Annotated in this window: 94 protein-coding genes and 1 pseudogene; 58 read left to right on the forward strand and 37 right to left on the reverse strand. The window is 62.4% G+C overall.

What is annotated here, in order from left to right:
• Window positions 1-1,020: 1,020 nt before the first annotated feature.
• Window positions 1,021-1,371: a zinc ribbon domain-containing protein YjdM gene (locus VLA65_RS18410; protein WP_332603335.1), complete on the forward strand. Its 351-nt coding sequence runs from the start codon at window positions 1,021-1,023 to the stop codon at window positions 1,369-1,371.
• 107 nt (window positions 1,372-1,478) lie between these two features.
• Here VLA65_RS18410 and VLA65_RS18415 read toward each other — a convergent pair whose 3' ends face one another.
• Window positions 1,479-1,925, reverse strand: a complete 447-nt coding sequence (locus tag VLA65_RS18415; RefSeq protein ID WP_307055631.1) for a MarR family winged helix-turn-helix transcriptional regulator — start codon at window positions 1,923-1,925, stop codon at window positions 1,479-1,481.
• 173 nt (window positions 1,926-2,098) lie between these two features.
• Between VLA65_RS18415 and VLA65_RS18420 the strand changes: the two genes are divergently transcribed.
• Window positions 2,099-3,274, forward strand: a complete 1,176-nt coding sequence (locus VLA65_RS18420; RefSeq protein WP_332603336.1) for an MFS transporter — start codon at window positions 2,099-2,101, stop codon at window positions 3,272-3,274.
• A 60-nt stretch (window positions 3,275-3,334) separates the two neighbouring features.
• Here VLA65_RS18420 and VLA65_RS18425 read toward each other — a convergent pair whose 3' ends face one another.
• Window positions 3,335-4,225 (reverse strand): DNA-formamidopyrimidine glycosylase family protein, encoded by an 891-nt coding sequence (locus VLA65_RS18425; RefSeq protein ID WP_332603337.1) that lies wholly within the window; start codon window positions 4,223-4,225, stop codon window positions 3,335-3,337.
• A gap of 163 nt (window positions 4,226-4,388) precedes the next feature.
• Here VLA65_RS18425 and gcvH point away from each other — a divergent pair, with 163 nt between their 5' ends.
• The 5 genes from gcvH (at window position 4,389) to VLA65_RS18450 (ending at window position 7,470) form a co-directional block, all read left to right on the forward strand.
• Complete coding sequence (gene gcvH / locus VLA65_RS18430; protein WP_284991596.1) at window positions 4,389-4,775, forward strand: glycine cleavage system protein GcvH; 387 nt, start codon at window positions 4,389-4,391, stop codon at window positions 4,773-4,775.
• 141 nt (window positions 4,776-4,916) lie between these two features.
• A complete protein-coding gene (locus VLA65_RS18435) occupies window positions 4,917-5,396 on the forward strand; it encodes an FHA domain-containing protein (protein ID WP_234753790.1) in 480 nt (159 codons plus the stop codon).
• A 20-nt stretch (window positions 5,397-5,416) separates the two neighbouring features.
• Window positions 5,417-6,133, forward strand: coding sequence for a transcriptional regulator FtsR (gene ftsR / locus VLA65_RS18440; RefSeq protein WP_059389162.1), 717 nt, complete (start codon window positions 5,417-5,419; stop codon window positions 6,131-6,133).
• Window positions 6,133-6,636: a bifunctional nuclease family protein gene (locus VLA65_RS18445; RefSeq protein WP_059389161.1), complete on the forward strand. Its 504-nt coding sequence runs from the start codon at window positions 6,133-6,135 to the stop codon at window positions 6,634-6,636. Before ftsR ends, VLA65_RS18445 begins: the two co-directional genes overlap by 1 nt.
• A gap of 240 nt (window positions 6,637-6,876) precedes the next feature.
• The gene (locus tag VLA65_RS18450) at window positions 6,877-7,470 is read left to right on the forward strand and encodes a MerR family transcriptional regulator (protein WP_059389160.1); all 594 of its coding nucleotides are present in this window, start codon (window positions 6,877-6,879) and stop codon (window positions 7,468-7,470) included.
• Between the two features lie 112 nt (window positions 7,471-7,582).
• On the opposite strand, the gene VLA65_RS18455 is transcribed toward VLA65_RS18450, so the two are convergent.
• Window positions 7,583-8,401 carry a ParA family protein gene (locus tag VLA65_RS18455; RefSeq protein WP_284991595.1) on the reverse strand — a complete coding sequence of 273 codons (819 nt, stop codon included), beginning with the start codon at window positions 8,399-8,401 and terminating at the stop codon, window positions 7,583-7,585.
• Window positions 8,402-8,715: 314 nt separating this feature from the next.
• Here VLA65_RS18455 and VLA65_RS18460 point away from each other — a divergent pair, with 314 nt between their 5' ends.
• A complete protein-coding gene (locus VLA65_RS18460; RefSeq protein WP_332603338.1) occupies window positions 8,716-12,111 on the forward strand; it encodes a pyruvate carboxylase in 3,396 nt (1,131 codons plus the stop codon).
• Between the two features lie 100 nt (window positions 12,112-12,211).
• On the opposite strand, the gene VLA65_RS18465 is transcribed toward VLA65_RS18460, so the two are convergent.
• Window positions 12,212-14,023: an AMP-dependent synthetase/ligase gene (locus VLA65_RS18465; RefSeq protein WP_332603339.1), complete on the reverse strand. Its 1,812-nt coding sequence runs from the start codon at window positions 14,021-14,023 to the stop codon at window positions 12,212-12,214.
• A gap of 207 nt (window positions 14,024-14,230) precedes the next feature.
• Here VLA65_RS18465 and VLA65_RS18470 point away from each other — a divergent pair, with 207 nt between their 5' ends.
• The gene (locus tag VLA65_RS18470; RefSeq protein WP_284991592.1) at window positions 14,231-15,346 is read left to right on the forward strand and encodes an ROK family glucokinase; all 1,116 of its coding nucleotides are present in this window, start codon (window positions 14,231-14,233) and stop codon (window positions 15,344-15,346) included.
• Between the two features lie 42 nt (window positions 15,347-15,388).
• Here the strand turns inward: VLA65_RS18470 and VLA65_RS18475 are convergent, their stop codons facing one another.
• Window positions 15,389-15,931, reverse strand: coding sequence for a hypothetical protein (locus VLA65_RS18475; protein WP_284991591.1), 543 nt, complete (start codon window positions 15,929-15,931; stop codon window positions 15,389-15,391).
• Window positions 15,924-16,739, reverse strand: a complete 816-nt coding sequence (locus tag VLA65_RS18480; protein WP_332603340.1) for an alpha/beta hydrolase — start codon at window positions 16,737-16,739, stop codon at window positions 15,924-15,926. The genes VLA65_RS18475 and VLA65_RS18480 overlap by 8 nt, the downstream gene beginning before the upstream one ends.
• A 155-nt stretch (window positions 16,740-16,894) precedes the next feature.
• Between VLA65_RS18480 and VLA65_RS18485 the strand changes: the two genes are divergently transcribed.
• Both VLA65_RS18485 and VLA65_RS18490 read left to right on the forward strand, forming a co-directional pair.
• A complete protein-coding gene (locus VLA65_RS18485; protein WP_059389157.1) occupies window positions 16,895-17,698 on the forward strand; it encodes a lysophospholipid acyltransferase family protein in 804 nt (267 codons plus the stop codon).
• A 66-nt stretch (window positions 17,699-17,764) separates the two neighbouring features.
• The gene (locus tag VLA65_RS18490) at window positions 17,765-19,192 is read left to right on the forward strand and encodes a class II 3-deoxy-7-phosphoheptulonate synthase (RefSeq protein WP_442880331.1); all 1,428 of its coding nucleotides are present in this window, start codon (window positions 17,765-17,767) and stop codon (window positions 19,190-19,192) included.
• Window positions 19,193-19,281: 89 nt separating this feature from the next.
• On the opposite strand, the gene pknB is transcribed toward VLA65_RS18490, so the two are convergent.
• Entirely contained in the window at window positions 19,282-21,372 is a 2,091-nt protein-coding gene (gene pknB / locus VLA65_RS18495) for a Stk1 family PASTA domain-containing Ser/Thr kinase (RefSeq protein WP_332603341.1), read from the reverse strand.
• A gap of 73 nt (window positions 21,373-21,445) precedes the next feature.
• Complete coding sequence (locus VLA65_RS18500; protein WP_332603342.1) at window positions 21,446-22,831, reverse strand: LysM peptidoglycan-binding domain-containing protein; 1,386 nt, start codon at window positions 22,829-22,831, stop codon at window positions 21,446-21,448.
• Between VLA65_RS18500 and VLA65_RS18505 the strand changes: the two genes are divergently transcribed.
• Window positions 22,794-23,021 (forward strand): hypothetical protein, encoded by a 228-nt coding sequence (locus VLA65_RS18505; RefSeq protein WP_332603372.1) that lies wholly within the window; start codon window positions 22,794-22,796, stop codon window positions 23,019-23,021. The two genes, VLA65_RS18500 and VLA65_RS18505, sit on opposite strands and share 38 nt — an antisense overlap.
• Window positions 23,022-23,054: 33 nt before the next feature.
• Window positions 23,055-23,408 carry an Rv2175c family DNA-binding protein gene (locus tag VLA65_RS18510; protein ID WP_059389151.1) on the forward strand — a complete coding sequence of 118 codons (354 nt, stop codon included), beginning with the start codon at window positions 23,055-23,057 and terminating at the stop codon, window positions 23,406-23,408.
• A 105-nt stretch (window positions 23,409-23,513) separates the two neighbouring features.
• On the opposite strand, the gene VLA65_RS18515 is transcribed toward VLA65_RS18510, so the two are convergent.
• Together VLA65_RS18515 and VLA65_RS18520 are read right to left on the reverse strand one after the other, a co-directional pair.
• Window positions 23,514-24,605, reverse strand: coding sequence for a polyprenyl synthetase family protein (locus VLA65_RS18515; protein WP_059389150.1), 1,092 nt, complete (start codon window positions 24,603-24,605; stop codon window positions 23,514-23,516).
• Window positions 24,602-24,874, reverse strand: a complete 273-nt coding sequence (locus VLA65_RS18520; RefSeq protein ID WP_332603343.1) for a hypothetical protein — start codon at window positions 24,872-24,874, stop codon at window positions 24,602-24,604. The genes VLA65_RS18515 and VLA65_RS18520 overlap by 4 nt, the downstream gene beginning before the upstream one ends.
• Here VLA65_RS18520 and VLA65_RS18525 point away from each other — a divergent pair.
• The 24 genes from VLA65_RS18525 (at window position 24,852) to dnaE (ending at window position 52,223) form a co-directional block, all read left to right on the forward strand.
• Window positions 24,852-25,115: a hypothetical protein gene (locus VLA65_RS18525; protein ID WP_332603344.1), complete on the forward strand. Its 264-nt coding sequence runs from the start codon at window positions 24,852-24,854 to the stop codon at window positions 25,113-25,115. The genes VLA65_RS18520 and VLA65_RS18525 overlap by 23 nt on opposite strands.
• Window positions 25,116-25,297: 182 nt before the next feature.
• Window positions 25,298-26,500 carry a DNA polymerase IV gene (gene dinB, locus VLA65_RS18530; protein WP_253257384.1) on the forward strand — a complete coding sequence of 401 codons (1,203 nt, stop codon included), beginning with the start codon at window positions 25,298-25,300 and terminating at the stop codon, window positions 26,498-26,500.
• A gap of 235 nt (window positions 26,501-26,735) precedes the next feature.
• A complete protein-coding gene (locus VLA65_RS18535) occupies window positions 26,736-27,101 on the forward strand; it encodes a DUF3040 domain-containing protein (protein ID WP_059389148.1) in 366 nt (121 codons plus the stop codon).
• Window positions 27,102-27,478: 377 nt separating this feature from the next.
• Entirely contained in the window at window positions 27,479-27,910 is a 432-nt protein-coding gene (mraZ, locus tag VLA65_RS18540) for a division/cell wall cluster transcriptional repressor MraZ (protein ID WP_059389147.1), read from the forward strand.
• Between the two features lie 179 nt (window positions 27,911-28,089).
• Window positions 28,090-29,088, forward strand: a complete 999-nt coding sequence (gene rsmH, locus VLA65_RS18545) for a 16S rRNA (cytosine(1402)-N(4))-methyltransferase RsmH (RefSeq protein WP_306963702.1) — start codon at window positions 28,090-28,092, stop codon at window positions 29,086-29,088.
• Window positions 29,085-29,750 carry a hypothetical protein gene (locus VLA65_RS18550; protein ID WP_306963703.1) on the forward strand — a complete coding sequence of 222 codons (666 nt, stop codon included), beginning with the start codon at window positions 29,085-29,087 and terminating at the stop codon, window positions 29,748-29,750. Before rsmH ends, VLA65_RS18550 begins: the two co-directional genes overlap by 4 nt.
• Before the next feature lie 54 nt (window positions 29,751-29,804).
• Complete coding sequence (locus VLA65_RS18555) at window positions 29,805-31,601, forward strand: peptidoglycan D,D-transpeptidase FtsI family protein (RefSeq protein ID WP_307055765.1); 1,797 nt, start codon at window positions 29,805-29,807, stop codon at window positions 31,599-31,601.
• Window positions 31,602-31,742: 141 nt separating this feature from the next.
• Window positions 31,743-33,380, forward strand: a complete 1,638-nt coding sequence (locus tag VLA65_RS18560; RefSeq protein ID WP_442880332.1) for a UDP-N-acetylmuramoyl-L-alanyl-D-glutamate--2,6-diaminopimelate ligase — start codon at window positions 31,743-31,745, stop codon at window positions 33,378-33,380.
• A 6-nt stretch (window positions 33,381-33,386) separates the two neighbouring features.
• Complete coding sequence (locus tag VLA65_RS18565; RefSeq protein ID WP_332603345.1) at window positions 33,387-34,877, forward strand: UDP-N-acetylmuramoyl-tripeptide--D-alanyl-D-alanine ligase; 1,491 nt, start codon at window positions 33,387-33,389, stop codon at window positions 34,875-34,877.
• Window positions 34,874-35,983, forward strand: a complete 1,110-nt coding sequence (mraY, locus tag VLA65_RS18570) for a phospho-N-acetylmuramoyl-pentapeptide-transferase (protein WP_236816883.1) — start codon at window positions 34,874-34,876, stop codon at window positions 35,981-35,983. The genes VLA65_RS18565 and mraY overlap by 4 nt, the downstream gene beginning before the upstream one ends.
• Entirely contained in the window at window positions 35,965-37,566 is a 1,602-nt protein-coding gene (gene murD, locus VLA65_RS18575) for a UDP-N-acetylmuramoyl-L-alanine--D-glutamate ligase (protein WP_332603346.1), read from the forward strand. The genes mraY and murD overlap by 19 nt, the downstream gene beginning before the upstream one ends.
• Before the next feature lie 2 nt (window positions 37,567-37,568).
• Window positions 37,569-38,873: a putative lipid II flippase FtsW gene (ftsW, locus tag VLA65_RS18580; protein WP_284991582.1), complete on the forward strand. Its 1,305-nt coding sequence runs from the start codon at window positions 37,569-37,571 to the stop codon at window positions 38,871-38,873.
• Window positions 38,874-38,879: 6 nt separating this feature from the next.
• Entirely contained in the window at window positions 38,880-39,986 is a 1,107-nt protein-coding gene (gene murG, locus VLA65_RS18585; protein WP_284991581.1) for an undecaprenyldiphospho-muramoylpentapeptide beta-N-acetylglucosaminyltransferase, read from the forward strand.
• Window positions 39,983-41,356, forward strand: coding sequence for a UDP-N-acetylmuramate--L-alanine ligase (murC, locus tag VLA65_RS18590; protein WP_332603347.1), 1,374 nt, complete (start codon window positions 39,983-39,985; stop codon window positions 41,354-41,356). Before murG ends, murC begins: the two co-directional genes overlap by 4 nt.
• Window positions 41,349-42,188, forward strand: a complete 840-nt coding sequence (locus tag VLA65_RS18595; protein ID WP_059389144.1) for a cell division protein FtsQ/DivIB — start codon at window positions 41,349-41,351, stop codon at window positions 42,186-42,188. The genes murC and VLA65_RS18595 overlap by 8 nt, the downstream gene beginning before the upstream one ends.
• Window positions 42,189-42,403: 215 nt before the next feature.
• On the forward strand, window positions 42,404-43,636 hold the full coding sequence (gene ftsZ / locus VLA65_RS18600; protein ID WP_284991578.1) for a cell division protein FtsZ: 1,233 nt from the start codon (window positions 42,404-42,406) through the stop codon (window positions 43,634-43,636).
• Between the two features lie 38 nt (window positions 43,637-43,674).
• A complete protein-coding gene (locus VLA65_RS18605) occupies window positions 43,675-44,370 on the forward strand; it encodes a polyphenol oxidase family protein (RefSeq protein ID WP_306963720.1) in 696 nt (231 codons plus the stop codon).
• Window positions 44,363-45,112 (forward strand): YggS family pyridoxal phosphate-dependent enzyme, encoded by a 750-nt coding sequence (locus tag VLA65_RS18610; protein ID WP_284991576.1) that lies wholly within the window; start codon window positions 44,363-44,365, stop codon window positions 45,110-45,112. The genes VLA65_RS18605 and VLA65_RS18610 overlap by 8 nt, the downstream gene beginning before the upstream one ends.
• A gap of 88 nt (window positions 45,113-45,200) precedes the next feature.
• A complete protein-coding gene (locus tag VLA65_RS18615) occupies window positions 45,201-45,731 on the forward strand; it encodes a cell division protein SepF (protein WP_059389142.1) in 531 nt (176 codons plus the stop codon).
• Between the two features lie 102 nt (window positions 45,732-45,833).
• Window positions 45,834-46,121, forward strand: a complete 288-nt coding sequence (locus VLA65_RS18620; protein WP_284991575.1) for a YggT family protein — start codon at window positions 45,834-45,836, stop codon at window positions 46,119-46,121.
• 166 nt (window positions 46,122-46,287) lie between these two features.
• A complete protein-coding gene (locus VLA65_RS18625; protein WP_284991574.1) occupies window positions 46,288-46,971 on the forward strand; it encodes a DivIVA domain-containing protein in 684 nt (227 codons plus the stop codon).
• 93 nt (window positions 46,972-47,064) lie between these two features.
• Window positions 47,065-47,685 (forward strand): signal peptidase II, encoded by a 621-nt coding sequence (gene lspA / locus VLA65_RS18630; protein WP_332603348.1) that lies wholly within the window; start codon window positions 47,065-47,067, stop codon window positions 47,683-47,685.
• On the forward strand, window positions 47,678-48,604 hold the full coding sequence (locus VLA65_RS18635; RefSeq protein WP_284991573.1) for an RluA family pseudouridine synthase: 927 nt from the start codon (window positions 47,678-47,680) through the stop codon (window positions 48,602-48,604). Before lspA ends, VLA65_RS18635 begins: the two co-directional genes overlap by 8 nt.
• 61 nt (window positions 48,605-48,665) lie before the next feature.
• Window positions 48,666-52,223 (forward strand): DNA polymerase III subunit alpha, encoded by a 3,558-nt coding sequence (gene dnaE / locus VLA65_RS18640; RefSeq protein ID WP_059389138.1) that lies wholly within the window; start codon window positions 48,666-48,668, stop codon window positions 52,221-52,223.
• Window positions 52,224-52,294: 71 nt separating this feature from the next.
• On the opposite strand, the gene VLA65_RS18645 is transcribed toward dnaE, so the two are convergent.
• On the reverse strand, window positions 52,295-52,753 hold the full coding sequence (locus VLA65_RS18645) for a flavin reductase family protein (RefSeq protein WP_113990687.1): 459 nt from the start codon (window positions 52,751-52,753) through the stop codon (window positions 52,295-52,297).
• Window positions 52,754-52,911: 158 nt separating this feature from the next.
• Between VLA65_RS18645 and VLA65_RS18650 the strand changes: the two genes are divergently transcribed.
• The 3 genes from VLA65_RS18650 (at window position 52,912) to nrdR (ending at window position 55,529) form a co-directional block, all read left to right on the forward strand.
• Window positions 52,912-53,463, forward strand: coding sequence for a hypothetical protein (locus VLA65_RS18650; RefSeq protein ID WP_332603349.1), 552 nt, complete (start codon window positions 52,912-52,914; stop codon window positions 53,461-53,463).
• A gap of 9 nt (window positions 53,464-53,472) precedes the next feature.
• Window positions 53,473-54,846, forward strand: a complete 1,374-nt coding sequence (gene hisD / locus VLA65_RS18655; RefSeq protein WP_332603350.1) for a histidinol dehydrogenase — start codon at window positions 53,473-53,475, stop codon at window positions 54,844-54,846.
• Between the two features lie 170 nt (window positions 54,847-55,016).
• The gene (nrdR, locus tag VLA65_RS18660; RefSeq protein WP_084784530.1) at window positions 55,017-55,529 is read left to right on the forward strand and encodes a transcriptional regulator NrdR; all 513 of its coding nucleotides are present in this window, start codon (window positions 55,017-55,019) and stop codon (window positions 55,527-55,529) included.
• A 50-nt stretch (window positions 55,530-55,579) separates the two neighbouring features.
• On the opposite strand, the gene ppgK is transcribed toward nrdR, so the two are convergent.
• Together ppgK and map are read right to left on the reverse strand one after the other, a co-directional pair.
• Window positions 55,580-56,383, reverse strand: coding sequence for a polyphosphate--glucose phosphotransferase (gene ppgK, locus VLA65_RS18665; protein ID WP_284991624.1), 804 nt, complete (start codon window positions 56,381-56,383; stop codon window positions 55,580-55,582).
• 72 nt (window positions 56,384-56,455) lie between these two features.
• Window positions 56,456-57,334 (reverse strand): type I methionyl aminopeptidase, encoded by an 879-nt coding sequence (gene map / locus VLA65_RS18670; RefSeq protein ID WP_059389133.1) that lies wholly within the window; start codon window positions 57,332-57,334, stop codon window positions 56,456-56,458.
• Window positions 57,335-57,447: 113 nt separating this feature from the next.
• Between map and VLA65_RS18675 the strand changes: the two genes are divergently transcribed.
• Window positions 57,448-57,612 carry an SPOR domain-containing protein gene (locus VLA65_RS18675; RefSeq protein ID WP_113990679.1) on the forward strand — a complete coding sequence of 55 codons (165 nt, stop codon included), beginning with the start codon at window positions 57,448-57,450 and terminating at the stop codon, window positions 57,610-57,612.
• Window positions 57,613-57,624: 12 nt separating this feature from the next.
• Here VLA65_RS18675 and panB read toward each other — a convergent pair whose 3' ends face one another.
• Window positions 57,625-58,536, reverse strand: coding sequence for a 3-methyl-2-oxobutanoate hydroxymethyltransferase (gene panB, locus VLA65_RS18680; protein WP_332603351.1), 912 nt, complete (start codon window positions 58,534-58,536; stop codon window positions 57,625-57,627).
• Between the two features lie 190 nt (window positions 58,537-58,726).
• Here panB and VLA65_RS18685 point away from each other — a divergent pair, with 190 nt between their 5' ends.
• Genes VLA65_RS18685 through VLA65_RS18695 form a run of 3 tightly spaced genes read left to right on the forward strand, consistent with a single transcriptional unit; the run spans window position 58,727 to window position 63,660 of the window.
• Window positions 58,727-60,067: a glutamine synthetase family protein gene (locus tag VLA65_RS18685; protein ID WP_284751784.1), complete on the forward strand. Its 1,341-nt coding sequence runs from the start codon at window positions 58,727-58,729 to the stop codon at window positions 60,065-60,067.
• A gap of 9 nt (window positions 60,068-60,076) precedes the next feature.
• Complete coding sequence (locus VLA65_RS18690; RefSeq protein WP_332603352.1) at window positions 60,077-63,088, forward strand: bifunctional [glutamine synthetase] adenylyltransferase/[glutamine synthetase]-adenylyl-L-tyrosine phosphorylase; 3,012 nt, start codon at window positions 60,077-60,079, stop codon at window positions 63,086-63,088.
• Window positions 63,089-63,138: 50 nt separating this feature from the next.
• Window positions 63,139-63,660, forward strand: coding sequence for a GNAT family N-acetyltransferase (locus VLA65_RS18695; protein ID WP_059389130.1), 522 nt, complete (start codon window positions 63,139-63,141; stop codon window positions 63,658-63,660).
• Between the two features lie 7 nt (window positions 63,661-63,667).
• Here the strand turns inward: VLA65_RS18695 and VLA65_RS18700 are convergent, their stop codons facing one another.
• Window positions 63,668-63,928, reverse strand: coding sequence for a hypothetical protein (locus VLA65_RS18700; protein WP_059389129.1), 261 nt, complete (start codon window positions 63,926-63,928; stop codon window positions 63,668-63,670).
• A gap of 428 nt (window positions 63,929-64,356) precedes the next feature.
• Between VLA65_RS18700 and VLA65_RS18705 the strand changes: the two genes are divergently transcribed.
• The gene (locus VLA65_RS18705; protein WP_148667595.1) at window positions 64,357-64,521 is read left to right on the forward strand and encodes a DUF2207 domain-containing protein; all 165 of its coding nucleotides are present in this window, start codon (window positions 64,357-64,359) and stop codon (window positions 64,519-64,521) included.
• A gap of 443 nt (window positions 64,522-64,964) precedes the next feature.
• Here the strand turns inward: VLA65_RS18705 and VLA65_RS18710 are convergent, their stop codons facing one another.
• Window positions 64,965-66,035 carry a hypothetical protein gene (locus VLA65_RS18710; RefSeq protein ID WP_332603353.1) on the reverse strand — a complete coding sequence of 357 codons (1,071 nt, stop codon included), beginning with the start codon at window positions 66,033-66,035 and terminating at the stop codon, window positions 64,965-64,967.
• A gap of 898 nt (window positions 66,036-66,933) precedes the next feature.
• On the opposite strand from VLA65_RS18710, the gene VLA65_RS18715 reads away from it, so the two are divergent.
• Together VLA65_RS18715 and VLA65_RS18720 are read left to right on the forward strand one after the other, a co-directional pair.
• Window positions 66,934-67,200, forward strand: a complete 267-nt coding sequence (locus VLA65_RS18715) for a helix-turn-helix domain-containing protein (RefSeq protein WP_332603354.1) — start codon at window positions 66,934-66,936, stop codon at window positions 67,198-67,200.
• Between the two features lie 77 nt (window positions 67,201-67,277).
• Window positions 67,278-67,634, forward strand: coding sequence for a DUF2510 domain-containing protein (locus tag VLA65_RS18720; protein WP_332603355.1), 357 nt, complete (start codon window positions 67,278-67,280; stop codon window positions 67,632-67,634).
• A 114-nt stretch (window positions 67,635-67,748) separates the two neighbouring features.
• Here VLA65_RS18720 and VLA65_RS18725 read toward each other — a convergent pair whose 3' ends face one another.
• Both VLA65_RS18725 and VLA65_RS18730 read right to left on the reverse strand, forming a co-directional pair.
• A complete protein-coding gene (locus VLA65_RS18725) occupies window positions 67,749-68,048 on the reverse strand; it encodes a hypothetical protein (RefSeq protein ID WP_332603356.1) in 300 nt (99 codons plus the stop codon).
• A 504-nt stretch (window positions 68,049-68,552) separates the two neighbouring features.
• The gene (locus VLA65_RS18730; RefSeq protein WP_332603357.1) at window positions 68,553-69,290 is read right to left on the reverse strand and encodes an SH3 domain-containing protein; all 738 of its coding nucleotides are present in this window, start codon (window positions 69,288-69,290) and stop codon (window positions 68,553-68,555) included.
• 496 nt (window positions 69,291-69,786) lie between these two features.
• Between VLA65_RS18730 and VLA65_RS18735 the strand changes: the two genes are divergently transcribed.
• Both VLA65_RS18735 and VLA65_RS18740 read left to right on the forward strand, forming a co-directional pair.
• Window positions 69,787-70,218: a LexA family protein gene (locus VLA65_RS18735; protein ID WP_284990854.1), complete on the forward strand. Its 432-nt coding sequence runs from the start codon at window positions 69,787-69,789 to the stop codon at window positions 70,216-70,218.
• Window positions 70,211-71,509, forward strand: coding sequence for a Y-family DNA polymerase (locus tag VLA65_RS18740; protein ID WP_284990855.1), 1,299 nt, complete (start codon window positions 70,211-70,213; stop codon window positions 71,507-71,509). Before VLA65_RS18735 ends, VLA65_RS18740 begins: the two co-directional genes overlap by 8 nt.
• Window positions 71,510-71,521: 12 nt before the next feature.
• Here the strand turns inward: VLA65_RS18740 and VLA65_RS18745 are convergent, their stop codons facing one another.
• Window positions 71,522-72,232: an SOS response-associated peptidase gene (locus VLA65_RS18745; RefSeq protein WP_332603358.1), complete on the reverse strand. Its 711-nt coding sequence runs from the start codon at window positions 72,230-72,232 to the stop codon at window positions 71,522-71,524.
• Between the two features lie 122 nt (window positions 72,233-72,354).
• Between VLA65_RS18745 and VLA65_RS18750 the strand changes: the two genes are divergently transcribed.
• Window positions 72,355-73,119 carry a DUF5677 domain-containing protein gene (locus tag VLA65_RS18750; RefSeq protein WP_284990857.1) on the forward strand — a complete coding sequence of 255 codons (765 nt, stop codon included), beginning with the start codon at window positions 72,355-72,357 and terminating at the stop codon, window positions 73,117-73,119.
• Window positions 73,120-73,220: 101 nt separating this feature from the next.
• Here VLA65_RS18750 and VLA65_RS18755 read toward each other — a convergent pair whose 3' ends face one another.
• Entirely contained in the window at window positions 73,221-73,646 is a 426-nt protein-coding gene (locus VLA65_RS18755) for an SHOCT domain-containing protein (RefSeq protein ID WP_284990858.1), read from the reverse strand.
• A gap of 247 nt (window positions 73,647-73,893) precedes the next feature.
• Here VLA65_RS18755 and VLA65_RS18760 point away from each other — a divergent pair, with 247 nt between their 5' ends.
• From VLA65_RS18760 to VLA65_RS18770, 3 genes are all read left to right on the forward strand, one after another.
• Window positions 73,894-74,310 (forward strand): hypothetical protein, encoded by a 417-nt coding sequence (locus VLA65_RS18760; RefSeq protein ID WP_332603359.1) that lies wholly within the window; start codon window positions 73,894-73,896, stop codon window positions 74,308-74,310.
• Between the two features lie 64 nt (window positions 74,311-74,374).
• Entirely contained in the window at window positions 74,375-74,926 is a 552-nt protein-coding gene (locus tag VLA65_RS18765; RefSeq protein WP_284990860.1) for a hypothetical protein, read from the forward strand.
• Window positions 74,927-75,056: 130 nt separating this feature from the next.
• A complete protein-coding gene (locus VLA65_RS18770) occupies window positions 75,057-75,524 on the forward strand; it encodes a hypothetical protein (protein WP_284990861.1) in 468 nt (155 codons plus the stop codon).
• A gap of 92 nt (window positions 75,525-75,616) precedes the next feature.
• On the opposite strand, the gene VLA65_RS18775 is transcribed toward VLA65_RS18770, so the two are convergent.
• The 3 genes from VLA65_RS18775 to VLA65_RS18785 form a co-directional block, all read right to left on the reverse strand.
• Window positions 75,617-76,279: a recombinase family protein gene (locus VLA65_RS18775; protein WP_284990862.1), complete on the reverse strand. Its 663-nt coding sequence runs from the start codon at window positions 76,277-76,279 to the stop codon at window positions 75,617-75,619.
• A 91-nt stretch (window positions 76,280-76,370) separates the two neighbouring features.
• Complete coding sequence (locus VLA65_RS18780; RefSeq protein ID WP_284990863.1) at window positions 76,371-77,747, reverse strand: deoxyguanosinetriphosphate triphosphohydrolase family protein; 1,377 nt, start codon at window positions 77,745-77,747, stop codon at window positions 76,371-76,373.
• Window positions 77,748-78,300: 553 nt separating this feature from the next.
• Window positions 78,301-78,453: a hypothetical protein gene (locus VLA65_RS18785; protein ID WP_284990865.1), complete on the reverse strand. Its 153-nt coding sequence runs from the start codon at window positions 78,451-78,453 to the stop codon at window positions 78,301-78,303.
• Window positions 78,454-78,606: 153 nt separating this feature from the next.
• Between VLA65_RS18785 and VLA65_RS18790 the strand changes: the two genes are divergently transcribed.
• On the forward strand, window positions 78,607-79,341 hold the full coding sequence (locus VLA65_RS18790) for an SGNH/GDSL hydrolase family protein (protein WP_284990867.1): 735 nt from the start codon (window positions 78,607-78,609) through the stop codon (window positions 79,339-79,341).
• Between the two features lie 226 nt (window positions 79,342-79,567).
• Here the strand turns inward: VLA65_RS18790 and VLA65_RS18795 are convergent, their stop codons facing one another.
• From VLA65_RS18795 to VLA65_RS18805, 3 genes are all read right to left on the reverse strand, one after another.
• Entirely contained in the window at window positions 79,568-81,076 is a 1,509-nt protein-coding gene (locus VLA65_RS18795; protein WP_284990868.1) for a hypothetical protein, read from the reverse strand.
• Window positions 81,073-81,453 carry a hypothetical protein gene (locus tag VLA65_RS18800; protein WP_332603360.1) on the reverse strand — a complete coding sequence of 127 codons (381 nt, stop codon included), beginning with the start codon at window positions 81,451-81,453 and terminating at the stop codon, window positions 81,073-81,075. Before VLA65_RS18800 ends, VLA65_RS18795 begins: the two co-directional genes overlap by 4 nt.
• A 511-nt stretch (window positions 81,454-81,964) precedes the next feature.
• Window positions 81,965-82,249, reverse strand: a complete 285-nt coding sequence (locus VLA65_RS18805) for a hypothetical protein (protein WP_284990870.1) — start codon at window positions 82,247-82,249, stop codon at window positions 81,965-81,967.
• 124 nt (window positions 82,250-82,373) lie between these two features.
• Here VLA65_RS18805 and VLA65_RS18810 point away from each other — a divergent pair, with 124 nt between their 5' ends.
• On the forward strand, window positions 82,374-82,853 hold the full coding sequence (locus VLA65_RS18810; RefSeq protein WP_284990871.1) for a hypothetical protein: 480 nt from the start codon (window positions 82,374-82,376) through the stop codon (window positions 82,851-82,853).
• Here VLA65_RS18810 and VLA65_RS18815 read toward each other — a convergent pair.
• From VLA65_RS18815 to VLA65_RS18850, 8 genes are all read right to left on the reverse strand, one after another.
• Window positions 82,819-83,880, reverse strand: a complete 1,062-nt coding sequence (locus tag VLA65_RS18815) for a hypothetical protein (protein WP_284990872.1) — start codon at window positions 83,878-83,880, stop codon at window positions 82,819-82,821. The two genes, VLA65_RS18810 and VLA65_RS18815, sit on opposite strands and share 35 nt — an antisense overlap.
• Window positions 83,881-84,211: 331 nt before the next feature.
• On the reverse strand, window positions 84,212-85,531 hold the full coding sequence (locus VLA65_RS18820; protein ID WP_332603361.1) for an AAA family ATPase: 1,320 nt from the start codon (window positions 85,529-85,531) through the stop codon (window positions 84,212-84,214).
• Window positions 85,444-86,169 (reverse strand): hypothetical protein, encoded by a 726-nt coding sequence (locus VLA65_RS18825; protein ID WP_332603362.1) that lies wholly within the window; start codon window positions 86,167-86,169, stop codon window positions 85,444-85,446. The genes VLA65_RS18820 and VLA65_RS18825 overlap by 88 nt, the downstream gene beginning before the upstream one ends.
• The gene (locus VLA65_RS18830) at window positions 86,169-86,465 is read right to left on the reverse strand and encodes a hypothetical protein (RefSeq protein WP_332603363.1); all 297 of its coding nucleotides are present in this window, start codon (window positions 86,463-86,465) and stop codon (window positions 86,169-86,171) included. Before VLA65_RS18830 ends, VLA65_RS18825 begins: the two co-directional genes overlap by 1 nt.
• Window positions 86,462-86,692 carry a hypothetical protein gene (locus VLA65_RS18835; protein ID WP_284990877.1) on the reverse strand — a complete coding sequence of 77 codons (231 nt, stop codon included), beginning with the start codon at window positions 86,690-86,692 and terminating at the stop codon, window positions 86,462-86,464. Before VLA65_RS18835 ends, VLA65_RS18830 begins: the two co-directional genes overlap by 4 nt.
• Before the next feature lie 971 nt (window positions 86,693-87,663).
• The gene (locus VLA65_RS18840; protein WP_332603364.1) at window positions 87,664-88,320 is read right to left on the reverse strand and encodes a hypothetical protein; all 657 of its coding nucleotides are present in this window, start codon (window positions 88,318-88,320) and stop codon (window positions 87,664-87,666) included.
• Window positions 88,321-88,409: 89 nt separating this feature from the next.
• Entirely contained in the window at window positions 88,410-88,640 is a 231-nt protein-coding gene (locus VLA65_RS18845; protein WP_332603365.1) for a hypothetical protein, read from the reverse strand.
• A 149-nt stretch (window positions 88,641-88,789) separates the two neighbouring features.
• Window positions 88,790-88,990 carry a helix-turn-helix transcriptional regulator gene (locus VLA65_RS18850; RefSeq protein ID WP_332603366.1) on the reverse strand — a complete coding sequence of 67 codons (201 nt, stop codon included), beginning with the start codon at window positions 88,988-88,990 and terminating at the stop codon, window positions 88,790-88,792.
• Window positions 88,991-89,094: 104 nt separating this feature from the next.
• Here VLA65_RS18850 and VLA65_RS18855 point away from each other — a divergent pair, with 104 nt between their 5' ends.
• Window positions 89,095-89,664: a helix-turn-helix domain-containing protein gene (locus VLA65_RS18855; protein ID WP_332603367.1), complete on the forward strand. Its 570-nt coding sequence runs from the start codon at window positions 89,095-89,097 to the stop codon at window positions 89,662-89,664.
• On the forward strand, window positions 89,642-90,712 hold the full coding sequence (locus VLA65_RS18860) for a site-specific integrase (RefSeq protein ID WP_332603368.1): 1,071 nt from the start codon (window positions 89,642-89,644) through the stop codon (window positions 90,710-90,712). The genes VLA65_RS18855 and VLA65_RS18860 overlap by 23 nt, the downstream gene beginning before the upstream one ends.
• A 118-nt stretch (window positions 90,713-90,830) precedes the next feature.
• On the opposite strand, the gene glnA is transcribed toward VLA65_RS18860, so the two are convergent.
• The gene (glnA, locus tag VLA65_RS18865; protein WP_059389128.1) at window positions 90,831-92,255 is read right to left on the reverse strand and encodes a type I glutamate--ammonia ligase; all 1,425 of its coding nucleotides are present in this window, start codon (window positions 92,253-92,255) and stop codon (window positions 90,831-90,833) included.
• Between the two features lie 319 nt (window positions 92,256-92,574).
• Between glnA and VLA65_RS18870 the strand changes: the two genes are divergently transcribed.
• Window positions 92,575-93,012 (forward strand): RDD family protein, encoded by a 438-nt coding sequence (locus VLA65_RS18870; RefSeq protein ID WP_332603369.1) that lies wholly within the window; start codon window positions 92,575-92,577, stop codon window positions 93,010-93,012.
• Window positions 93,013-93,078: 66 nt separating this feature from the next.
• Here the strand turns inward: VLA65_RS18870 and VLA65_RS18875 are convergent, their stop codons facing one another.
• On the reverse strand, window positions 93,079-93,843 hold the full coding sequence (locus tag VLA65_RS18875; RefSeq protein WP_059389126.1) for a DUF4191 domain-containing protein: 765 nt from the start codon (window positions 93,841-93,843) through the stop codon (window positions 93,079-93,081).
• Between the two features lie 89 nt (window positions 93,844-93,932).
• Window positions 93,933-94,392 (reverse strand): annotated as a pseudogene (locus VLA65_RS18880) (lipoyl synthase); the annotation flags it as partial.

Raw genomic sequence — 94,392 nt, forward strand, 5'->3', positions numbered from 1 at the left:
AGAGATATGCAAGCACCCCAGCCACCCTAAGCTTCCAAAGCTTAGCTACCCCGAAATTCGCCCGCCAACACTGGGAAGCAGGCACAATCCATACACACGTTTTGTCCTATAACCCGTTGCAGTGAGTGCGGGGACTCCGCTCATCTGAAGGGATCGTCAGCGCTGGGATGTCGGATTCTGCTCAATCACTCGAATGGATAAACTTCGGACCCGCGAAATCACGGGTCCGGCAACGTCGGCGAAAAGAGTGATCCAGCAGAATCCGACGGTGTTCCCGAGATTCTCGCCCGACCTGAACATGCCGTCCTGACCTTCTTTGACGGGCCAAGGCGTTGAAACGACGTGACTCGCGGTGTCGCAAGCGCTTTCCCAAACCAAAGAAGGTCAGGATGGCGCATGCATCGAGGTGCGGAATGATCCAGCAGAATCCGGTGCACTCCGAGGAAGGCGTACTCATTTCCAAGGCCATGGGCACAGACCGCGACAGATGCAGGAGTTCGGCCATTCCCATCGAGATAGCGCGTTCAAGCGCCGGCTGCTCCTCACGGCTCCGGCCCTCTCCTGTGCCTATTTTTCGTGAAAAGGCACTCATTTTGAGGTGTTTGAGCACTTAATTTGCAGCAGGGGACAACCTGGCGGGGAATTCCATGGGTAGCTTGACGCCGAGGGCGCTTTCTAAATGGTCCTTTTTGAGATCTGTGTTTCACCACAGTTTGCGCTCGAGGTATGTATGACGCTGACAGTGACCAAGGCTTCGGCTTTGACAAGGCTTATTGGAAGCACGGAATCAAGAGTGTCGCGGCCGTTAAATTCGTGATGGACTGGCCTGGTACCTGGCAAGGAACCGATTGGACCACCACAGCTTATGGAAACAAGATCCGTTGCAAGTAAGGATTACCGGTCCTCGTACTATGGCCAATGGGTTGGAGGTACTCTCGGCTCGAAGACCGCTTACTGTCTTGGTTCCACTGTTTGTCCCTGCCGTCTACGTGTTGGACCGACCCCAACTATCATTGGACGGTGAGTGAAACCCTGCCCCCTTGCCCCGAATGCGCCAGCGAATACACCTACGAGATGGGCGCCTTGCTGGTTTGCCCCGAGTGCGCCCACGAATGGTCGCCGGTCGCGTCTGATGAAGCGGCATCAGAGTCCACGGAGATTAAGGACGCCGTGGGCAATGTGCTCGCGGACGGGGACACGGTCACTGTAATCAAGGACCTCAAGATCAAGGGGAGCGCCACGGCCATCAAGGTCGGAACCAAGGTCCGCAACATCCGCCTCGTGAACGGCGTGGGGGATCACGACATCGACTGCAAGGTGGACGGCTTCGGCCCCATGCAGCTCAAGTCCAGCGTGGTCAAGAAGGTCTGACGCGCCCCCAAAGGCAACCCCAGTCCCAAAGACAACAAAACCCCGCCGTTCCACTGGAGGAGCGGCGGGGTTCGTCGTTTCGCGACTCCCCGCACGGGAAACAAACCTCAAACCCCCTGCAGCGCCCCCAACGCCTTCACCAGCGGCTCGAGCTCCGGCACCGATTCAGCGGCCGCCAGCGATTCCGCAAGGGTTTCGTCGTGGACCGGACGAGCCGCCAGCAACAGCTTCTGGCCGGCCTCGGTAAGCTCCGTGTAGATGCCGCGCCGGTCGTCCGCGCACAGGATCCTGGTCAGCAGTGCGCGGTCTTCAAGCCGGTTCACCAAGCGCGTCGTCGCGCTGCTGGACAGTGCTGTGGCCCTAGCGAGCTGCTGCATCCTCATGTGCCAGCCATCCTGGCGGCTCAGAGCGTCCAGCACGGTGTACTCGACCACCGAGAGATCCGCGGCGGACTGCAGCGCTTTCTCCAGTGCTGCCTCGATGTTGCCGTGCAGAGCGGCGAGAGTCCGCCACCCCTGCGCGCGCACCTCAACGGCGTCGTCCTTGATGCCCATGTCTCCCGAAACTCCTGCCGATTGATGAAGAATCCAGACGCACGCAAAGTAGTTGCTTGCGCAATTACATGGCGTGTGCAACTATGTATGCAGCGTCTGCAACTAATATTCTACGGTTCTCGGCGGCGCACTTCCAGTCTCACGGGAATCCATCCCCACAAAGGAGCAACAACATGCCCGCAGGGTTGATCGCCCTTGCCCTCGGCGGATTCGGCATTGGCTTGACCGAGTTTGTCATCATGGGCCTCTTGCCCGAGATTGCCGCTGACTTCGGAGTCAGTGAAGCGGCCGCCGGCTGGTTCATCACCGGCTATGCGCTCAGCGTTGTTGTCGGCGCCCTCCTTGTGACAGCGGCCGTCACCCGCCTGCTCCGCAAGCCTGTGCTCATCGGGCTCCTCGTCCTGTTCATCGCCGGCAACTTCCTCTCCGCCATCGCGGACAGCTACCCGGCCATGCTGATAGGGCGCATTGTCGCCGCCCTCTGCCACGGCGCGTTCTTCGGTATCGGCTCAGTGGTGGCGGCCGGTTTGGTTCCGGCCCACAAGAAGGCGGGGGCCATTGCCATCATGTTCACGGGCCTCACCGCCGCCAATGTGCTGGGCGTGCCCTTCGGAACGTTCCTCGGCCAGAACTTCGGCTGGCGGTCCACGTTCTGGGCTATCACCATCATCGGCGTTGTCGCGCTCATGGGCATCGCCCTCATGGTCCCGCGCACCACGGAAGGGACCGCGACCAGCAGCCTCCGCAGCGAGCTTGGTGCATTCACGTCCGGCCAGGTGTGGCTGTCCATCGTCGTCACGATTCTCGGCTTCGGCGGCATGTTCGGCGCCTTCACCTACATCGCCTTCACCCTGACCGAGGTCTCCGGATTCGATCCGCACGCCGTCCCGTGGCTCCTCGTCCTGTTTGGGGCCGGGCTGTTCGTCGGCAATATCGCTGGCGGCAAAGCGGCCGACAAATCCATCGACAAAACCCTCATGGTCATCCTCGCGGGCCTGGCGCTGGTGCTCGTGTTCTTCGCGCTCACCGCCGCGATCCCCGCGGCCACCCTGTTCTCGCTGGCACTCATGGGCGGCTTTGGCTTCGCTACGGTCCCGGGTCTCCAGATGCGCGTCATGCACTTTGCCGCCACCGCGCCCACCCTCGCCTCCGGCGCGAACATCGGCGCCTTCAACCTGGGCAACGCCCTCGGCGCCTGGCTGGGCGGAGTCACCATCACCGTAGCGGCACTGCTCGTCATGATCGCGGCCGCGGCGGCTGCCCGGCGTGGGGGAGCGGCGCAGTCCCCTTCCGCACCGCAAGCAGCCCCCGACGTCGTTCGCGAACCTGAGGAGGCACCGGTCGCCTAGGCGAACCGCAAGGAAGCCCGCCACCTGTTTTTCAAGGACAGTGGCGGGCTTCCCCGGGGTTCAGGAGCCGTCGCTGCTGCCGCGTTTGGCCAGGATCTCGCCGTTGGTCTGGCACGTGGGACAGTACTGCAGGGAAGTCCCCACGAAGGCCACCTCCCGTACGGTGTCCCCGCAGACCGGACACGGCTCTCCGGTCCTGCCGTGCACGCGCATCGAGGCTTTCTTGGCGGGCTTCAGTTCGTCGGGCAGCTTGCCTGCGAATACCCGGGCCGCTCCCGCGAGTATGTCCTTCATCGTGGTGAAGAGGCGCTCCACCTCCTCCGGCTCCAGCGACGAAGCGTGGGCAACCGGAGACAACTTCGCTGCGTGGAGGATTTCGTCGCTATAGGCATTCCCGATACCCGCGATGAGTTTCTGGTTCTTCAGGACCCCCTTGACCTGCTGCCGCTTCGTGAGAAGCCTGCTGAACTGCTCCAATCCGAAGGCCGGATCGAGGGGATCCGGGCCGAGCTCGGCAATGCCATGGACTTCCTCGGGCTGACGAACGATGAAGAGGGCCAAACCCTTCCAGGTGCCCGTGTCGGCAAGGGTGACGTCGTAATCGTGGCCATTGTTCGAAAAGCCCAATTGCGCGGCGAAGTAGCCGGCTGTCGCGGTCGCTTCAGTGTCCGGTTGGTTGTCGGCGAACCATAGCCAGCCGGACTTCGCAAAACTGACCACCAAGTAGGCGGGCTCCGCATTGGCGCCCTGGGAAACGGCAACCATCTCGAAAACGAGGAATTTCCCCCGCCGGCCGACCGCTTCGACGGTCCGCCCGATCAGCGATTCATGGGGAATATCCGCCATTTTCAGGGCGAACGCCGATGGCAGATGGAACTGCGTGAGCCGTGCCCCGGACAGTTGCTCGTCCAGAAAGTCGGTCAAGGCGGTGATTTCGGGCAGTTCCGGCATGATCGCGCTCCTCCGACGGCGTTGCAGGACTATGCGGCTCGAGTCTGCTTCCAATCATTCCAGACACCTGTGGGGAGGGGGCATGGATGTGCTTATACTTTCAGCGGTGGCCGGATGACCGGGCCGCCGTCGTGGTCCGAAATGTCCCGATGAAAGGCGACTCATGAGCAACATTCCTGCCGATCTTTCCTACACCGCCGAACATGAATGGGTCAGTGCCCCGAATGCAGACGGCGTCGTGCGCGTCGGCATCACGGACTTCGCCCAGGATGCACTCGGCGATGTCGTGTACGCCCAGCTGCCCGAGCCCGGCACTACCGTGAAGGGCAACGACGTCGTGGGTGAAGTCGAATCCACGAAGAGCGTGAGCGACATATATGCCCCGGTCAGCGGCGAAATTATTTCCCGCAACGAGGCTCTCGACACCGACTCTGCCCTGATCAACTCGGATCCCTACGGTGACGGCTGGCTGTTCGAGGTAAAGCTTTCGGAAGCTGACGCCATCGAGACCCTTCTCAGTGCATCAGAGTACGAACAACAGGTAGGCTAAATGGTATCTGGCCCGCCAAGTCGGTTCTCCCCGGAACGCCGGGAGCGACGGCGGCGGGCCAGCGACCTGTTTGGCCCGGGGGAACCGGGCAGTTGCGTAACCGGCAGTTTTGTCAACTGCCGGCGGATGAGGAGGATTTCCATGGTTGGCGGCAAGCGGAACCACGCCCGGGACGAGCACGGTGCTGTAGAACAGCCAACCTCGGAGACCACCTCAATCCAGCTCACGCCCGTGCGCCACCACGAGCCGGATGCCCGTCCGCCGCTGGCCGCCGAGGAGCGCGCCGCGGTCCAGGCATTGCCTCCTGGATCGGCCTTGCTGATTGCGCACACCGGCCCGAATGCCGGCGCGCGGTTCCTTCTGGACTCCGACACCACCACCGCTGGCCGCCACCCGGATGCGGACATCTTCCTGGATGACGTGACGGTTTCGCGCAAGCACGTGGAGTTCGTGCGTACCCCCGAGGGCTTCGAAGTGGTGGACACCGGAAGCCTCAATGGCACCTACGTCAACCAGGACCGGGTGGACAACGTCCTGCTCAAGAACGGCAGCGAGGTCCAGATCGGGAAGTTCCGCCTCACCTACTACCTGAGCCCTGCCCGCGCAGCAGGCCAAGACTGATTCCGGGTACGCCTGTGGCACTGCCCCAGCCGGAACGGCGAGGACCGCAGGTCCTCAACATCGGGGAGGTCCTCGCCCAACTCAGCGACGATTTTCCCACCATGACGGCGTCCAAGATCCGTTTTCTTGAGGAAAAGGGACTGATCAATCCGAAGCGCACTCCTGCCGGGTACCGGCAATACGCCGAAAGCGACGTCGAGCGCCTCCGCTTCGTGCTGGCCCTCCAGCGTGACCAGTACCTGCCCCTGAAGGTCATCAAGGACTACCTTGACGCGATCGACCGTGGCGAGCGTCCCGAAAACCTCCCGCCGGGCGTGTCGGTGTCCCCACGGATTGTCTCGGACGAACTTGCGGCCGAGCTGCAGGGCCGCGCACGCGCCCTGAGCGAGGAACAGTTGCGGACGGAATCCGGGGCCAGCGTCCCGCTCTTGCAGTCCCTCCTCAGTTACGGGCTCATCAGCCACGTCAACGGCAAATTCGACGAACACGCCCTTCAAGTGGCGCGTGCCTGCGTCCAACTTGAAAGCCACGGACTTGAGCCGCGGCACCTCCGTCCGTTCCAGGCCGCGGCCGAGCGCGAATTCGGCTTGGTGGAGCGCGTCGTCGCTCCTCTGACGTCCCGCAAGGACGCGGCATCGCAATCCAGGGCTGCTGAAGCCGCCCGGGAAATCAGCGAACTCTGCCTCAGCCTGCATCGAGCCTTGGTGCAGGACCGTATCTCCCGTATGGACGCATGATGATTGAGGTCGAGATCGTTGGAGTGCGGATTGAACTGCCTTCAAACCAGCCTCTGGTCCTCCTCCGTGAGATGCACGGGGAACGCCATGTCCCTATTTGGATCGGCACGCCCGAAGCAAGCGCTATCGCCCTGGCCCAGCAAGGCGTGGTGCCGCCCCGGCCGATGACCCACGATCTGATGATCGACGTCGTTGAAGCACTCGGCCACACGATCATCAGCGTGAACATCGTCGCGGTCGAGGACAACATCTTCTACGGCCAACTCCAGTTCGACGACGGCACCGTAGTGAGTTCCCGCGCTTCCGATGCGCTGGCGCTTGCCTTGCGGGCGAAATGCCGCATCTGGTGTGCCGACGCCGTCATGGAAGAAGCCGGCGTCCGGATCACCGAACACGACGAAGGCGAAGACACCGAGCCGGGCCCCGAAGTTGACGAGGAACGGGAATTGCGCCGCTTCCGGGAGTTCCTGGACGACGTAGAGCCCGAGGATTTCGAAGGCTGAAGGTAGCCTAAGGTTAAAGTTGAGGGTGAAAGTTTCGACACGATCTGAAAATGCCCGGACGTCTTTGACCTAAGGCTCCCGCACGCCTAACGTCGAAGATATCAAGTTCCCGTTGCATACAGGTCGCGCGCAAGTCACACTGAAAGGTGCGGACGCGTTGAAATTACACGAGTGCATTTCCCCTTTCGTGTTGCCCCCGTATGCACCATCCCCAAGGGAACTTCTGACAAGGAGGGTCACGTGAGTCCCAAAGGCGAAGCAGGCGAGCTAAAGCAGGCCTCGACAGGCGTTGCTGTACCCGCAAGCGGTGCCCAGGGTCTGCTTTTCACCGAGGACCTTCCGGTCCTGGATGAAGATGCCGGCTACCGTGGTCCCACCGCGTGCAAGGCGGCGGGGATTACCTACCGCCAGCTGGATTACTGGGCACGCACAGGCCTTGTTGAACCCGCCGTGCGGGGAGCCGCCGGTTCCGGATCGCAGCGGCTCTATGGCTTCCGGGACATCCTGGTTCTCAAAGTCGTCAAGCGGCTCCTGGACACAGGCGTGTCCCTCCAACAGATCCGCACGGCCGTCGAACACTTGCGCGAACGCGGAGTGGAAGACCTGGCGCAAATCACGCTCATGAGCGATGGCGCGAGTGTCTATGAATGCACTTCAGCGGACGAGGTCATTGACCTGGTGCAAGGCGGCCAGGGCGTATTCGGCATCGCAGTGGGCCGCGTCTGGCGCGAAGTCGAAGGCAGCCTAGCTGCGCTCCCGAGCGAACACGCGGTAGAACAGCCCTTTCCGGACGACGAACTCAGCAAGCGCCGTTCCGCCCGCCGCACCGGCTGAACCGCCGTCGGGATTGCCGCCAGCGGCCACTGAAGACCAATGAAGCCGCCTTCCGACAGGAAGGCGGCTTCATCCTTTTTCGAAGGGGGTGGCTTCTGGCTCGCAGAGCCGCTCAGCGCTTACGGCGTTCCCGCGTGCCGTTGTTTGAGGACAACATGTTCTCCAGGAGCGAGTCGAACAGCTTGGCGGTGTTCTTCGCCGAGTCGCCAGGCCAGTGGTGCACGGCGTGGGCGGCCCCCTGGATTTGCTGCCAATTCGCCTGCTCCGGAATATGCGGTGCCAGCAACAGCTCGCCGAACATCGATTCCATCTCGGCGAGCCGGAACGTGTGCTCGGACGAGGCGGGACGGACCCTGTTGGCAACGATCCCTGCAGGAGCCAGCTGGGGAGCGAACTCCTGGCGGAACAATTGGATGGCGCGCATGGTGCGTTCCGTGCCGGCCACCGAGAAGAGCCCTGGTTCGGCAACAAGGACCACGCGGTCACTCGCGCTCCAGGCCATGCGGGTGAGGCCGTTGAGGGACGGCGGGCAGTCGACGAGTACCAGCTCGTACTTTTCGGCCGGGGCAAGGACAGCAGTCAGGCGGCGGAGATCGCGGCGCCCAAGATCCGGCCGGTCGTAGATTCCGGTGTAGGCGGATCCGACGGCGACGTCGAGGGCCGTCCCGCCGCCGTTGCCGCGGGGGTGGTCAACCCAGCCGCTGCTGACCACGTTGTCCAAGAGTCTCGCCTTGCGGGGGTTCTTCAGCATGCGGCCAATGTCGAGCTGGTCGCCGGCCTGGACGCCGAGGGCCGTAGTGGCGTCGGCGTGGGGATCCAGGTCCACGACAAGGGTGGGGATCCCTGCGGCCAGTGCGGCCGAGGCCAACCCAGTGGTTACGGATGTCTTGCCCACGCCGCCTTTGAGGCTGCTGATGCTGACTACTTGCACTTGAAAACCCAAAACCTAACGCCGGTTGCCGTGTCGCGGTGCTTGTGTTCCGGCCTTGCCGGAACCGGGGCCCTGCCGCTGCCCTTCAACATCATATGTTGAGTGGCAACAGATTCCTGCCTTATCGGCCCGGAGCGGCTTTGGCGGACTATTACTTCGCTGGCTTATTAGCACGTGAAACTGCATCGTGCGCGAAGGTACACTGCTCGTGACGAATTCCTGTGTGACTGTCACCACAAAGATTTGTGTTTGGGTATGGAGGTCTTACACACTGTGACCACCGACCGTTACACCCGCAATGATGCAGGAGAAGCATGTTTTCCAAGATTCTGGTGGCTAATCGCGGCGAAATCGCGATCAGGGCCTTCCGCGCTGGCTACGAACTCGGCGCCAAGACCGTAGCGGTCTTCCCGTATGAGGATCGCAATTCGATCCACCGGCAGAAGGCTGATGAGGCTTATCTGATCGGCCAGGAAGGCCATCCGGTCCGTGCGTACCTTGACGTGGACGAGATTGTCCGTGTCGCCAAGGAAGCGGGTGCAGACGCAATCTACCCGGGCTACGGATTCCTGTCCGAAAACCCGGACCTCGCCCGGGCGGCGCAAGACGCCGGCATCACGTTTGTGGGCCCGCCCGCGGAGGTGCTTGAGCTTGCCGGCAACAAGGTAGCCGCACTCGAGGCCGCCCGCAAAGCCGGTGTGCCGGTCCTGAAGTCCAGCGCACCGTCCCGCGACGTCGACGAACTCATCGCCGCGGCGGACCAGATCGGATTCCCGATCTTTGCCAAGGCCGTCGCCGGTGGCGGTGGCCGCGGCATGCGCCGGGTGGAGACCCGTGAGGACCTTCCGGAGGCACTCCAGTCGGCCATGCGCGAGGCGGACGCTGCATTCGGCGATCCCACGATGTTCCTCGAGCAGGCAGTTCTGCGTCCCCGCCACATCGAGGTCCAGATCCTGGCCGATGCCGAGGGCAATGTCATGCACCTCTTCGAGCGCGACTGCTCCCTGCAGCGCCGCCACCAGAAAGTCGTGGAAATCGCTCCGGCCCCCAACCTGGACGAGTCCATCCGCCAGGCCCTGTACCGGGATGCCGTGGCTTTCGCGAAGGCCCTGAACTACGTCAACGCCGGAACAGTCGAGTTCCTGGTGGACACCGAGGGCGAACGCGCCGGCCAGCACGTCTTCATCGAGATGAACCCGCGCATCCAGGTTGAGCACACGGTCACCGAGGAAATCACTGACGTGGACCTCGTCCAGGCGCAGATGCGCATCGCCTCGGGGGAGACCCTCGCAGACCTCGGCTTGAGCCAGGAGACGGTATTCATCAAGGGTGCAGCCCTGCAGTGCCGCATCACCACGGAAGATCCCGCCAACGGATTCCGGCCCGACGTCGGAAGGATCACCGGCTACCGTTCCGCGGGCGGCGCCGGCGTCCGTCTCGACGGCGGCACGGTCTACTCGGGTGCCGAAATCAGCCCCCACTTCGACTCCATGCTGGTCAAGCTGACCTGCCGCGGACGCGACTACCCGGCCGCAGTGGCCCGCGCCCGGCGCGGCCTGGCCGAGTTCCGGATCCGTGGCGTGTCCACCAACATCCCCTTCCTCCAGGCCGTCCTGGCCGATCCGGACTTCATTGCCGGCAACGTGGCGACCGACTTCATCGACAAGCGCCCCGAACTGCTGAAGTCCCACGTCTCCGCTGACCGCGGAACCAAGCTCCTGACCTGGCTGGCCGATGTGACGGTCAACAAGCCCAACGGCGAACTCAAGGTCCACTCGGACCCCGCAGCCAAGCTCCCGTCGATTGCCGGGACCGTTGCACCGGCCGGCTCGCGCCAGAGGCTGCAGGAGTTGGGCCCGGAAGGCTTTGCGAAGGCGCTGCGCGAGCAGCAGGCCGTGGCCGTCACGGACACCACCTTCCGCGATGCCCACCAGTCGCTCCTCGCAACCCGTGTCCGTACCCGCGACCTGGTCGCGGCCGGTCCCGCGGTCTCCGCCCTTCTGCCCGAACTGCTCTCGGTCGAAGCCTGGGGTGGTGCCACCTACGACGTCGCCCTGCGCTTCCTCGGCGAGGATCCTTGGGACCGGTTGGCCGCCCTGCGCAAGGCCCTCCCGAATGTCTGCCTTCAGATGCTGCTCCGTGGCCGCAACACGGTCGGGTACACGCCCTACCCCGAGGAAGTCACCGAGGCGTTCGTCAACGAGGCCGCGGCAACGGGCATCGACATCTTCCGCATCTTCGACGCCCTCAACGACGTCAACCAGATGGCTCCGGCCATCCGCGCGGTGCGGGCCACGGGCACAGCAGTAGCGGAGGTTGCACTCTGCTACACCGGCGATCTCCTCGACCCGAACGAGAACCTGTACACCCTCGACTACTACCTGGACCTCGCCCAGAAGATCGTCGACGCCGGTGCGCACATCCTCGCCATCAAGGACATGGCCGGACTGCTCCGCCCGGCGGCCGCAGCCAAGCTTGTCAGCGCCTTGCGTGAACGCTTCGATCTTCCGGTCCACCTGCACACGCACGACACCGCAGGCGGCCAACTGGCCACCTTGTTGGCTGCCGTGGAAGCCGGCGTGGACGCCGTCGATGTCGCATCAGCCTCCCTGGCCGGTACGACGAGCCAGCCGTCGGCGTCGGCGCTTGTGGCTGCCCTGGCACATACCCCGCGCGACACCGGGCTCAGCCTGGCCAGTGTCAGCTCCCTGGAGCCCTACTGGGAAGCGGTCCGCAGGGTCTACGCGCCGTTCGAGTCCGGGCTTCCCGGTCCCACCGGCCGGGTGTACCAGCACGAAATCCCGGGCGGCCAGCTGTCCAACCTGCGCCAGCAGGCCATCGCGCTGGGCCTTGGCGAGCGTTTCGAGGCCATTGAGGACATGTACACCGCCGCGGACCGCATTTTGGGCCGCTTGGTCAAGGTGACGCCGTCGTCCAAGGTCGTCGGCGATCTCGCGCTGCACCTCGTGGGAATCCACGCCGATCCTGCGGACTTCAACGAAAACCCACAGAACTACGACATCCCGGACTCCGTCATCGGCTTCCTGTCGGGCGAATTGGGAGATCCTCCCGGAGGATGGCCGGAGCCGTTCCGCACCAAGGCGCTCCAGGGCCGCAGCATCAAGGTCCGCGACGTCGAACTGAGCGCCGAAGACAGTGCTGCGCTCAAGGGCGATTCCAAGTCCCGCCAGAGGACCCTGAACCGGCTGCTGTTCGAGGGCCCCACAAAGGACTACCTCAAGAGCGTGGACACCTACGGCAATTTGTCGGTACTTGATACCCGCGACTACCTGTACGGCCTCCAGCTCGGTGCCGAACACGTCATGGAGCTCGAAAAAGGCGTGCGCCTGATCGCCTCCCTGGAAGCAGTCTCGGAGCCCGACGAAAAGGGCATGCGCACCGTCATGTGCAAGCTCAACGGCCAGTCACGCCCGGTGGTGGTTCGCGACAAGTCCGTTGTCAGCAACGTGAAGGCCGCGGAGAAAGCGGATGCGTCCCAGCCCGGCCAGGTAGCAGCGCCGTTCGCCGGTGCCGTGACCCTGACCGTCAAAGCAGGCGACGCCGTCAAGGCCGGCGACACGGTCGCCACCATTGAGGCGATGAAGATGGAGGCATCCATCACGACGCCGGTAGCCGGCACGGTCTCGCGCCTCGCCATCAACAACGTCGAGCAGGTCCAGGGCGGCGATCTGCTGATCGTGGTCGAGTAGCAGCCCGCTCCTCCGCGGAGCACGCAACAAAGGAAGGTCCCGGGCTGTCAAGCCCGGGACCTTCCTTTGTTGCTTTGACCGATGCGTCGGGTGCGGCCCGTCAGGATGCCTTGGGCGCCGAGTACATTTCCTCGATCACGGCGTCGAAGTCTTTCATGACCTGGGCGCGCTTGACCTTCAACGACGGCGTGAGGTGGCCTGAGGCCTCGGTGAAGTCGGACGGAACGATCCGGAACGACTTGATCGCTTCCGCATGCGAGACGGACTGGTTCGCGTGGCTGATCAGTTCCTGGACCGCTGCCCGGACGAGGGCGTTGTCCGCGGCAGCCGTCGTCGTAGTTGACGCGGGAAGGCCGTGGCGCTCCAGCCAGCCCGGCAGCGCTTCCTCGTCGAGGGTGACCAGCGCGCCGATAAAGGGCCGGTTGTCGCCGATGACAAGGACTTGGGACACCAGCGCGTCAGCACGGATCTGGTCCTCCAGCAGGGCCGGTACGACGTTCTTGCCGCTCGCTGTGACGATGATTTCCTTCTTGCGGCCTGTGATCTTCAGGAAACCCTGTTCGTCCAGTTCGCCGATGTCACCCGTGCGGAACCACCCGTCCACGAAGGTTTCCGCGGCGAGGTCATCCCGCTTGAAGTAGCCCTTCATGACGCAGACGCCCTTGGCGAGGATTTCGCCGTCGTCGGCAATCCTGACCGCGTTGCCGGGGAGCGGGGCCCCCACGGTGCCGATCTTGATCAAGGACGGCGTGTTGACTGAAATGGGTGCAGTGGTCTCTGTCAGGCCGTAACCCTCGAGGATCTGCAGGCCGATACCGTGGAAGAAATGGCCCAACCGTTCGCCGAGCGGGCCGCCACCGGAGACGGCATGGCTGACGTGGCCGCCCATTGCGGCGCGAAGCTTCCCGTACACCAAACGGTCGAAGACGGCGTGCTTGAGCCTCAGCACCAAGCCAAGGGATCCCTCCTGCTGCGCCTTGGAGTAGGCGATCGCCGTGTCCACTGCCTTGTGGAAGATGGCGCCCTTGCCGCCGTCCTCTGCCTTGGTGAGGGCAGAGTTGAAGACCTTCTCGAACACGCGGGGAACTGCCAGGATGAAGGACGGCTGGAAGCTCTGCAGGTCAGCCAGCAGGTTCTTGATATCCGGCGTGTGCGCCACCTGGGCACCGGCGGCGACGGCAAGGACCGAGATGAAGCGGGCAAAGACGTGGGCGAGCGGGAGGAACATGATGGTCTTGGCGTTCTCGTTGACGACGTCGCCGAGGGAGGCCAACGCGTTCTCCGAGAGTTCCACGAAGTTGCCGTGCGTGAGTTCGCAACCCTTGGGGCGGCCCGTGGTGCCGGAGGTGTAGATGATCGTGGCGACATCGGCCAGCACGGCGCTGCTGCGGCGCGCCTCGAGTTCCTCGTCGCTGACGCCGCTGCCGGCACTGCGGAGCGCGTCAAGTCCTCCGCCTTCGAGCTGCCAGACATGGGCGACAGAGCTGAGGCCTTCGGCCGTGACGGCCTGGCGGATGACGTCCTCGTGGTGCGCGGATTCGGCGAATGCGGCGACAGCGCCGGAGTCGCCGAGGTTCCAGGCCACTTGCGACGGCGACGAGGTTTCATAGATCGGCACGGAAATGCCGCCCGCAAACCAGATGGCGAAGTCCACGAGGGACCATTCATAACGGGTCCTGGACATGATGCCCACGCGGTCGCCCACACCGACGCCCTTGGCGATCAGGCCTTTGGCCAGGGCCGTTACATCCTTGAGGAAGTCGGTTGCCCGGATGTCCTGCCATTGGCCGGCGCTGTTGAGCTTGGCAAACAAGGCCGGGTTTGATGGTACGGCGGCCTGACGAACCACGAGGTCCGTGATGTTGGTTTCGGGGGCAACATTCACCAGGGGCGGAACACTGAATTCACGCACGATAGCTCCTTCGATATCAACAGACCATTACGGGGCTGCTCTAACTCTATATGGCCAAGTAATGGGTGTGTCGCAATTCACCTTACTCAAGTTACTGATGAGTAACTTTACGTGAAGCGTGGGATTCCGCCAATGCAGGCGTATGGGCGTTCCGTCCGTACCGCCGACATGTCAGTACATATGCGGCGCTCGGAATAGGATGGCGACATGCCACTGAATTCATCCAACGAACAGGTCCCGGCAAGAGTTCGGAAGATTTCCTGGTCCGGTTCGGCCGCAACCGGCCGGCGCCCCGGCTCCACGCACGGCGGCCTGCGCTGGGAGTCCGTGCCGTGGGCCGCGCGCCGTTCCCATCTCGGCCGCAGGGGACTGGCGATCGGGATCGACATCGGCGGCACAAAGGTGGCAGCGGGAGTCGTGGATCCTTCGGGCCGGGTGATCGAGGAAGCGCGGCGCTCCACGCCCGGCAATGACGCCCGGGCAGTAGAGCAGGTGATCGTCGAGCTTGTCCAGGAATTGGGGAGAAGCCACCGGATTGCCTCCGTGGGGATCGGCGCCGCCGGTTGGATGGATCTCGACGGCGGCACGGTGCTGTTCAGCCCGCATCTCGCCTGGCGTAACGAGCCGCTGCGCGAGAACCTTCAGAGCCTGCTGAGGCGCCCGGTACTTGTCACCAACGACGCCGATGCTGCCGCCTGGGCTGAATGGCGCTTTGGGGCCGGTCTTGGGGAGAGCCGCCTCGTCTGCATCACGCTCGGCACCGGCATCGGTGGCGCCATGGTCATGGACGGCCGAGTGGAACGTGGGCGATTCGGTGTGGCGGGGGAGTTCGGCCACCAGATCGTGGTTCCCGGCGGGCATCGCTGCGAGTGCGGCAACCGCGGATGCTGGGAGCAATATGCCTCCGGTAACGCGCTCGGCAGGGAAGCCCGGGAGCTTGCCCTCCGGAATTCACCGGTTGCCTACGAATTGCTCAAGGCTGCCGGAGGCTCCGCCGAGAACATCACGGGGGTTACCGTGACGGAGCGGGCAAAAGCCGGAGACTCCGCTTCGAGGGAGCTCCTGGAAGAAGTGGGGCATTGGCTGGGGCTCGGACTGGCGAACCTGGCGGCTGCGCTCGACCCAGGGACGTTCGTCATTGGCGGTGGGCTGTGCGATGCCGGGGAGCTTCTTGTGGGCCCTGCACGGACAGCATTCGCCCGGAACCTCACCGGCCGCGGTTTCCGTCCCGCGGCTGCGATCAAGCTTGCCGCATTGGGACCGCGGGCCGGGATGATCGGCGCTGCCGACCTGTCCCGGGTCAGCGGCAGGGCACACGGCTAGTACGGGATCAGCCGCGAGGGGATGCGCGGTGCGGCAGTCCCCTTAGACGCGGGCGCCGTCGTCGTTCTCGTCTTTTTCCTGCGGCAGCTTCATGATGAGGTACACCACGGAGGCCAGGAAGATCGCCAGGATGCCCATCACGGCAAGGAGCGGCGCCGAGCGCCAGAACATCGCGGTGAACAGCAGGGCAAGCGGGCCGCCCACGGCTCCGATCCACGCGAGCATGGTCAGCGGTTCGGTACCGGCGAGGCTCGGCGGGTCCTCCGGGACGAAGCCGTTCCCGTCCTCGACCTCGTAGTCGCGCGGACCGGGCTCCCCGCTGCCCGCGGGTTCTTCCGCAGCGCCCCTTTTGGACAATCCAAGCGGGTCGAAGTCTTGGAAGGAACGGGACGAGGAGCGGCCCGGAACCTCCTCCGGACCTGGACCCGGATCCGTTCCGGAATCGCTGCCAGTCTCCTCGGCGGTGGGCGCCTCGTCCAGGGCGGAGGAAGGCATCGACTCAAGCCTGGCTACCAAATCGAGCCAGACGGCGTCGTCGTCCTTGTTGGCACTCTGGTCGGGGGAATCGGGCCCTGGCCTATTCATGGGGTGAATCCCGGAGCTCGGTGCCGGACGGTGTGGCCCGGGCGGAACTGCTTGTCAGCCCTGCCATGGTTTTCCTGATGAACTCGGCCGAGCCCCGGAAAATCTCCAGGGCGTCGTTGTCCAGCGTGGCCACGTGGTAGCTGTTCTCCAAGGTGCTGAACTCCATCGAAGCGGTGACCCGCTCCTTCAACTGCTTGATGCTCCGTTCCGAAACCACGTGGTCCACGGAGGAACGGAACACGCGCACCGGCGCGGAAATCCGGGGGAGCAGGCTAATGGTGTCCTTGTACATCTTTTTCAATTCATGGGCGGCTGCGACCGGCGTCCTGGGGTATGCACCCTCGTCCATGCCGGGTTTGAGGATGTCGTTGGCAATGGCCGGGGTGGACTTCATGACGTGCTTGAGGATGCCGACCACGGCTGCGCGCGGATCATCGATCACCAGCCCCGGATTGACGACGACGGTACCGGCGACCGGCCGCGTAGCCGCGATCCGCAGAGCCAATGTCCCACCCATCGACAAGCCGGCGGCGAACACGAAATCGCACTCGGCCTGGAGCTCGAGGTACGCCGCATCCACCGCATGGTGCCACTCCTGCCAGTGCCGGGTGGCCATATCCTGCCACGTGGTCCCATGGCCCGGAAGCCGAGGGAGGCGGACGGCGTAGCCTTCGGCGGCCAGATACTCGGCCCAAGGGCGCATGCTGTGCGGGCTGCCCGTGAAGCCGTGGCTCATCACGACGCCGATGCTGGGTCCACTACCGGTGAAGTCGCTGGCATATGGCGAGGGATCGGGGAGAGTGTTCATGATGACTCCGAGGCTACTCTGTTGGCGGCACTGCTTTCCGTGATGAGTCCATCGTGTCACTGTTCGGGACATTTCTCACTGGAGTAGGGTGGCTTCTGAATGCGGGCCGGGACCGTCCGGACGCCTTGCAGACGCCGCCCCGGAGAGGAACCAAAGTGTTCTATTGGGTCATGAAACGGATCTTTTTGGGTCCGCTTCTCACATTGCTGTTCCGCCCCTGGGTCAAGGGCCTCGACAACGTTCCGCAGGACGGCGCAGCGATTCTCGCTTCCAACCATTTGTCCTTTTCGGACTCGATCTTCATGCCGGTGATGGTGCCCCGGCGCGTCAGTTTCCTTGCCAAGTCCGAGTACTTCACGGGTACGGGGCTCAAAGGCAGGCTTACGGCGATGTTCTTCAGGCTCACCAACCAGTTGCCAATGGACCGATCGGGCGGGGCCGCGTCCGAGTTGTCCTTGCAGGCCGGCAGGGACGTCCTGGCCGACGGTGGCCTGCTGGGTATCTACCCGGAAGGCACCCGCAGCCCCGATGCGAGGCTCTACCGGGGCAAAGTGGGGGTCGCCAAACTTGCGCTCCAAACCCGCGTGCCCGTTGTTCCCGTGGCGATGATCGGCACGGAAAAGGTGCAACCCATCGGCAAGCGTTTGCCCAACATCCGCAGGATAGGGATCATTTTCGGGCAACCATTGGACTTCAGCCAGTATTACGGCCAAGAGGAAGACCATTCCGTTCAGCGCGCCGTGACCGACCAAATCATGTACGAACTCATGCGGCTCTCGGGGCAGGAATACGTGGACGAATATGCCGCCGTCGTCAAGCAGCGGCTGGCCGGGCAGCTTCCGGAGCCCGCGAACGGAAGCGAAGCGAATCCGGCCGACGGCGGGCAAGAAAGCGGCCGTCCGCCCGGCAACGGTTCAGGGCCTGACGGTGACGGCAGCGCAGTGACCGGGAAAGTGTGACGGACGCCGAATAAGGGTTACGGAAGCCGTGCCCCGAACAGCGGGCAAGGCAACTAGTCTTGGAGAGTGACTGAGCTATCCGCGAACCCCGCATCGTCCGTGACCGGCCCCCTGACCAGTTCCCTGGGCAGCCCCCTGACCAGCACCGCGCAAAGCCGCGCGGCAAACTATCCCGGCTTGGACGATTGGCGCCAGCTGCCGATCTCGCAGCAACCCACCTGGACCGACCGGGGCGTCTTCGACGCCTCCGTCAAGGAACTCTCCGTGCTTCCGCCGCTGGTTTTCGCGGGCGAAGTCGACATTTTGCGCGAGCGTCTGGCCGCGGCAGCCCAAGGCAAGGCATTCCTGCTTCAGGGCGGCGACTGCGCCGAGACTTTCGAGGACGCCACAGCTGACAAGATCAGCGCCCGGGTCCGCACCATCCTGCAGATGGCCGTTGTCCTTACCTATGGCGCGGCGATGCCCGTCATCAAGATGGGCCGCATGGCCGGCCAGTTCGCCAAGCCCCGCTCGTCGAACGAGGAAACCCGCGACGGCGTGACCTTGCCTGCGTACCGCGGCGACATCGTCAACGGCTACGATTTCACCCCGGAGTCCCGCGCCCACGACGCCAGTCGCATGCTGAAGGCCTACCACACCTCGGCTTCCACACTGAACCTCATCCGCGCATTCACGCAGGGCGGCTTCGCTGATCTTCGCCTGGTGCACCTGTGGAACAAGGGCTTCACCGAAAACCCCGCCCACGCCCGCTACGAGTCCTTGGCGCGTGACATCGACCGTGCGATCAAGTTCATGGCGTCCTGCGGCGCCGATTTCGAAGCACTCAAGCGCGTGGAATTCTTCGCGAGCCACGAGGCATTGCTGCTGGACTACGAGCGTGCCCTGACGCGCATCGACTCCCGCACGGGACTTCCCTACGACACCTCCGGACACTTCCTCTGGATCGGTGAACGCACCCGTGAGCTCGACCATGCGCATGTGGACTTCCTGTCCCGCGTGCGCAATCCGATCGGCGTCAAGCTCGGTCCCGGGACTTCCGGAGACGACGCGTTGCGGCTCATTGACAAGCTGGACCCGAACCGCGAGCCTGGCCGCCTCACCTTCATCACGCGGATGGGCTCCAAGAACATCCGCGAGAAGCTGCCCGCCGTCGTCGAGAAGGTCACTGCCTCCGGCGCCCAGGTTCTCTGGGTCACGGATCCCATGCACGGGAACACTGTCACCTCGCCCAACGGGTACAAGACCCGCAACTTCGACGACGTCGTGGACGAAGTCCGCGGGTTCTTCGAAGTCCACCACGCCCTGGGCACGGTACCCGGTGGCCTGCACATGGAAATGACGGGCGACGACGTCGCCGAATGCCTTGGCGGCGCCGATCCCATTGACCAGGACGCCTTCCTGGACCGCTACGAGTCAGTGTGCGATCCCCGCCTGAACCACATGCAGTCCCTCGAGATGGCATTCCTCGTGGCTGGAGCCCTCACCAAGCGCTAGGCCCCACCAAGCGGTGGTCAAACAGCGGCCCCAAGACAGGAAAGGCGATCCGGAACGGTTCCGGATCGCCTTTCCTGTATGCGGTGGTCCTATACGACGGTCAAGGTGACCACGGAGCCCTCCGGTGCATCGCTGTCCACGGGGTTCTGGTCCCGGACAGTGCCGAAAAAGCCGCCCAGGATGTTGTTGATCTTGACCTCGAATCCGAGGGACTCCAAGGCTTTGCGGGCGGCATCGGCCTGCTTGCCAATGAAGTTCGGGACGTGTACCATCTTCGGACCCTTGGACAGGGTCAGGGTGACGGAGTCGCCGCGGATCAGGGTGCCGTTGGCAGGGGCCTCGCTGACCACGGCACCCGCGGGGACCTTCTTGTCGTTGACGGGTTCCGGCGCAATTTTGGCGGTCAATCCGGCGTCGCTGATCGCTTTGACGGCGGCTTGCTGGGTCATGCCCCGGACATCCGGTACAGGGAGGGGCTGCGGTCCCTTGGAAACCACCAGTGCCACCGGAGTGCCGTGGCGGACTGCGGTGTCCTGGGCCGGGGACTGGGAGATGACGGTGCCCAAAGGCACTTTGTCGTCATACTGCTCGGTGACTTTGCCGAGCGTCATCCCCGCCACGCCAAGGGCATTCTTTGCCTGGTCGAGTGTCAGTCCGGTCATCGCGGCAAGCGGAAACAACTGTGGACCCTTCGAGACGAAGAGCGACACCGCTTGGAACTTCCTGACTACCTGGCCGGACGCGGGTTCCGTTCCAACCGCCAACCCTGCAGTGACGTCGTCGTCGAACACGTCTTTTGGCTCGGACTGGAAGCCCGCGGTTCTTAGGAGCTGTTGTGCCTCGGCAACGGTCTTGTTCTTGGTGTCCGGTATGGTTCCGGGCGAGCCGGGCCCCATGCCGAAGAACCAGCCCGCCGCTGTGGCCAGGATCGCCAGGACAATCACGACAATTGTCCAGATCACAGCCCGGCGGCGTGGGTTGCCTTCCCGCAAAGAGCGCGACGGCGTAGCCGCCGCCCGGGCGCGGTCCTTTTCTTCCTGGCGCTCCATGCGCTTGATGTCGCGTTTGCTGGGCGGGGCTTCCGCCGGATCCAGGGGTTCGCGGTCCTGTGGCACTTGGATGTCGAAAGCCGGGGCGCCAGCAGAGAATCCCGACGGCGGAAGCACCGTGGTGGGATTGCGCTGGCTTGAGATGATCTCCGTCGGGCGGCCTATCCGTTCCAGGGGCTCCGTACGTTCGGCAGGGAAAGGGGCGACTACCGCGGTTGCCCCGGCCGCGTCTTGTTGTCCTTCCGGCGTTGCCGCCTTTGCGGCCGGCGGGTTGATATCCAGTTGCGCGTCGCTCAAGGTTGTGCGGATGTGCCGCAGTTCAGACAAGAGCGCCGAACCGTCCACAGGACGCTCTTCAGGATCCTTCGCGGTGCACCACTGGACGAGTTCGTCCACGTCCGCGGCAAGGCCGGGGACTGCTAGCGACGGCGGGGCGACGGCCGCGTTGACGTGCTGGTAGGCAACCTGGATGGGGACGTCGCCGGCATAAGGTTGCCCGCCGGTAAGCATTTCGTAAAGCATGATGCCGGTGGAGTAGATGTCGCTCCGGGCATCGGCGGCTTTGCCGAGGACGAGCTCGGGAGCCAGATATGCGACCGTGCCGATCAGGGCGCCGGTGCTGGTTGTCGCCGTGACGGCCCGGGCCAGGCCGAAGTCGCCCACCTTGATGCGGCCGTCGTCGGCGATCAGGACGTTCTCGGGTTTCACGTCGCGGTGGATCAGCCCTGCCGCGTGGGCGGCCGCGAGCCCTTCGATGACGGGGTCGATCAGTGCAAAGGCAAGCCGGGGCGGAAGCGCCGCCTTCTCGTTGAGGACATCGCGCAGAGTATGGCCTTTGATGTACTCCATGACGATGTATGCAATGTGGCCGTCCTGTCCTTGGTCGAGGACGCCTACGACGTGCGGGTGGGAAAGGCTCGCCGCGGCCCGGGCCTCGCGCTGCAAACGGTCGAGGAAGTTTTGGTCATTGGCCAGGTGCGGATGCAGCACTTTGAGCGCCACGTCGCGGTCGAGCCGTTCGTCGGTGGCGAGATAGACGGTTGACATTCCGCCGTTCGCGAGGCGCGATCGCACCAGATAGCGCCCGTCCACGAGGGATCCGAGGAGTTGGTCCGAAACTTGTTCCTGCACCCTACGATCCTAGTTGAGCAAAAACACGGGCCCGAATCGACATGCGATCCGGGCCCGTGTTGTGCGCCGCGAGTTAGCTGAAGTTCTTCTTGAGGGCCAGGATCGAGGCGACGTAGGCCTTGGTGTCGTCGTACATGCCGTGCTTGCTCACCGAGTACTGGCCCTGGTAGTAGCCTGCGATGGCCGTATTCAGGTCCTTGCTCGTGTTGACGAGCGCCCGGATGATGGCGACGCCGGCGGTCACGTTGTCATACGGGTCGAGGATGTTGAGCTTGCGTCCCACCAATTGGGAAGCCCATTCACCCGAGGAGGGGATCACTTGCATCGTGCCGATGGCGTTGGCGGGGGAGACCGCACGCTGGTTGAAGCCGGATTCCTGGAAGGCGAACGCCATGGCCAAGGACGGGTCCACTCCCATCCGACGCGCAGTATCGGCGACGATCCCCTTCATCTGGGCGGTGCTGGGGACCGGGGACGCATTGAGCAGGGCCTTGTTCGCGTTGGCTGAACTGACCACTGCCTCGGGGTAGGTGTAGCCCAGGAATGTGCTCGGAACCAAGGGGGCGCTGACCGGAGCAGGGGCCGGAGCCGAGGCCGCAGGAGCGCCCGGGATGGCTAGCTTCTGCCCGGGATAAATGATGGTGCTCATGGACAGCTTGTTCGCCGAGAGAAGAGACGACAGGGACACCCCAAGGCGGGACGCGATACCGCCCAAAGTGTCACCTGACTTGATGGTGTACGAGCCGGTGTTGGCAAGTGCAGGCGCTGCCGGAGCCGCCGGAGCGGAAGCGGGGACCAGTGCGGCCGGAGCCGGTGTGGCGGGAGCTGGTGCGTTCGTTCCGGGGCCGACCTTGATCTTCTGTCCCGGGTAGATGATGGACCGGCCGTTGAGGCCGTTCCAAGTGAAGACGTCGGACAGTGCCACGCCGTGGCGGGCGGCAATGCCGCCCAGGGTGTCACCGGGCACCACTGTGTAGCTGGCAGTCGACGACGACGCCGGGCCGGATGCCGGGCTGGGTGCGGGTGCCGGCGCACTTGGAGCCGGTACCGAACCGGTCAGCTTGATCTGCTGTCCCGGGTAGATGATGGTGTTGCCCGAGAGGCCGTTGAGCTGCAGGACAGTGTTGGTGTTCAGCCCGTAGCGGGCAGCGATGCCGCTGATGGTATCGCCCCGGACGATGGTGTAGGTGGCCGGAGCCGCCGGTGCCATGGGCTGCATGACAGCCGGGATGGTTGCGGCAACCGCGGAGGCAGGGATGACGTTTGCGGACACTGCCGCTGCCTGGGCCCGCATGGCCGCGGTCAGCGATGCGGTAATCTTCTGGCTTTGTACCGCCGGAAGCGCTGTTGCCGGCTGGGCGAGTGCCAATGAAGAGAGCATGACGGCGGGCAGCGCCGCTGTGGTGGCCGCAATTATGGGCATGCTCGTTGTCTTCTTGTGCGAGCTGGGCGTCGTCATGGGAGCAATCCTCATCTCAGCAGCGGCTGTTGGGGATGCCGCTGTTGCCAGTGTTACTAAAGTTAGTAGTGATGCAAATGTGATCAATGTGAATCTCTCACATTTTTCGATTCCGCACAAGAAATCCCTGCGCATTCGATTCTTGGGCAATTCCGGGCACAAATTCCGCCCCTACCGCCCCTCCGGCTAGGCGCAAAGCGCGAGGGCGTGGCAATCTTGATCCGTGAGTAATGTAGAAAGCCTCGTTTCCGAATGGCTGCCGCTGCCCGATGTGGCAGAGCTGCTGAACGTTTCAATCACCAAGGTCCACGGTCTTCTGGATGAGCGTGCAGTGGTGGCCGTGAGAGTGGGCGAACGCAACATCCGTTCGATTCCTGCCCTCTTTATCCAGGACGGTCATGTGGTGGATAGCCTGAAGGGCACCATCGCAGTGCTTGGCGATGCCGGGTACACGGATGAGGAGCTCATCGTGTGGCTTTTCACTCCGGACGAGTCGCTGCGTGGCCGTCCTGTCGACGCGCTCCGCGAAGGGCGCAAAACTGAAATCCGACGCAGGGCTCAGTCGCTTGCCTGGTAAGGGACGCCTGCCTTAAATACAGTGGTGCCGATCAGCAAGCTGATCGGCACCAATGTATTTAAGGCAGGTATTTAGACTGCCCTTAACGCGGAATTATGAAAGAGTTCACGCGGCCCGGCTGACGGCGGCTTCGGCCAACTGCCTGAGCGCGGTGAGGGGGAGGTCCGCCAGGGGGAGGCGTTCCAAGGCCTCGAAAGCTTCGTTGCTGAGTTCCTCGATCATCGCCTCCGTGGCTTCGAGCGCTCCGCAATCCACAATGATCCGCCTGATTTCGGCGACCTCGGCCTCTCCAAGGTCCTGCCTTCCGAGCATCGTATCGATGTAGCTCGAATCATCCGCAGCGGCCTGATTGATGGCGAATCCCACCAGGACCGTCCGTTTGCCTTCGCGGAGGTCGTCTCCCGCGGGCTTCCCCGTAGTCCCGGGATCCCCGAACACTCCCAAAACGTCGTCGCGGAGCTGGAATGCTTCACCAAGGGGCAACGCGAAAGCGGAATATCCTTGCAGGAGCTCTTCGCTGGCACCGGCCAAGGCGCCCCCAAGGGCCAAGGGGTGTTCCGTTGAGTACTTCGCCGACTTGAAACGGATGATGGACTGGGCGCGATCGACGGCACCCGCGCGGTCCCGCACCGGACCCGCGACTTCCTCGAGGATGTCCAGGTATTGGCCGGCCATGACCTCGGCGCGCATCAGGTTGAAGATCCGCCGCGCAGCCGTGCCGGAAGCGGCCCTGCTGCCGATCTCCGTGAACGCCTCCTCGCTGAACGACAAGCAGAGGTCTCCGGTGAGAATCGCGGCCGCGTGTCCGAATCGTTCGCTGTCCAGGGCCCAGCCCTCGCCCTCATGGAGCTGGCTGAACCGCTTGTGCACACTCGGACCGCCGCGACGTGTATCAGAGCGGTCGATGATGTCATCGTGAATCAGGGCTGCGGCCTGGAAGAGTTCCAAAGCGCAGCCGGCCGTGATGATGTCGGGATGTGCGGACTCACCTCCGGCACCCCGCCACCCCCAGTAGCACATCAACGCCCGGAGCCGTTTGCCACCGGTCACAAGGCTCGTGATTGAACCCATGAGGGGAGCGACATCCGGGGAGATGGTGGCCATCGTTTCTTGTTGCACCCCAAGGAAACCGTTGAGTTTGGCGGCGACATCGGCCACAAAACGGCTCTGCTCCGAACCCAGGCTCTCCGCGGTCACTTGATTGACCCGGCGGCCACGTTGGCACCGATGGTGAACGTGGATTTGCCCGCGGTTTCCACCACCGAGATATTCACTGTTTCATTGTCGCCACGCAGGAAATCCTTTGATTTGATACTTCCCACGGTGCTGCCGGGGACTTCCTTGAAGCCTTGCGCCGTGAGCGCGGAGGTATAAAAGGCCACAACTGCGTCAGACGGGGACGCAATGGTGCCGACCAAGGCCACCGACGCCGGCGAGGAGTTCTTGTCGAAGCTGCTGGATTCCACAGCCGCCTTGGGCATCAAGGGAATCAGTTGCTGCGGGAATCCCGGGACCAGGGAGCCGACTGCCGCCGAAGCTCCTGAGGCAGCCGTGGACGCGGTGGCCTGTGCCGGACTTGCCGAGGCAGTGGCCGCCCCGGACGATGTTGGCGCCGCCCCTTGGGATGCCGTGCCTGCCGGGGACGACCCGCAAGCCGAGATGGTCAACGCGACGCCCGTGGCCAACAAGGCCAAACTGACGGGTTGAGGCTTTCCAAAGAGCTTCACAGGGATTTCCTCCTGGGGACGACGCCGGATGCTGCCTCCAGTTTAGGGCGCCGGATGCGGCCACCAGTAACCAGTGCCGCGGCATAGGATTTCCTTGTGAGACCACAAGCAGAGAACAACGGGCGGGGCCCCGGACAGGAATTCGCCCCGGATCCCGCTGCCCTGCGGGAACTGAGGCGCACCAGCATCCTCCACGTGGACATGGATGCCTTCTTTGTCTCGGTGGAATTGCGCACCAGGCCTGAACTCAAGGGGAAACCCGTCATTGTCGGTTTTCCGGTGGATCGCTCCGTTGTGCTGTCCGCCTCCTACGAAGCGCGCGCGCTCGGTGTGAAGTCTGCCATGCCCATGGCCAACGCCATGCGGATGTGCCCCAACGCGGTCATCATCGAACCCCGCCATAGCCTCTACTACGAGGTGTCCCGGCAATTGATGGGAATATTCGAATCGATAACGGACCTCGTGGAGCCCTTGAGCGTCGACGAGGCGTTCCTGGATGTCGGTGGCGCAATCAGGCGGCTTGGTCCGCCTCTCCAGATCGGCCATCTGATCCGGAGCCGCGTTGCCTCCGAGCTAGGGATCACTGCGTCCGTGGGAATAGCCACCAACAAGTTCGTTGCCAAAATCGCATCTACGCGCTGCAAACCCGACGGACTGCTGCTCATTGAGGAGGGGCAGACCGTAGCCTATTTGCACAGCCTGCCCGTGAACGCCTTGTGGGGAGTCGGGGCCAAGACCGCCGACGTTCTGGCCAGGCTGGGGATCCGTACCGTCGCTGACGTTGCGGCCACGCCGCTTGCTTCCTTGAAAAAGGTCCTGGGAGCTTCGGGCGAGCACGTCCACCGATTGTCGATGGGCTTGGATCCCCGGCCGGTCACGCCTATCCGGCTCGAGAAGAGCATAGGTTCCGAAGAAACGTTCGCTGTCGACACCCCGGATGACGCGCTCCTCCATCGCGAGTTGCTGAGGCTCTCCCACCGAACCGCGTCACGGCTCCGGACAGCCGGAATGCTGGCCCGGACCATCGCGCTGAAGTTGCGCTATGCCGATTTTTCGACAATCAGCCGGAGCAAGACAATGCATACGCCGGTCGATAGCGCCCAGTTGATCTATCAGGTGGCGAGCCAGTTGCTGGAGTCCTTGGGGGAGCGGCCCATGAGTGTGCGCCTTATAGGAGTCCGGGCCGAGCAGCTCGAAGCGGCGGAACACGCCTCGCTGCAGTTAAGCTTCGATCGCAGGGACGACAACTGGCGGGCGGCTGAACAGGCGCTTGACCGTGTCACCGAGCGATTCGGCAGCAAGACTGTCCTTCCGGCGACGCTTTTGGAGCCGCACGCGGAGCCCGACAGGCCGGGTTCTCCCTAGGCTTCGAAGGGCCCACGAGTGCCCTCCGGCGTGTCTTTCAGAACAGCGGCCAACAAACTATCCTAGAGATACACAGATTTAGACCGTCTGGATAAATTGCCATGTTGCGTCTGTTCCGTGAGACCGTGTTCACAAGACCCGGTCTTCGGGAACCCTTTTTTGGGTTCGTCCGTTCAAGGGAACAGAGGCAACGGCCGCGGCGTATCCAGACGCTGGCCGACTAAAGGAGGTCGCGATGCCCCTATCGGAGCACGAACAGAAGCTCCTCGAGCAACTCGAGAAGCAACTGCATGAGGACGATCCGAAGTTTGCCAATTCAATGGGCTCTGACCCCATTCGTTCATGGTCGACCAGGCACATCGTTATTGGCGTTCTAGGCACTATCGCCGGAATTCTCTTGTTGTTGGTAGGTGTGTCCTTGCAGAACATCTTCCTTGGCGTGCTGGGCTTCATCGTGATGGGCGCCGGCGTCTACTTTGCCACCCTGAGAAGGGCAGCCGGCGGGAAGTCGAAGAGCGCCAAGCCGGGCAAGTCGAAGAACTCGTTCATGAGCAACCTCGAAGAACGCTGGGACGAGCGCCGCCGCGGCGAGGAGAGCTGAGCGCTCCACCAAGGGGCTTGGCCTCCACTCGGAAGCCGAGTCCTCCACATTGCACCACCAGGCTCCGGCCTGATTGCGAAAAGACCCGAATATCGGGTCTTTTCGCATTTAACGCCGCGCTCGCACCGCGAGCGAGCCCATAGGCGCGACTTCCATGCCGCCGTCGTGCGTTTCCCTGCAGCGCCGCCGCAAAGTCTCCTCCACGACCAACCACCCCTGAGATCCACGCGTTTTCAGGCTCCTGCATTCGAATGTGGGGCAGAAACACGCCGGATTGCGTTGACTGTGGGGGCTTGTGGAGTAAAGTGGAGCGAGTAAGAGGGTAGTGGCGGCGTGGGGCAGGTACGGGCACCTTTACGGATGGGGGCGGTGGGCCAGTGTTTCTTGGCACGCATTCTCCCCGTCTGGACGAAAAGGGCCGGATCATCCTTCCCGCCAAGTTCCGCGAGGAACTTGCTGACGGCTTGGTGCTCACAAGGGGCCAGGAGCGTTGCATCTACGTCTTCAGCCAGCGGGAATTCGAACGTATTCACGAGTCCATGCGGGAGGCCCCCATCTCCTCCAAGCAGTCACGTGACTACATCCGGGTTTTCCTGTCCGGAGCCTCTGACGAGGTACCTGACAAGCAGGGGCGCGTGACGATTCCGCCGGCGCTCCGGAGCTACGCAGGTCTTGAGCGGGAATTGGCGGTCATTGGCGCCGGAACCCGTGCGGAGATCTGGGATGCCCAGGCTTGGGATGAGTACCTGGCCGAGAAGGAAGCCGCCTTCTCGGAGACCGACGACGACAACCTTCCCGGATTCATTTAGAAACCGGGACAGGAAGCAGCAATGCTTCTTGGACGGGATCTCCAGCCGCCCATCACATAGTTTTCCTGGCTCACCTTCCCCGGAGCCAGGCGGACGCTGCGATAGGCGCGGATGGGGATCCGGCTCAAGAAGCGACCCGCCCGACTGACAGACGAACGATTCAGCTCTGAGGAGGCCGCATGGAGGAGCACGACGCGCCAAAACCCACCTCGGAGCGACATGTACCGGTCCTGAAGGACCGGTGCATCAATTTGTTGGCACCAGGTTTTGAGGCCGCCCGCAACCGTGGCGAAACGCCCGTCGTCATCGACGCCACGCTGGGAATGGGTGGCCACTCCGAAGCGATGCTCCAGCGGTTCCCCGATCTGCATCTTGTTGGGATAGACCGGGACGAAGAGGCCTTGGCCCTCGCCGGTGAGCGCCTGCGACCCTTCGCGGCCCGCACCGACCTGGTACATGCCGTCTACGACGAAATCGAAGATGTCATCGCAGACCTCGGAATCCCGGAAGTGCACGGCATCCTCATGGATCTGGGTGTGTCTTCCCTCCAATTGGACGAGCGGGAGCGCGGCTTTGCCTACTCCTACGACGCCCCGCTGGATATGCGGATGGACACGAGCCGCGGCCAGACCGCTGCCGACGTCGTCAACAACTATTCCGAAGAAGACCTGGTGCGGATTATCCGCAAGTGGGGCGAAGAGAAGTTCGCCGGCAGGATCGCAAACCGCATCGTCACGGCGAGGGCGATCAAGCCCTTCGCCACCACCGGTGAACTCGTCGAGCAGATCCGCGGAGTTGTTCCTGCGGCCGCTGCGAAGTCCGGCGGGCATCCGGCAAAGCGGACTTTCCAGGCCTTGCGGATTGAAGTCAACGAGGAACTCGACGTCCTGGAGAGGGCAGTGCCTGCCGCTCTCGCGGCCTCGGCAATGGGCGGACGAGTAGTAGTGATGTCGTACCACTCACTCGAGGACAAGATCGTCAAATCGGTCTTCCAATCCCGGTCCAAGTCATCGGCCCCGCTCGGCTTCCCCGTGGAGCTGGAAGAACATAAACCGGAATTCAAGACCCTGACCAAGGGCACGGAAGTGCCCACACCTGAAGAAATCGCCGAAAACCCGCGTGCGGCATCTGCCCGCCTGCGGGCCGTGGAACGCATCAAAGCGAGGAGAACAGCATGAGCACCGCTGCCGCGAAGATCCTGCCGACCACGGTGGGGAACACCGCGCGTGCCCTGCCCGCCCGGGGACCGGAACGCGACACGACCCGGAAGGCGCGGACGCCGCTCTCGCTTGTACAGAGTGTTCCCGGACGACGGCGGACTCCGTTCGTCGTCTTTTGCTTCGGCGTGCTGGCGGCAGCCCTGTTGACTGTCCTGGTGCTCAACATCTCCGTTTCCACGGCACAATACGACCTTGTGAAGCTCAGGAATGACGCCGCGTCCCTGAACAAGCAGAACCAGGATCTGACACAGCAGGTCCAGAACTACCAGGCTCCCCAGAATCTTGCCGCCAAGGCCGCAGAATTGGGAATGGTAGCTTCCACTGCCACGGGACAGATCGATCTGGACAACTTGACAGTCACAGGAAAGGCCACGCCGGCAACCAAGGGACAGAATCCCGGTGCCGTCATCGCTGCCCCTGCGGTCGCAGGCCAGTCGAGCGTCACACCTTCGGCACCCGCCAAGAACGATTCACTGGACAGCCGCAAGCCCAACGGGGCCGCCGACTCCACGCCGGCCAAACCGCAGGCGCCCGTGGCTCCTGCGGCACCCAAGCCGCCGGTTGTGGATCTCCACGGTGGTTCGGTCCCCGCTCCACAGCAGAAGGTACCCGGGCAGTAGCGTCCAGCCGACCTGATTTCAGGTAAACAGCAAGGCAAGCAGCAAGGAATCGACGTGGTGCAAAATACCGGCAAATCGAAGAACAAGAGAACGCCGGCGGCGAAGAAGCGCCTGCGCCTCGGCCTCGGAATCATGCTGACGTTGTTGCTGGTGGTTGGGGGCAAGCTGTTCCTGGTCCAGGGACTCGACGTCGGCGGAATGGCCGAGGCTGCTTACAACAACCGGCTGACCACCACCGTCCTGCCCGCCGAACGCGGCAAGATCCTTGACGCCAACGGCACCGTGCTGGCCAGCAGCGTGATCCGCTACAACATCGTGGTTGACCAGACCGTCAACACCAACACCTCTGAGTTTTCGCGCTACAACACGCAAACCCAAGCCATCGACACGATCTCGAGGACCCAAGGGATAGCAGAACTTTCCAGCGCCCTGGGCATGGACGTCAACCAGGTAACGCAGGCAGTGACCGGCGACAAGAAATACAACATCGTGGCCAAGGAAGTGAAGCCCGATCTCGAAGACCGGATTTCCCAACTGCATATCCCCGGTATCGTCTCCGAGGGCATCAGCAAGCGCGTCTATCCAAACGGCAGCGTCGCGGGTGGCATTATCGGCTTCCTCAAAGATGGCACCACGGGCCAAGCCGGACTTGAGCAGACCCAGGACGACCTCCTGCGCGGCAAAGACGGCAAACGCGTCTTTGAGATCGGCGCCGACGGCCTCCGTATCCCCGTGGCAACCGATCTGCTGACCCCGGCCGTCAACGGCAAAGACGTCAAGCTGACGCTGAACACGGACATCCAGTACTTTGCGCAGCAGGCCATCCAGACCCAGGTCAACCAGCTCAATGCCGAGTGGGGATCGATCGTCGTCGAGGACATCAAGACCGGGAACCTCATTGCGATGGCGGACACGAATGCCCCGGATCCCAACGACCCGGGCAAAGTGGCGGCCGCGGACCGCGGCGTGCGGTCAGTGACGGCTGCCTACGAGCCTGGCTCGGTGGAAAAGATGATCACGGCGTCGGCCGCGATCAATGAAGGAAAGTCCAGCCCGCTGGACACTGTCACCATTCCGCCGGCTTTGACCATCGACGGTCAGACTTTTACCGATGCGTTCGACCATGGAACCGAGCAGAGGACCCTTGCCGGCATCCTTGGATATTCGATGAACACAGGTACCGTGATGATCGGCAGCCGCCTGAGCAAGCAACAGCGTTACGACTACCTCACCCGCTTCGGTATCGGGCAAGCTCCGGACATTGGCCTTCCCGCCGAAACCTCAGGCATCCTGGCCAAGCCCGATCAATGGGATGACCGCCAGCAGTACACCGTGCTGTTCGGCCAAGGCGTTTCACAGTCAACGCTGCAGACCGTCCGGGCGTACCAAAGCATTGCCAACGACGGCGTGATGCTGCAACCGCGGCTAATCGACGGCTACGTCGGAGCCGACGGAGCCGAGGAGAAAGTGCCTGCCAAGGATTCCCAGCAAGTCGTTACCAAGGAAACCGCGCAGCAAGTGCGGGACATCCTGGAGAGCAACGTCACCATGGGCGAAGTGAAAGATGCCGCCATCGACGGATACCGGGTGGGCGCCAAGACAGGTACGTCCCAGGCACCGCGTGAAGATGGCCTCCCTGGCTTCGATGGCTACACCGCGTCGATCGTGGGCATGGCGCCGATGGACAATCCGCGCTTCATCGTGGAGGTTGTCCTCCAGCGGCCCAAGGGCAGCATTTACGGCATCACCCAAGGACCGATTTTCCGCTCGGTCATGGGCCAGGTCCTGCGTACCTACAACGTCCCGCCGTCCACCGGCACGCCGGCGCGGTTCCCCCAGTACGCCAAATAGGGCCAGCACGGCAAGTAGTTCAGTTTCGCCAAGTAAGCTTGTTGGGCATCTGTCCGGCCACATTTCGATCCAACCATGCCGTTCGCGGGAGCCCAGAGGGTTCCCGTGCGGCCAGTTTTACGAGTACCAACGGAGACCACCTTGTCAGAGCAGAATGATGCCGTATCGATCCCTACAGGGAATCCGCCGGCTACCGACAAACCCGGCTTCCGTCCAGCCGTCGTGGCGCCTGTTCCCCTGGAAGCTGTCGCCTCGTCCCTCGGAATCGCGCTGCCGCCGGACTCCGCCGCCACGTCGGTGACGGGTGTGTCCCTCAACTCGCGCACCGTGGAGCCGGGAGACTTGTACCTGGCGCTGCCCGGTGCCACGCGCCACGGGGCCGACTTTGTCAGCCAAGCGGTGGCAGCCGGTGCCGTGGCCGTCTTGACCGATGGGGACGGCGCACGTCAATTGGCCCTTGAGGATCTTGCTGTTCCCGTTCTGATCGTCGGCAATCCCCGCGCAGCCGTCGGTTCACTCGCGGCCCTCGTTTATCGAAGCCAACCACTGGATGGGGTTTCGCCGACGCTTTTCGGTGTAACCGGTACGAACGGCAAGACGACGACGACGTATTTCATCAACTCCCTGCTCCGCGCCTTGGGCATGAACCCGGGATTGATCGGGACGATTGAAATTCTTGCGGGGGGTGAGGCCATCCCGAGCCTGCTGACCACGCCGGAATCAACGGATGTCCATGCCTTGCTCGCCCTCATGCGCGAACGCGGGCTGGAAGCGGCTTCCATGGAGGTCTCCTCCCATGCCCTGTCGTTCCACAGGGTCGACTCGGTGACGTTCGACGTTGCCGGCTTCACCAACCTGACACAGGACCACCTCGATCTCCACGGAAGCATGGACGAGTACTTCCGGACCAAGGCGGAGCTGTTCACGAGCGCGCGCGCACGGCGGGCCGTAGTGACCGTGGACGATCCGTGGGGGCGCCAGCTGGCCGATGAGGCGGGAATTCCCGTAACCACGCTGTCGGCCACCCCCGGGGGCCGAGCCGACTGGACGGTGGAGTCGGCCAAGCCGCGCGGGCTTGGAACGGACTTCGAATTGCGCCACCGCGACGGAACGGTCCTGCGCGTCCATACAGGATTGCCAGGGGACTTCAACGTCGCCAACGCGGCGCTGGCCACCATTATGGTGCTTGACTCCGGCATCGAGCCGTCGGCACTGCAGGCGGCTCTCGACGGGCACGATCCCTTCACCGTTTCCGTACCCGGCCGGATGCAGCTGATCTCGGATGCCCCGGCTGCCGTCGTCGATTTCGCGCACAACCCGGACGCGCTGGCGAGGGCCCTCAAGGCCGTGCGCCCGCAGGCCCCCGAATCCCGCGTGATCGTCGTATTCGGCGCCACAGGACAGCGCGACCAGGGCAAGCGGCCGACCATGGGCGCCATAGCCGCCCGGCTCGCCGACGTCGTGATTGTCAGCGACGACGATCCCCATGATGAAGACGCTGCTGCGATCCGTTCGGAAGTCATCGCTGGGGCCCGTGCCGCCCGCGAGTCGGAAGACCTTGACTGCGAGATCGTGGAAGCGTACCCCCGGGACGTCGCCATCCGCCAAGCCGTGGAACTGGCCACTGAGAAGGACACCATCCTGGTCGCCGGCCGCGGCCACGAGGTGTGGCAGGAAGTGAAGGGCGTCAACCTCTCCCTCGACGACCGGGTGGAACTGCGGGCGGCCTTGACAGCCAGGGGATTCAAGGTTTCCACGGACGAGCGGATAGAGTCCTAGACCGAGATGATTGCACTTACTGCGGCGGAGATCGCCGATATTACCCATGGCCGATTGGCAGCGGACCCGGGCATTGTCCCGGCGTCCGTCGTTACCGACTCCCGTGAGGCGGCCGCTGGATCGTTGTACGTGGCCAAGCCCGGAGAGAACGCCGACGGCCACGCCTATGTGGGCGCCGCCTTTGAACGCGGGGCTGTCCTGGCGCTGACCGAGCGCGACGTTTCCGACGACGACGGCCGGCCATACCCCGCCGTCGTCGTCGATGACGCCGTGATCGCCATGGGTGCCCTGGCTGCGGAGTCCGTGCGCCGCATCCGTGCCGAACGTGCGGCCCAGGGAGAGCCCTTCACTGTCATCGGCATCACGGGCTCAGCGGGCAAGACCACCACCAAGGACCTGCTCGCGGGCATTCTTTCCCGGGCCGGTGCCACGGTGGCTCCGCAGGGTTCGTACAACGGTGAAGTCGGCGTGCCGCTCACCGTGTTCGGAGCCGATGCGGGCACCCGCTACCTGGTGATCGAAATGGGAGCAACCGGGATTGGCCACATCAAATACCTCGCCGAGATGGTCCAACCGGACATCGGCGTCGTTCTGTGCGTCGGCACCGCCCACGCCGGCGAGTTTGGTGGCGTGGAGAACATCGCGAAGGCCAAGGGCGAACTCGTAGAGGCGCTGGGGCGGGACGGAACCGCCGTCATCAACCTCGACGACGCGCGGGTCGCCGCCATGGTCTCCCGCACCCAGGCCACAGTGCTCGGAACCACCGCTACCGGCATTCCCGGCTCCGCAGTCGAGGCCCGGAACGCGGATATCGACGAAAACGGCCACCCGGAATTCGAGCTCTTCCTGCCCGACGGCGGGGCTCCCCATCCCGTCCACAGCAAGCTCATCGGTGCGCACCACATCACCAACCTGCTTGCCGCTGCGGCCGCCGCGTTCGCGGCTGGCCTCCCTGCGGCCGGGATCGCCGAGTCGCTGAGCGAGCAGTCGCCCGCCAGCCGGTGGCGGATGGAACGCACTGAGCGCGCGGACGGCGTCACCATCATCAACGACGCGTACAACGCGAATCCGGAATCCATGCGCGCAGCATTGCGCACCCTCGCCGACCTCGGGCAGGGACGCCGCACGTGGGCAGTGCTTGGCGCGATGTTGGAACTCGGCGAAGATTCCATCCGCGAACACACGGCTGTGGGTACGCAAGTGGTCCGCTTGAACATTTCCAGGCTCGTGGTGGTTGGCCGGGAAGCCCGGGCGCTGTATGTTTCCGCGATCCAGGAAGGCTCCTGGGGCGACGAGTGCATCTTCACCGAAACGGCCGACGAGGCCTACGAACTGCTGCAGGCTGAGCTCAAACCGGGCGACTTGGTGCTTTTCAAGTCCTCGAACGGGGTCGGCCTAAGGCATTTGGGGGATCGGATAGCATTACCTCCACAGACCGGTACGAGTGCGAACACCGCGGCTGCAACTGCCGCCAATGAAGGGAACGAGCTGCTGTGATTGCACTGTTGATCGGCGCGGGCGTCGCCCTCCTGGTGGCCCTGGTTGGCACGCCACTCTTCATCCGGTTCCTCGTCACCAAGGGATACGGCCAGTTCATCCGCGACGATGGACCCACCTCCCACCACACCAAGCGTGGTACCCCCACGATGGGCGGGACAGTCGTGGTGGCCGCGGTGCTCATCAGCTACGGGTTGACCCACCTGATCATGTGGATGATGAACCCGCGATCACCGGGCCCGTCCGCCTCGGGTCTGCTCTTGTTGTTCCTGATGGTCGGTATGGGATTCGTTGGTTTCCTCGACGATTTCATCAAGATTTCCAAGCAGCGCAGCCTCGGACTCAACGCCAAGGCGAAGCTGATTCTCCAAGCGTTTGTCGGCATTGTCTTCGCAGTGCTCGTCCTGAACTTCCCCGACTCGCAGGGAATCACGCCGGCCTCCACGCATATTTCGCTTGTGCGGGACATTCCCTGGCTGAACCTGGCCTTCGGGGGCACCGTCCTCGGAGCCATCCTGTTCGTCATCTGGTCGAACCTGATCGTCACTGCGGCAACCAACGGCGTCAACCTGACGGACGGATTGGACGGCCTCGCGGCCGGTGCCTCCATCATGGTCTTCGGAGCCTACACACTCATGGGAATCTGGCAGAACAACCAGGCATGCGGTTCACCCCGCGAGGCGGGCAGCGGTTGCTATTCGGTCCGCGACCCGCTCGATCTGGCGTTGCTGGCAGCTATTTGCAGTGCCGCGTTAGTGGGCTTCCTCTGGTGGAACACGTCCCCGGCGAAGATCTTCATGGGCGACACCGGTTCCCTGGCAATCGGCGGTGCCGTGGCCGGCTTTGCGATCCTCTCCCGCACGGAACTTCTTTTGGGCATCATCGGCGGGCTCTTCGTCCTCATCACGCTGTCGGTCATCATCCAGGTGGGCTACTTCAAGGTCACCAAGGGTAAGCGGGTCTTCAAGATGGCCCCACTTCAGCATCATTTCGAACTCAAGGGTTGGGCCGAAATCACGGTGGTTGTCCGATTCTGGATTCTTTGTGGACTATTCGTGGCCGCAGGCCTTGGGATTTTCTATGCTGAATGGGTGGTGCTGCTGTGAGCGCAAGTCCTCAAACCAAGCCTTCTGCCAATGACCGGCTCAAGGACCTCGTCAGTTGGGATTCCGACTGGAAGGGCCTCCGTGTCGTCGTGACCGGCATCGGTGTGTCCGGATTCGCGGCCGCCGATACCTTGATCGAACTGGGCGCACGCGTGGTGGTTGTCGACGCGGCGACGAGCGCCAAGGCCCTCGCGCAGGCGGACACCTTGAAGATCGTCGGCGCAGCCGACGTCCTCCTCGGCCAAGATGCAGTCAAAACGCTGCCCCGGGTCGACGGTGAAAAGGCCGAGCTCGTCGTGACGTCGCCGGGCTGGCGCCCGGACCAGTCCCTCCTGGCAGCTGCCAAAAGGGCCCACGTACCGGTGTGGGGCGACGTCGAACTCGCTTGGCGGGTGCGCGAACGCCAGGGCCGCAAGACGGCGGACTGGCTCACCATCACGGGTACGAACGGCAAGACCACCACGGTGGGCATGACCGAGGCGATGCTGCAGGCAGCGGGGCTCAAGGCAATCGCCGTGGGGAATGTAGGCACGCCCATCCTGGACGCACTCCGTGACCCAGTGGAGTACGACGCCTTCGCTGTTGAGCTTTCCAGCTTCCAATTGCACTGGATCGAGTCGCTCTCCCCGGTGGCGAGCGTCTGCCTCAATGTCGCCGAGGACCACGTCGACTGGCACGGCTCCTACGAGTCCTACCTCGCGGACAAGGCAAAAATCTTCGAGAACACGCAGAAGGCGTGTATCTACAACGCCGAGCAGATCGAGACCGAACGCATGGTGGAAAACGCCGACGTGGTCGAAGGTTGCCGGGCGATCGGTTTCACCACCCTGACTCCGGCGGTCAGCATGCTCGGCGTCGTCGAGGGCTTGCTCGTGGACCGCGCGTTCATCGAAGAGCGCAAGAGTTCAGCAGAGGAACTCGCGTCCCTGGCGGACCTGGGCCCGGCCGCGCCGCGACACATGGTTGCGAACGCGCTGGCCGCCGCCGCGCTGGTGCGCGCCTACGGCGTCGAACCGGCCGCAGTGCGGGACGGGCTCAGGAACTACCTCCCCGGAGACCACCGCATCCAGCCTGTGGCCAAGCAGAACGGCGTGCTCTGGGTCAACGACTCCAAGGCGACCAATCCGCACGCAGCTTCCGCTGCCCTGTCGGCGTTCGACAAGGTCGTCTGGATCGCCGGCGGTCTCTCCAAGGGCGTCAACTATGACGAGTTGGTCGAAAACAACGCGCACAGGCTCAAGGCAGTGGTGCTGATCGGCTCCGACACCGCGGACCTGGAAGCCTCCCTCAAGCGACACGCAGCGGATGTGCCCGTAATCGGGCAGCCCAAGGGCGACACTGAAATGGTGCAGTCCGCCGATTCAGCTGGTACCGCCGCGGAACCGTCTCCGATCTTCGGCGACACCGTGATGGCCCACGCTGTCGAGTCGGCAGCAAGTATCGCCGAGTCCGGCGATACGGTGCTGATGGCCCCGGCGGCTGCCTCCATGGACCAGTTCTCTTCCTACGCTCACCGTGGCGATGCTTTCATCCGGGCAGTGCGCGAGCTTGTGGAAGGCCAGGCACAGACCACCGAGGAGTAACAATGGTCAGCACGCCCACGCGCAGCGGGCCCGGGCGGACCCGGGCCGGCAAGGCAGACCCCGCCGGACGCGCGGGAGGCGTTGGGCGGGCTTCGCTGCCGTCCCGCATCCGCTCGGGGATTTCCGGGTTTTGGTCGACTCTCGAGGGAAGCGGTAAATCGAGCGGTGGGTCAACCTACTACTTGATTCTTGGTGCTTCGCTTGCGCTGACGGCCATCGGGATCATCATGGTCCTGTCGGCGTCGAGCGTCGAAGCGATTGCGGCCGGCGAATCCCCATACTCCATCGCCACTAAGCAAGGCATGTTCGCCGCTATCGGCATCGTCGCGATGCTGGTGCTTTCGAGGGTCAATGTCCTGTGGCTCAAGCGATTCGCGTGGCCCTCGATCATTCTTGCCGGCGCCTTGCTGGTGCTGGTTCTGGTCATCGGCAAACGTGTGCTGGGCAACCAGAACTGGATCGAGATCGGCGGCTTCACCTTCCAGCCATCGGAGTTCGCCAAGTTCGCGCTGGTGCTCTGGATGGCCACGGTTCTTTCCGTCAAAGCAAAACTTCTGGACAAGTGGACGCACGCGCTGATCCCGGTCGTTCCGGTCTCCGGCGCCATCATCACCTTGATTGTCCTCGGACATGACCTCGGAACCTCCCTGGTGGTCATGCTCATCATGGCTGCCGGATTGTTTTTCGGCGGCGTCAACTTGAGGCTCTTCGCTGCGGCCGGCGGAGTTGCCGCAGCTGCCGCCCTGATCCTGGCGTTCACGAGTGGAAACCGGATGTGCCGGATCACCTCATGGATGGGGCAGAGCTGCGCGGGGGCGAGCGACATCGGCTTCCAGAGCGAACAGGGGCTCAGCGCCCTTGCTTCGGGAGGTTGGCTTGGTGTCGGACTCGGCCAGAGCCGGCAAAAATACCAGTGGATTCCCGAAGCCCACAACGACTTCATCTTCGCTGTCATCGGGGAAGAACTCGGGCTTGTGGGGACGATCGTGGTCCTGGTGCTTTTTGCCTTGCTCGCGGTTGCGATCTACCGGGTCGTCAGCCACCAGGAAGACTTGTTCGCCCGGGTGCTCGGCGGCTCGATCATGGCGTGGATGCTTGGACAGGCCGCGATCAACATGGCCATGGTGGCAGGGTTGCTCCCCGTGATCGGCGTTCCTCTGCCTTTCATTTCCTATGGCGGTTCAGCGTTGGTGATGTCGCTATGTGGCGTGGGCGTAGTGTTGTCTTTGGCCCGCGCCCAAATGGCTCCTGCCAGCCGTTCCAAGCCGCGCTGGCGATTTGCGAAAACTGCACGAAAGCGTACATAGCACTCCATGAATTCCCAGCCCAAGCCCCTCTCCGTGGTCCTCGCCGGCGGCGGGACCGCCGGACACATCAGCCCCCTGCTTGCCATCGCCGACGCCATCAAGTCGCTGCGGCCGGACGCGAAGATCCTTGCCGTCGGCACGCCCAACGGCATGGAAACGCGCCTCGTGCCGGCCGCCGGCTACGAGCTGGCCACGATTGACCGGGTTCCCTTTCCCCGCAAGCCTTCCGCGGATCTGCTCAAACTGCCCGGCAGGCTCGCGGCGGCCGTCAAGCAAGCCGGTCGCATCCTGGACGACGCACAGGCCGACGTCCTCCTCGGCGTCGGCGGCTATGTCTGCACTCCCATGTACCTCGCGGCCTGGCGTCGCAGGATCCCCATCGTCATCCACGAGGCCAACACGCGCGCCGGGCTTGCCAACCGGGTAGGAGCCATGTTCACCAAGCACGTGGGCGTGGCCTTCCCGGAAACCCGGCTACGGCACGCCCGCCATGTCGGGATGCCCATGCGCAAGGCCATCGCCGGTTTGGACCGGGCGGCCTGGCGCGCGGATGCCCGGCAGTCGCTTGGCCTGGACGCCGGACAGCCAGCACTCATCGTGACGGGCGGTTCCTCGGGCGCCCAGAGCATCAACCGCACCATCGCCGGTGCCGTCGCCGCTTTGGCGGATGCCGGTATCCAGACACTGCACATCACCGGCCGGGGCAAGGCAGTGACGAACGACGACGGCGCCCCCCTGGCTGCCGACGGCTACCACCAGGTGGAGTACGTCGACGGCATGGAAAACGTCTACGCGGCAGCAGACGTCCTCCTTGCCCGATCCGGCGCGGCAACCGTCAGTGAGGTGGCCGCCGTCGGGCTCCCGGCAGTCTTCGTTCCACTGCCCATCGGAAACGGCGAGCAGGCAATGAACGCCTCCGCACTGGTCAAGGCCGGGGCAGCGCTTCTGGTCGACGACCGGGCCTTGACCGCGGAATGGCTCAAAGCCGAGTTGATTCCCTTGCTCACGGATCAAGCCCGCCTTGAGGCCATGGCCAGCAAGGCAAAGGAACTTGGCATCAGAAATGCTGATCAGCGGATGGCTGATCTCGTCTTGGAAGCGGTATCCGAATGACCCAGCCCCTCGCAGACATCAATTCCCTCGGCAGGGTCCATTTCATCGGCATCGGCGGCGTGGGCATGTCCGCCGTCGCACGCATCATGGTGGCCAGGGGCGTTCCCGTGAGCGGTTCCGACGCCAAGGACCTGCCCGTCATGCAGGACCTCCAGTCGGCCGGGGCGCGGATCGCTGTGGGCTACGCCGCAGGAAATCTTCGTGACGCCCAGACCGTCGTCGCCGGTTCGGCCATCAGGGCGGACAATCCGGAGCTGGAAGCGGCCCGGGCGGCCGGCCTGCCGGTGCTCCACCGCTCCGAGGCCCTCGCAGCAACCATGGGCGCCGACCGCGTGGTGACCGTGGCCGGGACGCACGGCAAATCCACCACCACGTCAATGGTTGCCGTGTTGCTCAAGGAAGCGGGCCTGGATCCGTCGTTCGCCATCGGCGCCAACGTACCCGCCCTCGGTGTCAACGCCGCGCACGGCGCCTCGGATATCTTCGTTGCCGAAGCCGACGAATCGGACGGTTCCTTCCTCAACTACCGGCCCCTCATCGCCGTCGTCACCAACGTCGAGGCCGACCACCTGGACTACTACGGCACGCCTGAGGCCGTCTACGCCTCCTTCGACAGTTTCGCGGCACTCCTGCCCGCCAACGGCGTGCTTTTCGCCTGCGCGGACGACGACGGCGCCCGGGCCCTCGCGGAACGGACCCGCGCCGCAGGCAATACCCGGGTACTGAGCTACGGGACCGCGGAGGACGCCGATATCCGGCTGCGCGACGGGGGACCCGGCGACGTCAGGGTCTCCGTGGGCGGACAGGAATACCGGCTCGACCTCCAAGTGCCCGGGAGGCACAACGCCTTGAACGCGGCGGCCGCGTTCGGCGTCGCCGTCGAGCTCGGCGTGGCGCCCGGGGTTGCCGCGGCCGCCCTCGGCCATTTCACCGGAGCCTCGCGGCGATTCGAGTTCAAGGGGCAGGGGAGGGGCGTGCGTGTCTACGACGACTACGCCCACCACCCCACGGAGGTCCGGGCCGCCTTGTCCGCTGCCCGCTCCGTCGCAGGCGGCAACAAGGTGCATGTGCTCTTCCAGCCACATCTGTTTTCCCGCACGCGCGAATTCGCGGAGCAGTTTGCTGAAGCGCTTGGCGAGGCGGATACGGCCCTCGTGCTGGATATCTACCCTGCCCGCGAGGATCCCATTCCCGGGGTCACGAGCACCCTGATCACAGGGCGCCTCAAGAGCGGCAGGCTCGTTGCCGGCGGGCAGGAAGCGCTGGACGCGGTTCTCTCCGCGGCCGGCGAGGGCGACATCGTCCTCACCGTCGGAGCCGGTGACGTCACGGCATACGGGCCCCGGATCGTGGAGCTGTTGGGTGGCTGACACCCGGAAGCCGACTTTCAAGCCGCAGGCGGGCACCCGGCCCGGAGTCGTCAGTGCTGAACGCAGCCTCGACGATCCCGTCGGTGGCCCTTCGGAGGCCGCCCGTGCGAAGGACAGCAACGTGCTCGCCTTTCCGGAACCCAAGGGACGCAAGCGCCGGAGGACCGTGCTCACGGCCTTGGCCATCATCGTCGCCCTTGTCGCCGGAATTATCGTTGCGGCGATCTACTCGCCGGTGTTCGCCGTGCGCACAGTGTCGGTCGACGGTACGAAGCTTCTCCAGGCGGGGAGCGTCCAGAAGGCACTCGAACCGGTGAAGGGAAAACCCCTTCCGCAAATCAACGACGCCGAGATCGCCGCGCTGCTCAAGCCCCTCGTCCAGGTGCGTTCAGTCAGTACCGAAGCCCGGCCGCCGTCGGAACTCCTGGTCCACATCGTGGAGCGGGTACCTGTGGCCCTGGTCAAGAGCGGTGACAACTATTCACTGGTTGACGTCGACGGCGTCCAGCTCGGATCAACGGCCGATCCCGCATCGGTTGCCTTGCCGCTCATCGATGGGCAAGGAGCCAACCAGAATCTCTTCAAGGCGATCACGGCCGTTCTTGCGACGCTGCCGGCGGATGTCCTGGCGAAGATGGCCAACGCGTCGGCCTCGTCGCCGGACGCCGTCGAGCTCAAGCTCACGGACGGCAAGATCGTGGTGTGGGGGAATGCGGACGAGAAGGAGCTGAAGGCCCGCGTCCTCGAGGCGTTGCTCAAGGCTCCCGCCAATCCAAAAGTTCCGGTGAATGTCTACGATGTCAGCGCACCGAGGCACCCGTTCACCAAATAGACCATTTCAGGAAGTAACTTCTCTGACGTAGAGGGCTATTTTTCGGACTTTCACACGACACGCGGAGGCGGTCATTGAATGTCGGATTCATAGCCCATACCGTCACTTAAGAGTTACTTGACATAACTATAACCTTCAACTAGAGGGTTAAGGTCCAAGGATTCAAGTTGGACTCGATCTGTTTCGCTATAGGACACAAGCAAGGGGCACGAAACGTGGCAGCACCGCAGAATTACTTGGCCGTCATCAAGGTCGTCGGCATCGGCGGCGGTGGCGTGAATGCAGTTAACCGAATGATCGAAGTCGGCCTCCGCGGCGTCGAGTTCATCGCCATCAACACCGATGCCCAGGCTCTCCTCATGAGCGACGCGGACGTCAAGCTCGACGTCGGACGTGAACTCACCCGCGGTCTGGGAGCCGGCGCCAACCCCGACGTCGGACGCCAGGCAGCCGAGGACCACGCCGACGAGATCGAAGAGGTCATCCGCGGAGCCGACATGGTCTTCGTCACCGCAGGCGAAGGCGGCGGCACCGGAACCGGCGGCGCCCCCGTCGTGGCCCGGATCGCACGCTCGCTCGGCGCACTGACCATCGGTGTCGTCACGCGTCCCTTCACCTTCGAAGGCCGCCGGCGCGCCGGCTCGGCCGAGGCCGGAATCGACGCCCTGCGCGACGAAGTCGATACCCTCATCGTCATCCCCAACGACCGCCTCCTGTCCATCAGCGACCGTAACGTCTCCGTCCTGGACGCTTTCCGTTCCGCTGACCAAGTACTTCTGTCCGGTGTCCAGGGCATCACGGACCTCATCACCACCCCTGGCCTGATCAACCTCGACTTCGCCGACGTCAAGTCGGTCATGCAGGGTGCAGGCTCCGCGCTGATGGGTATCGGCTCGGCACGAGGAGAGGACCGCGCTGTCAAGGCCGCCGAACTCGCCATCGCTTCTCCGCTTCTGGAAGCATCGATCGACGGCGCCCACGGCGTCCTGCTTTCCATCCAGGGCGGCTCGGACCTCGGCCTGTTCGAGATCAACGAGGCCGCGAGGCTCGTGCAGGAAGTGGCCCACCCCGAAGCCAACATCATCTTCGGTGCCGTCATCGACGACGCCTTGGGTGACGAGGCGCGCGTCACGGTTATCGCCGCCGGTTTTGACGACCTCAAGGCCACCTCACCCTCGATGAACCAGCCTGCAGCTCAGCAGCCGGGTCAGCACCAGGCCCCTGCCGCTCCGGACCGTCCCGCGGCACCAACAGCTGCTCCGGCCTACTCTGCGCCGCAGCATGTTTCCGCCGGTGTCGGAGCTTCCGGCTTGAGCAACTGGGGCCAGCAGCGCCCGTCCGCCTTGCCCGCCGACTCGGGCTTCGACGTCGACCTCCCGGCCGTCGTCGAACCGGACCTTTCGGGAAGCCGCACCGACGACCTCGATGTTCCGGACTTCCTGAAGTAGCAGCTCTGTTCAAACCCACCCAGGAGAGTTAGCCAGTAGTGTTTTGGTGGCGAAAAGAAGTGCGGCCCGGAATTTCGGTTGCCTTCTCCGATGACGATGCCGGCAACCTTGCACTGCACGTAGCGGACAATCCTGACGACGTCATGGTGCGCCGGGCCCGGCTGGAAGCAGCAGCGGGGCTCGGCGGACGCCGTTTCCAATACATGAACCAGGTCCACGGAAAAGCCGTCGAATTCATCTCCGTGCCCGGGGACGGACCAACGGCGGACGCCATGGTGTCAAGGGGGCAACCCCTCGCGGTCATGGTGGCCGATTGTGTCCCCGTTGTGCTCTTGGGCGAAGTGCCGGATGACGTCAATCCCGTCCTTGCGGTGGTCCATGCCGGCCGGCCCGGGGTTGCCGCCGATATCGTTTCGGCCACTGTGGTGGAAATGCGAAACCGCGGCGCGGCGGCCATCAGCGCGTGGGTGGGCCCTTCCATCTGCGGTGAATGCTACGAAGTTCCGGAACAGCTGCGGACGGACGTGGCTGCGGCGGTTCCGGAAACCTGGTCCACAACCTCGTGGGGCACGCCCGCACTGGACCTGCCTGCCGGTGTGCGTGCCCAGCTGCAGGCACTCGACATCACGGTCGAGTACTCGGGGGAGTGCACGCGCGAGACCGCCCGGCTCTTCTCGTACCGGCGCAATCAGAAAACAGGGCGGTTTGCAGGTTTAGTGTGGACGCATGAGTGAGGATTTCCCCACGGCGGAAAGCGCCGCGGGCGATCGGCGTACGGCCGAGCTGCGCGAACGGCTCTCCGCGGTCCGCCAAAGGATTTCGGCGGCAACCGCGGCCGCCGGGCGAAGCGAAGAGCCGCAACTGATAGTCGTCAGCAAGTTCCATCCCGCAGCGGACGTAGCGCGGCTGGCGGCACTTGGCGTGACGGATGTCGGCGAAAACCGGGACCAAGAGGCGGCCGCGAAGTCCGCCGAGCTCGCCGGACTCCCGGTGCGTTGGCACTTCATTGGTCAACTGCAAAGCAACAAGGCCAAGTCCGTCGTGAAGTACGCGTTCTCCGTGCAATCGATCGACCGTCCGCAACTCGCCGAGGCACTTGCAAAGGCCGTTGCGCGGCAACAGTCCGAGTCCGGCAGGCCGGACCTCGACTGCTACATCCAGGTCAGTCTTGAGGACGACGGCGGCGCCCACCGCGGCGGTGCCGCTCCGTCCGACGTCGAGCGCCTCGCGGAATCCATCGCAACCGCCGCCGGACTGCGCCTGGCCGGCGTGATGGCGGTTGCGCCGCTCGGTGCGCCCCCGGAGGAAGCGTTCGAGAAACTCGCCAACATTTCACGGGATCTTCGGGGACTTCATCCGGACGCCGTGGGGGTATCCGCCGGGATGAGCCAGGACCTCGAAGCTGCCGTTCAATTCGGTGCGACACACCTGCGAATTGGCTCGGATATTCTCGGTTCGCGCCCGCGCGTGGGGTAGCGTCAAAGTATTGGAAGCGACGGGCCGGGATTTCAGCGATGTCAAGTCATGGGCGGCCCGCCCACTGCAGACACGATAGGAGTCCAGCATGGCTGGCGCACTGCGCAAGACAATGGTTTATCTTGGGCTCGCCGATGGCGATGAACACTACGAGTCTGAGCAGCACGTGCAGCACACGGACGAGGACCGGTCGGTCGACCACAATCGTGAAGAGCGCCGCGCCCCAGCACCTGTACGTGAAGTAGTTCGTGAAGTCCCCCCTGTCGCCGAAGAGGAATACCGCGCACCCGTGACACCTATCAAGCGTGCGGCGTCCAGCCGCGAAGACGCCTCCGGTCTGAGGCAGATCACCACTGTCCATCCCCGCTCCTACAATGACGCCAAGATCATCGGCGAGAGTTTCCGGGATGGCATCCCGGTGATCATGAACGTCACGGACATGGGCGAGGCAGATGCCAAGCGCCTCGTCGATTTTTCCGCCGGTTTGGTCTTCGGACTCCACGGCAGCATTGAGCGCGTCACCAGCAAGGTTTTCCTGCTGTCGCCGTCGTACGTCGAAGTTCTCGGCGACGACAAGAAGGTCAGCGAAGCGCAAGCAACGTTCTTCAACCAGAGCTAGCGCGGTCAACCCGGATGCCAGGCAGAGCGATCTGCCTGGCATCTGTGTTGCAATAGAGGGACTGACCGGAAAAATGGCGAACTAGGAGATCTGAGCTAACCCGTGGGCATAGTTTTCGGCCTTTTGTACATTGCATTGCTGCTGTTCCTGGTCACCCTCATCATCAGGCTCGTTTTCGATCTGGTGCAGATGTTTGCGCGCCAGTGGCGCCCCCGCGGTGGCGCCTTGGTGGCCGCGCACGTGGTCTATTCCGTGACTGATCCGCCCTTGAAACGGATCCGCCGGCTCATTCCACCGCTGCAGCTTGGTGGGGTGTCCCTTGACCTGGCATTTCTGATCGTGTTTATTGTCGTCAGCATCGCGATGGGATTCGTCTACTCGCTGGCGTAGCTCTTCCGCAGTCCATGTGCCGTCAATCTGTTTTCTTCGGCTAGTGGGCTGCAAACCTCCGACCCAACACGATGGTGTTGAATTGGGGGAATCAGATGATATTTAGGTACCGTAGTTTTGAACGGCCGGAAGGCCTACTGACTAACTAGACCAACGAGGTGACCAGATGGCTTTGACGCCAGAAGACGTTGTCAACAAGCGCTTTCAGCCGACCAAGTTCCGCGAAGGCTACGACCAGGACGAGGTCGACGACTTTCTCGACGAAATCGTCGTCGAGCTGAGGCGCTTGAACCAGGAGAACGACGAGCTCCGCAAGAAGCTCGCCGAAGGTGGAAACCCGGTCCCTGCCAGCGCAGCATCGGCACCCGTGGTCGAGAAGGTGCCCGCTCCGGTGAAGGCCGACAAGGACGCACAGGCCAAGGCGGAAGCCGAAGCGAAGGCCGCCGAGGCAGAGAAGAAGAAGGAGCCGGCCGTTGCCGCCGCTCCGGCCCCGGCTGCACCTTCCGCAGGCTCTCCTTCCGCCGAGTCCGCAGCCGGCCTGCTGGCCATGGCCCAGCAGATGCACGACAAGCACGTGGCCGATGGCGAGCAGCAGAAGGAAAAGATCATTGCCGAGGCACAGATCGAAGCCTCCAGCCTCGTCAACGACGCGCAGGATAAGTCCCGCAAGATCCTCGGTGCCCTCGAGCAGCAGCGCAGCGTTCTCGAACGCAAGGTGGAGCAGCTCCGCGGCTTCGAGCGCGACTACCGCTCCCGCCTGAAGGCCTACATCGAAGGCCAGCTGCGTGACCTGGATGCCCGCGGCTCAGTTGCCGCTCCTGAGGTCGGCGAAGCCGCCGCAGAGGTCTAGCAAGTATTCTGAAAGCCGGTGGCTGGGGATTCCTCGGCCACCGGCTTTCGCCTGTTAAGGCGCCAGAAGCCACGGTTACCGAATGAAAGTACTATGAGCGAAGAACAGACTGACGGCACAGAACAAACGAACGGCACCACGGAGCCGGTCCGCACCAAAGCCCACACGTGGCGTCCGGCACTGCTTTGGGTCTTTGCCGGCTTCGTCGTGTTCGCCTACGCCTTCGATCAACTGACCAAGCTCTGGGTCACCAGCACCATGGTCGAAGGCGAACGGATCCCTGTGCTTCCTCCGCTCCTGCATTGGTACTACATCCGAAACTCGGGCGCTGCGTTCTCCATCGGGGAAAACGTCACGTGGGTCTTCACGATCGTCATGGCCGCCGTTTCGGTGGTGATTCTGTTCCAAGTGCGTCGACTGGGGTCCGTCTGGTGGTCTCTGGCGCTCGGCCTGCTGCTTGGCGGCGCGCTCGGGAACCTCACGGACCGGCTCTTCCGCGAGCCTTCCTTCGCCATGGGCCACGTGGTGGACTTCATCCAGTTGCCCAACTTCGCAATCTTCAACATCGCCGACTCCGCGGTGGTTTCCGGCGTCGTGATCATCTGCCTGCTGACCATACGGGGGGTCGGACTCGACGGCTCCCGCCATCATTCCGCCGATTCCGCGCCGGCAAAGTCCGGCACGCCGGAAGAACAGGCTCCGGGCGATGTCTGAGCAGTTCGTAGTGCCCGAAGAATTGGGCGGGGCAAGGGCCGACGCGGGCTTGGCGAAGATGATGGATATCTCCCGCTCCGCGGCCGCCTTGTTGATCGCCGAGGGCAATGTCAAAGTCTCTGCGAACACTGTGGGCAAATCGGCGAAACTCATTGCCGGGTCCGTGTTGGAAGTCACCGTTCCCGAACGCAGGGATCCCTTGGAAGTCGTGGAGGAAGTCGTGGAAGGCCTGAATATCCTGTTGGACGATGACGATTTTGTCGTCATCGACAAGCCGGTCGGCGTGGCGGCGCACCCGTCTCCGGGTTGGGTTGGTCCTACCGTGGTGGGTGGCCTCGCCGGTGCGGGATACCGGATCTCGACGTCAGGCGCGCCTGAACGTGCCGGCATCGTCCACCGTCTCGACGTCGGAACGTCGGGAGTCATGGTCGTGGCCAAGAGCGAACACGCTTACACGGTGCTCAAGCGGGCCTTCAAGGAACGCACGGTGGACAAGGTGTACCACGCAGTGGTCCAGGGCCTGCCGGATCCCCTGGAAGGCACCATAGATGCGCCCATCGGGCGCCACCCCGGGCATGATTGGCGATTCGCGGTGATCGAGGATGGCCGTCCCTCCGTGACGCACTACGAAGTCCTCGAGGCCTATGGCAAGGCGACCCTCGTGGAAATTCATCTTGAGACAGGCAGGACACACCAGATCCGGGTTCACTTCTCGGCCCTCCGGCACCCCTGCGCCGGCGACCTGACCTATGGGGCGGACCCGCGTTTGGCTGCCAACCTGGGACTGACCCGGCAGTGGCTGCACGCGCGGCGGCTTGGCTTCAACCACCCCCGGACCGGCGAGTGGGTGGAAGTCACCAGCCAGTATCCGGCGGACCTGCAATACGCGCTCGAGCTTCTGGAAAGCGGCAACGCGTAGCGCGATCCACGCTTCCAGCGCGCCACTCCAACCGCGGGGTCCCTGCCGGTAGACTGTCGTGGTGACTTCCAGCAATGACTCGTTCGTCCATCTGCACACCCACACCGAATACTCCATGCTGGATGGTGCGGCCCGTCTCACTGAGTTGTTTGACGAGACCGAGCGGTTGGGCATGCCGGCACTGGCCACCACGGACCACGGGTACTTGTTCGGTGCCTTCGATTTCTGGAAGAAAGCCACGGACAAAGGCATCAAGCCGATCATCGGCGTCGAGGCCTATGTCACGCCGGGCACGGCGCGCGGCGACAAGGAGCGCGTCCGTTGGGGCGACGAGAGCCAGCGGAAAGACGACGTGTCCGGTGGTGGTTCCTACACCCACATGACGTTGTTGAGCTACAACAACGCGGGCATGCGGAATCTGTTCCGGGCATCCTCGATTGCTTCGCTCGACTCGGTGTTCGGCAAATGGCCACGCTTGGACCGGGAGTTGCTGAACACCTATTCCGAAGGCCTGATCGCCACCACCGGTTGCCCTTCCGGTGAAGTCCAGACCCGCCTCCGGCTGGGACAATACCGGGAGGCGCTGGCTGCGGCATCCGAGTTCCGCGACATCTTCGGTGCGGAAAACTACTTCTGCGAACTGATGGACCATGGCCTGGACATCGAGCGGCGGGTCACCGGCGATCTGCTGCGCCTGGCCAAGGAACTGAAGCTTCCGCTCGTGGCCACCAATGACCTCCACTACACGCACGAGCATGATGCGAAGGCCCACGAGGCCCTTTTGGCGATCCAGTCGGGCTCCACTCTGCTTGAGCCCACCTATGACAACGGCGGCTCCCGGTTCGCTTTCTCCGGCAGCGGCTACTACTTGAAGTCGCCGCAGGAGATGCGCGAGCTGTTCCGCGACCATCCCGAGGCCTGCGACAACACCTTGTTGATCGCCGAGCGCTGCGAAGTGTCCTTCAACACGGGCGCGAACTACATGCCGCGGTTCCCCTGCCCTCCCGGCGAGGACGAGACGTCCTGGCTCGTCAAGGAAGTGGCCACGGGACTCGATTACCGCTACCCGGACGGCGTCCCGGACAAGGTGCGCAAGCAAGCCGACTATGAGCTTGACGTCATCACCTCCATGGGCTTCCCGGGCTACTTCCTCGTGGTGGCCGACTTCATCAACTGGGCAAAGAACAACGGAATCAGGGTGGGCCCGGGCCGTGGTTCGGGTGCGGGCTCCATGGTGGCGTACGCCATGCGCATCACCGACCTCGACCCGCTGGAACACGGCCTGATTTTCGAGCGCTTCCTCAACCCGGACCGCGTATCCATGCCCGACTTCGACGTCGACTTCGATGATCGTCGCCGTTCCGAGGTGATCGACTACGTCACCCGGAAGTACGGCGACGAGCGCGTTGCCATGATTGTCACCTACGGAACCATCAAGACCAAGCAGGCGCTCAAGGACTCCTCCCGCGTGCTTGGCTACCCGTTCAGCATGGGTGAACAGCTCACCAAGGCCCTGCCACCGGCCGTGATGGCCAAGGACATCCCGCTGGCGGACATCCAGAACCCGGAGGCCAAGCGCTATGGCGAGGCCGGCGACTTCCGCCAGCTGATCAGCACCGACCCGGAGGCTGCCAAGGTCTTCGAGACCGCGCTGGGCATTGAGGGGCTGAAGCGGCAGTGGGGCGTGCATGCCGCCGGTGTCATCATGTCCTCGGACCCCATCATCGACGTCATTCCTGTCATGCGCCGCATCCAGGACGGCCAGGTCATCACGCAGTTCGATTACCCGACGTCCGAAGGCCTTGGCCTGATCAAGATGGACTTCCTCGGCTTGAGGAACCTGACGATCATTTCCGACGCGCTGGAAAACATCAAGATGAACCGGGGCGTCGACCTCGATCTTGAGCACCTGGCGTTGGACGACCCGGCGTCGTACGAGTTGCTGGCGCGCGGCGACACTTTGGGGGTCTTCCAGCTCGACGGCGGACCCATGCGGTCGCTGCTCAAGCTCATGAAGCCTGACAACTTCGAAGACATCTCCGCCGTGTTGGCGCTGTACCGGCCAGGTCCCATGGGTGCCAACGCGCACACCGACTACGCCCTGCGCAAGAACAAGATCCAGGAAGTCATCCCGATCCATCCGGAGCTCGAGGAACCGCTCTCGGAAATCCTCGGCGGAACCTACGGCCTGATCGTGTACCAGGAGCAGGTCATGGCCGTGGCCCAGAAGCTGGCCGGTTACTCACTGGGTCAAGCCGATATCCTGCGCCGCGCCATGGGCAAGAAGAAGAAATCCGAACTGGACAAGCAGTTCGCCGGCTTTTCCCAAGGCATGCAGGACAACGGCTACTCCATGGAGGCCGTCAAGACCCTGTGGGACATCCTGCTCCCGTTCTCCGACTACGCCTTCAACAAAGCGCACTCCGCAGCGTACGGTGTCATCTCCTACTGGACTGCGTACCTGAAGGCCCACTACGCCCCCGAATATATGGCTGCCCTGCTCACGTCCGTGGGCGACGACAAGGACAAATCGGCGATCTACCTCAACGAGTGCCGGCGCATGGGCATCACGGTCCTACCGCCGGACGTCAACGAATCAAGCCTCAACTTCACTCCTGTGGGAACCGACATCCGCTTCGGAATGGGGGCCATCCGCAACGTCGGCGTCAACGTGGTGGAAGCCATGGTGGCGGCCCGTGCGAGCGAGGGCGCCTACACCTCCTTCAAGGACTTCCTCATGAAGGTCCCGGCGGTGGTCTGCAACAAGCGCACCATCGAGTCCCTCATCAAGGCCGGCGCGTTCGACTCCCTCGGCCATCACCGGCGTGCTTTGGCCATGGTGCACGAAGAAGCGATCGACTCCGTCATCACGCTCAAGCGCAATGAGGCGATCGGCCAGTTCGATCTCTTCGCCGGATTCGAGGACCAGGAGCCGCAGGCCTCCCTGAGCACGGAGATCCCGGACCTGCCGGAATGGGAGAAGAAGGACAAGCTCGCCTTCGAGCGGGACATGCTCGGCCTCTATGTTTCGGACCACCCCCTGCAGGGGCTTGAGGGCGTGCTGAGCCAGCATGCAGAGCAATCGATCACGTCTATTCTCGGAGAAGACGGACCGCACGACGGCGCCATCGTCACCATTGCGGGCATGATCACTTCACTCAGCCGCAGGATCGCCAAAGCAAGCGGCAACGCCTACGCGCGGGCGGAGATCGAAGACCTCGGTGCTTCCATCGAGGTCATGTTCTTCGGCCAGGTGTACGGGCCCATCGCTTCGGTCCTCGCGGAGGACCTGATCGTGGTGGTCAAGGGCCGCTTGCAGCGGCGCGACGACGGTGCGGTCACCTTGAACTGCATGGAGCTCTCGGTTCCGGACCTGAGCGAGAGCACCAACGGTCCTCTCGTCATCACGATGCCCACCTACAAGGCAACCGAAGCCGTCGTCACCGATCTTCGCGATGTTTTGACCACCCACCGGGGAAACTCCGAGGTCAGGCTCCACTTGCAGGGCGACTCCAAGGTCGAGGTCATGGGCTTGCCCGTGCACCTGCGCGTGAATCCCACCCCGTCACTTTTCGGTGACCTCAAGGTACTTCTTGGCCCGACCTGCCTGGACACGTGACCGGTCGGCTACCTGAGCCAGCCGGCCGGTGACGCTGGATTTCCTGCCCTCACCGGATTTTCCTGCCCTGACTAAATTTCATAGTCGAGCGGAACCGGCTGGCCGTAGGAGCCCGAGTGGTACAGCAGGGGAGTGTCGTCCTCGCCGACCAGCCCGTCGACAACCTCCACCACCACGATCGCGTTGTTTTCGAAGGACAGGCGCATCTGGATCTTGCCGATCAGCCAGCCGGCCACGTTCTTGAGGATGGGGACATCGAAGGGCCCTGGCTCCCAATGATCGCCTTCAAACCTTTCCTGGGTGCGGGCGAAGCGGTCCGCGAGGGCCTGGTTCTCGAGGCCGAGCATGTGCAAGCCGATATACGTCGAATTCGCCACCGCCGGCCAGGAACTGGAACTGCGGGACATGTTGAACGTGAAGCGGGGCGGCTCGGCCGACAGCGAAGCCACGGAGGTCGCAGTGAACCCGAAAGGCTTGCCGTTGAGGTCGGCAGTGATGATGGCCACGCCGGCAGCATGCCGGCGGAACATTTGCTTGAATGTTGCTTCAAAAGCTGGATTGTCCGAAGCCACTTTGCCGATCTCCTGCGTGAGCTATTGGTATTAACGCTGGTGGATTCAGCGTATTCCGCTGCTCGCCGGCACGCTTGCTTGTTGGGCGTCCAGAAACGTTTGTTAATGTTTGTGTCATGACCAAGCCAACATCGAACCTTCTCGTCTCCGGCCCCGCGGGGGATACTGACCCGGACACTGGAACGGACACGCGGGACCGCACATGGTGGCTTTGGCTCGCGGTGCCCGCCGCCTCGGGCGTTGGGCTGGGCCTCGCTTGGTGGCTGTTGGCTCCGGGCGGCCTCAACGTGATCTCGGGAAATCCTGCCCTCGCCGATCCGACGGCTTCGGCGGGGCGGCTCCCGAGGGATTTGGTCCTTGCCGGGCTTCTGCTGCTTTCCGGCTGCTTCACCGCGGTCCTGCTCGACAGCAAGGTCCGGAGGCCGGGGCACGGCCTCCGCACGTTCCTGGCCGTTCTCGGTGGTGCCGTAGGGGCCTTGGTGGCCTGGCAGGTGGGTCTGCTGGCCGCGCAATGGTGGGGCTCCGCCTCGAGTGGAAGTGACGGCTTCTCATTACGGTCGGTGACGGCCTTCTTGCTGTGGCCAGGGGCGACGGCCCTTGTGACATTCCTCCTGACGCTTTTCAGCTTGATGGGAAAGCAGCCGGAGGGACCGCCGCTTGCCCCGTAAAATGATCTGGTGACCAATTTCCCGGAGAATCCTGCCGAAACCGCCGCCCAGTCCCTGGACTTCCACCGCATTGACTTGCGCGGACGGTCCCTGACCTTGGCGGAACTGCGCGCCGTGGTGCCTCGGGCGAAACATCAGACCATGGCGGACGCCGAGCAAAAAGTCCTGGACATCATTGCGGCCGTCCGTTCCCGCGGATTCGAAGCGCTTGGGGAGTTCGCATTGGCGTTCGACGGCGTGGAACAGTCCCATCCGCGAGTGCCGGCTGCCGCCCTTGCCGAAGCCCTTGAAAACCTGGATCCTTCAGTGCGCGCAGCCCTGGAGGAATCCATCCGCCGTGCCCGGCGTTTTGCGGATGGCCAACGGCCTGCGAACGTCGACGTTGAACTGGGGGACGGCGCCGTCGTCAGCCAGAACTGGGTACCCGTGGGCCGCGTGGGTTTGTATGTTCCCGGCGGCCTGGCCGTCTACCCGTCCTCCGTCATCATGAACGTTGTTCCGGCGCTGGCCGCCGGGGTTGCCTCGATCGCCTTGGCTTCCCCGCCCCAGAAGGACTTCGGAGGCTTGCCCCACCCCACCATCCTGGCAGCTGCCGCTTTGCTCGGCATCGACGAGGTCTATGCCATTGGAGGCGCCCAGGCGATTGTTTCCTTTGCCTACGGCATCCCCGGGGCTGCCGATGATCAGGCCATCGAACCGGTGGACGTTGTGACCGGTCCGGGAAACATTTTCGTGGCCACCGCGAAGCGTCTTGTGAAAGGCGTCGTGGGGATCGACTCCGAGGCCGGCACCACCGAGATCGCCATTTTGGCTGATGCTTCGGCCCGTCCGGCGCTCGTGGCCGCTGACCTCATCAGCCAGGCAGAGCACGACCCCAAGGCGGCGTCTGTCCTGATCACCGACTCCGAGGAACTCGCCTCCGCTGTGCAGCGGGAACTCACGGTGCAGGCAGGAACCACGAAGCATGGCGAGCGGGTCACCACCGCATTGTCGGGACCCCAGTCGGGCGTGGTGCTGGTGGACGATGTCGAGCAGGGCATCGCGGTCTGCGATGCCTACGCGGCAGAGCACCTGGAAATCATGACGGCGGACGCAGCAGCGGTCGCCGCAAGGATCCGCAACGCGGGCGCGATTTTCGTGGGGGACTACAGCCCGGTCAGCCTCGGAGACTACTGTGCAGGATCCAACCACGTTTTGCCCACGAGCGGCACCGCAGCCTTCTCTTCCGGACTGAACGTGACAACATTCCTCAGGGCCGTACAGGTGATCAACTACGACAAGGCTGCCTTGGAGCAAGTCAGCAAACACATCGTGAGCCTCTCCGATGCCGAAGACCTGCCCGGCCACGGCGACGCCGTCAAGATTCGTTTCGCGGGGGCCTAAACCACTACATGTATGGGTCACAACCACTACATATAGTAATTACAGTCTTGTCATTAGGCCTTATATAGCCGTAAACTGGTGCCGGAAGTCAAACTTCCGGCACCTTTTGCGTTCCCGGCCGATCCCGCCGCGGGGACAGGTGGCCGGGAACCGAGCAGGGGAGGCCCAGCGTGTATTGTCCGTTCTGCCGAAACCCCGACTCACGTGTTGTGGACAGTCGAATGGCCGACGACGGCTCGGCCATCCGCCGTCGGCGCCAGTGCCCCGAGTGCGGACGCCGTTTCACCACCGTGGAGACCACCAGCCTTTCCGTCATCAAACGCTCAGGCGTGGGGGAACCCTTCAGCCGGATCAAGATCATCAACGGCGTTCGCAAGGCCTGCCAAGGCCGTCCCGTGACCGAGGACGACCTTGCGATGCTGGCCCAGGAAGTCGAAGAAAACATCCGCTCTTCCGGTGCGGCGGAGATCGATGCCCACGAGGTCGGCCTGGCCATCCTTGGACCACTCCAGAAGCTGGACGAAGTCGCCTACTTGCGATTTGCCAGCGTTTACCAGGCCTTCGAATCGCTTGAGGACTTCGAGTCGGCCATTTCGCTGCTCCGCCACGAGGCCGAAACCGCAGCCGCGGATAATGCGGCGAAGGGCGCCAAGGGCAAGAGCTCCGAGAAGAGCCCCATCTAGCTCCGGTGGCGGCAGCGGAGGGGAAGCCGCAGCCGCCACCGGCACCACGTCTACTTGGCGAGCTTGTGGTGGAGGGCGACGTCCAGCGCGGCCCCCACGATTCCGGCGTCGTTCTTCAGTTCCGCCGTGACGATGCGTGTCCGCAGATCCAAGTGCGGGAAGTACTCGTCCGAACGCTTCGAGATACCGCCACCGATGATGAAGAGCTCGGGGGAGAACAGGAACTCGACGTGGGAGAGATAGCGCTGCAGCAGCACGCTGTACTCTTCCCAGCTCAAGCCGTCGCGTTCACGCGCGACGGCGGATGCCTTCGTCTCGGCGTCGTGGCCGTCCACTTCGAGGTGGCCGAGCTCTGCGTTGGGCACCAGGTGCCCGTTGAAGATGAAGGCCGAGCCGATGCCCGTTCCGAGGGTGATCACCAGAACCGTGCCGTCGACGCCTTCGCCTGCGCCGTAGCGGGCTTCAGCGAGACCGGCCGCGTCGGCGTCGTTGATGACCTCGACGGGACGGTCCAGGCGCTTGGTGAGGAGCGAATCAATGTCCGTGTCGAGCCAGGACTTGTCCACGTTGGCGGCAGAGCGGACCACGCCGTGCTGGATGATTCCGGGGAAAGTGACTCCCACGGGCGAACCCTTGGCCGGAGCATCCTCACGGGCCGACAACTCTTCGACGATCTGTGCGATCACCTCGGCGACAGCTTCGGGAGTGGCGGGTTGCGGCGTCGGTATGCGGAGGCGGTCCCCGAGCAGCTTGCCTTTCTTGAGATCGACGATGCCGCCCTTGATGCCGGTGCCACCGACGTCGATGCCGATCAGCGGGCCGTTCTTGTGGATCTTCTCATCCTTCTTGGTCAATGCGTTTCCGTTCATGGCAGGAGGGGTGGGCATGTCGCAGCACGAACGGCTGCAGGTGACCTTCCGGAGAGCTTAGGGAAGAGTCAGGATTTCGGCGCCGGTCTCGGTGACCAACAGGGTGTGTTCAAATTGTGCGGTCCGCTTGTGGTCCCGGGTGACGACGGTCCATTCATCGGGCCACATGTCCCACTCGATTGTTCCAAGGGTGAGCATGGGTTCAATCGTGAAGACCATTCCGGCTTCGATGATGGTGTTGTAGGCCGGCGCGGCGTCGTAGTGGGGGATGATCAGGCCGGTGTGGAACGCCTCGCCGACGCCGTGGCCCGTGAAGTCACGGACCACGCCGTAGCCGAAGCGTTTCGCGTACGACTGGATGGCACGGCCGATCACGTTGATTTCGCGGCCGGGCGCTACGGCCTTGATGGCCCGGTTGAGCGACTCCTGGGTGCGTTCCACCAGGAGCCGGGACTCGTCGTCGACCTCGCCCACCAGGAAGGTGTAGTTCGTGTCGCCGTGGACGCCGTTGATGTAGGCGGTGATGTCGATGTTCAGGATGTCGCCGTCCCGGACGACGGTGCTGTCCGGGATGCCGTGGCAGATGACCTCGTTGAGCGAGGAGCACAGGGACTTGGGGAAGCCGCGGTAGCCAAGCGTCGACGGGTAGGCCTGGTGGTCCAGTATGAATTCGTGGCCGATCCGGTCCAACTGGTCGGTTGTGACGCCGGGCTCGATGTGCTTGCCGACCTCGACGATCGCCTGGGCCGCGATTTTGCTGGCGATGCGGATCTTCTCGATGGTTTCCGCAGACTTGACCTCTGAACCGGTGAACTTCGCGGGTCCCGGCTTGCCGACATACTCCGGGCGCGGGATGGACGCCGGAACAGGCAGCTGTGGGCTGACGGTCCCACGGGTCAGCGTGCCGATGGGTGCGGTCAGAGCGGGAGAAGGCATAGATTGATCATATAAGGGACGCACGAGACGCAAGTAACTAAGAAGCTAAATATCGGCCCGTGCGAAGGCACCGGCCCCGCCGGGCTTGCGGCGGGATTCGAAAAGGAGAAACCGTGGCGGAGTTCTGGTACAACGTTCAGACACACCAAATCGAAGAGGACGCGATGTCCGACTGGTCCCAGCTGATCGGTCCCTACAAGACCCGCGAAGAAGCGGAGCACGCCCTCGAAAAGGTCAAGGCCCGCAACGAAGCCTGGGACAAGGACGAGGAGGACTGAAGCTGCTTCCTCCTAGAAGGAGTGTTCCGGGCCGGGGAACTGGCCGGACCTGACGTCGTCGGCGTAGGCCTTCGCCGCGGCGCCCAGGGTGGTGCGAAGATCCGCGTATTGCTTGACGAACTTGGCCATCTTGCCGCCGCGCAGTCCGGCCATGTCCTGCCACACCAGAACCTGTCCAGTGGTCGCGTTGCCTGCGCCGATTCCGATGGTCGGTACGTCAATGGCTGCGTCGACGGCGGCAGCGGTTTCCGCGGGAACCATCTCCATGAGCACACAGAACGCTCCGGCGTTTGCGAGGGCAATGGCGTCTTCGACGAGGCGCGCGGCGTCGTCGCCCCGGCCCTGGACGCGGTAGCCGCCCAGCGAGTGTTCGCTCTGGGGCGTGAAGCCGATGTGCGCCATGACGGGAATGCCTGCCTGGACCATGGCCCGCACAGTTCCCGCATAGAACGCGCCGCCTTCGATCTTGACGGCGTGCGCCAAACCTTCCTTCAGGAAGCGGACGCCTGTTGCCACTGCCTGCTCCGGCGACACTTCGTAGCTGCCAAAGGGAAGATCGGCCACTACCAAGGCACGCTTGGCGGACCGGGCCACCGCGCGGCACAAGGGGAGGAGCTCGTCGACGGTCACAGGGAGGCTGGTTTCGTTCCCGAAGACGTTGTTGGACGCCGAATCGCCGATCAGCAGGACCTCGATGCCGGCCTGGTCGAAAATTTCCGCCGTGTATTGCTCGTAGGCGGTCAACATCGCAAAGCGCTCACCCTTGGCCTTGGCCTGCTGCAGATGATGGGTGCGGATCCTCGCGGCGGGCTTCGGCGTTGAAGCATCCGCTGAAGCCCCGGAACCTGCCGCGGCAGGTCCCGTTCCGTAAGGCGCGGGAATTTCGGCGGGCATGCTGGAATCGGAACTGTTGCTTGGGGCCATGGATAGAGCGTATGCGGTACCGGCCGTCCTAGCCACCGGCGCATGGGGAGCCTCACATTTGTAAACGCTGTGTTACGCGAACCGGGGGTGCAGCCAATCCGGGCCAATGCTTAGTAGAGTGAATGCTGAGTTGTCGTCGGCTTCGAATCCCGAATCCGCGGCATGGACGTTGACCCGGAAATGAGGCCCCATGGACCGCCAGCAAGAGTTCGTTCTGCGAACTATCGAAGAGCGTGATGTGCGCTTCGTACGCTTGTGGTTTACCGACGTCGTCGGTTCCCTGAAATCGGTGGCACTTGCGCCGGCAGAAGTGGAAGGCGCCTTCGAAGAAGGCCTGGGTTTCGACGGCTCGGCCATCGAGGGCCTCGCCAGGGTGTTCGAATCCGACATGCTTGCCCAGCCAGACCCCTCCACGTTCCAGATCCTCCCGTGGCGTGGTGAAACCGAGCAGACCTCCAGGATGTTCTGCGACATCCTGACCCCCGACGGCGAGCCGTCGGCCGCAGACCCCCGGAACGTGCTCAAGCGCACCCTCGCCAAAGCCGCGGACATGGGCTTCACGTGCTACACGCATCCCGAGATCGAGTTCTACCTCCTCAAGTCCCAGGACCTCGATGCCAACGGCGTTCCTGTTCCCGTTGACGAGGGCGGCTACTTCGACCACGTGCCCGGCGGCGTGGCACAGGACTTCCGTCGCACGGCCGTCACCATGCTTGAATCCGTGGGCATTTCCGTGGAGTTCAGCCACCACGAGGGCGGACCCGGCCAGAACGAGATCGATCTCCGCTACGCGGACGCCCTCCAGACGGCGGACAACATCATGACCTTCCGCACGGTCATCAAGGAAGTGGCCCTGCAGCAGGGCACCTACGCCACCTTCATGCCCAAGCCGTTCACCGACCACCCGGGTTCAGGCATGCACACCCACTTCTCGCTGTTCGAGGGTGACACCAACGCCTTCTACGAAGCCGGCGCCGAATTCCAGTTGTCCAAGACCGCACGCCAATTCATTGCCGGTATCCTCCGCCACGCGCCGGAATTCACCGCCGTCACCAACCAGTTCGTCAATTCGTACAAGCGTCTCTGGGGCGGCGGCGAAGCGCCGAGCTACCTGAGCTGGGGGCACAACAACCGTTCGGCCCTGGTTCGCGTGCCGCTCTACAAACCGGGCAAGGGCCAGTCCGCACGGATCGAATACCGCGGCATTGACTCTGCCACCAACCCGTATCTCGCCTACGCAGTGTTGCTCGGTGCCGGGCTCAAGGGTATCGAGGAAGGCTACGACCTTCCGGCCGCCGCGGAAGACGACGTTTGGTCGCTGACTTCGGCCGAGCGCAAGGCGATGGGTCACACTCCGCTTCCGGCCAGCCTCCACGACGCCATCCGCGCCATGGAGGATTCGGAACTCGTAGCGGACATCCTCGGCGAACAGGTCTTTGACCACTTCCTGCGCAACAAGCGTGCGGAATGGCAGGACTACCGGCTCCAGGTCACGCCTTACGAGCTCAAGCGCAATCTCGGCATTCTCTAGGCTGTGAGTGTGAGCCTGGCCCGCCGGCTCATCTCGGCCGGTTTCAGCGACCTTGAAAAGGGTGAGCGGTTCCTTGCCGCGCGTGAACTCGACGGCATCGACCAAGACACGATCTTCGCCGGTCTGCACCTCAGCGCCAACCCGGACACCGCGTTGCAGTCGCTGGTCCGTCTGATTGAGAAGCATCCCTCGCTCAGGCAGCTCGCCGGGGAGCACCCGGATCGGAGCGAGCCGCTTTACCGCTTGCTGGGGGCATCCGAAGCCTTGGGGGAGTTCCTGATCAGGCATCCGGAACACCTGGACGTCTTCGATGTCCGCGTCAGCCCGGAGCCCTTGTCCGCCGATGCCAGTGAGCTCCGGACGAAGCTGCTCCGATCGGTCAAGGCAGACCCCAACTCTCCCCGGCCCGTTGCCGCGATGACCGGAGCCAGCGCCTACACGGCTCTCCGGACGGCTTACCGTCGCGGGCTCACCGAACTGGCCATCAAGGACCTCTGCGCCGCCAGTCCGCAGGACTTCATGCCCGCCGTCGGTGCCGAACTGGCCGACCTCGCCGGTGCCGCGATAGAGGCGGCCCTCGCCGTTGCCAGGGCCGAAGCCGCGGCGACTTTCGATCCCGCCGATATTGCCGGCGTCGGGCTGGCCGTCATCGGCATGGGCAAGTGCGGTGCCCGGGAGCTCAACTACATCTCCGACGTCGACGTCATCTACGTGATCGAGGCACCGGACCTGGAGGACGCCGAGGCCGCGACCATCGGCACGGCCTTGGCCGCCGGGATATCCCGTGCCATTTCGTCCACGGGGACCGAACCGGGTCTGTGGGAGGTCGACGCGAACCTGCGGCCCGAGGGGAAATCCGGTCCCCTCGTCAGGACGTTGCCCTCGCACTTGAGCTACTACGCGAAATGGGCTGAAAGCTGGGAGTTCCAGGCGCTCCTTAAGGCGCGGACCATCGCGGGGGACAGGGAGCTGGGCTCGCGTTACGAGCAGGCCGTCCAGCCGCTCGTGTGGGCTTCCGCCGGCCGGGAAGGGTTCGTGGAATCGGTGCAGGCGATGCGCCGCAGGGTGACGAACAACATCGCCCCGGCCGAAGAGCAGCGCCAGATCAAACTCGGTCCCGGCGGGCTGCGCGATGTCGAGTTCACGGTCCAGCTCCTGCAACTTGTCCACGGAAAGTCCGATGAAACGCTCCGTTGCCGGGATACGACGTCGGCAATATCCGCGTTGTCCGCGGGCGGCTACATCGGCCGGGTGGACGCCGCTGCCTTCGACGCGGCCTACCGCTATCTGCGGGTACTTGAGCACCGCATCCAGTTGTTCCAGATGCGCCGTACCCACCTCATGCCCACAAGCCAGGAGTCTTTGCGGTTCCTCGCCAAGGCCGTCCTGGGGCCCTTTTCCACAGGCAGGCCGCATCCGGACGCGCTGATTGAAACCTGGCAGAAGACCAAACGGTCCGTTCGTGAACTGCATGACCGCATCTTCTACCGGCCGCTGCTCAACACGGCCGCGAAGTTGAGCACCGAAGACGCCCGGCTCACTCCGGAAGCTGCCCAAGGGCGGCTTGCGGCACTCGGTTACCGCGACCCGCAAGGCGCCATGCGCCACATCGAGGCCCTCACGGCCGGGGTCAGCCGGCGCGCCGCACTGCAGCGGCAGTTGCTCCCCATCCTTCTCGGCTGGCTCGCCGAAGGTGTGGACCCCGACGCCGGACTGCTCGCCTTCCGCCGTGTCAGCGAAGCACTCGGAACCACCCATTGGTATCTCGGGATGCTCCGGGACTCGCAAGCGGCGGCCGAGCGGCTTTGCCACGTGCTCTCCAACTCACGGCTCATCGCGGATCTCCTCGAGGTTTCCCCGGAATCCGTTGCGTGGCTTGGTTCCGACAAGGAACTCATGCCGCTGAGCTTCGAGGCGCAGTGGCAGGAAATCCAGTCCAAGATGTCGCGCCACGCCGATCCGGAAAACGCGATGCGGCTTATACGGCTCATCAGGCGCCGGGAAATCCTCCGGATCGCCATCGCGGACAGTTCCGGCCTCCTGGAACAGGACGCAGTGGGCACGGCGTTGGCCGATGCCGACCGGGCTGCGGTTCTGGGCGCCTTGCACGTCGCCGAGTCCATCGTGGCTTCCGAGGGGCCCCTCACGACGCACGTGTTGGTAGTCGCCATGGGCAGGCAAGGCGGACGCGAGATCGGCTACGGCTCGGACGCCGACGTCATGTACGTCCACCGTGCCCTCCCCGGGGCGGGTGAATCCGAAGCCCAGCAACAAGCCCTTGCCATTGTGGGACACATTTCCACCTTGTTGACCCAACCCCTCAAACCGGCCATCCTGGCGGAGCGGGTCCTCACCGTCGACGCCGATCTTCGTCCCGAGGGGAAGAACGGGGCCATGGTCCGTTCCCTCGAGTCATACGCGGAGTATTACCGGCGATGGTCCCTCATCTGGGAAGCCCAGGCGCTGTTGCGGGCACAACCCATGGCCGGCAACGACGAATTGGCCGCGGAATTCCTTTGGCTCATCAACCCGATCCGGTACCCCGAATCGCTCGCCGAGACGGATGTGCGCGAGATCCGGCGCGTCAAGGCACGGGTTGAGTCGGAACGGCTCCCGAGAGGCGCCGATCCAGCCAGGCACGTCAAGCTCGGCCGGGGCGGACTGAGCGACGTCGAGTGGCTGGTGCAGCTGTTGCAGCTCCAACACGCAGGGAAGCATCCACAACTGCGGACCACGTCAACCCTGCAGGCCCTCGACGCGATCGAGTCGTTGGGCCTGATCGACAAGGGCGACATCGTGTTGCTTCGCGAAGCCTGGCGGCTCGCGAGCCGCATCCGCTCGGCGAATGTGATATGCACCGGGCGTGCCTCGGATCTCCTCCCTGCTTCCCGAAGGGACCTGGAGGCCGTTGCCAGGTGGTGCGGTTACCCTCCCGGGCAGGCTGCGGTGTTCGAAGAAGACTATCTTCGCTTGAGCCGGCGGACCCGGGCGGTGTTCGAAAAGGACTTCTACGGCCAGTGAGCTCCAGGCTGAGCCGTCCCGCGAAGTACGGAGGCGGCTAAGCTCGAAGGATGCTGGAAACCGTGTGGCTCATTCCCCTGAAGGATCTCGACGACGATGCCCGCGCCATCACGCTCGGCGACGTCGCCGTCATGGAATTGGCCGCGGGGCAGGAAGACTTCGTCGGGGACCCGTTCAAGATGATGCTCATGGGGTTGGAAGACGAAAGCCGCCTGCCGTACGTGATCGAAGCGGCAGGCGCCGCCATCGGAGTATTTACCTTGCAGGCTGGTGCCGCAACCCTGGCAGGATGGCACGACGACGATTCCGCCTGGCTCTTGCGCGGGTTCCTGATCGACCAGAAGCGCCAGGGGAGAGGCCTGGGCTCCCTGTCTGCTGTGGCCGCTGCCCGGGAAGCGCAGAAGCTGACAGCAAGGCTGGGTGGCGGGCAGGCCGGCGTCGTGCTTTCCGTCAACGAACACAATCCTGCCGCCAAGGCTGCCTACGCAAACGCGGGTTTTGTCGAGACCGGCAAGTATTTGGGAGGTTCCGCCGGTCCGCAATGGACCATGTACCGGGGTTTCGGCGACTAGGCGGTACTTAGGACTCGACCAGCGTCACGATTGTTTCCGGGCGCACGCCGTCGAATTTCATCGCCTCGGCGGCAGCTTCGGACTCCAGCGTTCGCTGGAACGTCTCCATGTCCGGGACGTCGACGATCAAACCAACCCGGTTGGTTTTTTCCGGGTCCACGAACGTTCGAACTGTGAAGCCCAGGGGTCCGAAGAGTTCTTCCCGTTTCGGTGAGCTAAGCCAGTGCTCAACGTCATCGACCTCGTGGAAGATCATCAAGGTTGTCATCGTATGCCTCCGCTTTGAGTAGTTGCGTCAGGAGCCGGAAGGGATGAGGACTCTCTCAAGCATCCTGATCACGCTGAACGTACCACGGCGTCCACGCCCGCGACAGGGGCGTTGGAATGGCAGAACCGGGCGTGAATGCCGGTTCCGGTAGGCACGCCGGATTGCCCCATGGTTTTGGCTCTGCGGCGCGCCGCGGACACAGACGCTCGCTCACTTATGTGGGTGCTTGGCGGGACGCTCGCTCACCTATGTGGGTGTTTGGCCGGACGCTCCTGCAGACATGACCTCAAGGTGGACGTGTCCCTTTATGTGAGCGGGCGTCCCGGGAAGGATTAGAATAATAAGCATGCTTATAGTAAGGTTGCTGAGGTTTGCACAGCGATAAAGGCAATCATCAGAATGTTTACGACTGAAACTGGAGCTACATCATGAATGTCATCCTCGGAATCGTCGCGGTCATCGCGATCCTTTTCTTTATCATTGGCGGCACCGTAAAGGCCCTGGGATTCCTTCTCTGGATCGCCCCGATATTGATCGTCTTGGCGATCATCGTCTTCCTCTTCCGGTTGATTAGCGGGCGCCGGCGGGTGTAGGAAAAATTGGGGGTCCGGCCCCTGCGATCCGGGGTCTTTACCAAAAGAACGGCTGTGTCTTTGCGGGCACAGCCGTTCTTTTTTGTGGGCACGAGTCCGACGGCGTTAAAGGGAAAGGGCCGCAGTTCACAAAAATGAACTGCGGCCCTTCATTTGCCTCGTGCGGTGTTACTAGACGCCGTAGTAGAGCTCGAACTAAACAATGCTGATTGGCGCTGGTTGAGCGGTGTTGAGATCCGCTAGATTCCGGGGTTTTGGCGTTGGCCTTGATGGGCGGAAAATGGCCACTTGCGGACTTCTTGCGGACTTTCTGCGGACTGACTGTGATTCTGAAGTTGGCTGGTGGACGTTAACAACATCTGGTAGTTCAGGGACAGCGGTCACGACCGGTCGCTCACAGAACCGGAGACGCTCGGCGCTTTGCAAGACATCCGTCCATCCGTTCAGGGCAGTTCTGCCACATCCGGACCGAACGAACACTCATACGTGCCGGTGGAGTGAACCAGATCGGCCTGCGCGTCCTGCTGGCTAATCGCTCCACTCTGTACCAATCGAAGAAGCTTGAACAATTCGCGGGTGTCTACGACGAGTCCGCCGTCCTTGGCGAACTCCTCGACATCTTCGGGACTGCTCGCCAACGGTATGGGCCGTTCGTCCGGGGCTAGGGAAAACTGTGCGTTGATCACGTACCACTGCGCTTGAGGAACGTCACCCGTGCGACTTTCAAAGAAACCCGCTGCCCGCGCTAGCTGGTTTATGTCGCTGGTCTTGGCATTTCGCGAAGCATAGCCTTTGACCTCGACCAGCGACAGCCAATCTGCATCGCGTTCCGACTTGATCCGGAGATCTTCACGTTTCGCCGCTTTGTTTGCCTCGGCTTCCGCATCTGAGTCAAAGACCTCGAAACCAAGGTCTTTGAGGCAGCTCATGACTGCGCCAACCAGCTCATCGCCTTGCGCTTGAAGAAGAGTCCTTTCCCCGGATTCGGCGGCGTTCGACGCCTCGGAGGCGGCCAGCCGAAGTACATCCAACTCGGCTGTTCGCTTGGCCAGATATGCGGCTGTCTCAACTTCGTGCGCGGAAATAGCTGCTGCGGCCTCAAGCTCGGCATGGGTCATCCATCGTTCAAGTGCTCCGTACCCAGCGGGCGGAAATTCATCCGGCCACTTCGACTTCCACAAGGCGAAGGCAGCAGCCAGCCACGTGGCCCGATGGGTCGTGACGGCAGGGAGCACCCACCATTCAGCCTCGCCGTCTCTCCCTGTCGACCGGACTAACCCCAGCGGGCGGCCCGCTACCTCCTCGACTAGGGTGGAGGCGTTTGCGCTTCCGTGACGCCCTCTCTCCGACAAAGTGTTGTAGAAGTCGCCAACCGGGACATTCCTGATGATGCTTTCCTTGACGAGACTTTCCAGTCCACGAGAAGTAGCCCCGAGGCCTACTGCAAACCGCTCAGCTCGCGCCCCGTCGCCGAGATCGAGAACGACGGTATTGCGTCCGTAGTCCTCGAGCAACCGTCGTGGTCCATTCCCCCGCCGCTCGAGGGGGGGCAGGAATTGCAGAACCTTTACGTGGTCGTGAATTACGCCACCAACGTTTCCCTGGCATACAACGAAGTTATAGTCCTGTTGTCTAACCTGGGCTATGGAGTTCACGTATTTGACTGTCCCGCCTTGGCGGTCCAATGTCGCCCGTAGCTCCGACCCTTCCTCGATTCCCACGGCGGCCACCCAAGGCAAAGGCCTGTGGTCCAGAGCATTCCTCAACTGCGTCCCCGTTCGATCAGCGCCGCATTCCGGCATCGCAAGCCTACCGGGTCGGATCCATATCACTCTAGCTGCCGGGCTTGCGCGTTCGACTCGGCCCGTTGGCCTGTAGCCTCTGACCCCGTGGCATTCCAAACAGCAAGGCAGAAGCAGGAACTCATCAAGCCGGCGCGCCTACTGCCAGTCTCCGTTGGGTGGGCACTGGGATAGAGGCGTGATCTCTCGACCCACGGATTAGAGGGCCGTCGATTTCGCCAGATTCCGATAGCTGCCATTACCCGCTAGATTCCGAGGGATATCGAAGCTCCAACGGCAAAGCGGGGCCAGTTCGATTTCGTTGGATGCCGCGGTTTTCGTTGGGTAAACGTTGGGTTCGAACCGGAACTTCCCCCGCGCCTAGAGATGACGCCCAAGGATCGTTGAGAACAGCAAGACCCGAAGGTTCCGCGGATTGATTGCGATGGCCTGGAACTAACTGTTTGCGGACTTCTTGCGGACTTTCGTCGCACTGCCACTACGGAAAAATGGTAGCGAGGACACCATTATCAACATTTCTGAAACGATGTCAATTCTTGAGATTGGTCTTTGGCGCCGTTTGCGGCTATCTTCGTCCGTAGACGTCCTAATCGACCACGGAAAGATCACCATGACGATCTCAGCAACTGAAGGCTCCCGCCGCACGTATACCGTTACCGAACTAGCCGAAATCCTCCAGCTCCGGCCCGCAACCGTCCGCGCCAATGCCCGCGCCGGCAAGTGGCCCTATCTGCAATTCGGGCCACGCACCATGCGATTCACTGAAGCGCACCTCGAAACCATCCTCACCAAATCCGAAGCAACACCACCACAGCCGATGACCCGCCTGCACCGCAGAAGAGGCGAGCCGCCGCGTTACTCCTCTACCGCGCCCTAACAGTGAGTCGGAGCTTCATGCGTTTACGATCATCCTGAGCCGCTGAGGGCTCATGCAGGGAATATGGGGGGTATTTCATGAGCAATCCCGCAGGCTGGTATCCGGACCCGTCCAATGCGCCCCAGACGCGCTACTGGGACGGTGCCGCATGGAGCAACGACGTTCGACCATTCGCCCCGCCAGAAGCCCCGCAGTCGGCGCCCGAGGCACCACGGAAGCGCCGTGGCAACAGCTGGATCTTGGCTGGATGTCTAATTGCCACCATCGGTATCGCCCTCGGCTTCATGGCCGCAGCCACCACGCACGTCGACGCGTACGGGAATACAACACAGGGTGGTCCAACGCTCGCCACGTTCCTTGTCATTGGCTTGGGGCTGGCCCTCGTAATTGTTGGATTCTGCATAAGGCTTCTTGCTGCAGTTGAGAAACGCTAATACATGAAACCGGTCGGCCAAATAGCGTTGGGGTAAGCTCTCGAGCGGGCCGCAACCGCAGCCACGACTACACCCGTTCAAACTCACCATCCCCGGTGAGGGGCTGTTTCGTATCTAAAGCACTCTCGGGTCGATCTTCCGCCGTCGCACCCTGGATGCTTCCACCCAGACCTCTTTGCGGCCCTCGTAATAATCCATCGGCCAGGGCACTGACACCAGCACGTGCGCCTTCGTCCACCCGTAAGCAAAGGCCGGCACCTCATGACTTTCACCGTTGTCGTAATCCAGCATCACGAACACGGGCAGCGGCTCCTTGGGCCTTGTCGCGGCTTCAACGGCAGCCGGATCCACAGGCGGCACGACGGGAGTTACCTTGCGCGATTGGGGCGGACCCCAGAACTTCTTTTCCTCCACAGCCCGAGTCTGCCACCGAGGGCAGACAATCGGGGCTCACGTCCGGCAATGACGTTGGCCTCGCGGAAAGGTAGCCCCCACAGGGTCGGCGTTGGGTTTTCGGAGCGAGAGGAAATGGGAACTTGTGGACGTTGGCGAGCTTGTACACCCCCTTAGGCGCCCGGGATAGTCTTGCGCACAAGTGTCCGGGCGAGAAACATTGGCCGGACGATCAAAGACTGAGCCGAGAGCTGAGATCGGGGGCGAACTTGGACGGACAGCAGTGGATCTGGGTGGCGGCGGTGCTGGTAAGCGCGGCGACGCTAGCCTTTGTTATGGCCTTTGGGCGCCGGTGAACAGTGAAGGGTCGCCCGCGCGGCGTGGGTGACCCTTCAGGTTGTTCTAACGCGTGGACTTAGGCGGGGATGTCGAACTGCTGGCCTTCTGGCTTGGACGGCAGGACGAGCTTCCGCTGACGTGAAGGCGGCCCGAAATAGATTCCGGACCGCCTTCTAGCTCTCGGTTCTACGGGGCATAGGCCCATCCGAGGTACCCCGGAGGCCAGGTGATGTTTTTGACGCTAATGGGCTGCCCAGGTTCCAAGGTAGTGATGACCTGGCCGTTTCCGATGGAAACAGCCACGTGCCCGTTTCCTGCGTCCCATCGCGGAGAGGAGTAGTACACGAGCGCGCCGGCCGGTGCGTTCTTGTCAGTGTGGATCCGGCCCCGAGTTGCCTGCCATCTGTAGTTGGAGATGGCGTTAGGGAACGTGAAACTGTTACCGAAAGCTCTTGCTGCGAATACCTCGCACAGGCCCCCAAGACTCTTGTTGCCGATCATGGAGTGCGCGTAGGCGACAGCCTTTGCCTCACGGCTACCGCCCGAGGGCGCGGGCGCGGGTGCGGGCTGGTCGCAAGGAGGGACGATGGGATTGGCTGATCCGGTGATGACAAATGCATCTGCGGCATAGCCGATCCGGCCGCCGCCAAGGTCGACCCTGTCCCAGATGTTGCTTGCCCCCCACGGTCCTTGAACATTCGCTCCGCGCACGTAGCAGAGGAGGTTAACGGAACCGCCCTTCGGGATCGTGCCCACAACTGATGCTGATACCTGTGGCGAAGACCGCACGTTGAGCGAGTAGCTTTTTCCGAGTCTTCCTGTGGCAGCGTCCGCCGGTGCGGCGAAGACCGCACTTCCCGCGGCCAAGGCGACTGTTATTGCGCCGGCCGCCAACACGCGTTTGAATCGTGTTTTAGTAAACATATTGCCCCCATGATCTGCGTGGTCCCCAGCGAACGACGCAGTTCAGAGCTTGGCACGGGGAAAGCATCTCCGGAAGTGTTGAAGAACAATCTTGATGGAAAATTAAAGTTGCCGAATGGCGCTCAGCGACGCCCCAGTCGGCCGTTATCGACGCAGTATCTCGATCTTTTCCGAACAAGTAGGCGATGCCGACGGATATCCATCGACGTATATGGCCCAGCGTGAGCAAACCATCGGGAGCCCGTTGCCTTAATTGGGATGAGTGCACGCGGCTGACCAACGAGCGGTGCACGGCTGTTGTTTGAGGCCCGCCTATTCGGGCGCGCCACAAGATCGGGTCCGTCACCAGGTGCGGCTCCCGCCAGCTCTCTTGAAGCGGGGGAATCTGGAGGCTACATCCGAACCCCGGATCCTGCATCGATGTGGCATGGTGGGGTCAATGTCCGAGCGGAGGGCTACCATTTGAATAGAACATATATTCGAATAAAGGTGTGTCATGTCTCTTGCCCTAGACCCCCGCATGATAAAAGCGGGGGCCGAGCCCGGGCACATCCCCGTGGCCCCGGTGGCCGTCCCCGCGGGCTACCCATCTCCGAGCCAGGACTACTTTTCCTCGGAGCTCGACCTGAACGAGCACCTGATCAAGGACAAGACCAGCACCTACATCGTGCGGGTTGCCGGGAACTCGATGGAACCGGCGGGCATCAGTGACGGTGACGAGCTCATCGTCAACAGGGCGCTCGCTCCCAAGGACGGCTCAGTGGTGGTCGCGATCCTCGACGACGAACTCACCATCAAACGCCTCCGGATCACCCGGGCCGGCATCATCCTGCAGTCGGACAACCCGGACTATCCGCCCATCCGCGTCCCTGAACTCTCCGATCTTCGGATCTGGGGAGTCGTCACATGGTGCCTCCACCATGTCTAAACCAGCAGTGATGCGCCGAATGCAGGAGATCGCACACATCGACGTCAACTGCTTCTACGCCTCGGCTGAACGGATCTTCGATCCCTCCCTCGAAGGGAAGCCGATTATCGTTTTGTCCAACAACGACGGCTGCGCGGTCACGAGGTCGAACGAGGCCAAGAAGCTCGGGATTGCGCTGGGTGAGCCATGGTTCAAACTCGCGCCTCGGGCCAAGGAATGGGGGCTGATCGCTAAGTCGAGCAATTACGAGCTCTACGGATCGATCAGCGCCCGGGTGATGGAGTTGCTGGCACGGTATTCGGCATGGCAGGAGATCTACTCGATCGATGAGTGCTTCCTCGGCGTCAAGGGATCCGGAGAGGATCTACTGGCCCTGGGCCGGACGATGAAGGACGCCTGCCAGCGGAACGTTGGCGTGCCGGTCTGCGTCGGCATCGCCCCGACCAAGACGCTCGCCAAGCTGGCCAACAAATGGGCCAAACATAATCCGGTGTTCGGTGGCGTGTGCCGCTGGGAGTCCGTGCCACCAGCGGAACGGGAGGCGCTCATGTCCCGGCTGTCCGTGATCGAGATCTGGGGTGTGGCCGCCAGGCTCACCAAGCGGCTTTATGCCATGGGGATTAACTCGATCCTCGACCTGTCCCGCGCCGACCTGGTCGCCATCCGGGACAAGTTCTCCGTCGTGATGATGCGAACCGTCCTCGAACTGCGGGGCACGCCGTGCATCCCTATGGAGGAAGAGCGGATCGGTCGGGACCAGCTCATTTTCAGCCGGTCGTTTTCCAAGCCGATCACGACGGCCGCGGACCTGCGCCAGGTCTTGAGCGTCTATGCGCAGATGGCCAGTGCCCGTCTGGCCAAGCACGATCAGCAAGCCAAACTGCTGACCGCTTTTGCGGGGACGTCGTACTACAACCCCAATGACAAGTCGTTCCCGTCAGTGAATGTCCCGTTGCCGATGCCCACGGCCGACCCGGTGATCCTGACCAAAGCTGCTCATGCTCTGCTCCCGCGGCTCATTGAGGGCGTCAAGTACGCCAGGGCAGGGATCATGGTGACAGACCTTCGGCCCAGCGGAAACCAGAAGCCGCTGGAACTGTTCGAGAACTCCCACGAGGAACGAGGCATCGGGACGCTGCTCGAGGACGTCAGCAAGAAATACGGCAGGGGCTCAATCGGGCTCGGGCACGCCGGCATCAAGGGAGGCCCAGACTGGACCATGAAGCGGGACATGCTCAGCCCACGGTACACAACCGAATGGGCCGAGCTGCCCATCGTCCGGGCAGCATAACCGACCGCGGACTCAGGCGGCCGGCTGGATGAGTTCGGGACCGTTGTTCCGCACATAGTTGACCTTGTCACTGACGATACGCGGCACGAGATGGGGTTCAGGCATGCAGTCCAACAGGGCGCGGACGTCGGCTTCGGAGGTTGTTTCAGGGTCAAGCCAGTCCGAGAACATGTCAGGTGGCACGATCAGCGGGGTGCGGTCATGGATATGGCCGAGCGCGTCGGAAGCCGCGGTTGTGATGATTGTGGCGGTCCGCAACCACTTGTCCGGATGCTCGTCCGGGAGGGCAGGATCGGGCCAGTTCTCGAACAATGCCGCGAAGGCAAGGATCCGGTCGTCGGCATCATGCAGATAGGTCGGGATCTTCCCGCCGCCAGGGATCTTCTCCCACTCGTAGTAGCCGTCACCAACAAGGAAACCACGCCTTGCCGAGGCGGCCTTCCGAAACGATGGCTTCTCGGTGACGGTTTCCATCCTGGCGTTGATTAGCCTCGCCCCGCCTTTGGGGTCTTTCGCCCTCGACGGCACGAGGCCCCAGCGCGCCGTGACAAGTTTCCTCGTCACTGGCGTACCCTCACCGGGACTCCGATCCAGGATCAATGGCACCGTGTCCGTCGGGGCGACGTTGTAAGAGGGCTGCAGTTCATCGACGTAGGACTCGTGCACGTCGAAGGCGGCCATAAGGTCAGCCGTCGATTTCGAAACAACGTAGCGCCCGCACATAGGACTATTGTGCCTGCAACCCCGTCCGGGTGTCCCCACAGCGAGGCAACCATGCGTTGCGGCGTCGCGGGGGGATCATTGTCTCTAGTGCACCAAGGAACATGGGCGAATTAGGGGGAGTCGTGGATACCGCAAGAGCAAAGGCCTTTCGTCGGCTATTTTTCGACTTGAAGGCGGTTTGGCTAGACGGCCCTGCTCCTGGCTCTTCTTCGTTCGGGGAAGGCGGCAGAGATGATTTCAATGAGTGGTGCGTCAAGCCTGTTGCGTGGGGATGGGCATCCCGCGCTATCCGCTCAGCAGAGGCGGCCGTACGGCTCTCAGACGCCGGTCTGAGTGAAGAGACATCACCGCTTTTGCGTAGCGCAATCGAGCACTCGATGTTCCTGTGGTGGCTCCAAATTGAGCGTGGAAAAGTCATCGAAGTCCTCAAGCGAGCCCAGAAGGAGAGCTTGGGAAAGATGATCAAGGCTCAGTCGATCGGTTGGGCCATCGATGCCCCTACGCTCAAAGTCATTCAGGATCTGATCGATGATGCGAACGATCAGCACAAGCATCTCGACGCACTCGCCAAGACGGGAAACCTTGCTCAGCGATACACGGATGATCTTGGCAACCTTTTTCAGGCATGGCTTTACGACACCCAAACCTCACACGCAACGCTTCAGAGCGCGAGTGCCTACTACAGCTTGATTCCCGCCCACGATCCTGGAGGTCCCGGGTTCCGACTTCTTCGGATTCCCGAAACCAAAGACAACGTCGCGGCCAAAGCTGCTGTGGCGACCCAGGTGGCACTGTCCGGATACAGCAAGGCCAGTGGACTCGAAGGCTTTTATCAGCCAAAGCTTGATCGCTTCACCTCGAGGTTTGCCGGACTAATGGCCCCCTAATGCGCCTTGAAGGATACTTCGCGAATTCAGACACCTGCCCTCGACGGCGCCGCGCCCGCCCAGCCACGCAACCACGGCTTCGAGTGAGTCACGCGGAAGAGCTAGCTCAGGAGTCTGGCCTTTTGTTTCGAGAACTCCTCATCAGTTAGCACCCCAGAGTCCCGAAGAGTTGCCAGTTTTGTCAGTTCGTCAGCGATAAGCCGCCCGTCCAGGTTCGGGGCAGGCGTAGCGTCAACAGCTTCATCCGAGTGCTGATTGTCGCGGAAACTTGGATGTGCGCGGAACCATGCCTCGATCTTTTCGGAGGTCCCATGATTCACACTGACCGACGCAAGCTCGGTACCGTTACCGAGAATCTTGAGGGTACGCTCAAGTGCCTTATTTCCTCTGGTCACGGAGAATCCGGTGACGTCGGAAATTCGGACTCGGAAAGCCTGTGTGAATTCGATAGGCTTTTTATAGGATGCGGTTCCGTCGCCATTGTCGATCATTGTGCCATCCCCAAAACCCAACTTGGTCGTAATCATGCTCGTTTGCTCCCCATTTCATCGAGTTGTAATTGGACTGCTGGAGGCCTCACGGAGACGACAGTGCCAATACCTGGCAGATTGCCAGTCTGAAGCAGACTCTAGGCGTCGTTGGACAGTTGCGCTAGAGTCGGGTTTTCTGACGAGCCAATGGGCGGATGCTTGCGGGAGGCATGACACTTTCCGCCCCGCAGCGGTCGGCCACAGCTTCCTTGTCAGCCAGTGGAGGGTGTGATTGAGTCAGGGCATGGGTGAAATCTTACGGATCCCGGAAATGCACCTTCTTCAGAAAGTCGTCGTTGCCAACAATCCTGAATTCGTCGTCAAACTCGGAGGCCTGCGCTTTCGTGGATATTTCACCAGTTTGGAAATTTGGAACACAATGACCAGGGCGCACGTTCTGTTGCCTGCCACCTCACCGAGCCAGGTCAGTCTGTTAGGGCGCCTCGTTGACCAGAACGGCGATGTCTGCGCATTCCAAGGAGCGAACGGTGGAAGTGACGGTTTCATGTCTTCGCAGGCATTCACCATGGAGCCCATCAGGGATACGGCCACACGGGTAACGCTGCAGATGTGCGACGCCCAGAGAGATAGATTAACCCCGTTCGAATCCATGAATGACTTCGACTTCCATGACGTCGCGACGATCGATCTTCAGTCCTGACCAAGGAGTTAAAACTAGAAGCCATAGCGGCTTTGGACTCATCACAAGGCGGTAGACGGGCAGTATGACGGACCCCTATGGCATTCCCGACAACATGTTCGGCTACGACCTCGGCGAGTTCCCGGCTCTCGTTGGCAGGGTCGTCATGGTTGCCGCAGTTGTCGAACTGAAGCTTGAGTTCCTTGTCATGTCGCTGAGCGGAGAGTCGCAGGAGGCTCATGCTGGCAAGAGCGCCAAGGCGAGCATTGACTTGTGTATCAAACTCCTGAAATCCCGACGCGTTGACTTTCCCGACGAACCGGCTGCCTTCGCAGACCATGTCGTGACACTTCTGAATGATGTTGAAGTCGCGCTACACCAGCGCAATGCTGTCGTACATAGCCGCTGGCCCGAGCCGGGCCGGGGCTGGAGGAATCTTCCGAAAAATCAGCGGGTATCCGGGCCAGCATTTGGCAGTCCTGACTGGACCAAGTGGATTCAGATCGACGAGGACCATCTCCAGTCTCTGATCCTGCTGTTGTGTGGCTTAGTGGATCGACTGGCTCAGGCCATAGGAATGGCTGGGTCCTTAGAAATGCATTCGTCGGAGAGAGGGCCCGGGCGCGACTCGAGATGACCGGCTGATCGGGTATCGCCAACGGACCTGCTGGATGGCCCCGCATGCGCGTCTCCGGTCAAGCCCTTCCCATCTCAATGAGCCGTGTCGCGGGGATCATCAGAGCGCTCCGCCATGCATACTCTGATTCATGGATGATCCTCATCGCTCCGTCTATCAGGCTGTTGTTGCTCGGCGTTTGCAGTGGGACAACCTGCTGTGGCAAGTTCCACTCCTGTCTCTGACGGCTCAGGCTTTCCTGTTCACCATCGCCCTTGGGGCCGACACCTCAAAATGGTCCAGAACCCTTGCTGCCACCCTGTCTGTCGTCGTGGCGGTGCTTTGTGTGTCGCTAATGGCACGACACCGCCAAGCCGAGCTGTCGGATGCACACTGGCTTGAAGTCTACGAGGAAGGCCACCCCGAACATTTGCGCGTTCATGGCAGCCCCTTCGTGGAGCGGAGAAACAAAATCAACGTACGGCTGGCGGCCGGTCGTCTCCCCGTTCCTACCTGGAAGGGCTATGAGACCTGGACTTGGGGGATGGCTATCTTCGGACTCATTGGCCTGTTAGTCGTGGTACTGACCTGGATTGATCCCAGCCCTCTCCACGCCTGACTCCAGCAGGCGACTAAAGCCTGGATCTCGCGTACTCCGAATTTGGTTCGTCCATGCCCGCGCAGGATAGGTGCCGCGGCCTGCGCACGCACTCATTTGCTCATGTTCCCCGCGTTTGCACTCCCAAGCACTTGACGCACCGTCGAGGCGTACCATTTCCCGCCCGCAGCAGTCGGCACGGCGCCCTCGTTGAGACTTCTGGCAATCCCTGCCAGTGAGGCGCCGTTTTCGCGCTCTGAGACGATCTGACGGACGGTAGCCGCAGGCAGCGAGCTGGGGCGCCCCATGTGCTTGCCCGTCGTCGTCTTGATCTTCGCCATGCCATCGCGGGTGCGCTCCGCGATCTTCTTGCGCTCCATCTCCGCGAAAGTACAGGTGACCTGCGCCATTGCCGCGCCGGTGATGGTCGATGTATCGATCCCGAGATCAAGACAGATCAGGGCCCATCGCTGACGGTTCGCCGTTTCCAACATCCCAGCGAAGTCTGCGACGCTACGGCTGAGGCGGTCGAGCTTCGAAACTGCGAGCGCGTCGAAAGATCCGCCCTTCAAATCTGCGAGCGCCCTGGCTAGCACGGGCCGGTTCTTGAGACTCTGTGCGGAGGCGGCGTCTTCACGGTAGATCGTGAGCGCCCATCCATTCCGCTTGGCTTCGGCCTCCAGCGCCGCAATCTGCACCTCGGGGCCGATGTCCTGCTTGGACGTGGAGACGCGAATGTAACCGACGACCCTAAGGGCTGAATCCGTGGCGTTCATGACCCGAGCTTACACAAAGGGTTCCCTTTATGTAAGAAGGAAAATCTTAGGCACATTCTGTTTCAAACCATGCCTACGGATGGAAATCTCCTCAGTATGCCACGTCCGTGATGGATCCGATATCGGTACCGCTCATGCGCCTGAACAGCGTCGTCGCCTGCTTCTCGGTCAGTGACGACACGTGATCGCATGCAGCGCGAACTCGGTTTGAATGATCCTGAAAGTCCTCCAGCCTATCTGCAGGGAGAAGGTGCTCTGGATCCGCCGAGTGCCAACGAAGGAGCTCGGAAACCATGTGTTTTTGTCCACGCTGCTGCCCTGTCAGTTCAGGCCGATCGATCACATAGCACCAAATCAGCTCCTTGAGCAGAGCGCACATGCGTTGGCGGTCCTCCGGAACTCGGAACTTCGCCCCATATCGAGTCAGGTGACCGTCGTAGGCTTCTGTCGGTTCCAGTGCTATACCCGTCAGCATGTGGCGAATCAGCCCTCGAGTAGTGGCGGCTAGAGCCTGCCGATCCCTATGGCTTCCTCGAAACGGACCAAAGAACCGGAAGTAGTTGCTAAAGATTCGGAGCTGATCGACGGCATCCTGACGATCAAAGACGGTCCACTTACCCTCGACGTAGTTTAGGAAGTATGAAAGCTCCTCGGATTCTTGGGTCAAATCCAGCTTCCCCGAGACCGTGGGGAAAGCTACGATCGACGCAAGCGGAATGAAACCAGCCCGAAAGAAATCCTCGAGATCGTGACACGCGTAAGTTACGTCATCCGCCCAGTCCATGATCTGTTCTTCCACGGGTCGCCCAGATGGCAACGAAGGGCCATATAACCACGTGGAAGTGTCCTCGTCTTCGGCATAGATTCCGAACTTTCGGGTTTTATCAATGTCGCCGTCCGACTTCTCGAGAGCTCGCCGCCACGGATACTTCGTTGTCGCGTCCAACGTCGCACGGGTTAGGTGAAGGCCTCGGTGACCGCCATGGCTGCGATCCGACAAATAGGTGAGGATGCGAAAGTTCTGAGCATTGCCTTCGAATCCATCAGCGCCAGCCTCAGCGTCTCCAGGTTCTCGATACTCGTTCATCAATTCCCCGTAAGTCTCCCGGAGCGCCGTCTCGCCCGCGTGACCAAATGGCGGGTGCCCGATATCGTGAGCCAGACAGGCGGACTCCACTAAATCAGGATCTGGCCCATTGCCGCCATTTTCCAGGACAAGCATCTCAGCCATTCGCCGGCCGACCTGGGCAACTTTAAGGCTGTGGGTCAGCCTAGTATGGTAGCCGCCTAGCTCATCGGCGGGAACGACCTGCGTTTTGCCGGCTAGTGCAGAAAACGCGCTTGAATAGAGGATGCGGTCGCGATCATGTTTGAAAGGCGCGCGGGGGTCGATGGCTTCAGTATTATGCGCTTGCTTCAGGCCCTGCTGTTCAAAGTCTTCTAGCGAATACCCGGTGCTCTCTGTCATCCCTGAAGGATAGCGGAAAGCTCAGAGATCAACGGGCGCTTATTGTTGCGGTGAGGCTGGAAACCAATTCCCTAAAAGGCCCGTTCCAACTCTCCCGTGCCGCCTCAGCGGAAGATGACAGCTTTAGTCCATCCGGCAAAGTGTCCATCAATGACTGATCACTCAGGTCTGCAAGAACAGCCATTAGACGTTCCGGAAGCTCCCTGCGTACGAAAGGATTCGAATTTTCGCCAACGGTGGAAGAAACGTAGCTCAGCAATACCCGGCGCGGGGTCGGTTCGTGGCGAACGTCATTGTGCGCCGCAATGAGCGCGAGTGCAAAGCGATGGTGAGCGGGCAAATCCGCAAACGACTTCGGGAACGAAGTGAGCTGGGTTGGTCGCTCGGATAGGATCGCGGGCATTCTGACTCCTAGCGTTCGAGATAACCAGTCTGATGTATCTACTCAATCACATGCTGCCGACAAAACAGGGATGTCGGCAAGATCAGGGCGGCTCTAATCTGAAACAGTTTACGCCAACTTGCGACTCGACGCGCCGATGCGACTTCCTCTCTAAGCGGCATGCGGTCCGATCTCAAAGCCCGCAATGAACGCCTCCATCAAGTTTCGAAGATGCAGATCGTTGGCACTGGAATCGTCCGGAGGCAGCGCTGCCAGCATCGCCTTGAGCTGCCCGACGACGAGGCCTGCGTCGGCCCCTTTCATGCGGAGCTCCAAGTGTCTTGTAGTTCCAGCTTTCGTCATGGTTCCTTCCTATACCGAAGTCTGTCTAGGTCAAAATAGTGAGGGTCTGGGAGGGTGAAGCGGGGATTCAGTCATCCGACACCCTCGGCCGTATGGAGCCTTTACAATCAGGGCATGACTATTGGGGGCATTTCCTTGAACCTTCGCCGCGTACTTCCTGCTGTGATCGTAATTTCGGCGCTGGCCTTGGCGGGCTGTGCATCTTCGCCGCCACCCGTGTCCGAGAAGGTTCAGAAGGCCTATGAGGCAGGCGTCACGTTGCCACCCTCACCAGCCCCCGTTGATCCCCTGGCCAAGGGGCGGGCCGATGGGGTGCTCTCCACCTATTTCATAGGTGACTCTCTGACGGACGGGTGGAATGCGACGGAGCAGCCGAAGTCATTCCGACCCCTCGTGGCTGCAGGCCTTGAGGCTGGCGGGAAAGTGGACGCTACTGCGGACTTCAAGGCCGGCGCGAACCTCGCGCAAGTAGCGGCACTAGCCAACATCCCTGCCGCGCCAGATCTTGTCGTGCTTGAGCTCGGCACCAACGACGTCAATAAGACTGACCTTGGCGCGTTCCGGGCGAACCTGGAGTCCCTGCTTACGAGGCTCACGGCAGCCAAACCGGTCCTAGTCTGCGTGGGGACATGGCAGTTCGGAACGACCCAAGGTTTCGATACGCAGATCCAACAGGCCTGCGAAGCCAGGGGCGGCAAGTTCGTCAAGATTGGCGATCTTCGGGAAAATCCCGCAACCGTAGCTCCGAAGGGTTCTGCCGTATACCCCCTGGCGGCGGATGGTAACCATCCGAACGACGCCGGCCATGCCGAGATTGCCCGCCGCGTCCTCGCTGCTCTCGCTCCCTAGGGCATCGAGGCACTACTTCGACCTACCTCCTTTGACCCGCCCGAGCGAGTCACAGCCGGCCGGCGGGTCTTCGGTTTGGGTTGCGGCTGATTTTCTATTTGCCGAAGCTGGGCTTCTGCATTATTTGCCCGTGCCAACTGTGCCGCCGCTTCCTCTTGAGCGGCGGCGACCTGCGCGTAAAGATCGCTAAGCAGGGCAAGGATTGCTGAGGGGTTCATTGTTTCTCCTATGCGTTGTAGGCCGGAATGACCAGTGTTGTCCCGCTGGCATCAACGACCTTGAGGTATTTGTTGGGTGCTGCTGGTAAGGCGGCCGCTGACCCGGCGGCCCCCACGGTGGATTGCTGAAGCCCAGATGCATACCACTTCGGTCCCGATGAAGTGAGCCCGACAATGGTGGTGCCGCCCGAGTCGTGCGCGAAGAAGCCCTGCCGGCTTCTAACTGCTCCCGTTGTGTCGACGTATGCCTGTGCCGCTGATGCCCCTGATGGCCACCACTCTTGGATGTTCTTCGTCTGGCCGGCCGCGGCACCCACGCGGAGACTGACGAAGTCGGATGTTGAGGGAGGCAAGACCCGGGCAAACGGCGTGTTTCCCGAACTGACGGACACCCCAGCCATGTTCACGTTGAACAAACCATTGCCGCTGGCGGGATTGATTCCGAGGCTGGTCTGAGTTTCGATCCGGTCAACGACTTTGACGCCGAAGTTGTTCGTCGCCCCTCCGGTGGCGTCCTGAGCGAAGCCGACATAAGTTGCCACGGACGCCGAAGCATCCTTCTCTGTCTGGGCATAGAACGAGTAGCCGTATGCCGTCGAGGATGTTCCTTTGAAGCCTGCTCGGCCTGACACGGCGACGGTCTTTCCAGTGACCGTGACATTGTTCTCGACCTGAGAGATGCCCTCCAACGCGGTCGTAGACGCATTCTGTGTGAACGGAACGCCGCCGTCCTTCAGAAGGCACGCGCTGGAGAAGCCCTCCGCTACGTCGTCAGTCGTCGGCCCCCAGTAGTTGGTGATCGCGTAGCCGCCCTGCGTCGTATGTAGCACGTTAGCTCCGGGGGCGCTGCGCCCATACTCCTGGTAGATCCCAAACGCGCCGGCAATGTCGGCTGGTGTTCCCGTCCCGGAAAACCCGAAAGAACTTGCCGTGCCAAAAACGTAACCCGTTCCGTAGGTGGATGAAGTCTTCTTGCGGATGCCCATCGGCCCTATGGATGCGGGGTCGAGGAATGAGGCATAAGTCGGGCTGAGGTTCCAGTTGGCGGCGCTGAAGGTGCCGCCCGAAGTGTGGCTGGCGATGGCGGATACAACGTCCCCATTGGGTGAGATGACCAGTTGCCCTGCCGTGTAGGCGGTGGCCGTGACCCATTTCGGAACTGTTGTAGACGTGGCGGCATAAGCGCCATCCAGCGCCGCCTTCGTAGCTGTGCCACCGGTGGTGATGAAGCTTGCTGTGGCACTGTCTTGTTGGACGCAGTTGATGGTCCATGCGTACACTTTGGTGGCGTCCGCGATCACAACGGTGGAGTTGGTGGCTTGCTGGAACTGTGGGAACACACCTTGCGTGCCCGAGTTCAGAATGTTGCCCGGCAAGGGGTTGTTGAACGTGTCCGTGATCGCCAGCGGCGTCGTGAAACCCGTGTCCGTGACCGCGTACACCTGGAACGACACATTCTTGACGTTCTGTTTACCGTTGGGGTCCCAAGTGACCATCGACGGGAAGGTGAAGCTCACCGGTCCTCCTCGAATTCGAGGCCGGCGCCCTTGGCTACAACTTTCATCCTTGCGGCGTAGCTGAACAGTGCCCGGATCTCGTCGGGGGTGGGCAAGACGTCGCGCCTCTCAACGGATGTCGTGAGCCATTCCACGTCGGCCATGATCTGGTGCAGCCTTCCCAGGCTCGGGCGGACCGGAGCTGGAGTCACGACGAGGGCGGGCATTGCGCGGAAGCTGGTCAACGCTTCTTGGATGTGGTGAGCTGCGGTCGTCTCGCCTGTCCGAGGCTCACCAAGAATCGTCCCGTGGACGTAGTCTTCCGCCGCTGCTCGTGTCGTCCCTAGTCTGGTTTGGACTAGCTCAATGAGCTCGGTGACGTCAGGCTCTTCACTCATCGTGCGCCTCTCTGGTCCTTATGGTTCATGCGCTTCTCTCAAGTCGGAATTCATTCAAAGCCTCGGGTTCAATGAACCATCGGCCACTTGTGTTGTTGCCACGGAGGCGACCGGCCCGGAGATGCTGCCTTACCCTGCTCGAGGTAGTCCCGAGAATGGTGGCCGCGGCCTCCGGAGTGATCTCCTTCTTCTTCAAGACTGGCGGCATTTCCGTTTCCGGCCCTTCCGTCCTTCCGGTGACGGAAATCTCGGCTTCGCGCACAGTTCTCGCATGGGCTTGGGCGGCTGCTTCGATGTCCCGCCACCCTTCGTGGATGGTGCGGGCAACGTCAGGTCGGCCCCGATCGCGAAAGTGCCGGCATGTGTCCTCCATGGCGGACTTCGGCAGGCGGGCGACGATCCACTGCGCGGTAATTCCTGACACGAGGGCGCCGAGGTTCGGACGATAGGTGTCATAGACCACTGGCGTCGGCCCCGTTTCCTCGCTGCGCCCGAGTGATTTCGCGGCCGTTCACAGGCGATCACCCGGCAGAACATCAATGCCCTTCGCCTCAGAAACCTGGGCATAGACTTCGATGCCGTTGGCCCGAAGCCATTCCATCAAGTGGCGAATGGCGTCTTTGTAGAGAATGACGTGTTCCCGTGTGACGAGTTCCGGGTTTTCCTTCAACTGATTGATCGTGGACTGCAGTTCCGCCCATATCATTTCGAAGTGTCCGAGTATTGCAGCCCTCCCGATGGCGGCTTGCTCGTCGGCGGGCATCAGTTCATTCGGATTGATATCTTGGTTGCTCATTGCGTGAGGTGTTCCTTCATTGGTTGGTTGGCGTCCGGCCGTTCGGTCGGCGCCACGCGCTGCTTTGTAAATTCGTTGGATGAAAAGGGTTTTAATTTGGGGCTTCGGCGATTAATCTGTGGGCATGGAGACGAAAACGACCTTGGCCGCACTTGGCGGCGGCGCTGCTGTCCTGTTGGCCGGCGGACTGACCTTCGGCATGGTCGCTAGTGCGAACGCGGACACCACGCCCGGCCCGACAGTGACCGCGACCGCTACACCCACAGCTACCGCGGCGCCGACAGCCTCGGTCACTGTGGCGCCTTCGCCGGATCCGGCTGCGGCAACCACCGCGCCAGCAACCGTGACAGTCCCGGTTGCCCCAGCAACGCCAGCAGATGCCCCCATAGCAGCAGGCCCGGCCGCTCCGGTTCCTCCAGCTCCAGTCCAGGCTCCCGCGCCGGTAGAGCCCGTCGCGCCGGTTCTCGAACAGCCCGTCGCACCCGCGCCCAAGGCTGGCGGAACAGGGCCGGTCATCGTTGTCACGCCTCCGCCGAGCCTTGCTGCCGGTACAACCAGCGCGAACCTGGTCAAGCCTGGACCCCCACCGGCGCCGGGCCGTTAGAACTCGTGGAAGGCGCCGCCGCGGACGGCGCCTTCCTTGTGTCCGCCGTCGAATCCGTGGGCGGCGTGGGCGGCGTGGTGTCCTTCAAGGAGACAACCTCGAAGTCGATCGGCTCGTTCGGGTTAGTGGAGCAGCGCACTGCCTTGACCATCCAGTCCACTTCCTGTCCCGCAGCCCCATAGACCGTGAAGCTACCCGCGCTGATGCGGTCAGCCGAGACTGGAACCGAAGCCCGGCCAATGGCCGTCACTTGCACGTTCCGGTTTTCCGCGTAGGTGAGGGCTTCGAAGTAGTCAGGCAACGCCACGACAGCCTCACCGTTGCCGCCGAGAGTAATAGTGCCAAAATATTCAACGCCGTTGACCGGGCCCTCCACAGAGGCGTGCTTCAAGATGTATCCCGGTTTCGTCGGGTGATCTTGGACAAAGTTCTTCGTACCGCTCACGGTTAGGCCCCCAACGATCAGCACCGGGCCGTTCTTCGCTGTCGTATAGACACCCGCAGTTCCAGCCCAGTTGCCGAGGTAGAACGTACCGGTATTGGAAATATTCAGGTACGCGGCACCCGAGCCGGTGGTGTCGTAGGTCTTCGCCCATGCCCCACTGTCCTTGGCCGACAGGATGGCATTGGAGGATCCGTTTGTTATGGTCTGCGGGCCTTGCATGATCAGCTCGTTGTACGACTGGAAAAGCATGCCAGGGTACGACTGAACTCCGCCATTGTCGCTCGTGGCGAACTCGATCAGCGGGACGGTGGAACCAATGTCCGCACCGCCGCTGATCGAGACCTGCCCGACCTGTCCAATCGCGAAGAATGTCCCAGTGTTTGTATCGAGGTGGATTACTTCCGTGCCGCTAGGCGTGAAGAGGTGTAAGCCATCAACATCGGTCGACAGACCCTTTCCGCCATCCTGCCCGGTGGAAGCGTGCCGCAGGACGGGCTGAGTCGAGAGGTCCCGGATGTTGCGTTCGATTTGGTTGAGGCGTTGGGGCATATCGCTGCCTAGGCCCATGACTGCATTCACCATGTGGTGGATTCCTTCAAAAGTTGAGTGTGTTCGGAGGGGTAATTCGGGCAGCGGGCTTCATGCGCGGCTTCGGTAATGGTGAGGAAATAGCTGTCCTCGACGATGCGGATATTTGGTACACACAGCTCGCATCTGCCAGGGGGCGTGGCAGAGTCATGGCGCACCTTTTCCCGGTCTGCCCGTGCATGAATGACAGTCCGTACATCGCCGCCTTCCCGTGGCGCCTGAGTGGCGTTCAGCACCTCAACTGGCGACTGTCTTGGGTCCCCCGTTTGTGCCTCTCTCATGAGGTCTCGTCGGACCTTGGGTGTCCGAACCTTGTTCTGAGTGCTCACCAGACCGCCCCGTCCGTCTGTCCGTCGCCGGCCCCGTAGTACCTGCGTCTGGTGTTTGGGTGGATGTTGTCGGCAGTCCACGGGAACGGCCCGCCCTTTTCGAGTCGCTTGGGCCAATCGGTGCCCTGATTTCGGTCACCGCGCCAGCGCTGGATCGTTGCTGCGGTCGAACCGTCACCCTCGGGAGCCAGACCGAATCCGAATTCCGGCCAACCCATGAGTGCAGCGGAACCACGCGGTGAGAGGTCTCGGGCCATTTGCCCGTTGCCCTTCGGCGAATGGCCCTCCATGACCAGCACCAAGCCGCGGTCCCGCAGGGAGTCAAGGGCTGTGATGAGCGGCGCCGCGTCATCGTCGTTGTTTATGCCGTTTGGGACCATCTTGTATATCGGGCCGATAAACGTGATCTCCGGTCGGTTTTGGTCAACGAGACGGTGGATTGCGCCGAGCGCGGCGTCTTTTGTGATGTCGATCCGACCGTGGCAGGCGACGTCAATATTCCCGGGATCGTTCGTGCCGTACTGGCGAGCCCTTGCGGCCATGCCCCGGACCTCCTTGCGCCACTGACCCTCGGTGTTCTCGACGTCGACGACCTGCACCCGGAGCGGATCGATGTGATCCAATGTGATCGGGTTGATGCCTGCCGCCAACTGGATGGCCATCTGCCGGATCCATGTGGACTTCCCGAAACCCTCGTATCCAGTGATCACCATCCGGTCCCCGCGCTCGAACAACCGCGGAACAACCCAGTCGTGGTCTTCCTTCACGGCAAGGATCTCGGCGAGCTTCTTGGAGCCGATGCCCTGCCCGGGGGTGTTTTCCCGGATGGCCTTGAGGTCCTCCATGGCATCGCTGAGGGCCTTGGCTGGCGGCAACCCGTCACTCGTTGCCTGCTGGATCAGCCGTTGGCCTGTAGAGCGGAGAGCACGCTTCACCGATTCCTCGCGCACCTGTTTCGCGTAGAACTCGACGGTGTGCGCGGAGGACGTTCCTTGCTGCCAAGCGAAGAAGTCGGTGATGTTGAGGTTGGGTATTCCCCGGGCTTTGAGTTTAAGGAAGACCGAGCCCGGTTCGATGGGTTCCGTGTTGGCATGCATTTCCCGCATGACCGAGAACGCCTCCCCCAGGAGGTGGCTCTGGAAGTCTTCGGGGTGGACAATTTCTGTCGCAAAGCGGACGGCATCGCGGGACAGCATGCATGCGCCAATTACGAACTGTTCCGGGTTCACTAGTTCGCCCACCCATACTGCTGGGGCACGACGGCGAGCAGGGCGCCCTGAGGCGCTTCGTCCTGCCAGCGGCCGGCATTGAGCCACGAGCTTGGATGCGGAATGAACTGCTGATCTTTGCCAGCCACCTCTTTGCGCAGGGTTTCAAGGCCGTCCATGATCGTGCGGGCGTCCGTCCGCTTGAGGGCCTTCTCGTAAGCCTTCCGTGCAAGATCCTTGCCGATCTTTCTCGGGTACGAAGCCCAGAACGAATCGAACTCCTTCGAAGCCGGAGGCTTTGATGAAGTCTTTTTCCCGTCCCTTCCCATCCCATCCCTTCCTAGGGTGAGTTCTGTTGAGTCTCCCCGCGGCTCGCTCAAACTCACCGGAGTTTCGGCGGGAACAAGTGAGTCAACCTGAGCGCATGCGGGGCAGCGCGTTTTCCACCGAGGGTCAATCTTTTGGTGATCTTCAAATCGCTTGATGTGGAGGAATGATCTGCCTGAGGTGTTAGAAATCCGTTGGACTCGCCCGGCGGCCATGATCTCGGTTAGGAGCAATTCGGGGTTTACGTCGTCTGCCGGGAGGATTTGGAGTTTCAATCGGAAGACGTCATCGGCAACGTGCCCGTGATCGCAAAGGGTGAAGTTCCACATTCCAATGAAGAACAACCTTGCCAAAGGCGACAGTTTGACGATGTTTCCGTCAGTCCAGAATTCGGGTTTGATGGTTCGAATTCGCGCCATCAGGCATCAGCCCAAGGCGCGTTCGCGAGTTCGGCAGCGTGGAGCATTTGAATCCAAGCTCGGCTCACCCGGGCGGAAGGGCCGACTACGTTGTAGATGAGATCACCACGCACCCAAGCGAATGATTCGAGGACCGGTGCAGGTTCCAATCGCCCGACGTGGAGTTGAACGACATCCCCGGGCCGCGCCTCAATGAGGGTTTCGTCCGCATATCGGGCGAGCTCGCCGGCGTCATAGCTGTTGAGCCACGGGTACGCCGTGACGTCGATTACCAATGTTTGGGTTGCCGCGATCAAGAGATATCACCGCGCAGTAGGCGGACGGCTTCCTCGAGATGCGCCTCGGTGAGGGGCGGAAATTCAGAGACGGCTTTGGCGACGTACTCTTGGAGCTTGATTGCCCGCAGTTCCCGCTTGGCCTCGATGACCTGGGGAGAGTCTGACGGGTGGTGAATTGACATGGCGGCGACGGTTCCGCGTGCGCGGGACATTCGCTCGGAAATCTTGCGGTTCTTGGTTGACAAGGCGGGGGGCCTTTCGGGCCACGGCGATTGAACCTCATCCCGACCAGGGAAAGGTTGCGCCACGCAACCATGAGGATCAATGCATTCTTTGGAATGCACGTAGCTCTCTGACGAAGGAGCTCACCCGCGACCCGAACCGAAGTCCAGATAGTGATTACGCTACTAAACCTACTTAGAAACGTCAAAAACATGTTCACCGTCGGCAAATTTTTGGGCTATGATGCGGTCCAGAGTTTGCAGGCTCACGGGTCTGTTCGTCCCGCAAACGGGGCATCGCACCAGAATCTTGGTCGCTCCGGGTTGATCGTCCTGATGGGATTCGAATATCTGAATGCTCGGAACTTTGGCCCTGCGGAATGATCCGTCCCTGTGTCGAGGCAGTTCTATTCCCAGAATCCCAACCCACCCACCTTCCGTCGGCCAGGACTCCCTAATCACGTCGCCGCTGGGGTTGTCGTTGAAAGGGGCAGTAGTGAAGACGACCCGGCCAAAGTCGTACCTGTGCTTTTTCTTCGCTTTGCGGTTACCGGTGCATCTGACGATGATCTCGAAGCCTTGACCCGAGTAGTTCAATAGCTGCCCTTTCGTTTCGATCTGATGCGCAAACAGATCTTCTTCATGTTGTTGGCGATCCCGCCTCGGCTCTCTTCTTGGAACAGAACGGCCGACGGAGGTTGGAAGCTCTCGGAAGGGCGCTTCACGGAATGGTGACGGGCTTCCACTCGGGGGTGGCGCCGCTCCCTTTTCGTGGGCCTCTCCCATTCGTCCAAAACTCGATCTTGTCCACGTGCATCACGAGATCGCTGCTGGACGGGACGAACGGTCCTCTTTGCATCGCTCAAGATGCGTCACGTGAAATTCCTTGGGTATGAGGCTCCAGAAGGCGGCGACGGTTTCTTCTAGAGACATGTCAGCGTCGATGATCGCGTTCACCGCACGATGGAGGGGGTCATTGCTAGCGCTGGACATGGTCACGCCGGCCGCTCATCCAGGAACGCCTTGAGCTTGGCGCCCATCTCGGCGAGGAGGTCCGCCGCAGCCGCGATTTCTTCCCGCGTTCCCGTGAGCTCGAGATTTTCGCCTTCTGCATACACGTCCAGGCCGAAGCCCTCGAAGTCTTCGAGCGAGATGGTCAGATGGAGGCCGATGGGGACGCCTCCGCCGATCACCTTTGAAGCGTTCAAGGTGGGTTCCCCGCGATCGTTCAGCACGAGGTCTTGGGTGTCGCCCCATGGAGCGTCGAAGTTGTAGAAGTTGTCCTCGCTTGCCCGGAAGGCGCGTGCTAGATCCGATGGCGAAGTGGCCTCTGATTCCAAGGCGACATAATCGAGAAGCGCCTCAAGCCGTCCGAAGGCGTCCTCTGCGGCGGTCGGATCCGCGTCGGGATAGATGTCTTCATCGAGGACGTAGGTGAGGCCGTCATCTGGTGCCCAGGTCAGGACTGCTGCCGCCTCGGGGCGCCCATTGACAAGTTCCGGACCGTAGATCATGGGGCCGACCCATCCGTCCCTGCGGTTGGTGAAGTCCGCGGCCGTGGCGGGTCTGAACCCATGAGGGGCAGTGGGGGTGGGCCGGCTGTTGGAGCAGCCAAAATGTGCAGGTGAAGCGGTGATTGTTGTGGTGGTCATGACGAATGTTCTCCTAGCTGGGTTTGACTGTTTGTTGCGATGAAAGTGCCGGCGCTGGTTCACGCGGGCGACACGTGGGTGGCTTGCAACTAGGCCGGGATGAAGTCGACGACATCCAACGCGTCTTCAAGTTGGTAGTCATCGTCGTGGTCCAGGCTGAAGATAAGGGTGGCGGAGCCCCATTCGTTGGGGATGGCTTTGACGGCAGTGTTGGCCGGAATCGAGGCGTGCCGCGGACTGGTCGCCGTTGGGCCGGGAGCGAACCGGAGTCGGCGAGCGGTCACGTAACTGTTCGACCCGGATGTAATAGAATCGGGCATGAAAAATCCTCCTGTTGGTGGTTTTCAAGCGGTTCGGTTGGTGACTTTGGCGAGTTCAACCGGGCCGCATTTTTCATGCGGCGTACTTCGATTGTTTGCAACCAAAGGATCGCTCAGGGTGAGTTTGCGTCGATCTTCTCGGGCGGCGCCTATGCGCCTGGCGCTGCATCGAACGCAGCATTTACCCAATCAACGACATCCTGCTCTCTGTAGATGACTCGCCCGCCGAGCTTCGCGCATCGCGGCCCCGAGCCGTTGTGTCGCATCCACCGCAGTTGGGCCGGCGACTTCCGCAACATCGTTGCCACCTCTTCCAACGTGAGTAGCTTCATGGCGTTGATTTCATTCATTCGCCACTCCTTCTTGATAGTGTTTTCTAGTTGACTGTCACTAGAAAACACAGTAACCAATGTTTCTAGTAGTTGTCAACAAGGTTTTCTAGTATGGTGTTGGCATGAGCGATAGGGATGAGGCCATAGGGCAAAACCTTGCACGATTTAGGGGCGAGCGGTCCCAGCAGGATGTTGCCGACGCTATGAGGTCTTTGGGGTATAAGTGGTCTCAAGCTACGGTTTGGTCGGTCGAGAAGGGCGAGCGACCGATGAGACTTACGGAATCGATCGACATCGCCCAAATTCTCGGCGTGGACGTCCTTGACATGATTTCCACGCCGAGCGAGGCCTTGTTTCGTGTTGCACTGAGCAAAATTGCAGATGCACGCGAACGTCTCGAGAACGCAGCCATGGAATATGAGCAATACCAGTTCGTTCTTGCGGCGGCGGCGGAAAACGCCACTCTTTCGGACGCCCAGCAAGCCCAGACTCGCTCCTGGTTGAGCCTTTCCCCGACGGGCGTGGTTGAGGAGGTGCGGATTGGCGAAAAGGGTGCGGGTGGCGAGATGAATATTGAAAAGGATCCTGTCACTGGGGAGATCCTAGGCCGAGGCCCTTGGTTCGATGAGCTTCTACGACATTGGCAAACCGACAGGCAGGGTGGGGCACGTGGCGAGCATAAAGAAGCGTGAGAATGGGTCTTGGCGTGCGCGCTACCGCGATGAAGCCGGCAAGGAGCACGCCAGACACTTCACCCGGAAGATAGACGCCCAGAAGTGGCTTGATGAGGTCACAGCCTCGGTTGTGGCGGGTACCTATGTAGATCCGAAGACGGCACTTACGACGGTGCAGGAATGGTCGGCGATCTGGCTCAAGGGCTACGAGAACAATCGGCCATCGACGGTCCGCCAAGCAAGGACGCACCTGAAGCGGATCAACGAGGCTTTTGGAAGCCGGGTGCTCAAGAGTGTCCGACCTTCTGAGGTGAAGGCCTGGACGGCGCGGCTAAGTGATGAAGGTCTGGCTGATTCCACGGTCTATGCCATGCACTCACGTATGGGGCAGTTGTTCAGGGATGCCGTGCATGACGGGCTGTTGCCCAAGTCGCCGCTGAGCCGCCGGACGGCTCCGAAAGCGGGGAAGCAGAGGCCCTATGTCGCTACGACGGAGCAGATCTGGGCTCTGCATGACGCCATGCCGGACGGCCTACAGCCCGCGGTGCTACTGGCCGCGTTCGCGGGCCTCCGCATTGCCGAGGCTGTGGCGCTACGGGTTTCCGATGTTGATTTCATGCGTGGGATCATCTCACCGGCCATCCAGTATCCCGGCGTGGAGCTCAAGACTGAGGAATCCAAGACCCCCATCCCGATCCCCCAGAATCTATGCCTCGAGCTGTCGGTGAATCACACAAAGTGGGGGAGTGAAACACTGGTCACCAACGAGTGGGGTCGCGGCATATCGCCGCACCGTGTGGAGCACTATTTCCGGGAAGCCCGGGCCACGGTCAAAGACCTGCCGGAGGGGTTCCGGTTCCATGACCTCAGGCATTATTTTGCGTCCCTGCTCATTGCCCAAGGCCTCGACGTCAAAGTGGTCCAGAAGAGCCTCCGGCACTCCTCAGCGAAGACGACGCTGGACACCTACGGGCATATGTGGCCGGACAAGGAAGAGTCGGCCAAGGCGGCAGTAGCGCGGGTGCTGGGGGAGCGGCTCCGGTCGCGTATCGAGAAGGATGCTTAGGCGGATTCGGGCGCACGAAAAAGCCGGCCCCAGGTGATGAAACCTGAGGCCGGCTTTTCTGTATGCGGATTCTTGCGGACTGTCTGCGGACTATGCCCGATTTAGCCGCGAGATCTAGCTAGACGCCGTAGTAGAGCTCGAACTCGTACGGGTTCGGGCGCAGCGACAGCGGACGGATCTCGTTCTCGTACTTGTACTCAATCCAAGTGTCGATCAGGTCCTGGGTGAAGACACCGCCGGCCTGCAGGAACTCGTTGTCCTCGCGCAGGGCCTCGAGTGCTTCCTCAAGGGAGCCCGGAGCCTTGGGGATGTCCTTGGCTTCCTCTGCAGGCAGTTCGTACAGGTCCTTGTCGATCGGAGCCGGGGGCTCGATGCGGTTGCGGATACCGTCGATGCCGGCCATGAGCTGGGCGGAGAACGCCAAGTACGGGTTGGACGCGGCGTCCGGAGCGCGGAACTCGATGCGCTTGGCCTTCGGGTTGGAGCCCGTGATCGGGATGCGGATGCCGGCGGAGCGGTTGCCCTGCGAGTAGACCATGTTGACCGGAGCTTCGAAGCCCTTGACCAGGCGGCGGTAGGAGTTGACCGTCGGGTTAGTGAAGGCGAGCACGGCAGAGGAGTGCTTCAGCAGGCCGCCGATGTACCAGCGTGCAGTGTCGGACAGGCCGGCGTAGCCCTTCTCGTCGTAGAACAGCGGGTCGCCGTTGCTCCAGAGCGACTGGTGGCAGTGCATACCAGAGCCGTTGTCACCGAAAATCGGCTTCGGCATGAAGGTTACGGACTTGCCGTACTCCCACGCGGTGTTCTTGATGACGTACTTGAACTTCTGCAGGTCATCGGCTGCGTGGACCAGCGTGGTGAACTTGTAGTTGATCTCGGCCTGGCCGGCAGCGCCGACTTCGTGGTGCGAGCGCTCGACTTCGAGGCCTGCTTCGTCCAACGCAATGCACATGGCGTCGCGGAGGTCAGCCTGGTGGTCAACCGGGGAAACCGGGAAGTAGCCGCCCTTGAAGGGGGTCTTGTAACCGAGGTTTCCGCCTTCTTCTTCGCGGCTCGTGTTCCAAGGTGCTTCAATCGAGTCGACCTTGTAGAAGGAACCCTGCGGGGAGGATTCGAACTGGACGTTGTCGAAGACGTAGAACTCGGCTTCGGGAGCAAAGAATGCCGTGTCCGCAATGCCGGTGGAGGCCAAGTAGGCTTCTGCCTTTTCGGCAACGCCGCGCGGGTCGCGGTGGTACGGGTCGCCGGTGCGCGGGTTCACGATGGAGAAGTTCAATGCCAGGGTCTTCTCGATGCGGAAGGCATCGATGAAGGCGGTGGTGACGTCCGGGATGAGCTGCATGTCGGACTCGGCGATGCCCTGGAAACCGCGGATGGAAGATCCGTCAAAGAGCTGGCCGTTGACAAAGAAGTCAGCGTCAACGCTCTTGGCCGGCACATTGAAGTGCTGCTGGACGCCCGGAAGATCGGTGAAGCGGATATCGACGAACTTAACATCTTCGTCTTTGATGAACTTGAGGACTTCGTCCGCAGTCTTGAACATCTATGCTCCTAACGCATAACAGGTAACAGGCCCCTCGGGCCGTCTGGTCCAGCGCAAACCGAAAGCAGGGAAACAAAAAAGTATCCCTGATGCGGCGGCTAGCAACTTCTCCAACCATAGGGAAATGGGATTTCCCCGGAGTGTCAGTATTGTTTCGAGCAGGTTACAGAACTGCCTGCCGTGTAAACGCTACTGGTCTACTGCAGTGCCAGTCTATGTCTTTCGCCTGTGTGTCTGTTTCCTTGTGAAGACAGCCAACAGCCCGCCGGCGCCACCTCCCGCCGTCGGGCGTGCGATGGTGAAGCCGTAAGCTTGAAGTGTGGTTGATCGTAAAGATATTGGTTCATGGCTCACAGGGCCGGACACGTCCGGAATTTCCAAGTACCCGGGAGCGCGTCTCGGCCTCCCTGAATCCGGTCCAGGCTCCATGGCCCGGGCCGGCCGTCGCATCCTGGCAATCTGCATCGACTGGGTCATCGCCCTGGTGATCAGCAACTTTGCCTTCGGCGGCAACCAATGGGCGACACTCGCTGTCTTTGCGGTGGAACAGGTCCTTCTCATCGGCACACTGGGCTACAGCATCGGACACCGGGTTGCGGGCATCCACGTGGTACGGCTCGGAGGAGCGCAGGCAGGATCCTTGGCCGCTTTGGTCAGGACGATCCTCTTGTGCCTGGTGATTCCCGCGGTTGTTTTCGATCCTGACCAGCGTGGCCTCCACGACAGGGCCATGAACACGATCCTCATTCGGATGTAACTTTTTGCGCAGGCAAAAAAGCCGCCCGTTCCTGGAGATTCCAGGAACGGGCGGCTTTTGTCGTGGTTAGCGTCCGCGTGCGGCCTTGCGGTCAGGGCGTGCCTTGTATGGGTCGATGCCCTTCGGGATCGGCAGGCGGTTGCCCAGCGAAGAGATTCGCTTGCTGACAGCGCCGACCTCAACCTTGGTGAGTTCGTTCTTGTATTTGTTCATGGTCTTTGCGATCTGGCTGATGGGCACTTGGCCTTCGCCACGACCGCTTTCGATCACGTGAATGGTGACGTTCGGCAGGATACGGGCGAGCTTCTTGCGCTCGGCGTCAACCAGCGGCTTGACGCGATGCGACGGTCCCTCGCTGACCAGCACGACGCCGGGCCGGCCGATGGCGCGGAAGACGGCGTCCTGCGTACGCGGGTTGACGGCGACCGGCTGGTCTTCCGTGATCCAGCCGCGGCGCAGGGTTCCCAAAGCCGCACCGGAAGCTCCGGGCTGGTTCTCGATCTGCGCGAAGGCGGCACGTTCCGCGCGCCGCGAGAGGATGAAGACAGCTGCCAGCAGGCCCAAGGGGATGCCGATGATCAGGCCGGTGACCCAGTTGTTCAGGAAGAACCCGACGACGAGGCTGACAGCAACGACGCCAAGGAACGCCAACAGCATGAGCCACACGACGATAGGGTCATTGCGGCGGGTCATCTTGAAGACCTCGCCGATCTGCTTCAGCTGGCTCGGCTTCTTGGCCTTGGCTTCCTTGGGCTTGCGGGAAAACAAGCCACGCTTGGGAGCGTCGGCAGCCGATGTTGTCGAGTTGCTGGAATCAGGGGATTTCGCCATAGTGCCTTAATTCTACGTGATTTATGCCAAAGGACCGGACGCCGGATTTGTCCGGGGTCCGGTCCTTTGACCGTGCTTTAGCCGACGTGCTATGCGTGGTGTGCGAGGAGGGTGCGGGCTTCCTGGCGGGTGGTGCCGGAGTCCTGGATGCCTTCGGCGATGTGGGCCAGATGGGCGGGGATTTCGCGGCCTTTTTTGCGCATCGCGGTGGCCCAGAGGCGTCCGGCGCGGTAGGAGGAGCGGACCAGGGGGCCGGACATGACGCCGAGGAAGCCGATTTCCTCGGCTTCGGTGGCGAGCTCGACGAATTCCTGGGGTTTGACCCAGCGGTCCACGGGCAGGTGGCGTTCGGAGGGGCGCAGGTACTGGGTGATGGTGATCAGGTCGCAGCCCGCGGCGTGCAGGTCGGTCAGGGCTTCGGAGATCTCTTCGCGGGTTTCGCCCATGCCCAGGATCAGGTTGGATTTGGTGACCATGCCGTGGGCCCGGCCCTGGGTGATGACGTCCAGGGAGCGGTCGTAGCGGAACGCGGGGCGGATGCGCTTGAAG

This window comes from Arthrobacter sp. S2(2024) (assembly GCF_036662515.1).
Classification (GTDB): Bacteria; Actinomycetota; Actinomycetes; order Actinomycetales; family Micrococcaceae; genus Arthrobacter.

What these genes read in the sequence shown, in the direction of transcription:
- VLA65_RS18845 (WP_332603365.1), bottom strand. Translation starts at nt 88,640, where the DNA reads ATGCCCGATTCTATTACATCCGGGTCGAACAGTTACGTGACCGCTCGC.
- rsmH (WP_306963702.1), top strand. Translation starts at nt 28,090, where the DNA reads ATGGAGGAGCACGACGCGCCAAAACCCACCTCGGAGCGACATGTACCG.
- VLA65_RS18780 (WP_284990863.1), bottom strand. Translation starts at nt 77,747, where the DNA reads ATGACAGAGAGCACCGGGTATTCGCTAGAAGACTTTGAACAGCAGGGC.
- VLA65_RS18480 (WP_332603340.1), bottom strand. Translation starts at nt 16,739, where the DNA reads ATGAACACTCTCCCCGATCCCTCGCCATATGCCAGCGACTTCACCGGT.
- VLA65_RS18700 (WP_059389129.1), bottom strand. Translation starts at nt 63,928, where the DNA reads ATGACAACCTTGATGATCTTCCACGAGGTCGATGACGTTGAGCACTGG.
- VLA65_RS18535 (WP_059389148.1), top strand. Translation starts at nt 26,736, where the DNA reads ATGCCCCTATCGGAGCACGAACAGAAGCTCCTCGAGCAACTCGAGAAG.
- murC (WP_332603347.1), top strand. Translation starts at nt 39,983, where the DNA reads ATGACCCAGCCCCTCGCAGACATCAATTCCCTCGGCAGGGTCCATTTC.
- VLA65_RS18840 (WP_332603364.1), bottom strand. Translation starts at nt 88,320, where the DNA reads ATGACCACCACAACAATCACCGCTTCACCTGCACATTTTGGCTGCTCC.
- VLA65_RS18755 (WP_284990858.1), bottom strand. Translation starts at nt 73,646, where the DNA reads ATGATTACGACCAAGTTGGGTTTTGGGGATGGCACAATGATCGACAAT.
- VLA65_RS18765 (WP_284990860.1), top strand. Translation starts at nt 74,375, where the DNA reads ATGACGGACCCCTATGGCATTCCCGACAACATGTTCGGCTACGACCTC.
- VLA65_RS18420 (WP_332603336.1), top strand. Translation starts at nt 2,099, where the DNA reads ATGCCCGCAGGGTTGATCGCCCTTGCCCTCGGCGGATTCGGCATTGGC.
- VLA65_RS18855 (WP_332603367.1), top strand. Translation starts at nt 89,095, where the DNA reads ATGAGCGATAGGGATGAGGCCATAGGGCAAAACCTTGCACGATTTAGG.
- VLA65_RS18715 (WP_332603354.1), top strand. Translation starts at nt 66,934, where the DNA reads ATGACGATCTCAGCAACTGAAGGCTCCCGCCGCACGTATACCGTTACC.
- VLA65_RS18425 (WP_332603337.1), bottom strand. Translation starts at nt 4,225, where the DNA reads ATGCCGGAACTGCCCGAAATCACCGCCTTGACCGACTTTCTGGACGAG.
- VLA65_RS18695 (WP_059389130.1), top strand. Translation starts at nt 63,139, where the DNA reads ATGCTGGAAACCGTGTGGCTCATTCCCCTGAAGGATCTCGACGACGAT.
- VLA65_RS18460 (WP_332603338.1), top strand. Translation starts at nt 8,716, where the DNA reads ATGTTTTCCAAGATTCTGGTGGCTAATCGCGGCGAAATCGCGATCAGG.
- VLA65_RS18705 (WP_148667595.1), top strand. Translation starts at nt 64,357, where the DNA reads ATGAATGTCATCCTCGGAATCGTCGCGGTCATCGCGATCCTTTTCTTT.
- VLA65_RS18770 (WP_284990861.1), top strand. Translation starts at nt 75,057, where the DNA reads ATGGATGATCCTCATCGCTCCGTCTATCAGGCTGTTGTTGCTCGGCGT.
- VLA65_RS18645 (WP_113990687.1), bottom strand. Translation starts at nt 52,753, where the DNA reads ATGTTCCGCCGGCATGCTGCCGGCGTGGCCATCATCACTGCCGACCTC.
- VLA65_RS18815 (WP_284990872.1), bottom strand. Translation starts at nt 83,880, where the DNA reads ATGGTGAATGCAGTCATGGGCCTAGGCAGCGATATGCCCCAACGCCTC.
- VLA65_RS18735 (WP_284990854.1), top strand. Translation starts at nt 69,787, where the DNA reads ATGTCTCTTGCCCTAGACCCCCGCATGATAAAAGCGGGGGCCGAGCCC.
- VLA65_RS18445 (WP_059389161.1), top strand. Translation starts at nt 6,133, where the DNA reads ATGATTGAGGTCGAGATCGTTGGAGTGCGGATTGAACTGCCTTCAAAC.
- VLA65_RS18730 (WP_332603357.1), bottom strand. Translation starts at nt 69,290, where the DNA reads ATGTTTACTAAAACACGATTCAAACGCGTGTTGGCGGCCGGCGCAATA.
- VLA65_RS18875 (WP_059389126.1), bottom strand. Translation starts at nt 93,843, where the DNA reads ATGGCGAAATCCCCTGATTCCAGCAACTCGACAACATCGGCTGCCGAC.
- VLA65_RS18825 (WP_332603362.1), bottom strand. Translation starts at nt 86,169, where the DNA reads ATGGCGCGAATTCGAACCATCAAACCCGAATTCTGGACTGACGGAAAC.
- VLA65_RS18565 (WP_332603345.1), top strand. Translation starts at nt 33,387, where the DNA reads ATGATTGCACTTACTGCGGCGGAGATCGCCGATATTACCCATGGCCGA.
- VLA65_RS18635 (WP_284991573.1), top strand. Translation starts at nt 47,678, where the DNA reads ATGTCTGAGCAGTTCGTAGTGCCCGAAGAATTGGGCGGGGCAAGGGCC.
- VLA65_RS18745 (WP_332603358.1), bottom strand. Translation starts at nt 72,232, where the DNA reads ATGTGCGGGCGCTACGTTGTTTCGAAATCGACGGCTGACCTTATGGCC.
- murD (WP_332603346.1), top strand. Translation starts at nt 35,965, where the DNA reads ATGGGTGGTGCTGCTGTGAGCGCAAGTCCTCAAACCAAGCCTTCTGCC.
- glnA (WP_059389128.1), bottom strand. Translation starts at nt 92,255, where the DNA reads ATGTTCAAGACTGCGGACGAAGTCCTCAAGTTCATCAAAGACGAAGAT.
- VLA65_RS18550 (WP_306963703.1), top strand. Translation starts at nt 29,085, where the DNA reads ATGAGCACCGCTGCCGCGAAGATCCTGCCGACCACGGTGGGGAACACC.
- VLA65_RS18475 (WP_284991591.1), bottom strand. Translation starts at nt 15,931, where the DNA reads ATGAATAGGCCAGGGCCCGATTCCCCCGACCAGAGTGCCAACAAGGAC.
- VLA65_RS18810 (WP_284990871.1), top strand. Translation starts at nt 82,374, where the DNA reads ATGGAGACGAAAACGACCTTGGCCGCACTTGGCGGCGGCGCTGCTGTC.
- VLA65_RS18790 (WP_284990867.1), top strand. Translation starts at nt 78,607, where the DNA reads ATGACTATTGGGGGCATTTCCTTGAACCTTCGCCGCGTACTTCCTGCT.
- VLA65_RS18500 (WP_332603342.1), bottom strand. Translation starts at nt 22,831, where the DNA reads ATGACGACGCCCAGCTCGCACAAGAAGACAACGAGCATGCCCATAATT.
- lspA (WP_332603348.1), top strand. Translation starts at nt 47,065, where the DNA reads ATGAGCGAAGAACAGACTGACGGCACAGAACAAACGAACGGCACCACG.
- gcvH (WP_284991596.1), top strand. Translation starts at nt 4,389, where the DNA reads ATGAGCAACATTCCTGCCGATCTTTCCTACACCGCCGAACATGAATGG.
- ftsW (WP_284991582.1), top strand. Translation starts at nt 37,569, where the DNA reads ATGGTCAGCACGCCCACGCGCAGCGGGCCCGGGCGGACCCGGGCCGGC.
- map (WP_059389133.1), bottom strand. Translation starts at nt 57,334, where the DNA reads ATGCCTTCTCCCGCTCTGACCGCACCCATCGGCACGCTGACCCGTGGG.
- VLA65_RS18805 (WP_284990870.1), bottom strand. Translation starts at nt 82,249, where the DNA reads ATGAGCAACCAAGATATCAATCCGAATGAACTGATGCCCGCCGACGAG.
- VLA65_RS18720 (WP_332603355.1), top strand. Translation starts at nt 67,278, where the DNA reads ATGAGCAATCCCGCAGGCTGGTATCCGGACCCGTCCAATGCGCCCCAG.
- VLA65_RS18470 (WP_284991592.1), top strand. Translation starts at nt 14,231, where the DNA reads ATGCCACTGAATTCATCCAACGAACAGGTCCCGGCAAGAGTTCGGAAG.
- VLA65_RS18850 (WP_332603366.1), bottom strand. Translation starts at nt 88,990, where the DNA reads ATGAATGAAATCAACGCCATGAAGCTACTCACGTTGGAAGAGGTGGCA.
- VLA65_RS18775 (WP_284990862.1), bottom strand. Translation starts at nt 76,279, where the DNA reads ATGAACGCCACGGATTCAGCCCTTAGGGTCGTCGGTTACATTCGCGTC.
- VLA65_RS18615 (WP_059389142.1), top strand. Translation starts at nt 45,201, where the DNA reads ATGGCTGGCGCACTGCGCAAGACAATGGTTTATCTTGGGCTCGCCGAT.
- VLA65_RS18505 (WP_332603372.1), top strand. Translation starts at nt 22,794, where the DNA reads ATGCTCGTTGTCTTCTTGTGCGAGCTGGGCGTCGTCATGGGAGCAATC.
- VLA65_RS18415 (WP_307055631.1), bottom strand. Translation starts at nt 1,925, where the DNA reads ATGGGCATCAAGGACGACGCCGTTGAGGTGCGCGCGCAGGGGTGGCGG.
- murG (WP_284991581.1), top strand. Translation starts at nt 38,880, where the DNA reads ATGAATTCCCAGCCCAAGCCCCTCTCCGTGGTCCTCGCCGGCGGCGGG.
- VLA65_RS18625 (WP_284991574.1), top strand. Translation starts at nt 46,288, where the DNA reads ATGGCTTTGACGCCAGAAGACGTTGTCAACAAGCGCTTTCAGCCGACC.
- VLA65_RS18760 (WP_332603359.1), top strand. Translation starts at nt 73,894, where the DNA reads ATGGGTGAAATCTTACGGATCCCGGAAATGCACCTTCTTCAGAAAGTC.
- VLA65_RS18785 (WP_284990865.1), bottom strand. Translation starts at nt 78,453, where the DNA reads ATGAAAGGGGCCGACGCAGGCCTCGTCGTCGGGCAGCTCAAGGCGATG.
- VLA65_RS18650 (WP_332603349.1), top strand. Translation starts at nt 52,912, where the DNA reads ATGACCAAGCCAACATCGAACCTTCTCGTCTCCGGCCCCGCGGGGGAT.
- panB (WP_332603351.1), bottom strand. Translation starts at nt 58,536, where the DNA reads ATGGCCCCAAGCAACAGTTCCGATTCCAGCATGCCCGCCGAAATTCCC.
- VLA65_RS18740 (WP_284990855.1), top strand. Translation starts at nt 70,211, where the DNA reads ATGTCTAAACCAGCAGTGATGCGCCGAATGCAGGAGATCGCACACATC.
- VLA65_RS18685 (WP_284751784.1), top strand. Translation starts at nt 58,727, where the DNA reads ATGGACCGCCAGCAAGAGTTCGTTCTGCGAACTATCGAAGAGCGTGAT.
- VLA65_RS18800 (WP_332603360.1), bottom strand. Translation starts at nt 81,453, where the DNA reads ATGAGTGAAGAGCCTGACGTCACCGAGCTCATTGAGCTAGTCCAAACC.
- VLA65_RS18610 (WP_284991576.1), top strand. Translation starts at nt 44,363, where the DNA reads ATGAGTGAGGATTTCCCCACGGCGGAAAGCGCCGCGGGCGATCGGCGT.
- VLA65_RS18435 (WP_234753790.1), top strand. Translation starts at nt 4,917, where the DNA reads ATGGTTGGCGGCAAGCGGAACCACGCCCGGGACGAGCACGGTGCTGTA.